Consider the following 115,343-nt stretch of genomic DNA (forward strand, 5'->3'; position numbering starts at 1 on the left):
TGCCTCTCCGACTACAGTGGTTGCCAAACTGACTAAAATCGCTCCATTGAAAGTGGAATTCTCCGTACCGGAACGTTATGCCAAGCAAATCAAGAAGGGAACTAACCTCAACTTCAGTGTGGAAGGAACGTTGGATGCTTTCGGTGCACAAGTATACGCTGTAGAATCGGCTATCGACCCGAATCTGCATCAATTTACCGCTCGTGCATTATACCCGAATGTTCATCATACCTTACTTCCCGGCCGTTACGCAAGCGTATTATTGAAAAAGGAAGAAATTCCTAATGCAATAGCCATCCCTACAGAAGCAATCGTGCCGGAAATGGGTAAGGATAAAGTCTATCTGTATAAATCAGGAAAAGCCGAACCGGTGGATATTATTACCGGCATCCGCACGGCATCTGAAGTACAGGCAATAAGAGGGCTGCACATAGGAGATACAATCATTACTTCAGGAACACTACAGCTCCGTACCGGACTTGCAGTCACACTTGACAATATTGATTAATAATACCAGCGCCCTATGAATATATCCGAATTAAGTATACGTCGCCCGGTATTAGCCACAGTATTAACGATCATTATCCTCCTTTTCGGATTCATCGGATACAACTATCTGGGTGTCCGCGAATATCCGTCAGTGGATAATCCGATCATTTCCGTGAGTTGCTCTTATCCGGGAGCTAATGCCGATGTTATCGAGAACCAGATAACCGAACCGTTGGAACAGAATATCAACGGTATTCCCGGTATCCGTTCTTTGTCCAGTGTGAGTCAACAGGGACAAAGCCGTATTACAGTAGAATTTGAGTTGTCCGTCGATTTGGAAACAGCAGCCAACGACGTGCGTGACAAGGTTTCACGTGCCCAACGTTATCTGCCTCGCGACTGTGACCCTCCGACTGTCTCAAAAGCCGATGCCGATGCCCAACCGATCCTGATGGTTGCTCTTCAAAGTGATAAACGTTCCCTGTTGGAATTAAGTGAAATAGCGGACTTGACTGTAAAAGAACAGTTACAGACCATTTCCGATGTAAGTAGTGTATCTATCTGGGGAGAAAAGCGTTACTCCATGCGTCTCTGGCTCGACCCGGTTAAAATGGCCGGCTACGGAATCACTCCTATCGACGTTAAAAACGCCGTAGACAATGAGAATGTGGAACTTCCTTCCGGTAGTATCGAAGGAAATACCACCGAGCTGACTATCCGAACACTGGGATTGATGCATACCGCAGATGAATTCAATGATTTGATTATCAAAGAAGAGAATAACCGTATTGTCCGTTTCAGCGATATCGGACGTGCCGAACTGGGACCTGCCGACATCAAGAGTTATATGAAAATGAACGGTGTTCCGATGGTGGGCGTCGTTGTTATCCCACAGCCGGGAGCCAACCATATTGAGATTGCGGATGCGGTATACCAGCGTATGGAACAGATGAAAAAGGACTTGCCGGAAGACGTACACTATAACTACGGTTTTGATAATACCAAGTTTATCCGTGCGTCTATCAATGAGGTAAAGTCAACGGTGTATGAGGCTTTTGTACTCGTAATTATCATTATCTTCCTCTTCCTGCGTGACTGGCGCGTTACATTGGTGCCTTGTATCGTAATTCCTGTCTCCCTTATCGGTGCATTCTTCGTCATGTATCTGGCCGGATTCTCCATCAATGTGCTTTCCATGCTCGCCATCGTACTATCGGTGGGACTGGTGGTAGATGATGCCATCGTTATGACGGAAAATATATACATCCGTATTGAGAAAGGAATGGCTCCGAAAGAAGCGGGCATAGAAGGAGCCAAAGAAATTTTCTTTGCCGTTATTTCAACGACTATCACACTGGTAGCGGTATTCTTCCCGATCGTCTTTATGGACGGAATGACGGGACGACTGTTCCGTGAGTTCAGTATCGTAATTTCCGGTTCGGTTATTATTTCCTCATTTGCCGCATTGACTTTCACACCGATGCTGGCAACGAAATTGCTCATAAAACGGGAAAAGCAGAGTTGGTTCTATGCCAAAACAGAACCATTCTTTGAAGGAATGAACCGGCTATACAGTCGGTCACTTGCCGCTTTCCTCGGCAAACGCTGGATCGCTCTCCCATTTACTTTCATCACGATTTGCCTGATTGGTATTCTATGGAATGCAGTTCCTGCGGAAATGGCTCCACTTGAAGACCGTTCGCAAATCAGTATCAATACACGAGGAGCAGAAGGTGTCACTTATGAATATATCCGGGATTATACGGAAGATATCAATCAGCTGGTAGACTCCATTCTTCCTGATGCGGAATCAGTGACTGCCCGTGTATCTAGTGGTAGCGGAAACGTGCGTATCACATTGCATGACATGAAAGACCGTAACTACACACAGATGGAAGTTGCCGAGAAGATTTCGAAAGCGGTGCAGAAGAAAACGATGGCGCGTTCATTCGTGCAACAACAGTCTTCTTTTGGTGGACGTCGTGGAAGTATGCCTGTTCAATATGTACTTCAGGCTACCAATTTGGAAAAGTTGGAAGAAGTGCTGCCTAAGTTTATGGCTAAAGTATATGAGAATCCTGTCTTCCAGATGGCGGACGTCGATTTGAAGTTCAGTAAGCCGGAAGCCCGTATCCAGATCAACCGCGACAAGTCCAGTATTATGGGAGTAAGTACCAAAAATATTGCTCAAACGCTGCAATATGGATTGAGCGGTCAGCGTATGGGATATTTCTATATGAACGGTAAGCAATATGAGATTCTTGGTGAAATCAACCGCCAGCAACGAAACAAGCCGGCTGACTTGAAAGCGATTTACGTTCGTAGCAACAGTGGGGATATGATTCAGTTGGATAACTTGATTGAGTTGGAAAGCGGTATTGCTCCTCCAAAGTTATATCGCTATAATCGTTTTGTGTCAGCTACGATTTCTGCAGGATTGGCAGATGGAAAAACAATCGGGCAAGGTTTGGACGAGATGGATAAGATTGCCAAGGAAACACTGGACGATACTTTCCGCACCGCCCTGTCGGGAGACTCGAAAGAATATCGTGAAAGTTCTTCCAGTCTGATGTTCGCCTTTATCCTGGCCATTCTTCTGATTTACCTGATTCTGGCAGCCCAGTTTGAAAGTTTCAAAGATCCGCTGATTATCATGTTGACAGTACCACTGGCTATTGCCGGAGCTTTGGTCTTCATGTATTTCGGAGATATTACGATGAATATTTTCAGTCAGATCGGTATTATCATGCTGATCGGTCTGGTGGCAAAGAACGGTATCCTGATTGTAGAATTTGCCAATCAGAAACAGGAAGCCGGAGAGGATAAAATGAGCGCCATCAAAGATGCTGCACTACAACGCCTCCGTCCGATTCTGATGACAAGCGCCTCTACGGTTTTGGGACTTATTCCGCTGGCATTTGCCACCGGAGAAGGTTGTAACCAGCGTATCGCCATGGGTACGGCAGTGGTAGGTGGTATGGTCGTATCCACTCTGCTTACGATGTACATTGTACCGGCTATTTACAGTTACATTTCGACTAACCGAATCAAAAAATTACAAGAATGAAACAGAAAGGAATTTGCATGAAACGCATCGCCTATATAACCATTGCATGTGCCTTCTTATCAGTCTCTTTTGCTAAGGCACAAGTCCTCACTCTAAAGGAGTGTCTGGAAGAAGGATTGCAAAATAATTACTCTTTACGTATCATCCACAACGAAGAGCAGATCAGCAAAAACAACGCAACGTTGGGAAATGCGGGTTACCTGCCTACATTGGACTTCTCTGCCGGATATACCGGAAACTTGGACAATATTGAAACCAAGGCGCGTGCTACCGGAGAAATAACAAAGAATAACGGAGTCTACGATCAGACGGTTAATGTCGGCCTTAACCTCAACTGGACTATTTTCGACGGATTCAATATCAGCACCACCTACAAACAGTTGAAAGAACTGGAACGTCAGGGAGAAACCAACACCCGTATCGCTATTGAGGATTTTATTGCTGCCCTGACTTCCGAATACTATAATTTTATTCAGCAGAAGATTCGTCTGAAAAACTTTCATTATGCAATGTCGCTTTCCAAAGAGCGCTTACGCATAGCCGAGGCTAGTCACCTGGTTGGTAAGTTTTCAGGACTGGATTATCAGCAGGCAAAAGTGGATTTCAATGCAGACAGTGCCCAATACATCAAACAACAGGAATTGCTCCATTCTTCACGCATCCAGTTGAATGAACTAATGGCCAACAACAACGTCAATCAAAACATTATTATCAAAGACTCTACCATTGACGTACACAGCGACTTGCAATTTGATGACTTGTGGAATTCTACGTTAGCGACCAATGCTTCTTTGCTTAAAGCCGATCAAAACACGGTACTTGCCCAATTGGACTACAAGAAAATAAACTCACGCAACTATCCATATCTCAAATTAAATACCGGATATGGATATACGTTCAACAAGTATGACATCAACGCAAACAGTAGAAGAGGTGAACTGGGTTTCAATGCCGGAATAACTGTCGGTTTTAATATATTCGACGGTAATCGCCGCCGCGAAAAGAGAAATGCGAGTCTGGCTTTCAAAAATCGTCGTCTGGAACGACAGGACATGGAGTTAGCACTCCGCTCTGATCTTAGTAACCTATGGCAAGCCTATCGCAACAATCTCCAATTGTTGAATCTGGAACGTCAGAACCTGATAACCGCCAAGGACAACCACGATATTGCCATGGACCGTTATATACAGGGAGACCTCTCCGGTTTTGAAGTGCGCGAAGCACAAAAAAGTTTGTTAGATGCAGAGGAACGCATCCTCTCTGCCGAATACAATACGAAACTTTGCGAAATATCCCTGTTGCAAATCAGCGGAAAGATTACGAAGTATCTGGAATAAGGAAGTAGTTTCCATTTATTTTTTTATTGGGTTAATCTTCTTATCGGGAAGGTTAACCCAATTTTTACTGCATAAAAAACAGTTATTATATATCGTTATTCTTCTTTCTTTCTACATTTGCATACCATAAAAACATTAAATAATAAAAGCCATGAGAAAACTAAGTCTTTTCTTACTATTACTTTTTATCCTGACAAATGCCTCAGCCCAAAAAGCAACAGATTACAGAAAACAGCAAAACTACAAAGAATGGGTACACATCGCTCCCAAATTTGACGATGATTTTTTTAAGACAGAAGAAGCCCAACGCATTGGTGACAACGTGTTACTGTATCAACAAACTACCGGAGGCTGGCCCAAGAATATCTATATGCCGGCAGAACTGACGGAACAAGAATATAAGGCAGCACTAAAAGCCAAAGAAGATACCAACCAAAGCACCATTGACAACAATGCTACCACGACAGAAATAGAATATCTGGCACGACTTTATCTGGCTACACAGAAAGAGAAATATAAAGAAGGAGTGCTGAACGGTATTCAATATCTGCTCAAATCGCAATATGAAAACGGAGGATGGCCTCAATTTTATCCACGTCCCAAAGGTTATTATGTACAAATCACCTACAATGACAATGCAATGGTGAGAGTCATGAATCAACTTCGGAGCATATACGAAAAGAAAGCTCCATATACTTTTCTTCCTGACAATATCTGCGAACAAGCACGCAATGCATTTAACAAAGGTATAGAGTGTATACTCAAAACGCAGGTGCGCCAAAATGGAGAATTAACGGTATGGTGCGCACAACACGACCGTGTCACTTTGGAACCCTGCAAAGCACGTGCTTATGAACTTCCGTCACTAAGCGGACAAGAGTCGGACAATATTGTATTGCTGTTGATGTCACTTCCTAATCCATCCGCAGAAGTTGTAAAATCCATAGAAGGAGCAATCAAATGGTTCCAAAAGTCTAAAATAAAAGGAATACAGAAGGAATATTTCACTAACAGCGAAGGTAAAAAAGACTATCGTATGGTTCCCTGTGAAGACTGTCCAACTCTCTGGGCACGTTTTTATGAACTGGAAACGAACCGGCCTTTTTTCTGCGACCGTGACGGCATTAAAAAATATGATATATCGGAAATCGGGCATGAGCGCCGGAATGGTTATAGTTGGTATAACAAAGATGGTAGTAAGGTATTGAAGAGATATGAAAAATGGAAAAAAGAACAGAATAAGTAATCACAAATGATGAAAGGCTGATATCTACACTACAAAAATAAATATCCGGAAAGTCTTTAAGTCCTCAAAAGATGAAATCCCCTCACTACATTGCAGAGTGAGGGGATTTTATAAATTCAGGGCATTTAGCCTCTTCTTAAAGTTTTATCCCAACAGGTTAAAACCGGTTATTTTGTGCAATTCCACGGTTTCAACTGTTTGAAGAAGTCATTACCCTTATCATCCACCAAGATAAATGCAGGGAAGTTTTCTACTTCAATTTTCCAGATGGCTTCCATACCCAATTCCGGATATTCCACACATTCGATGCTCTTGATGTTATTCTGTGCAAGGATAGCTGCCGGACCTCCGATAGAGCCAAGATAGAAACCACCATATTTCTTACAAGCATCTGTCACCTGCTGGCTACGGTTGCCTTTAGCCAACATCACCATGCTACCGCCATGACTTTGGAACAGTTCTACATAAGAGTCCATACGTCCTGCCGTAGTAGGACCCATAGAGCCACAAGCCATGCCTTCCGGGGTTTTTGCCGGACCTGCATAATAAATAGGATGATCCTTAATATATTGTGGCAAGTCTTCACCGCGATCCAAACGTTCTTTCAGTTTAGCATGAGCGATGTCACGCCCTACGATGATTGTTCCGTTCAGTGACAGACGGGTAGCAACCGGATATTTAGTCAGTTCTTTCAGGATTTCAGACATCGGACGATTTAAGTCGATCTTCACAACATCACCTTCACCAGCCTGACGCAGTTCTACAGGAATAAGTTCGCCCGGATTTGAATCCAGCTTCTCAATCCAGATACCGTCCTTATTGATTTTACATTTGATGTTACGGTCGGCAGAGCAAGACACTCCCAAACCTACCGGACAAGAAGCACCGTGACGAGGCAAACGGATGATGCGTACGTCATGAGCAAGATATTTACCTCCGAATTGCGCGCCCAATCCAATTTTGTGAGCTTCTGCCAAGACTTCTTTTTCCAGTTCGATGTCACGGAATGCGCGACCATATTCGTTTCCAGTAGTCGGCAAATTATCATAGAAATGAGTAGAAGCCAGTTTCACTGTCAATAAGTTCTTTTCAGCAGAAGTTCCACCGATCACGAAAGCGATATGATAAGGAGGGCAAGCGGCTGTTCCCAATGTTTTCATTTTTTCAACCAGAAATGGAACCAGTGTACCGGGATTCAGGATCGCTTTTGTTTCCTGATACAAATATGTCTTGTTGGCAGAACCACCACCTTTTGTTACGCAAAGGAATTCGTATTCCATACCTTCGGTAGCTTCGATGTCAATCTGTGCAGGGAGGTTACATTTTGTATTTACCTCATCATACATATTCAAAGGCGCATTCTGTGAATAACGCAGGTTCTCTTCAGTGTATGTTTTATATACGCCCAGTGAAAGCGCTTCTTCATCAGAATATCCAGTCCATACCTGCTGTCCTTTTTCACCATGGATAATAGCAGTACCAGTGTCCTGACAGAAAGGAAGTACACCTTTTGAAGCAACTTCTGCGTTACGCAGGAAAGTCAATGCCACATACTTATCGTTTTCACTTGCTTCCGGATCACTCAGAATCTTAGCAACTTGTTCGTTGTGCGAACGACGAAGCATGAATGATACATCACGAAAAGCTGCATTAGCCATCGCAGTCAAACCTTCTTTTTCAATTTTCAGGATGGGATTTCCTTCAAACTCGCTTACTGATACATAGTCTTTTGTAAGCAGATAATACTCAGTTGTATCTTTTCCCTTTTCAAACATGGGCTGATACTTAAACGGAGGTGTTGCCATAAGTTTCTTATTTTATTACGTAATGTTAGTTAGTGTGGCAAAGGTAGTAATTAAGAATGAAGAATGGCGAATGATGAATGAAGAATTAAGAATGAATAACGGAGAAAAGCAGGAACAGCAAAAGACAATCATAAACTATAAACAACGAGCGGTAAACAAGCTATGCCATTCATTGACATCTGCCGTTCACCGCTCACTATTTTATTTACAGTTTGCTATTTATCATATCCTGTTTATCATCCACAGTTCGCCATCTGCCACTCCTATTATGATTCGATTGCTTCAATCCGTTTGATTAACTCGTTTCCAAGAGCTGTTTTATCTTCAATATGTTTCAATACTGCTGTCACAAAGGTATTGCTTTCGAAATCACCGCGTACCTGCTCAAAATCCAGCTTCATTTCATCGTGAGAACCATCAGCACCGAATCCAGTCATGGAAGACAATGAGAATTCTTTCTTAGCGTCCTCATACACCATCCTATCCAATCCGACAACAGCTTGCTGCCATGCTTTCACAATACCGATGATATCTTGTGCCGTAATCGTTTCCGGATCTAAGCCATAGAATTCCTGAATCTTATGATAAGCCCATGTCCATTCATAGGTATAATAATTCTCGTGCATTTCCGCGAAACTTGCATTGATGGATTTCAAACGATTGACTGTTCCATTCTCAATACCATCCAACAATCGGTCGATTTCACTCTTGGGAGCAATCAGTCCGGAAACATCCACCCATTCGCCAAGTCCGATTTCCGTGTCAGGTTTCAGTCGCTGACGGATTTCTTCATTGGTCTGGAAATTAATACCCTCCAATCGTTTTATGATGGAGTTTCCCAAGAACTTGTGAATGGCGATTTCATAAAAACGAATTCCGTTATTTAGAGAAGAGTTCTTGATTTTAGCACTCTGGTAGGAGTAGATCTCTGAAGTTTCACCGGATACACGTTTCAATTCTTTCAAAATGGAACGTCCTTTAAACATCTTCTGAATGGTATAAGGACTCAGCAGGTTATAATTGATATAATCCAGCCGGTTCGGATCTTTTCGCTTATCACGCTTTGGCCATTTCTGTGCGTCACGGATAGTACCCACACTTCTCAAGTTTACTCCCGGAACCAGATAAGTGGTATTCCGCTGCTCTATCAGGTAAGAGAAAGGAAGATTGGAAGTATCGGCATGATTAACATGACGTCCCATTACCAAAGAGAAGGCCCCGACACGTGCCGGCCATAAGATATATGAATCGGAAGTAGTCTTCGCTCCTCTTTCCATCGTTCCCTGATGGATAGGACCTAACTTATACATGTGATTACTCTGGTTGGACCCCGAACCCGCATTCATAAACGAGAACATACCGGCAATCAATAAAGTAGATTTATGGTGTGTCACCGTAAAAGGACCTGCAAAAATAGCACATGCCTCACCGTTCTCTCCCTGACAATTACTAAAAAATAAAGAATCGGAAGCGGAATAATTGTGTCCCAGTTTACAGGATTGTCCGACGAAACAACGAGTCAGCATCGTACCGTCATCCACTTTAGAGCCGGAAGAAATAATAAAGTCATCACAGATTACACCATGTCCGATATGTACAGGTGCCGTCACATTACTATTGACGCTGCCATTGGATAAGCGGCAGGTCCCACAGATATGGCAGTAATCACCAATCCGGACATTCTTGATCGAGCCCGTATTGAGAATCATCACATGATTGCCAATACTGCCGACAGCAGAAGCATGTTTATTGGAATAATAATCCGCAATAGATTTCATGCGGTTTATCAACTCGGGACGATGGCGGTACAGTGCAAGTATATATGCCTGGTGCGCAGACAGTTTATCGTTCATCAACACCTCACGGCCTCCTGTTTCATTCAAGACAGCCACTTCCACTCCATTGCCGAAAGTGCTCAACCGATCCACTAAGATTATATCTACATTCTCAATGAAGGTGTCACTACCAATCTCATAATTAGCAATATAGTTCTGGATATTCTCAATACAACAGTTATCGCCCACCGATACATTATGCAACGTCACATGACGCAATCCCGAATGTTTCTTAATGCCCCCCGGCAATGTAAATTCTGCTTCGAATACCCCCAGTTTCACTTCACCCGAGAAACGGGTATGATGGACGTATTCACAATTAAAGCCCTCTGCCACTGATACATTTCCCCAATCATCGGCCAGACATGACTGGCTCTTCAACTGAAGTACCTCATCTTCAGTCAATCTACGATAGTCTTTCATTATAATAATGTGTTAACGTGCCCATATGCCGATGTATCAATTGGCTACGCGTGTTGCATAGAAATTGGTACATCCGCAGCTTGACATATTGATTATTCTTCCTCTTCTTCTTCGTAGGTCTGATAAAGAAAATCGTTATAGGGATATTTCTGAACGTGTAATTCTTTCACTCGCTGATAAACTACATTTTTCAGTTCGTCTATATTGATTCGTTCGCGGGCGGAAATAAAGAGACAGTTGTCCTCCATCTTTGCCATCCACGTCTTCATCAGTTCTTCGAGTGTTAAGTTTTCCTTTGTTCGGGGGGTAAGGTCGTCCGGCGCTTTCTCCACGTAGGTGTAAGCGTCTATTTTGTTAAATACAAGTATCATGGGTTTGCCACTGCCACCAATCTCTGCCAGTGTTTTGTTCACCACTTCAATCTGTTCCTCAAATCCGGGGTGGGAAATATCGACTACGTGTACAAGCAGATCCGCTTCACGCACCTCATCCAACGTTGATTTGAAAGATTCTACCAGATCGGTAGGCAACTTACGAATAAACCCTACCGTATCCGACAACAGGAACGGTAGATTATCGATAATCACTTTGCGTACAGTGGTATCCAACGTTGCGAACAGTTTGTTTTCTGCAAACACTTCGCTCTTTGAGAGAAGGTTCATCATGGTTGATTTTCCCACATTGGTGTAACCAACCAGTGCAACACGTATCATACGTCCGCGATTCTTACGCTGGGTAGCTTTCTGTTTGTCAATGTCTGCCAGACGTTCTTTAAGCAATGACATACGGTTCAGGATGATACGACGGTCCATCTCGAGCTGTGTTTCACCCGGACCACGAAGTCCCACGGAACCTTTACCACCACCGGCACCGGAACCACCTCCCTGGCGTTCCAAGTGAGTCCAGAGTCGCTGCAAACGTGGCAACATATATTTATACTGTGCCAGTTCTACCTGTGTCTTCGCATTGGCTGTCTGCGCACGCATGGCAAATATATCAAGAATCAGTGAAGTACGGTCCAGTATCTTCACTTTCAGTTCAGCTTCAATATTACGAATCTGTTTCGCAGAAAGTTCGTCATCAAAGATGACCATTCCTACTTCACGTTCTGCTTCCTCTTCGTCATGGATATATTGTCTGATTTCTTCCAACTTTCCTTTTCCAACATAAGTCACAGAGTTAGCTGTCGGCAACTTCTGTGTAAATCGTTTCACAACTTCCGCCCCAGCCGTCTCGGCAAGGAAAGCCAGTTCATCCAGATACTCGTTTGTTTTACGCTCATCCTGCGTCTGTGTGATGAGTCCTACAAGCACTGCTGTTTCTACTTTGGCTTCGGATATTACAAATTCTTTCATTCTTTACTTCTATTATATATAATAATGTGGGCGCAAATATAACAAAAAAAAAGAGGACAATGTTTTATTGTCCTCTTTTTCGTATCATTCAGGATTTAAAATATCCTATATTATTCTTCCATTGCACCTGCTATATCATAATCGAGAGTTGCCGTTACACCTTCCACTTTATTTTTCGCAACGTTATTCTCATAATAGAAAACATCATAAGTAAAGACGTACGCGCCTTCGCTTGTTTTCTCTGCAGATTTCACGTTCATGTAATAAGGTGCTTTCGTAGTCTTATCCACTACACCGGTGTTAATCTTCTCTGGATTATAAGCATCACCAACAGACAACATGCTTACAACATCATAATTCTCATCCAACAGGAACTGTAAATGTCCTGTAGCTGTAGATGCCGTTCCGGCAGCGGAATAAAGAGCTTTGATTCTGAATAATTGATTTCCATCCTCGCCTTCATAGTCGGAAGCAAATTCAAGAGGTGCTAAAATTCCACCATCATACCATTTGGCTTCCACAACCACAGGATGGTCTATCTCTACCCAATCATAGTCCTTAGACACAGATACAACGGTTGAAGAAGTTCCAGCTGCATAAGGATGATCTTTTCCCTCTCCCAGTGACAGTGTCAACTTATAAACTTCCTGAAATTTGCATTTATCATTAAGTTTCAATTCTACAGTCGCTTTAGATTCACCTTTTGCAAATAAAAACGCAGTCGGAACTTCTGTAAATTTCACTCCATCTATTTCCGAGCAGGATTTTACAGTTACAGGAACAGATACCGCTTCTTTCGTATTCAAACGGTTCAACGTCAGTTGGTATTTATTCTCATCCGGGTGTACTACAACCGAAGTAGTAGCAGCAGTAAAGTTTGCACCTAAAGCATTTTCATCTGCCTGCGGGCTCGTCACTTCAGTATCTTCATAGTCGCTACAGCTTACAAAAGACAAAGCCGGAACGATTAATAAATATAATAAGATCTTATTTAGTTTCATATGATTCAAATTATTAATAGAATTATTATTTATCCTCTACAGGTTTCGGAGTCGTTGATGTAGGATTCTGATCGGCTGCTGACAAAGCCTGGTTTGCCTGAATTTCAGCTTGAGGAATAGGCCACAATAAAATCGGATCAGTCGGAGCAATATTAAAGATCATATTATCATTCGGGAATCCTGCTCCACGACGGTCAACACCTTTATTCAAACGCATCACGTCAAACCAGTTCAACCCCTCACCCCAAAGTTCAATACGACGTTGCAAGAATACTTCTTCCTGAATATCAGAGTTGCTAACGACATAGCTTTCATTACGATATTTCTTAATAAAATCCTCCAAAGTCTTCTTACCATCTTGTCCGGACATAGCCTCTGCTTCCGCCTTAATCAAATACATCTCTTCAACGCGCATCAAAGGAATATCATTCGCATTAATAGAAGTCTCAAGAACATTATTATAAGGAGCAAATTTCACTTGAGTATATGCTTTATAACCGTAACCTGTTACCATGGCCTGCTGGGAAGCAGATAGATTTTTAGACTTCAAATCTCCTCCGAGCCACCAGCCTTTTCGAACATCGGTATTTGGTATCTGGTTATATAATGATTTACTAATTTGAAGACCACCGGAGAAGTTTGCATATCCAAAATTCAAAGACCCCATGTGAGACGGCCAGTTCACAATACCGGAAGATACAATTTCATCCGTTTCATTGACTATGATACCCCACATCCAGTTCTTTTCGCTAACAGTCCAAAATGCAGGCTTATTGACATCCGTCATTCCAGCCGGACTAATGCCCTCATTGGCAGCAGCCTCTATTGCATTACCTGCTGCAGTAGCTGCCTGCGCATATTCATGCATAGACAAATAAACACGAGCCTGTAATCCGTAAGCAACGGCAAGACTGATATAGCGTTTATCCTTTCTTTCTTCGCCTGCACTCTCTGCTTTTTTAAGCAAATCTACAGCAGCAGTCAAGTCTGTTGTAATCTGCGTATATACATCCTGAACAGTAGAGCGAGGGCAACCGTTATCAGCAGCAGCCTCCATATTTTTATCAGTAATCAACGGTACACAAGGTTTACTTTCGTTACCCTTATAGTTGAATTGGAAAAGTTGTGCCAATACCCAATATGAGAAAGCACGTGCTCCTAATCCTTGTGATAAAAAGTATTGCTCCGTTGCATCCGATGTAGCAGGATCAATCTCTTTAGCTACATTGTTGGCTGCATAAATAATGGCATACATATCGTTCCATATAATCTGGCAGCTGAGCGATGTCTGGGAACGGTCGGTATAACTAAGCTCATCCCCCATCCAGTTGTATCCGTTATCATCAGTCACTACGTCATTACCGTTCGCATCAGTAAACAACATTACACTGGGGTAACCAAAGTCGTTATGACGTTCAAGCTGTAACGCACCTTTATTCGGTGTCATCAAACTAAATTGTGCAAAAATCGCATTAACACGTGCCTCTACCTTGGTAGGGTCTATCTTCCCAATCTCATCTTTCTGATTCGAAGTTACGATATTGCCTTCCGGCAATGTATCCATGTCTTCGCAACCTGTGAAAGCCAAAGAAGATAATAAAAGAGAAGCAAAAATATATTTTGTTTTCATATTAAGTTCTTGATTTGTAGTTCAATTAAAATGTAAGACTAATACCTCCCGAAATCGTACGAATAGGAGTATAAAGTGCTGTTGTAGCCGAAATATAGCTCTGACGCGGGTCAAGACCTTTACGTGCAGAGATCAAAGCAACATTATCAGCAGTGAAGTATACACGTACTTTGTCAGGCATGACTTTCTTCACCAGTTGTTGCGGCAGAGTATATCCTACAGTAATATTGTTGATACTCAAATAGTCAGAGCTTGTCAACCAACGGGTTGATGCAGAATTGGTATATTTATCACTCGCATTCAGACGAGGGATATTGGAAGTCGGATTCTCCGGTGTCCAGGCGTTGTATATGTCTTTATGCCAGTTCCATCCTGCACTGCTTGAAGCACCTCCGTGCATCAGACGTCTGTAACCGGTATCATAGATTTTACCGCCCAACTGATAAGACAACTGAATAGAAGCGTCGAATCCGTAAGCTTCAAATGTTGTACCCAAACCACCGTAGACAGTAGGCATCATATCATCAGTAGCCACTTTATAATTTTCAGCTGTTGAATATTCCGAGGTTTTAATTGCATTGCCATTATCATCCTTTGCCCAGTACAAGGCTTCTCCGGTTTTTTCATCCACGCCTGCGTAATCTACCAGATACATACGATACATAGATTCTCCCTCTTCATAGATACGGTCACTATCAATCAGTTTTCCGTTCAAGTCAGGATGCAGTTTATTAATCTTATTCTTAACGAATGTTGCGTTCAGGTTCACACTCCAATTAAATTTCTTATTGGCCATGATCTGATAATTCAAATCAATTTCAACACCAGAGTTTGTCATAGAACCAACATTCATCGGAACTGCTGTATATCCCAAGCTACCGGCTGTCGGTCTATTGTAAAGCATATCTTTTGATTTGCGGCCAAAATATTCAATACTACCATTCAACTTATTGTTGAACAGACCAAAATCGGCACCGATATTGTATGAAGTAGAAGTTTCCCAAGTAATATCCGGGTTACCTTTATATAATAATGTACCATCGGCAAATGTACCATTAGCACCAGTCATCTTATATTGATCCAACCAAGGATAGTAGTTCTTTTCCAAAAGAACGCCCGGGTAAAGAATATCATCATTACCTTGCTGACCGAAAGAGGCTTTAAATTTCAACATATTCACCCATGTAATATCTTCCATGAAGCTTTCACGAGTCAACATCCATGCCACACTTGCAGACCAGAAGTTACCCCAACGATTCTCCGGAGCAAAACGAGAAGAAGCATCACGACGATAAGAAACGTTTCCAAAATAGGTATCATTATATGAATAGTTCACACGACCAAAGAAACCTTTTGTTGAGTACAAGTCCTTTTTGCCACCTATCGTGAATTTATCAATCACATTACCCAAATAGAAGCTTTCCGGATTATACAGATTCTGTCCACTACCTTCCAACAGTGTATATTCATAGGAATAACCATCATAACCGGCTGTTACATCGAAGTGATGTACATCTTTAAGTGCAAATTGATAATTTGCAACATACTGCTGGTCAAATCCATAAGTACGAATAGCAGCCTGATAAGCAGTACCACCATAAGAAGCAGACTGTCCCATATATGCATTACCCATTTCATTTTGACGGGTATTGTCGATATTCAAACCGTAGCGTGCAGATATTGTCAAACCTGTGATAGGAGTTATCTCTGCAAACCAGTTAGCGTTTATTACGTCACTCAAATATTCTCTCTTATTATAAATCAAGTCACCGGAAGGGTTAGCGATTGACATGAAAGAACGAGAGAAGTTTGTACTCTGTCCGTCTCCATAGTCATACACTTTACGTCCGTTGTTCAATAGAATCTGCTTGTCAGCACCACGAACATACAAAGGATAGATAGGTGCCATATTGTTTGCTATATAGAAGGCGTTTCCTGAAGAAGCGGTAGCATTTGCATCCTGATCTCCCGGGTAGCGACTCTCTGTATTGACATAACTAACATTAGCTCCAATTTTCAACCAGCTATACAGCTTATAATCTCCTTTAAAACGACCATTAAGACGTTTGAAACCTGAACCGGAAATGACTCCCTGGTCATCCAAGTATCCGAAAGCGAAATAATAAGTTCCTTTATCACTACCACCGGATGCACTCAGATTATATTCCTGACGAAGATTATTCTGGAAAGTTTCATCTGCCCAATTATCCGGAGTATAGTAATATTGACCGTCAGAGTAACCCAAAGTAGCATTCGGATTCAGTTTACCATTGGAACCAACCAATAACTCACCCGGAGCCGTTGTATATACCTGATATCCCAAACCACCGGAAGCTTCGGACGGAAGAATCTTATTTGCTCTGATATTAGCATCTTCAGGAGAGTATCCCAAGCTTATCTGAGAATTATAAATTGACTGATAGGCAGTTTCAATATAATTTTTCGGGCTAGTCATTACATCATATGTCTTAATTGCCCGTGAGTTAGCACCCCATTTAGCATCGAAGTTAATACGAGCTTTACCGGAGGTACCTCTTTTAGTAGTAATCATAATGATACCATTGGCACCACGAGCACCATACAATGCAGTAGAAGCAGCATCTTTTAATACTGTCATCGTTTCAATATCAGCAGAGTTTATGGAAGACAAATCTCCATCATAGGGAACTCCATCCACTACATATAAAGGTTCCATACCTGCATTGATTGACCCAACACCACGGATACGAACTTTGGCAGACTCGCCCGGCTGACCATTATCACTCAAAATCTGTACACCGGCTACTGCACCAGCTAACGCATTAGATACATTGGAAACCTGACGCTTTTCAATCTTATCAGCTTTCATCACGGAAGCAGATCCGGTAAAAGTTCCTTTGGTAGAAGTACCGTAAGCTGTAACAATCACCTCATCAAGCACCTCTGTATCAGATTTTAAGACGATTTTCAGTTTAGGTTTAATAGCCACTTCTTGTGTTTGCATTCCGATATACGAAATCTGCAAAGTCTTTGCAGAACTAAATACAACTATAATATGTTGATTACTAACAATATATATGATGTTTGCTTTCCTTCGGAAATAAATTTTTGTTGTAGTTATTATGCAGATTATCAATATATTAAGCACCTACCAAACATATTAATTTACTGATTTATGATACCAGATTTCTATCAAAAATAGGGCATAACCATCTATTAATTAATTATTTAAGTTCTTATCTTATATGATATAAGCTAAAACTTATTTCCATCTTAACTGTTGAAGATGGTTTTCTTGTTCTAAATTATATCCAATAATTATTGACTATAATAATATATTCATTAGCAAACGGTAATCTAAGAAAAAGAAAAACTCCAGATGAAAAAATGCATATTTTATTACTGTATATTTTAAAATATGCAGGGGTGGATTCAAATATCCTCCAAAATCGCAGAGAATATGATTGATGAATATTTATATTGGATGGTTATATGCTTTTTCTGTATCAAAGAGATTGTGTAATTACATCTAATTATGCAAAAAGAGGTATTTATCATTTATCTGATGCTAAAATGAAAGAACCCCAAATGCCGGATTTTAATAGCTATTAGAGGCTGTCAAGTTTATAAATTAGCTTTTAATCCTTTCCTTTTAAAGAAAGCAAGGGCTTCTCTACGACCAATGACTCGTTCCTTTTAAAGGAACGTTTTATTCCTTTAAATGGGACGAGTGATAATATTCGTAATTATGATGTATCTTTAGATTATATATATGCGTTTTCGGAACTTATATTGCATATTCTTTCATTTAATTATACACACTGTTCTTCTATTAGAGAAAATTATACCTTCCATTTCTATAACCAAATCTTAAAAACAGAACACTTTTGTTTAGTTTTTGTGCTTATTATTATTTTTTTGATGAGGCAGTTTTCTCAAGATCACGCACCACTGTAATATCCATTATATTCGCATATACCTGCGTGGTCTTTACACTTTTATGTCCTAACAGTTTTTGTACAGTAGTTATATTGGCACCATTATATAATAATAAGGTAGCATTTGTATGACGGGCGGTGTGAAACGATACACGTTTATCAATTTTAGCCAAGCCTGCCAATATGTTTAATTCCTTATTAATATTAGAATTGTCTTTCAACTTGAAAAAACTATTGAGGTCATCTTTATAGCGTTGCAATATCTGGATTCCTTTACCCTCAAATAATAAATATAAAGGAAGGCGTACCTCCATACCTGTTTTGACAGATTTGTATATTATCCAAGTCTCCTGATGGAACTCAACAATATTTGCAGAGGTCAGATTAGTGAAATCAGAATATCGTAATCCAGCATAACAGCAAAATAAAAAAGCATCTTTTGTTTTTTGCAGTCTCGTATATCTTCCAGTCAGCTGCAAATTCTCAAATTTGTGTAACTCTTCCGGAGCTAAGTGTGTATGGCTTCCTTCTATACTTTTAATTTTATATTTTCTAAAGGCATACTTCTGTATATCCATATACTCCTTATTTATTGCAACATTAATATATCGTTTCAGATGCTTCATGTGCTTGGCAATAGTATTAAGGTGATAACCTTTAGATTGCAGATAATTATCAAATGAAGACACAAACTCAAATGTCAAATCGGTAAATAATACCTCTTTCTTGAACTCCTGAAGTAATTCAAGCGTGGAAAGGTGATTTTGACGGGTACTTTCTTTCAAAGAAGAATTGGCTATCTCCTCTTTAAAAAAAGTCAAAAACGACCTTCCATTGCTTAGAGGTTTATCAATAGAATTTTTTAATAAATCTAACCATATGGACTTTCCCTGTTGCCATAGTCCAAGTTCTGTTTGCTCAATAGCTGCTATATTTTCATATAACATACGATTCAAAACATTCGCATTAGGATGATTCTTCACCATTTTTCGTTTGGCATCCCACTGTTCCGGTTTGAGATATATTTTGGTGGAGAAATACATCTTTTTCCTGTTCAGATAGGCTTCTACCTGAACTAATGCCATTCCTCTTTTATTCAATCTCTTCTTTCTGTTAAACACAAGGTTGTAACTGATCTTTTCCATACTTTCATTTTTTAATTAATAATAGAACAAATTAGACGTAATTCTGTGCTATATCAGAGGCGAATAAGCATTAATATCTCTAAAAAATAAATCTTCAAATCACTTGGTATTCACAAAACTTTAAATTAAATGCCACTTTTTTATTCGCTTTTTCACGAAAAAAGCAAAAAGAATGGCTTTTAAAGGTGTTTTATGACTAAAAACGAGTAAAAGAAATATTAAAAGAGGCATTTTGCTTATGCAAAGTGTCAATTGCTGTTTTAGCAATCAAAGCTTTTGGTTGAAAAAAATATGCTTATCGGCATAAATACAGCTTGTAAAATAACAAAATGTTATATTTGCAACCTTTTTTTATTAATATAATTGCTAGTTTCAGTTTTATTAATATATTTGCAAATTGTTAGAGTAAAGATACAAATAATGTAAAGTTAAACTTTAAGAGAGAATTTATGAAAAGAAAATTAATGCTGTTATTGGCATGCCTTTTTGTGGGCATAGGCCTAGTAACTGCCCAGACTCAAAAGGTCACAGGCGTTGTGATTTCTGAAGAAGACGGGCAGCCAGTTGTTGGCGCTTCTGTGTTGGTAAAAGGTACCACTCTGGGTACAATCACAGATGTAGATGGTAATTTTAATTTGTCGAATGTACCAAGTTCTGCAAAGACTTTGCAGATTTCGTACATCGGTATGCAGACGCAGGAAGTGGCGATAAAGCTCAATTTGCGAGTGGTTCTCAAATCTGATGCACAGCTAATAGATGAGGTTGTGGTAACCGGATATGGGGTAACTAAAAAAGCGGCATTTACGGGATCTGCCCAAACGGTGGATAATAAGGACTTGATGAAAAAAACAGATGCAAACTTTATGAAGTCTTTGGAAGGATCAGTAGCTGGTTTACAAGTAAATAGCTTGACTGGACAACCTGGTGCATATGCTTCTACTACTATTCGTGGGGTTGGTTCAATGAACTCTGGAACTGAACCTTTATACGTAATTGATGGTATTGCCATTTACACAGACAAAATGGGGGCTTATAACAAAGCCGGGACAGGGGATATGGCGGCAAGTCCGATGGCTAATATCAATCCTAACGACATTGAGTCCATCACAGTTTTGAAAGATGCTACAGCTACAGCTATTTATGGAGCTCGTGCAGCGAATGGAGTAATTGTAGTTACTACTAAAAAAGGTAGTCTGGGAAAAGCGCGTTTTAATGTGAATACAAAAGTCGGAACTAGTTTTGTAGGTAAGATAGATCATAATTATCGTACGACAAATCTGGATAAATACAAAGAGATCTGGACCGAAGGACTAACAAATGCAGGATATGACGGTGAGGATGGCATGACTTCTGCTGAATGGCTGAATGCCTATGTTATGGATTGGTATAATGTGGACTTGACGCAAAATATCAAGAGTGTGGATTGGCTGAAGGAGATTCTGCAAAATGGTTTTTCACAAGAATATGATATCAGTGCTCAAGGTGGGAATGAAAATTTGCGCTATTATATTAGTGGAGGATATTTTCAGAATACAGGTATCGTCATCGGAACTGGAATGAAACGCTATAGCGGACGTATTAGTTTAGATGGAAAAAGCGGACGGATAGGATATGGACTTTCTGTGAATGGAGCACTCTCTGATATAAACAACACTATGACTGAAAGCCAATATACTAATCCTATTGTAGCAGTATATGACATTCGTCCGTTTGAACAGGTGCGCAATGAAGACGGAACATATAATACAAATGTTAATTATAATCCTGTAGCTATTAACGATAAAGAAAAAGGTGATAAACGCAATCAAAAGCAGATTACATTGGTTGTGAATCCATATTTTACTTATAATATTATTGATGGCTTAACATGGAAGACAAATGCAGGATTGAGCTTGATTGACTTGGACGAGTTCTTTTACAGTTCAATTTATAATCCTCAATATTCCGGTAGTGGTATGCTTGGTCAAAGAAACCAAGAAAGAGCAACAACCTTGACCATTACCAATACCGTAAACTTCAACCGCACTTTCAAAGACATGCATCATTTGAATGTGTTGTTGGGACAAGAAGCACAGAAAATATCTTATAGAACAATTTATGCAGCTGCCAGTGGATATCCTAGTGATGCTGTTTTTGAATTGGACAATGCTTCCAAGCCAACAGGGGCGGGATCTTCAACCAAAGCAAGCACTCTTTCTTCATTCTTTATGAATGCAGAATATAACTTGAATGATAAATATTATCTGTCAGGCAGTTTCCGTTATGACGGCTCGTCAAGATTTGGTGTAAACAACAAATGGGCTCCTTTTTGGTCTATAGGAGCAAAATACCGAATTTCTAACGAAAGCTTTATGGAAAATACCAAAAATTGGTTGACAGATTTGACTATCAGAGGTAGTTATGGAACTGTAGGTAATCAGGATATTGGTTATTATGCAGCAATGGGATTGTATAATTATGGATATTCTTATAATGGCAAACCTGGAGCTATTCCTTACCAAATAGCCAATCCGGATCTTAAATGGGAGACTGTTGCGAAAGCCGATATCGGTATCCATGCTGTTTTCTTCGAAAGACTGACACTCGAAGTAGACTATTATAACCAACGGACAAAAGATATGATATTTGATGTACCACTTTCTTACACAACTGGATTCGGATCTATCCTGAAAAATGTAGGTGAGATGGAAAACAAAGGTATAGAATTCTTAATTAACGCTAACGTACTTAGAAATAAAGATTTCAGTTGGGATGTTCGTTTCACTGGTACGGCAAATAAAAATAAAATCATAAAACTTGCTACAGAAAAACCAATTGAGAATACTCTAACTATCAGAAAAGTTGGTGAAGCGTATAATACGTTCTATATGCCGGAATATGCAGGAGTGGATCCTGAAACAGGAGAAGCAATGTGGTATAAAGGACAAGAAGGGGATGAGAAAACAAAAAATGTAAATGAGGCCGGTCAGCGAATTGTAGGTTCTGCCGATCCTAAATTTTATGGTGGCTTTGGAATGAATTTCAAATACAAAGGCTTTGACTTCTCTTTTGATACCAGTTTCACCTTGGGAAATAAAGTATATAACTCCGGATTTGCATTTGATATGCAGGTTGGACATTATTTCTTAGGCCCGGTATCTAACTACGTTTATGACAACCGCTGGCAAAAGCCGGGAGATATAACCGACGTACCCAAATTTGTAGCTGGAGACAACTCGGGAGCAGAAACTAATTCCAGCCGTTTCTTAATGAATGGTTCTTATTTAAGAATGAAATCCATGGTTTTAGGATATACTCTTCCGAAGAACCTTATGAATAAGGTGGCTATTGACAATTTAAGAGTTTATATCTCTGCTGACAATTTGTTCACTATCACTGCTAAAGATTTTATAGGATTTGATCCACAAACCAGATCTACCGGTATGCAGTCTTGGGCATATCCTGTACCTAGAAATATCATGTTCGGTCTTAATCTTAGCTTCTAAAAAAATAACTTTAGAAATTTATGACAATGAAGAAAATATTATTTGCTTTATTAACCGGTTGGATGGCAATTTCATTCACCGCATGCGATGACTTCTTGACAGAAACGCCATCAACTTCTGTTCCGACAGAAGAAGCCTTGGTTACTCCCCAAGATTTTCAGAATGCTCTAAATGGTGTATATTACACATTAGGTTCATATCGTTTTCTGGGACGTGATGTATTAGCAATTGGAGATGCGCCAACGGATATCACTTCACATTCCGTTGCAACGTCTCATTTCTATGACATCTTCCGCTATCAAATACTGGATACTAATTCATACATAGAAGAAATATGGGCATACGGATATTGGGCTATCGACCGTTGTGCACGTATCATTAAAGAAGGCGCTTCATTTAAAGAAGTAACAAAGGGGGATCTGTCAGAAGTGGAAGGATGCATCGCTCAAGCCTATGCAATTAAAGCCCTCTGCTCTTTCTATTTGACTAACATGTTTGGTTTGCCATATTCGGAAGCCAACAAAACGACATTAGGTATCGTAAACGTTACTGAACCCGTCCCTGCCTATTCACAGGTGTCAAGAGTCAGTGTAGAACAAAATTATAGCCTGATTCTTGATGATATAACGAAAGCTAAAGAATATTATGCTAAAGAAGGTGTTGAAAATGTAGGTAAACAGTATATGAATACGGCTGCAGTTGCTGCACTTGAAGCTCGCGTAAAACTCTATATGAAAAATTACGAAGGGGCTATTACAGCGGCTCAAGAGGCAATAACCCTAAGTGGTGGTACAGTTGTATCAACCAAAGAAGACTATAAGAATATGTATACGACATTGGCTGTTTCGACAGAAGACATTTTCTTTATAGCAAAAGCCGAAGATGATTATTTGTCCGCTAATGCTCTGAATACTTTATGGAATAAATACGGTTTGTCTATTAACAGCGCAACAGTAGCAGAATATTCACCTAATGATATTCGGCTGGCGCTTCTTGGCGGTACGTGGACTGGTGGAAAAATGCGTGGTATCACAACCAATAATCAGATTTCTAATTTGCCAGTTTTCAGACTGCCTGAAATGTATTTAATACAGGCAGAAGCATATGCAAAACAGTCAACTCCTAATTATGGAAAAGCTAAAGAAAAGCTATTGGAAGTAGCTGCCAAAAGAAATCCGGATTTGGATGACAATGAAATAGCAGAGGATCAAACGGTTATTGATGCCATTGATAAAGAAAGAAAATTAGAACTGGTTCAAGAAGGACATCGCTTCTTTGATGCAAGAAGATTAGGCAAAATTATTAGTGTAGCAGATGGATCGTACACTAATTTCAACATCGCAAAATTTGTGTACCCAATACCTTCTTTTGAAGTCAATTCAGGTTTTGGAGTTATACAAACAGAGGGATGGAGTAATAATTTACCTCGATAAAACATTTTTTAATATTGCCTCCATATAAGGATAAATTTTAAATAAATAGATGAGACCTGCAATTTCGATTAATTCTAAAATTGCAGGTCTTATTATTTATAAATATATACATAAATAGTTTTACGTAAGAAACAATAATTCGCTTGCAAAATTTCAATGAATGTCATATTTATCTTGACTAATAATCAACATTTGAATATTAGTCAGAATTAGTTTGTTGCAATTTTCTTCATATAGTATTCCCTTACTAAATAAATATCACGTTTATTATCAGATAATTACGTCCATTTTGGGTAGAGATTAAGTATTACATATATAGACTGACAATAATAACGAATTTATTTAATTATCTAATAATTAAGCATATATGTATCATTAATTAAGAAAAGAAAAAGCTCTCCACGCCTAAATATTAGATATTACATCATTGATAATCAATAATATACAAAATATTTAGTTCTGCAAAGACTTTGCAGATTTCGTATATCGGAATGCAAACACAAGAAGTCGTTATTAAGCCAAATTTGAGAGTTGTATTAAAGGCTGACGCCCAAAAGCTAGACGAAGTAGTAGTTACCGCTATGGGTATTTCACGTGAGAAGAAAGCATTGGGATATGCCGTACAAGACGTCAAATCGGATGCGTTGACACGTGCTGCTAATACAGATTTAGCGGGAGCCTTACAAGGAAAAGTATCAGGTATTGACATCACCCCATCATCAGGTATGCCGGGTGCTTCTTCAAAGATCACGATTCGCGGTTCTCGTTCTTTCACTGGAGACAATACTCCATTGTATGTAATTGATGGTATGCCTATCGCTTCTACCGCAGATGTGAGTACTTCTCTTACCGATGGAGCGTATGGAACGGACTATGCTAACCGTGCTGTCGACATTGACCCTAATGATATAGAAAGTATCAATATATTAAAGGGACAAGCCGCTTCTGCTTTGTATGGTATGAGAGCTTCCAATGGTGTTATCGTTATCACCACCAAAAGTGGTAAAGGAGCAGATAAAGGAAAACCGACTATTACTTTCAGTACTAACCTTTCCTTTGATAAGATTTCAACTCTTCCGGAACTGCAACAAGAATATGCACAAGGTTCAGGCGGTACTTTCGATCCGTCATCTCCTTTCGCATGGGGTCCTAAGATTTCCGAATTAGCTAACGACCCTACCTACGGAGGAAATACAGACAACAGTTACACCAGCCAATATGGTAAACAGTCCGGAAAATACTATGTTCCTCAACTTGCAGCTGCCGGCATGAATCCGTGGGCTACTCCACAAGCATATAACAACATGAAGGACTTTTTTGAAACAGGTGTATCTTGGAGCAATAACGTCAATGTAGCCCAGAGATTCGACAAAGGTAACTACTCCTTTTCTTTGGGTAACACCACCAGTAATGGTATCGTTCCATCAACCGGTATGGATAGATATAACGTGAAAATGTCCGCCGAAGCACAACTCCATCCTAACTGGACTACCGGATTTAATGGAAACTTTGTGACTTCAAAAATCTCCAAACAGTCTACAGCCAACACCAGTGTGGTTGCTACGATCTATAATGCACCCGTCAGCTATAATATGGCCGGTATTCCTTCTCACATAGAAGGCGACCCTTACACACAAAATACATATCGAGACAGCTGGATCGACGATGCATATTGGGCAGTTGAGAATAACCAGTTCTCTGAACGTTCACAACGTTTCTTCGGAAATGCTTTCGTGAAATACACCACTAAATTTGGAACTGACAACCACAAACTGGATATTAAATACCAGATTGGTGATGACGCTTATACTACCAATTATTCTGAAATCTACGGATATGGAAGTACTTGGGCGCCTACAGGTGAAGATTCAGAATACCATTACACCGTTAATGAGCTAAATTCACTGTTAACTGCTGCCTATACATGGAACATTAACGAAGAATGGACGTTGGACGCTTTGATTGGTAATGAGTTTGTTGATAAAAAGACAAAATATGAATATGCATATAGCATGAACTTCAATTTCCCGGGCTGGAATCATCTGAATAATGCTTCTGTATTCTCTAATGAGAGCCTATACAACAAGAAACGAACTGTTGGTAATTTCGCAAACTTGTCAGTAGCATGGAAAAACATGCTTTATCTAAGCGGAAGTATACGTAATGATATCGTTTCAAGTATGCCACGTGACAATCGTTCTTTCACTTATCCTTCGGTGTCATTGGGATTCATTTTCACAGAACTGGCTCCCCTGAAGAATAACATATTAACCTTCGGTAAGATACGTGCTTCTTATGCGGAAGTTGGTATGGCTGGTGATTACACTCAAAGCTATTACTATACTCCATCTTATGGTGGTGGTTTTTATATGGGAAATCCGATTGTTTATCCAATTAATGGAGCAATGGCTTATATTCCATATTATAAGGTGTATGACCCTAACTTAAAACCACAAAATACAAAATCTTACGAGTTGGGAGCTGATCTTACTTTCTTAAACGGACTGGTTACTTTGAATTACACCTATTCACGTCAGAATGTAAAAGATCAGATATTCGAAGTTCCTTTGGCAGGTTCGACTGGTGCCTCAAGTATGATTATGAACGGAGGTAAGATTCATACAAACACTCATGAATTGACATTGGGCATATCTCCGGTAGATACCAAAAACTTCAAGCTTGACTTTGCTTTCAACTTCTCCAAAATCGACAATTACGTAGACGAATTGGCTCCAGGAGTAGAAAGTATTATGCTAGGAGGATTTGTAACTCCACAGGTACGTGCCGGGATTGGTGACAAATTCCCTGTAATTTATGGAAAAAGCTACATGCGTAATGACGAAGGAAAGATTGTAGTAGACCAGAACGGACTTCCTATGCAGGGAGAAGATGCGGTGATTGGAACTGTATCTCCTGATTTCCGTTTAGGTTTCAATACAAACATTGAATTATACAAGTTCCGCATTTCCGCAGTATTCGACTGGAAACAAGGTGGACAAATGTATAGTGGTACCGCAGGTGAAATGAACTATTACGGTGTAAGCAAGCTATCAGGTGATATGCGTAAAAACGAATTCATTGTAGAAAACGCTGTTAAAGAAACAGGAAAAGATGCGGATGGTAATTCAATCTATGCCCCCAATGATATAAAAGTAACAGATGCTCAAGCATATTTCACCAGAAGAAGATCAATTGACGAATCTTACATTTATGATAATTCTTATATCAAATTGCGTGAATTATCTGTAAGTTATCCGGTTTTCTCAAAGAAATGGCTGAATGTGAACGTTAATGTTTTTGCCCGCAACATTTTGGTTTGGTCTGAAATGAAAGGTTTCGATCCGGAAGCTTCACAAGGTAATGACAACATGGGAGGTGCATTCGAACGTTTCTCTCTTCCGGGAACAGCCAGCTATGGTTTTGGATTTAATGTAAAATTCTAATTAGCTAAAAAGAAAGATGAAAACATATAATATAATTAAAGGTATTTTTGCCGCTACTGTTTTATCAGTTGTTTTTTCCGGATGCTCGGAAGATGCAATGGATAGAATCAACAAGGACCACGGCCATACGCAAAGCGTAGCCGCAAGATTCATTCTGACAGATGTGATAACCTCTACTGCATTTTCCAATGCAGGAGGTGATTTCAATACTTATCTATCTGCTTACATTGAATATGAAGTAGGTGTTGACAACCAATTGTATTATGCAGAAACCAGAGAGAGCGAACCGACCTCATCTTCCACTTTCAACAATACATGGAATGGTCTGTATTCAACATTGAAATCCGCCCGTATCATTATCAATCAATGCAGCGAGGGAGGCATAGACCATGGGAATTATGTAACCAAGGGTATGGCTGAAGTGTTGGCTGCTTATAATTGCGCATTGATAGCCGATATGTTTGGAGATGCTCCATGTAGTCAGGCTGCATTAATTGACGAAAACGGTTCTCCTGTTTACCTAACTCCTAAAATGGATAAGCAAGAAGAAATCTATACCCAAGCAATGCAATATCTGGATGATGCCATTGCAGACTTACAGAAAGAAGATCTGATAGACCCGGAAGCTCAAGATTTGCTGTACCAGGGTGATGCTGAAAAATGGCTTAAGTTAGCATATGGTCTGAAAGCACGCTACACGATGCATCTTCTTAAAAGATCTGCCAACAAAGACACGGATATGGAGAAGGTGTTGGAATATGTAAATAACTCTTTCGAAAGCGCAGAAGAACAAGCAGCATTCGACGTATATGACGCTAATAACATAAATCCGCTTTATGGTTTCTTTGTGGCACGTGCCGGATTAGGTGCAAGCGAAAGCATGAGAAGCAAACTGGCAGAATACAATGACCCACGTCTGTCCAGAGCTTTCATCACTAAACAGGGTACCTCCGGAAAAGAACAAGCTCCGGGAACCGCAGACAACGCCGTATATGCGCCTAACGGTACACCAGAACAAGGCACTTCCAAATATGGAACTTCTTTATTTATGTATTCTATATCAGCACCAACACTGTTGTTGAGTTATCATGAATTAAAATTCCTGGAAGCAGAAGCTCTGTGCAGATTGGAACGTGATGCTAAAAGTGCATTAAAAGATGCAGTAGTGGCTGGACTGTTAAATGCGGAAAACAGCTTTACTATTTCAAGAAAAGAGTTGGGCAAAACACTCATCAATGCAGCAAGCAGTATTACGGAAGCTGAAGCCGAAAGTTACTTTGACAATACGATAGAGGCCAAATATACAGCTGAACCTTTGAAAACAACAATGACTCAAAAATACTTCGCATTATGGGGAGCTTCAGGTGAAGCGACAGAATCTTACAATGATGTTCGCAGAATGAAAGGACTAGGCGAAAACTTTATTGAGCTAAAAAATCCAAACTCTTTCCCATTACGTTGTCCTTATGGCAATAGCGACACAACAACGAATGCCGAAGTGAAAGCAGCATACGGAAACGGACAATATGTGTATAGTGAAAATGTTTGGTGGGCAGGCGGAAGCAGATAATCCATTGACTTGAATCATATAAATGAGACTGAATTCTCCAGGGGAAAGGTGGGAATTCAGTCTCATTTCTTTATATTATAATAATAAAAGCCTTTATTATTTATACAAAAATCCCACTCTCCCCCTTTCTTATTTCATGTAATTTCATAGAGCATACTCTTTTCATTCATCCTGCCGACCAACACATTTTCTCTATAAAAGTAATTCAAAATAAAAAATGTTCCTTATATTTGCCAATGGTTTACGGGTTTATTTACATATACTTTTTAAATATAAAGAGTATTTATTTTCGTCTATAAACAAAGTAGCTTTTGAATGATAACTCTTTAAACTTCCTCTGAAAAGGATTGAAGACACTAAATATATGGATCATTTTTTAGAGAAAATAGACACACACACTTTATCACTCCTACAACAAGGTGACGAAAAGGCTTTCGACACTATTTTCTGGAAATATAATCCCCGTGTATTTCATTTTATTCATTCCCTTCTATATGATAAAATACTAGCAGAGGACCTCACTCAAAATGTATTTCTGAAGATCTGGGAAAGACATCAGGATATCAAACCGGAAGAAGGCTTTGAAGCGTATCTTTTCACAATAGCACGCAACATGGTATATAAGGAAACAGAAAAACGGCTACTTTCGGAACGTTTTCTGGATTCAATCAAACAAACTGATGCCGACAAGCACTTTGAAATAGATGTTGACACCGACTCCCTACAAGAATATATAGACGAGCTGGTAGAACAGCTACCCTCTTCCCGGAAGAAAATCTACCTCATGAGCAAGAAACAACATCTGACAAATAAAGAAATAGCCGCCCAACTATCTTTGTCAGAAAAAACAGTTGAAACGCAATTATATCGTGCCCTTCATTTCTTACGTTCTAAATTAGCCAATGAAATTGTAGCTTTGGCTCTATTTTTTCTTTCTTCTAATTTTAAATAGTGTTAAATACAGAGTAAAATCTTTGCACCCTGTAAGGATTCTTGGCTCCATGGAGATATACATAATAAAAGCCCATGGAGAAGAATACGAATATATTATTATTAGAATGTTTTATGCGGGGAGAAACCTCTCCGGATGAAGAACAAATACTATCTGACTGGCTCCACAGTCAGGAAGCAAAAGAGCAGTTATCCAACTATTATCAGGAAACCTGGAAAGGCTCTAATAACAAGCTCATTGCCGAAGTACAAGGACGTATGTTTGAACGGGTCAAAAGTCAAATGCATAATGCCGTACAAGAGTTGAATAGACGAAAGCAGAAACGGACAATGCGAATCAGGCGTTTATTTCAGTATGCAGCAGTCATTCTTTTAATCATAACAGCAGGAATAGGAGGTCATTTATATACAGTTTCTCAAACAGAACCCACAGTAACGGATAAGAGCTATCTTGTCCAAACAGGAAAAGGACAACGGGCAAATATTACCTTACCGGACGGTACAGTCGTTTGGCTAAATTCATATACTCAACTGCATTACAATGCGAATTACGGAGCCACTCAACGAGTGGTGTCATTGATAGGCGAAGCATATTTCGAAGTAGCTAAGGATAAGGAGAAACCATTTATTGTAGAAACGGCAGGAATGAATGTAGAAGCTTTGGGAACTACTTTTAATGTAAAAGCCTACCGGGAAGATTCTCAAATCATCGCAACACTTTTCTCCGGTTCGGTCCGTGTTTCTTCCGATAGAGATAATGTTATTCTTTCTCCTGACGAAAATGCCACATTCGAACGAAGATCGGGCAAACTGGCAATACATAAACCGGACAATTCATCGTATGCCAAAATGTGGCGAAATAACGATCTTGTATTTAATGGAGAAACACTGGAAGAAATTGCCGTACTGCTTAACAGAATGTATAATGTGCAAATAGCATTTAAATCCGAACGTATCAAGCAATATTGCTTCTCGGGAGTGATCTGCAACAATAGCCTTGATAATGTAATCGAACTGATTAGCCTAACCTCTCCCATCACTTATGAAACTCGTGGAGATACCATAATACTAGGCAATAGGTAACCCAATATATTCCTAATTATTAACCTTTAAAATTCAATGCGTATGAAATAGTTCCAGTAGAACATAAAAAAGATAGCCTGACAAGGTCAGGACTATCTCCTTTAAGCTTAAATCGGACCTTGGAAACTCACTCTGATACTGACAACTGGCGGAAGGCAGTGTCAGAGGGTATATACACCCGATTTTCAGCTTGTAAAGTTACATCTTTTTTATTGTTTAATGATTAATTTCCTATAAAATGAGTAACATCAAGCATCTCTTTTCTCGAATATTATATATTATTATATTTTTATCAAGTAGTCTAAGTGTCATGGGGCAGATCACTCTCACCATGAAAGACAAACCTCTGAAGAAGGTGATAAAACAGATAGAAAAAGTAAGTGAATATCGTTTCTTCTATAATGAAGAGTTGGCTAATCTCAATAAGCCAGTCTCTCTCGAAGCACAGAATAGCAGTATAGAAAAGGTTTTAAAGGACCTTTCTTCGCAGGCTCCATTCAGTTATCTGATTAAGCCTAATTTCCAGATTGTATTATCTGACGACCTGCCTTCACAACAGACAAAATTACAGAGCATAACAGGGCGTGTAGTAGACACTGCGGACAATCCTATAATTGGTGCAAACGTGTTAGTGAAAGGAACTACCAATGGGGTCATCACTGATATTGACGGTAACTTCTCCTTAGAAAAAGTTCCGGTACAATCACAACTGCAAGTATCTTATATCGGATATGAGACTAAGGAACTGGCCGTAGTTTCCGGAAAGACAAATGTCAAAATCATAATGGCAGAAAACACTAAATTATTAAATGAAGTCGTAGTGACTGGCTTTGGCCTTGCTCAAAAGAAGGCTACCCTGACAGGAGCTATTGCCTCCGTAGGAGCTGATGATATAAGCAGATCTTCAGCGGTAAACACTTCCGGAGCACTGGTCGGAAAGGTAGCCGGATTGAACTACAGATCTGCAGACAGTCGCCCGGGAAATGCCACTACCCTGCAAATCCGTAATATGGGAACACCTTTATTTGTGATTGACGGCGTGCAGTCCGATGAAGGTCAGTTCAACAACATTGATTTTAATGACATCGAATCCATTTCTATTTTGAAAGATGCCTCTGCTTCCATTTATGGTGTACGGGCTGCAAACGGGGTCATTGTTGTAACAACCAAGAAAGGAAAGAAAAACACCAAGAGCACTGTGACGTTAAATACTTATTATGGCTGGCAACATGTATCACGCTTACCGGAACCGGCAGACGCCGTAACGTATGTAGAGAATTACATACAGTCTGAAACAATTCAGGGAAAAACGTCCCGTTTATATAGTAAAGAAGATCTGGAGAAATGGCGTCAAGGTACAGAAAAAGGCTATGTGCCATTTAACTGGTATGATTACATCTGGGTGACTTCTCCGCAATATTATGTCAATGCCAATGTTTCCGGAGGTTCGGACAAGATCAATTATTATTTCAGTGTCGGACACATGAATCAGGAATCTGCCATTCGAAATTATGGCGGTATGAAACGATACAACGTACAAATGAATGTCGAAGCACAGGTCACTGATAAATTCAAAATCGGCATGAACATGAACGGACGTATCAAACAGCTGAAAAATCCGGGTGTACCGGGAACTGACGACTATTCAAACCCGACAGCAGCTACCTACCACAATCTACCGACTGTCCGTCCGTTTGCCAATGACAATCCTAACTATCCGGCATCAGTAGGCTCTGACAATGGCTTAAACTTCGGATTATTGAATTTTGAGAAAAGCGGAACCTTTGAAGACACTTGGCGAATGGCCCAATTAAACCTGAACGCAGAGTATGAAATTATCAAAGGACTTAAAGCCAAAGCTTTGTTCGGATATTATTTTGCAAGCGAATTACTTAACAATCAAGAATATACCTATCGTGTCTATAGATATGACGAAGCAACGGACGAATATGTAGATGTAGGTGGGCGTGCCAGTGCCTGGAGGGAAAGGACGAATGCTTATGTGGAAGAGTTGACTTCAAACATTCAACTGGCTTATGAAAAAGCATTCGGAGCACATTCCATCAATGCGGTAATTGGTTTCGAAGCAATAAAAAGAGACACTCCAAAGTCTTGGCTCCATGCCATCCCGGCTTCCAACTCATTGCATCTGATCTATTATGATACGATTGACAAATACGAAGATACTGGCAACAATACGGAAGCACGTTTAGGCTGGCTGGGACGTTTCAACTACAACTACGCCAACAAATATCTGATAGACTTCTCTGCACGCTATGACGGTTCATGGAAATTCCCGCCCAATCATCGCTGGGGGTTCTTCCCTTCCGCCTCATTAGGCTGGAGAATATCAGAAGAAAACTTCTGGAAGGAATCAAAAATAGCTTCTATTTTCAGCGATTTAAAGATACGGGGATCTTATGGATTGGTAGGAGATGACAACGTTGACGGCTACAGTGCTTTCGACTACATGACAGGTTACGATTACAAACAGGGAGGAGGAGTAATCGACGGTTCCTATATCATTGGTACTACCCCGCGAAACCTACCTGTTACCACGCTCTCATGGGCAAAGGCTAAAATTCTGGACATTGGTCTCGACGTTGCTTTCCTGAATAACCGTTTATCAGGAAGCGTAGATTTCTTCAGACGTATCAAAACCGGTATTCCGGCTTCCCGTGACGACGTATTACTTCCGGAAGAAGTGGGCTTTGAGCGTCCCAAGGAAAATCTCAATTCCAATGTTCATACCGGATATGATTTGCTTGCACGTTGGAGTGATAAGGTCAATGACTTTCACTATTCTATCAGTGCCAATTTCACCTATTCCCGTTTCTACAACTGGGAGCAGTATAATCCTAAGTTCAGTAATTCATGGGATGAATATCGTAATTCTACATGGCACCGTTTCGGGAATGTCAACTGGGCATACGAGGCAGATGGCCAGTTCCAAAGTTGGGAAGAGATTGCGTCGTGGCCGATTGACAATGACCAGAAAGGAAATACGACATTACGCCCGGGTGATATCAAATACGTCGACCAAAATGGGGATGGCATAATCAACGATATGGACAAACGCCCCATCGGATACAAAGAAGACTCCACACCCGTTCTGAACTTCGGTTTTAACCTTGCATTCGCATGGAAAGGCTTCGATTTAGCATTGGATTTCTCCGGTGCGGGAATGTCTACCTGGAATCCGTCATTAATCCAAAAGATTCCATTTAACAATAATGGAAACAACCCGGCTTACTACATGGAAGATACATGGAGACTATCTGATATCTTTGATGCAAACAGTGAAATGATTCCTGGCAAATACCCGACATTATTAATCGGAAACAATGCCAATAACCATAGTAATTATTGGGATAGCTCTTTCTGGAAGTACAATGTCCGTTATTTAAAACTGCGTAATCTGGAATTTGGTTACACCTTCCCCAAAGAGTGGCTGCAAAAATGCAGAATTAACAGTCTAAGGTTATATCTTGCCGGACAGAACCTGTTTACACTCACCAATGTACCTATCGATCCGGAAGTTTCAGCCGGTAACGGAACAGCTTACCCGAGTATGCGAATTATCAATCTGGGTTTAACACTTAAATTCTAAAAGCAATGAAATATATAAAAGGATACCTGTTATTGGGTTTAACTTTGATATTAGGATCTTGTTCTGATTTTTTAGATCGTGATCCCGATCAGATATTGACAAATGACCAGATCTTCAGCGATGCTAAAATGATAAACTCCGTATTGGCCGGTTTTTATGGAGATACAGAGAATTGGGGACAAAGTTTTGCCACTCCCGCCAGCTTTACTAAAGTGGACGACGGTTGCGTGACTGATGGTGCCCGTGATAACATGCAGGAATACAGTGACAATCAATGGCGAGTTTATCCATATAAATATATTCGTAATTTAAATCAGTTCCTGGCGGGATTAAGAGCTACAACCGTACTTGAATCTACAGAGAAATTGCGATATGAAGGCGAAATTCGCTTCTTACGCGCCTGGGCATATTTTAGTATGTGCAGAGGTTTAGGCGGTGTACCTATTGTGAATGATAACGTATACGAATATGAGGCAGGGATGGATGTTTCAGGTTTGGCTGTTCCCCGTTCCAAAGAATCAGAAGTCTACGATTATATCATCAATGAATGTGCCACTATCGCAGATTACCTGCCTACAAAGCCCACCACCAATGCCGCCCGTGCCACACGTTGGGCTGCCCTGATGTTAAAGGCACGTGCTGCCGTTTATGCAGGATCATTGGCCAACTACAATAATAAGATGGTTGCTCCTATACGCACAGAAGGAAATGAAGTCGGTATTCCGGCGGAAATGGCTACCCCATATTACGAAACAGCATTGGAAGCAGCCAAAGAAGTGATAACTCAAGCTTCTGCCTATTATAACCTGGACATAACGGTTCGTAATGATCTGGGACAGAATTTTTATAATGCAGTCTGTGTCAAAGAGAATAATCATGAAGTGATCTGGGCCAAAGATTATGCATATCCAGGAGCCACCCATGGATTCACACAAAAGAATATTCCCGCTTCTCTAGCAGAAGATCAGGAACGTTGTTATTCCGGCGCAGTATTAAATCTGGTAGAAGCATTTGAATACAAAGACAACCGCGACGGCACAATCAAAGTTAAGGATGAATCCGGAAATTACATTATGTACAGTCGGCCGGAAGATGCCTTTGCCAATAAAGATGCCCGGTTGTGGGGAACCGTACTTTATCCGGGAGCCAAATTCAGAGGTAGTGAAGTAGTGTTGCAAGCCGGTCAGAAAGTGCCCGACGGAAACGGAAATTGGAAAGAAATCATAGGTAAAGCCGATTCTTACGATGACAATAACCGCCTGATAACTTCTATCAACGGACCAATGGAATCAAATGAAATCCGTATAAACAAAACAGGTTTCTTCTTCCGCAAATTCCTGGACGAAACCATCGGTGCTTCTACCAATTCGAAGATGAGTACCATGTGGTATCCTCGTTTCCGTATTTCTGAAGCATATATGATAGCTTGTGAGGCTGCTTATGAGCTCAATAAAACCGGAGAAGATAATCCGTTGAACTACATCAATCCTGTTCGTACACGCGCCGGCATCAGCGAACTGGAATCAATTACATTTGAAGATATTGTCCGCGAATATCGGGTGGAATTTGCATTGGAAGATCATCGTTACTGGGATCTGAAACGCTGGCGCCTAGCTCACGAAATCTGGGATGGTAATTCGGAAAATCCGGATGCACAGCTCTACGAACTATTCCCTTATCAGGTTAATGATCCGGGTAGCGCCAATGACAAGATGTGGGTATTCGACAAAAAGAAAGCCTACATGGTTCCTTACCCCCGCTATTTCCAGATGAAGAACTATTATAACTTCTTCGATAACAGCTGGCTCAACAAGAACCCGTTATTAGTGAAAAATCCCTATCAGTAAAACATAAAACTGTAAAACAATGAAAAAAATAAGAACTATATTTTCTTTGCTTTCACTTTCCCTGCTTGCCATAAGTTGCGGTTTAGACAATTACGACGAACCCGAATCATTTATGGAAGGGAAAATCACGTATGAGGGAAAACAACTCGGTTTGAAAGGTACAAACGGAGGTATTCAACTACAATTGTATCAGGATGGTTATGCCAACCATGATCCTATCACCGTGTATGCCACACAGGACGGAACTTTCTCTGCAGTACTTTTCGATGGTCCGTACAAACTGGTAACTAAAGACAAAAACGGTCCCTGGGTGAATAACCGCGATACCATATATGTGGAAGTAAAAGGAAAAACACAATGTGAAGTAAAAGTCACCCCTTATTTTACAATATCAGACGAAAATATCACATTGGATAACAACATCGTATCCGGCACGTGCAATATACAGCAAATAGTACAGGATGCAAAGATAAGCCAGGCAATGCTGCTCGTCAGCAAAACAACTTTTGTTGACGAGAACACGAATATAGCCCGGCAAAATTTATCCAATATAAATCCCGGAGTAACAAATATTTCGCTGGATATTACGAGTAACCAGAATGTACAGTCAGCCAAAGCCCTATTCGCCCGCATCGGTGTAAAAGCGAACGGAGCGGACCAAGCTGTCTATTCAGAAATTTTCAGACTGAAATAATTCATCTAAGAAATAATTTGTCAGTATATTTATTAAATAAATATACTGACAAAAAAAAATAAAACAAAATTATATGACAAACAAAAACATGTTATTAATGGGAACTGCATCCTTACTGTCCCTATATACAGCAGCCCAGAATGCCCCAAAACCCAACATTGTCTTAATCATGGTGGACGATATGGGATATTCCGATCTAGGGTGCTACGGAGGAGAAATTCCTACGCCCAATTTGGATAATCTGGCAAAAAAAGGAGTACGCTTTACCCATTTCTGCAACACAGGACGCTCCTGCCCTTCCCGTGCCAGTCTACTGACCGGACTTTATCCCCAACAGGCAGGTATCGGAATGATGTCCGAAGATCCTCACTCTGCCGAAGATCACGGAGTGCATGGATATATGGGATATTTGAACCGTAATTCAGTCACCATAGCAGAAGTGCTGAAAGAAGCCGGTTATCACACCTATATGTCGGGAAAATGGCATGTCGGTATGCACGGACAGGAGAAATGGCCGTTGCAACGTGGCTTCGATCATTTTTATGGTATCTTATCGGGAGCTTGCAGTTATCTGCAACCTCATGGAGATCGCAATCTGACTTTAGACAATCAACAGTTACCCCCACCGGAACAACCTTATTACACTACTGACGCATTTACTGATTATGCGATTAAATTTGTCGATGAACGCCCCAAGGATGACAATCCGTTCTTCCTTTACCTGGCATACAATGCTCCCCATTGGCCGTTACATGCTAAACAGGAGGATATAGACAAATTTGTAGGCAAATATCGGAAAGGTTGGCAGAAAGTACGTGAGGCCCGTTTAAAACGTATGATTAAAATGGGATTGGTGGACAAAAAATGGGATCTTGCTCAATGGGAGGGTCGCCAATGGTCCGAACTGACCGAAGATGAACAAATAGAACTGGATAGAAGAATGTCAGTATATGCGGCACAAGTTCATTGTATGGATTATAATGTGGGACGGTTAATAAAGTATCTGGAAGAAAAAGGGGAACTGAATAACACCTTACTTATTTTCTTGTCGGATAATGGTGCATGTGCCGAACCTCATCGTGAGAAAGGTTTCGGCACCATCGATATGATTAACAATCCGGATGAATGGGTCAACCCGTCTTATGGTCTGCCATGGGCACAGGTTAGCAATACCCCATACCGTAAGTATAAAGTAAGAGCGTATGAAGGCGGGACCTCCACTCCATTGATTATTTCCTGGCCCGACAAGTATGCAAAATACAATGGCGAGATAAGACACAACAGAGCTTTCCTGCCTGACATCATGGCAACCTTCATCGATGCAGCGGAAACGACCTATCCGAAGACTTATCATGGAGGAAATGAGATCATTCCTTTGGAAGGCGCAAGCATGCTACCGATACTAACCAATACAGACACCGAATTGCACGAATATATTTTTGGTGAACACTTTGACAACTGTGTAGTATGGTGGAAAAACTGGAAAGCCGTTAAAGACCAGAACTCTAAAGTATGGGAACTTTTCAACTTGGAGAAAGACCGTACAGAACGGGTTGATTTGTCCAGAGAAAACCCCAAGATTCTAAAACAACTGGTAGACGAATGGAACAAATGGGCAAATACACATTATGTATATCCCAAAGGAAAATAGCCACAGAAAGGTCACATAAAGACATGCTAAATGTCTAAAAACCATATCTTAAAGCACTTGCCTCTGCTACAAATCTTTTTGTAACAGGGGCAAGTTTCATTATAGGGACTCTCCGTCCCCCATATTCTTATTCATCAAGGAATCATTCCTTCTCTCACAATATCTACCAAAATCGGTTTCAATCCGCTGACGAAACATTCCACCGCAATCACCATCAGAATCAATCCCATGAGGCGCATCATTACATTGTTTCCCGTCTCACCCAATACGTTTACCAATTTCGTAGAAGCACGAAGAATAAAGAAAGTCAGCAGGTAAATCAGGGCAATAGTGCCGATCAAAATTCCCTTCATTTCATAAGAATGTGCATCCTGCATCAAGACAATAGCATTGGCAATCGCTCCGGGACCGCATAACATAGGAATGCCAAGAGGAGTAATAGAGATATCATCCGCATACGTTTTGATTTCTTCATCTTTCAGTTTCATCGGTGTATAACGGGCTTGAAGCATATCAAAGCCGATCTTGAAGATAATCACCCCACCGGCAATACGGAAGCCATTGGTAGAAATACCGAAAAACTTAAAAAGAAACTGCCCGGCAAAGACAAATACCATTATTGTAATAAACGACACAATGGTGGCGCGACGTACGATAGACTGACGTTCCTTATCCGTCATACCATGGGTCATGGTAAGGAAGACAGGCATCGTTCCCAATGGGTTGGTCAATGTAAAGAATGAAGTGAAACAAAGTAAGGCAAAAGGCAGAAGCGTACTATCCATGATTATATCGTATTTTATGCAAAATTAAAACGCAACAAAAATACGACTTAATCCAGAAAACCTATAATAAATCCATTAATTCTTTCAAGGAATGTATGTGATAAGTGGGAAGAAAAGGGAAAGTAGTCCGTTCCGTCACATTGTAAAAAGCCTGATGCATCCCTACTCCGTGCGCTCCGGTTATATCCGCTTCCCAACTGTCACCAATCATCAAGGATTCGCGCAATTCGGATTGAGTGGCAGACAAGGCAAAATTGAATATCGCCGACCAAGGCTTCAACACTCCGAGATCTTCCGAAAGAATCACTTTTTTGAAATACCCGTCCACTCCTGCCGACCGCATCTTGCATGATTGCAATTCACGGAATCCATTGGAAAGGATATAGAGGTTATATTTAGGAGCAAGATATTCCAATACCTCCTTTGCATGAGGCATTAAAGTACTTTTAGTGGGAATAATCGCGAAAAAATCTTTCGAGAACTGTTCGGCAAGCGCTTCATCTTCCACTCCCACAGCCTGTAAAGGATAAAAGAAACGTTGACGGTTCAATTCATCTTTCGTTATTTTTCCTTCGCCGTACTCAATCCAAAGTTCGGTATTTCTTTGCTGATAAAGGGTATAATAATGATCGAACGAATCAAAATAACGGTCGAACGAATATTTCTGATATACTTCTTCAAAAGTATCACGGGCATTTTGAGAGAAAGCCCAAATGGTATCATCAAGATCAAAAAAGAGATTTTTATATTTCATCAGTAGTTATGCGTATATAGGAAATAAAAAAGCCAATGTGCTAAATTCTTGAATCCAGGAATCAGCACATTGGCAATTCAAAAAGGGATGTCTACCTTATTTTACCTGGATAACCAAGTATCTGGATACACTCCAGAATTCAGTAGGATTAGTAATCTTCAATGTCAACTGGCCTTTGTCATCTTTTACCAATTCATAAGAACCGGACGGATGAGTAGTCAGTAACTCAGCACGTTTAGAGTACAACTTGATTTCTTTGGTTGTACGGATATCGATTTGAGTGAAATAATCCTTATTGAAATCAGCGCTCTTCAATACGTCTCCGCTCTGAAGAATCTTTTGAGCTTTCAATTCAGATTTTGTACCGAATACGAACCAGGCAGCATTCAAGCTCTTTTCCTGTTCAGCAACGGTTTTAGCTTTCGCTTCGTTTTCTGCAGCCAACGTTTCTTTAGCAGCAGACAAGTCGCTGACAGCAGCATCCAATTCCTGGATACGGATATTCTTGGAAGCCAGTTCTGTTTGAAGTTCTTCGATACGTTGTTGTTTAGCGTTCAATTCAGCAGTCAAAGCGGCAACAGCTTTTTTCATCTGTGCAGAATTGTAATTACTGTTCTTCAACTGTGCCTGCAACTTTGCAATCTGCGCTTTGTTTTCTTCCATTTGTTTGGAGATGAATTCGATGTCAGAAGCAATCTGTTGCTTGGCGCTGGCAGAGTTTTCAGTGATGGTTCCACGTTGCAAGTCAACACGGCTTTCGGCAGCATTGATCTTACGGAAACCTTCCTGAACTTCATTGAAAGTACCCATCATATCATCCAGTTCAGCATTGCGCTGGTTCAGTTCCATCAAAAGAGAATCATTTTCAGCTTTCAGGTCTTTACTTCCACCTTTAAAGCTATCACACGAAGCTAACATGGCTACGCATACAAATAAAACAGCTAACTTTTTCATACGTTTACGTTTTACGTTTTTTAATGAAGTTATTTAATCATCTATTCCTGCTAATACTATCACAATCTCGCCCCGGGGTTCGGTGGCGGTAAAGTGTTCTATCAATTCAGCCAAACTGCCCCGAACTGTTTCTTCGTGGAGCTTGGATATTTCACGCGACACGGTTGCCTGACGTTCAGCACCGAAATATTCGGCAAACTGTGTTAACGTCTTCAACAGACGGTGGGGTGATTCATAAAACACCATCGTACGGTGTTCTTCCGCCAATGTCTTCAGTCGTGTCTGCCGTCCTTTCTTCTGGGGGAGAAACCCCTCGAAGCAGAACTTCTCGTTCGGCAATCCCGATGCAACGAGTGCCGGAACAAAAGCGGTTGCTCCCGGCAAGCACTGCACTTCAATGCCGTTGCGCACACATTCACGAACAACCAGAAATCCGGGATCGGAAATTCCAGGCGTTCCGGCATCCGAAATTAGTGCCACCGTTTCACCTGCCTTTATTCTATTAACAACACTTTCCACCGTTTTATGTTCATTAAATTTGTGGTGGGATTGCATTGCATTCTTTATTTCAAAGTGTTTCAACAAGATACCGGAAGTACGTGTATCCTCCGCCAAAATCAGATCGACCTCTTTCAGGACTTTGATAGCCCGAAAAGTCATGTCCTCCAGATTCCCTACCGGCGTAGGCACCACATATAGCTTTCCCATCTTGTTTTTGATTTATGCTGATTGATTAAAATATTTCTTTAGTAGCTCCAGAAAGTTGTTCACCGCCTCCTTTTCTTCATTCAATTCGACTTTCGAGGACAGAAATGCGACTGCAGTCTTGTAGGAACTCATTACTGATATCTGTTCGATAACCCGATTCATCAGATCAGTGTTGCCTCCGAACAGTTCACGAGAAAAACGGAAAGAATCATTCAAGCTGATAGCATGTCGCAAGCCGGCAGACAGTTTGAGACTTTCTCCCAACACAGCCGATTTAGGTTCTTCCTCTTTCACAACAGTTTCAACGACAGGTTCCTCAACAATTGCCGATTCCTCTTTTTTCCCTTCTTCTTCTTCTTCTTCTTCTTCTTCTTCTTCTTCTTCTTCTTCTTCTGCTGCTGCTGCTGTCTCTGCAGCTGCCGCTATTACGACAGGTTTCTCTTCCGCAACAATGGCTTCTCCTTCCTCATCTTCTTTCACAACAACCGATTCGAGAGATTGTATAATAACGGGGGAATCTTCTTCAGACCCGGCAACTTCATCCTCCTCTTCCACTGTCTCTTCCACAACTGACGGAGAAATTACCTGAACAGCATCCACCTCCTGCTGCAGTTCATCCAAACGTCCCTGCATCCGTGTAATGCTCCGCTTCAACAGTTCAGACAAAGTCGGAGTCGGCTCCTTGGTAAATGAATCCATGAGATACTTCAACTCATGAACATCCAACTCAATATCTGTTAATAGCTTCTGTTTCATGTCAGTCCATTGTTTATACGGTGCGAATGTAGGAATAATTTATGCAATAACTTAAAATAATGGATAATTTAACAGTTCTTGCACATTGAATTGCTTACCTTTGTCCACATATTTATTTAATCAAGAAAACACAAAATCTCATGGTATTATTTTCAGAAGACCACATACAGGAGACTAGAAGAAGAGGGCGGATCGAAGTAATCTGCGGTTCTATGTTCTCCGGAAAGACAGAGGAATTGATTCGCAGAATGAAGAGAGCGAAATTCGCGAAACAACGTGTCGAGATATTCAAACCTGCTATCGACACCCGTTATTCAGAAGAAGACGTAGTCTCTCACGACAGCCATTCTATCGCCTCCACTCCCATCGATTCGTCAGCCAGCATTTTACTGTTTACTTCTGAGATAGATGTAGTAGGTATTGATGAAGCACAGTTCTTCGACAGTGGTTTGATTGATGTATGCAACCAGCTTGCCAACAATGGAATCCGTGTTATCATTGCAGGATTGGATATGGACTTCAAAGGAAATCCGTTCGGACCTATGCCACAATTGTGCGCCATTGCCGATGAAGTCTCCAAAGTTCATGCGATCTGTGTGAAATGTGGTCAGCTGGCTTCTTTCTCACATCGTACAGTCAAGAATGAGAAACAGGTTCTTTTAGGCGAAACAGCCGAATATGAGCCTCTGTGCAGGGAATGTTATCTCCGTGCACGAGGGGAAGATGAGCAGAAAGTATAAACTCTATAAAAGAAACAGATTATGGAAAGGAAAAAGATAACATTCGACAGTTTTATACGCGGTTCCATCGGATGTGTGTTAGTTGTAGGAATATTAATGCTCGTGGAACGTCTTAGCGGAGTGTTATTACCTTTCTTTATTGCGTGGCTGATAGCTTATATGGTCTATCCGTTAGTCAAATTCTTCCAGTATAAGCTACGATTAAAAAGCCGCATTATTTCCATCTTCTGTTCCTTATTCCTCATTACGGTTATCGGAGTCACTTTATTCTACCTATTAGTGCCACCGATGATTTCGGAAATAGGCAGAATGAACGATTTGCTGGTGACTTACCTCACCAATGGAGCTGGAAACAATGTGCCTAAGAATCTTTCTGAATTTATCCACGAGAACATCGATCTTCAGGCGTTGAACCGTGTATTAAGTGAAGAGAATATCCTGGCGGCAATCAAGGATACCGTCCCCAGAGTGTGGACTTTGCTTGCAGAATCTCTCAACATTCTATTCAGCATCCTTGCCTCCTTCATTATATTATTATATGTAATCTTTATATTATTGGATTACGAAGCGATAGCTGAAGGATGGTTGCATCTGCTACCCAATAAATACCGTACGTTTGCCTCCAATCTGGTTCACGACGTACAGGATGGTATGAACAGATACTTCCGTGGACAGGCTTTGGTTGCTTTCTGCGTAGGCATTCTTTTCAGCATCGGTTTCCTGATTATCGATTTCCCCATGGCTATCGCTCTGGGACTTTTCATCGGAGCATTGAATATGGTTCCCTACTTGCAAATCATCGGTTTCCTTCCCACCATTTTATTGGCGATCCTCAAAGCTGCCGATACCGGACAGAACTTCTGGATTATCATTGCATGTGCATTAGCTGTCTTTGCAATCGTACAAATCATACAGGATACCTTCCTTGTCCCCAAAATCATGGGAAAGATTACCGGACTGAATCCTGCCATCATCCTTTTATCTCTTTCTATCTGGGGTTCATTAATGGGAATGCTCGGCATGATTATCGCCTTACCACTAACAACTTTGATGCTCTCCTACTACCAACGCTTTATTATCAACAAAGAAAAGATAAAATATGATGAAGTAGAAACTACTGATAATCAAGAAACAAGCCATAACGAGGAAAAATAATTGAAACTTTTTTCTACGGAATGCTTGCAAATTAAATAAAAGTAACTACCTTTGCACCCGCAATCAGGAAATAACTGATTCGCAAATAAGGATTGATTCGCTAGCTCAGCAGGTAGAGCACAACACTTTTAATGTTGGGGTCCTGGGTTCGAGCCCCAGGCGGATCACTGAAAACAAAAGAAAAATCAAGCAAATCCCTGATAATCAGACATTATCAGGGATTTCTTTTTTCTGGCAGGTAGCAGAAAATAGCCGTTTCAAGCATATTATCGGTGGATAAATCGTGGGACTAAAATTTAGTTCAAAAAAGTCCCACAAATTTGCATCTTTCTCACTGATTCATAGCATTTTGCATAGACTTACTTTGGAAGAGAATACATAGTTTTGTAACTTTAAAAACGATGTAAAAATGGCTCGAAAATCATTTTCTGTATTGTTCTTCATCAAGAAAGGCAAATTATTAAAGAACGGAGAAGCACCCGTGTGCATGAGAATCACCGTAAACGGCTGTATGGTAGATATTTCTATCAAAAGAAGCTGTCACGTAAATCTATGGAATCAGGCTAAAGAGAATTCAAAAGGTAAAGACCGTATGTCGGTGGAACTGAACCACTACTTAGAAATCACACGTTCCCACGTACACCAAATTTATAGAGAACTGGAAACTTCCGGTAAGGTTATCACTGTTGATCTTGTGAGAAAGTTGTTTTATGGTGTGGACGAAGATAACAAAACGCTATTGCAGGTATTCAGAGAACATAACGAACAAAGCCGTAAGCTAATCGGTAAGGACTTCGTAAGTAAGACCGTTCAACGGTATGAAACCACTACCCGATATTTGGAGGAATTCATCAAGAAAGAATATCAGCTATCGGATATTGCTCTGAATAACTTGGAAGCTAACTTTATTTCTAAGTTCGATGCTTTCTTGAAAATTGAAAAGGGTTGTGCGCAGAACTCGGCTATCACCCGACTAAAGAACTTGAAGAAGATTATTCGTATTGCTTTAGAAAACGACTGGATAAAGAAAGATCCGTTTGCTTACTACCGTTTCAAACTGGAAGAAACTGATCCTGAATTTCTGACAATGGACGAGATTAAGATCATTCTTGCCAAAGAGTTCACCATTAAACGAGTAGAACAGGTACGAGACGTTTTTGTCTTTTGCATTTTTACTGGCTTGGCGTTCAGCGATGTGAAAGACTTATCACCTGAACACTTAGTAAAAGACAACAAAGGGGAGCTTTGGATAAGAAAGAACCGCCAAAAGACCAAAATCATGTGTAACATTCCTGTGCTACCTGTGGCAGCTTCAATACTTGAAAAGTATAAAAATGTGGCAGAATGCACCGGAAAACTATTGCCTGTATTGAGCAATCAGCGCATGAACAGTTATTTGAAAGAAATTGCCGATGTGTGCGGAATTCATAAAAATCTTAGCACTCATACCGCCCGTCATAGCTATGCCACAAGCATTTGCCTTGCAAATGGCGTGAGTATGGAGAATGTTGCTAAGATGTTAGGTCATGCAGATACTAGTATAACAAAACACTATGCAAGGGTATTGGATCAGAATATTTTCAAGGATATGCAAAAAGTAAATAGCTGCCTGTCGGAATTGGCTATATAATAAAGATAGTAGCTAAAATTGGAAAAGGATTGGGAAGAATGAATTTCATTTTCTCAATCCTTTTCTTTTATAGTAAGTTTTCCAGAACTCAATATGAAGCATTGACAAAGGTAAGTTCCGTATTTAGCCTGTTCAAGTCCAAGCCTTCGGTTTAGATGAAAATCTTCCTCTCACTATGTTCGAGCGTATTTTCATCTAAAGACTTGCACAGACTAAATACTTCACTGGAAAAGTCAATGATTCAAATTAAATTCCGAAAAACAATGTTTTGGGCTTGGCAGGTTACTCTTTCCAACTTTCAAAGTAGTGTTTTTGGAGCAGTTTATCAATATCACTCTGACGGTAGATGATTTTACCTTTTATCTGGATAAAGGGGATTAGACCTGTATCTCTCCACTCTTGCAGGGTTCGCAAACTGACATTCAGTTTCTTGGAAACTTCATTATTAGAAAGCGTTCCCCGTTCAGGTGGGGCTTGTAATGCTTGACTATAGACTCAATGCCGTTCAGCATCGAATCAAGCGAAGAAATAAATTCTTTGACTTGTGGGGTATTTTTATTTATTAATTCCATGATTGAAAGATTGTTTTATTGAAATCTTGATTTCAAGATGGCTAGATAGCTGGCTAGTTACGCAGATAGTCACCCAAAGATGAAATGTTAAGTATATCTTTTGCCAGATCATAATCTACATAGAGCCGTTTGGATCCAGCAATAATAAAATACTGGCTACCATCTTGCTGTATCTCATAAGTAGCGGGTGAAGCCTGTTTAGTGGTTTCCGATACATATATAATAGAAAGAAGGTACTCTTTATCGCTCCGATAAATGATTATCGTAGGATTCAGATTAACGCTTTACCATGTGCCGACAATGGAAAACAGGTTGAAGGACGGGTAATCTTCTTTAGTTCTTTTCATAAGGCATAATTTGTTTGGGTGATTGATTTTGTGTTTCACTGTCCGCAATAATTCTTTCAATATCGGAAGACTTATAATAAATCTTGTTCCCAATTTGAGAATAAGCCAGCCGTCCACTGCTTCGGTAATATTGCAATATTCGTTTGCTAAAACCTAACAACAGGCACACTTCTTGACTATCCAGCCAGTTTTCTACTTTCTGGGTATGAGTGCTGCACAAACTTTCTATTCGTTTGGCAAACTCAATGAACCGCTCGCAGACATACGAAAAGGTTCTCTTTTCAATGGTTACTACTTCCATACTTTTAATTTTTAATGGCTTATAAAACGTGTTGATTCTATTTTCATCGGCAAATGAAAGAAGAATCAAGAGACGTTTTAAAAACTGTCTGGAAGTGGTGAGATTTGACTATTGCTGGCTTCTTATTGAAATAAGAAAACAGATAAATAGTATATATGTTATCGCTGAAATATATTAGATTAAGAATAGATACGCATCATATTGCCTTATTACTTTTTCTGAAACTTGAAGGACTACAGCCTTTGTTTTTTCTAAAGAATTTACTCAAATGGCTTTCATCGGTAAATCCTAGTTCTTCGGCAATCTCATTTATTCTCATTTGACTATGTAACAATCTGCTTTCGACCAATTTTAGTTTATAGCTTAATATGTATTGCTGCATTGTTTCGTTGGTGTGCTTTTTTATATAACGTCCCAAGTAACTTTCAGATATACCAAAATGCTGACTGATTTCTTTTGCTCTAATTTTACCTGTTTGATAGATATTTGCTTGGATATATTGAAGAATATCGAGAGACTTATCATCTGAACATTCATCGACTTGTTGAGGTAAAAACATAGCTATATTTCTTGCCACAACTATAATTATAGTATTTATCAACTGTGTGATAATCTCTTTACTATACAGATTCCTATTTACATACTCGCGAATAATTGCTTCAATCATTGGTTTCACTAATAGCTTATCCACCTTATTTCTAAGGATGCAACCCGGTTGATGATTTGCATGTTGCAAAATAAATTCTAATCTCTGAATATTCTCTGAACCAAATATGGCTGAATGTATATAGATGTCATTAAACTTGATATTAATGAATTTTGTAGTTGTGTGAATCTCAAAGGAATGAGAATCATTTGGAGTTATCAAGAACAAGTGTCCATCATGATATGGGAACATATTATTGTTAATCCATTGAATACCTGTTCCTGTTAAGATGTAGACTAGTTCAAAAAAAGTATGCTCATGCTCAGTTAATAACGATTCATTATGCTCGTTAAAGCTGATCTCAAATGGTTGATGAAGATTTTCTTTTTTCATACCTCAAATATAACACATAAAGCGGAATTATACCAATATAGCGAAAATATATACCTATATTTGAAATATAATAGGTATAACTTTGCCATAAATCAAAATTAGATTACTTATGAACTTTTTAGAACTATCAAAACAACGTTATTCAGCAAGAAACTATTCTTCTGATATGATTGAGCAAGAAAAACTCGACTACATTTTAGAATGTGCCCGTTTTGCTCCTTCTGCTGTAAACTATCAATCTTGGCACTTTTTTGTCGTAAAAAGTAATAAACCCAAACTACTGATTCAACAATCCTATCCACGTGAATGGTTTACCGAAGCTCCACTCTATATTGTAGTTTGTGCTGACAATTCAATATCTTGGGTGAGAAAATCAGACAATAAGAACCATGCAGATATTGATGCAGCAATAGCGACTGAACATATTTGTTTAGCCGCAGCTGAACAAGGATTAGGTAGCTGCTGGGTATGTAATTTCGATCCTGATATGCTAAAGGATAATCTTCATTTATCTCCCAATATGTACCCTGTGGCAATTATTTCATTAGGTTATGTAAAACAACCACCTGAAAAATCATCTAAAAGAAAAGATATAACCGAAATAGTTTCAATCTTATAAAAATGTAACAATTATGAAAACAGAAATGGAAAAATGTCTGGCTGGTGAATGGTATGATTGTCATAACCAAGTTTTCTTGGATTTAAAAACCCGAACACATAAGTTATTGATGAAATATAATTCATTACCTTATGAGGATAAAGAAGAAAAACACAGCTTGCTAAAAAAGATGCTAGGTAGTATCGGAATGAAAGTTTCGGTTGCCAGTCCATTTATTTGTGATTATGGCTGCAATATACATATAGGGGATAATGTTACTGTAAATACCGGTTGTACCTTTGTGGATTGTAATAAAATCACTATCGGAAGTAATGTTCTTATTGCCCCTAATGTTCAGCTTTATACAGCAACTCACCCTATTGATTTAGATGAACGGCTAGCGCCTGTTGAAACAGAAGATGGAATAAAACGAGTTCGCCGCACTTACGCTTTGCCTATTACAATTGAGGATGGATGCTGGATTGGTGGAGGTGTAATAATCCTTCCCGGAATAACAATTGGGTACGGTAGTGTAATTGGATCAGGTAGTGTTGTTACAAAAGATATTCCGGCAAATAGTTTAGCTGTTGGAAATCCATGTAAAGTGATACGTCAAATCAATCAAACTAAGAAACTATGATAAAATTGGTCGCTTTTGATTTGGATGGTACAATTGCCGATACAATCCCAATGTGTATCGAAGCCTTTAAGCAGGCAGTATCTCCCTATGCATCAAAAATATTGTCAAAAGATGATATTGTGAAAACATTCGGACTTAATGAAGAGGGAATGATTAAAGAGGTCGTTTCAGAAGATTGGGAAAAAGCTCTGGTTGATTTTTATGTGATATACAAAGAAATGCACACAGTCTACATTCAACCATTTGTGGGGATAAGAGAATTGATAACAGAGTTGAAGGAGAACTCAATTATTGTATCTTTGATAACAGGTAAAGGTCAAAGGAGTTGTAATATTACGCTTCACCATTTTGAAATGGAAGCTCTTTTCGACAGTATTTCAATCGGATCGCCAGATAGAAACACAAAAGCGGAATCAATGGCGGAACTAATGTCAAAATATAATATCCAACCAGCAGAAATGGTATATGTTGGAGATGAATTTTCCGATATTACCGCTTGTAGTAAAGTTGGAATACAATGCTTATCTGCTGCATGGATAGCCTCACTCTCAAAAATGAAGAAATTAGAAAAGGAAAATCAAGGATATGTGTTTAGTTCTATCAAATCACTTCATTCTTTTCTAAAGAAAGAAGCTCATTTAGTTTAGATTCATATTCGTAGATTGATTTTAGTATTTTCTGGCATAATGGATATTTATTGGTAATATAAAAGCATGAAATCAGACGTTAAGTCTTTCTATATAATACTTACCATTAAAATTATGCTTATGAATGTATTGTTAAACATGAGGATGTTCAGACTATTCTCTGAAACCTCACAAGAAGTAACTAATAGTGAAATGCAAGAAGCCTATGGCGAATTTGTTGAACAGATTAGAACTATAAGTAATGGAAATGATTATTCAACTACTTATCGAATTCTTGCAGCTACCCGTATCGAGATAGCTTTACTTGAAACAATACCTCTTTACGGGCAGGGGGAAAAATGCGCTTAAAAAGCTGTTCATACAAAAGGCACAGGCTACTGTTACCGCAGAAATGGAACTGCTGAATCTAAAAATTCAGTACCCCAGCCAATTTCAAAATAGAATAAACAGCCTTCCACCTTCACCACTCTATTTGACCGACAATACCAACCTAGTTGAAATCATGGAGTTGATTAGTGGACTATTCCTATCACAAAGAGTAGTAACCCATGCCGGAACAAAATCACCATTAACAGAAATTGGGAGAGCATTTGAACACCTCTTTAATATCAAATTAGGAGATGTTCACAAGAAACACGAAAGCGTCATAAAGCGCAAGCCATCTAAAGTAACTGAATTTTTAGATACACTTCGCAAAGCTATTGCCGAAGAAAGTAAAAAGAAAGGCTATCTATAAATCAGGAACTTACCAACAATTGTTAGGGGAGTAGATATACTACACCCCTAACTTATTTGCATCCATTTACCGTACTTTGCTTCATCAATCGATTGAAAATAATAATGTTGAACTAAAAAATGAAGCAAAATGTATATAGACAATGAAAACTTTGAGAAGTGGATGGAAAAGCTATCCAAAAAACTCACTGAAATCGGACAAGACTTGAAATCACTCATCAATACTGATACGGTACTAGATGATAATGAGAAGATTCTCGATAATCAAGATTTAGCTTTTCTCCTGAAAGTATCTTTCCGAACTCTTCAACGCTACAGAGTAAATAATCAACTTCCTTATTTCACTATCGGAAGGAAAATTTATTATCGGGCTGTAGATATTCGAGCTTTTGTTCGTGAACGTGCCGATTCTCAAACCTACAAACGGTTTGAAAAAGACAATCAGTTGACAAATCAGCCCTGATAGCAAAACGCAGTAGAGGGAAGAAGCCTGTGTGCGGGCTATTTCTTTGTGTTGTCACCTCGATTTAACAGAAACTGTTTCACCTAGCGATTCAGCCCGTTTCGCTTAATCGAGCAAGAGGGAACTGGACAAGTCCTGTTCTCCCTCTTGCCCTGCGGGGCAAAGCCTTTGGCTTTAGCGTGTTACAAGAACACGCTGTAATGACACCTGTAATAAGCATTTTCTTTGTAATGCTTATTATCAGGTATTTATCTATTCATATTTCTATAAAAAAGTAATTACCATGCCAAACAACAGTCGGAAAACGATATTCACTACCATTTCCATAGACAAGGAAACGGCAGTTTTGGTAGAGAAGATATGCAAACGCTATTCACTGAAAAAGAGCGAAGTTGCAAAGTTGGCGTTCGGGTATATAGATAAGGCACATATCAATCCATCCGAAGCACCTGAATCTGTAAAATCGGAACTAGCGAAAATAAATAAGAGACAGGATGATATCATCCGCTTTATCCGTCACTATGAGGAAGAGCAACTGAATCCCATGATACGGGCAACAAATTCTATTGCTTTGCGTTTCGATGCTATCGGTAAAACTTTGGAAACTCTTATTCTCTCTCAACTGGAAGCCAGTAAGGAGAGACAAACAGCCGTGCTGAAAAAGTTAAGCGAACAGTTCGGCAATCATGCCGATGTGATAAACAACCAATCGAAACAGATTAACGCACTCTACCAGATACACCAACGGGATTATAAAAAGTTGCTTCACCTGATACAACTCTATTCAGAACTTTCTGCTTGTGGGGTGATGGATAGCAAAAGGAAAGAGAACCTAAAAGCGGAAATCATTAATCTGGTAAACACATAGAGTCATGCACATAGATTTCGCTCCACCATCGAAGGGTACATATAATAATGCTGGCAGTAGCTGGCAGTTAGCCAATTATTTAGAACATGAGGATTTAGAACGAATGGAAAAGGGTATCTATACAGAAGGCTTTTTTAATCTGACAGATGATAACATCTACAAATCAATGGTCATAAAAGATATAGATAGTAATATTGGACAACTTCTAAAAACAGATGCTAAGTTTTATGCTATCCATGTCAGCCCATCGGAAAAGGAACTTCGGGCAATGGGAAACACTGAACAGGAGAAAGTCGAAGCCATGAAACGGTATATCCGAGAGGTGTTTATTCCTGAATATGCCAAAAACTTCAACAAAGAACTATCCGCTTCGGATATAAAGTTCTTTGGTAAAATTCATTTTGATCGTAATCGTTCAGATAATAGACTGAATATGCACTGTCATTTGATTGTGAGCCGTAAAGACCAAGCCAATAAACAGAAGCTATCACCCCTTACTAATCATAAGAATACTAAGAGAGGAATAATTAAAGGAGGTTTTGACCGTATAAATCTGTTCCAACAAGCGGAACAAGGCTTTGATAAATTATTTGGCTACGACCGCCAACAAGCCGAATCGTTCGACTATCACAACACGATGAAGAACAGTTCTATATTTGAACAGCTTGCTATCCAAGAGCAACAATTTACTGGGGAAAAGAAAAGTGAGGTTCAACAATCTGGTGAAAAAGTAAACAAGATTTCTTGCAATCTTGATAGCAAGGAAGATAATAAACATTCTTACATTCAGCAAAATAACAGTAGTGATGATTCTCTATTATCTATCTTCTCATTGGGAGATGGCAATAATTACAATGCAACATCGGCAGAGGAATTACAGGCACAGAAACGCAAAAGGAAAAAGAAAAAAGGAATTAGACGATGATTGAATATGAAGAACTAAGAAATGATATAGACCACTACCTAATAATACTTTTCGAATATCATAAAGTGTCTATTTATTTAAAATTGAAAGGATAAAAACGTTTTCTCTAGTTGCCTCATATTCATCCGATTGAGTTTTAGTAAAAAACGGATAGAATATAATATGCAATTTCTCTGGTTCTTGACTATGATAGCTCTAAAGTATGAATTCAAGCATATAGGAATTGAATGCAGCAATACCAAAAGGAGTACATTCGCAAAGAAGATCGGTTCTTGTTCCGTGAATGAAAAGAACCATCAAAAAGGCTTATTTTTCAAAGAAAGGTATATACCAAGAAAAAAGCATTATCTACAGTATTTAAAACAATGCCAAATATTTTGTGCAATAATTTTGCTTTATCATCTTATTTTAGTTAATTTGTATTCTATCAAAGAAGTAAGTGTAATGAAACAGAAAAGAATTCAAACGATAAATGCTATATTAGATCAGGATTTAGAAGCATTGTTAAAACAAACAGATAAATATGAGGATCTAGTCAATGGGCGGATCTTGTGTGAAAACTGTAAAAAAGTAATTGCAATTGAAAATATCGGTATAGTTCTGCCTGATATACAAAATGACACTATGAAGTTAAGGTTTTATTGCGATGATATTGATTGTATTCAGAAATACTATTTAGAAAATGGAAGAGGCTGAAATATACAATGATATTAGAACTATTCTAACATCTTTAGGACTGCCAATAATAGCAGTTATTGCTATAGTTATAGCATTCTTTTTCCCTGATAGAATTAAAATATGGGTAGGAGTTTTTCAATACCATATAGGTAGAATATGTGTTGGCGTTAGAAAAAGCTCTATAAAAAACCGCCTAGAAGGAGCTTGCACTCATTCTTTAAAAAAATTAGGAAAAGAATTACCCGACTTGGAGATTCCAGAATTATCTATTAAATGGGTAAAAGAAGATAATTTACAAGCAAAACTTAAGGAAGGTAAAGCTATTGTTAAACTACGTTTTTCGGACGATCAAACGCGAAACATAATTAATGCAGCAACTGTATACGTAAAAGAAGCTTTTCTTATACACTCAAAGCCTTACATGAGTGAAAATTTTGTAAAGGCAATGGATTTTTCTATCACAAAAAAAATATTGTTAGGAGTTCATAATAATAAACGAAATGTTATTAGCGAATTCATAAAAGAATATGCACTGGATCTTAATTCAATACAAGACAAATGTTCCCAGATTGAAGTTATCGATGATGCAGGATTATTTACTAGAATATTAATTCGAGAATTAGATTTTTTTGGAAATAAATTAATAGGTAGAAACCCTTCGGATGATTACAAAAATGAATCAGACAAATTTCTATCATTTCTGCATGAAATTACAACTAGAGATGCTGATGATCTTACCCCATTACAATTTGTGGAAAATATTCTAAAAGTAGGAGTATTACTTGTTGCAAAGAAAGATACTTATTATCAACATGGATTACACCCATATTTAAGACGTATAAAATTAGGATTAGCAAGAGGTATAAAAACATTTTATTTATTGGCAAGAGAAGACAAAGTTGAGATATTAGAAAGCGTAGCTAAAGAACTTCTACTTACTGGAAATTTTATTCTGATAAATAATCCTAGAAGTTTCAGTGATTCTTATAATCGTGAAGTTATTTGTTATTGTCTTAGAATAGATACTGAAAGCTCCTTGACTTCTACATACAGAGAAATTTCTCTAGCTTTGGACAGCAAAGACAAAATGCAGGGAGTTGTGACAAAGTTGAGGGAAGATGGTCTTAAAGTTGATGTTAATGGAGTAGAAGGGTTTGTCCAAATAAGAAATTTGAGTGCTTCAAAAATATCAGATATAAGAAAATATTTCAAGGAAAAAATGCTTATCGAGTTAATTCCCATAGAAATAGGTAGTACTGGAATTGTCGAATTCACTCTAATAAATACTTGCAGTGATCCTAATAACTTAATTAATGCTAATTTTGAAATAGGAAGAACTATATCAGCCAAAGTAAAATACTGCGATGATGATTTTGTAAAATTTGATGTGGGACATGAAAAAATAGAAGGCATTTCATTTAGGAAAGATTTAACATATAGCCGATTCTCATTACTCCATAAGCAATATGAATTAGGTACAGAACATGATTTTATTGTTAAAAACAACGATTTTGAAAATAATACGATATATCTTAGATTAAAGCAGTTAAAAGATCCTTGGGATTCATTGACGATTAGAAAGTTTAGTCAAGTAAACTTCTTAGTATGTAGAAAAGTAAATTATGCATTTATTGGAGAACTCCAAGAGGGGATAGAAGGAATACTTGCTTACAAAGAATTGTCTTGGTTTAGTTCTGAAATTGAAGTTATTAAAAACTCTATAAAGTTAAATAATAATGTAGATTGCGTTGTAAAAGACATAGACAAGGAAAAGCGTATCATTTATTTAACATTAAAAGACAGACAGAATAATCCTTATTTTGAATATCTTGATACCAATAGAAATAAGGTTGTCGAGTTCTTTGCAATTGAGGAAACCATATATGGTATTTTGGGAAGTATTGAAAGCAAGTATCAAGTTTTCATTCCTAAAAATGAACAGTCTTGGAATGGAGATAAATATAATTGCAAGATTGGGAAAAAGAACAAGGTTGTAATTAAAGAATTATCCAATCGAGGTGATTCCTTAATCGGTACATTTAGGCCATTAATTCCTCATCCATTAGCACTATTTTCAAATAAGTTCGATGTTGGACAAATATTAAAACCACTAAAAGTACTCAATACCTATAATTGGGGAGCAACCTTTATTATTAGTATTGGACATAAAAAGTTTGAAGCCCTCTTGTTTAAGGGAGATATTAGTAATCTATGTTTTATAAAATCTTGTATTGGGATTTTTGATAATATTGATAAAATTCCGTTAGCTATAAAGGAAATAGACTTAGATAAAAATAGAGTAATATTAAGTCTAAAGGAGGTATTGAAAAATAATCTACAAAGAAGTAGAGAGTGTAAATATGCAAACGAATATGAATCGATTATTATTGGCAGCAATAATCAGGGTTATGTTGTTTTACTTAAAGGTCTATGGATTGAGGCTATATTAGAATCTACACAAACTTATGAGACAGGGAAAATACTTACTCTTAGACCAGCGAGATTATCAGATGAGATCATTATTTTGACAGATGAATAGTTTAAGGAGAAGAATGTCGTACTTAGAGTTTCATAATCCTTAAATCTTCTTATCTTCTCTTATATTGCACAATTCTCTTTTAATACTTTGCATACTCATTAGAAAAGACTATTTTTGCTTTCAGTATTCTCCGTGAGCAAACTACCGCAAAAGCAAGTAGCAAATTAGTGGGATAATTCATGGGATATGCTTGAAGCAAGAAATATAAAGTTTTAAATATCAGTGTGGTAACTCCGTTTGGAGAATCCCAGGCGGATCACCAAGAAAATCCCTTGATAATCTATGATTATCGGGGGATTTTTCTTAAAAAGACTTTCAATCCTACTCTCACAAAACTTTGCTAGTAATTTATAACATCACAATCTTTTATTACATATCTATTGATCTTGTTAGTTTCAATAGAAGGTTGTACCTTTGCCATCATTTTATCAGTTAATATTTTACACAAATGACCTTTATACACAATTTATTTCTCATTCCGGGACGTGGAATAGGCCAAGTGATGTTTCAGAATAATGCGTTATCTGGATTATTAATGCTAATTGGAATATTTCTAAACTCATGGCAAATGGGAATACTAGCAATTTGCGGTAATATAATAAGTACACTGACAGCCTATTTCTCGGGATATAAACATGATGATATTAAAAATGGATTATATGGATTTAATGGAACTTTAGTAGGTATAGCAGTTGGCGTATTTCTTCAATTATCAGTAGGAAGTTTAACCATGCTGACTATCGCTTCGGCCCTTTCCACATGGATTGCCTATTTTTTCAGTCGACAACGTTTGCTCCCTGGCTTTACTGCTCCTTTCATTCTTGCTGTATGGGGAATGTTGGGAGTTTGTAGCTGGCTTATATCAGATTTACTACCTGCTTCCGATACGGTTATTGATACCACACAGAATATTAATTATTTCCAAGCCTTCTGTTTAGGCATAGGGCAAGTCATGTTTCAGGGAAATACAGTTCTAGCCGGATTACTTTTTCTTATAGGCATTTTGATCAATTCTCGAAAGGCAACTCTCTATACTATCTTAGGAGCACTTCTTCCTATTCCTCTAGCTATTTTGCTAGAAGTAGATGCTACAAACTTAAATGCCGGATTAATGGGGTATAATGGTGTATTATGTGCCATAGCTTTAGGAGGAACGACATGGAAAAGTGGAGTATGGGCAGGATGCTCAGTCTTATTGTCCACTGCATTACAGATCCTAGGAATGGGATTGGGTATCATTACCTTAACCGCTCCTTTTGTTATATCTGTATGGATTATAATAATGATACAGAAAGCAATGAGGACACAGAATAAATAAAAGACTATTTGTACTATTTGTTACTAGTGAAAATATCAAATAATCTCGGAGTGTTATACTTGGCAGGAGCTTCCTATATTATTTTGAATGAGTATAAAATATTACCACATTTAAGCCGAAAGACAAGCGTACATTAGTCCAATGAGTGTAATGTAAGAAACTATCATATCACTTTTTTAGCTGAATTTAATTATATTGTTATAGAAAATAGCAAAGTGAATTAACCTTCTTACTCATATAAAGTGATATAAACAATTTCCCGCATAATAAATGAACCATCATACATTCATACTTAATGTTTAGATTTAGAATATCTATTAAACTCCAAATAAAAGCAAATCACCACAACAACTTCAATAAATAAAGTTATATATTTTTTCAACATAAATATATTGATTAAATATACCCTATATCAATATTATTCTTTCAAAATATACACTCAATAATTTTTTATTATCATCTATATAATATATATTTGCAATAAAAAGTAACCATAAATTACAATAGCTATGAAAACAAAATTTAAAGATCTCCTAAAAGGCATTTTTTTAACATCTGTAGCTTCACTTATTTCATCTAACGAAGCCAATGCTATATCTTATGACCTTTCAAGAATAAGTGATGACAACAACATTGAACAAGGAAAAAAGAATGATCTCTCACAGAAATATATACTTAAAATCCATAACGACAACTTATTTCTAATAGCAGGACATAGAAGCCATCGCTCGCACTCTTCACATAGATCTCATTCTTCACACAGATCTAGTAGCTATGGAAGCTATAGTGGTTCTTCAACTACTACAAGCTCCAGCACTTCAACCTATAACACTAATACAACGACTAGTACAAAAACTACTTACTCATTAGGAGAAAGAAATATTATTAGTGGTGTTTCAGGTAAAGATGTTGCAGAATTAGCTAATAAATTAGTTAAGATAAGATATATAATAAAGTCAGACATAGAAAAGAATTATTCTGGAGATGTCAAATACTCTATTAGACTAGAAAATGCTATTAAGAAATTTCAAAAGGATCATAATCAAGTTGTAGACGGTATTGTTGGAAAGAAAACAATTGAAGCTATTAACAAACAAATAGAACAAATAAATCGTGAAACAGTAAATACGGACGTTCAAAAATATAATTTAGGAGACCGCATACTTAAAAAACAAATGCAAGGGTACGATGTAACCCAACTTAAAAACATCCTAATCGACAAAGGATATTTATCTGGAAAACTACTCAAGGGAACCTCTCTTTTTGATGAAGAAACAGAAAAAGCCGTTATCAAATTCCAAAAATCAATAGGAATAGATGCTGATGGCATTGTAGAAACCCAAACAGTATATTTTTTAAAAAAGTAATATTCAATTATGATTAAAGCTGAATTAAGGTCAGAAAACACATTTTGTTTTACAATCAATGCCTCTATATTCAATGAGCGTGTATTGACCAAAGCATTATATTGGTATACAGAATCATTTATTATTTATTGGAATGAAAACAAAGATAATTTATTTGAAATAACTTTGGAACTTAAACCAAGTGCAAACAAGATATACACATTTGAATATGTAACCCATAAATTTAATCAAGATTTAATTGATTATAAAAACAGAGATTTGATTACTAATGAAACTAAAGATATTCGTAACATCTTATATGTAAAAGCTTTTGCTAACAACGATGATTTTGAGGATTTTAATTTAGCATCGGAATAATGAATCACTACTATTTATTACCATTCCGCTTCGAAAGAATCAAGGAACAGGAATTACTCGTCAATGAATTGGGTGATTTCATTTTCGTGCCAACAGGCACTACAGAACGAATCATCAAACGCCAACTTAGCAATCAAGAGGATCTTTACAAGGATTTAGTTGCTAACTTCTTTATCTCTGAAAGTCCTATCCCAGAGCTAATAGACAATATAGCAACACGACTAAGAACTAAAAAGGCCTTTCTCGATTCATTTACATCACTACACATTTTTGTCTTAACTTTAAGATGTAATCAAAATTGTATTTATTGTCAGGCTTCAAGCAAGGAAAGCTGTGAAGCTATCTATGACATGAAAGAAGAACATCTTTTCAAAGCCATAGATTTGATGTTTCAAAGCCCATCGCACTCCATTACAATGGAATTTCAAGGTGGAGAACCATCCCTACCTTTCCAACTACTACAGAAAGCAGTAAAAAGAACTGTTGCATTAAATCAAGAATTTAAGAAACAAATAACATATGTTTTATGCACAAACTCCATCAACCTAACAGATGAAATACTATCATTTTGCAAAGAATATAATATACTTATCTCAACTTCCTTAGATGGTCCAGCTTTCATTCATAATCATAACCGAGGAAAAGCTGATAGCTATAACCGTGTAATAGAAGGAATTAACAAAGCTAGGAATTATTTAGGAACAGACAGAATATCAGCACTAATGACCACATCAGAGTTGTCAATAAATCATCCCAAAGAGATTATTGACAATTATTTGTCGAATGGTTTTAATAATATATTTCTTCGCCCCCTAAATCCTTATGGATTAGCCCTTAACAATACAAATTGGGAAACATATTTCGATAATTTCATAAAATTCTATAAATCCGCATTGAACTATATTATTGACATAAATATTCAAGGTCGATTCTTTGTTGAAGAATTCACCTCCATATTATTACGTAAAATACTTACTCCTTTTACAACAGGTTTTGTTGATTTACAATCTCCCTCTGGAATCATCAATAGTGTTATTGTTTATAATTACGATGGTTATGTATATGCATCTGATGAATCAAGGATGTTAGCAGAATATAATGATAACACATTCAAGTTAGGACACATTACAGATAAATATGAAAGTCTTTTTTATGGAAGAAAGGCTCAACAAATAGCCCTAATTTGGGGAACTGAATTTATTGCAGGATGTGCCGATTGCGCTTTTCAATCTTACTGTGGAGCTGACCCTGTACGAAACTACTCTGCCCAAAATGACATGTATGGCTTTCGTCCTACTTCTTCTTTGTGCAAAAAACACAAAGCAATTATCACCTATATATTCTACTTAATTCAAAATGAATATGATAGGGTTATGCCAATATTCAAACAATGGATCAATAGAAATGAAAATGAATTTTGATATAAATTCCAATGATAATTCACTGTTCGTTACCTCACAATGTAATAACAGATGTTTAATGTGTGCACAACCACCATTAAACAGGGATGACATCGATTCCTTTTGGAACAAAAGCATCAAACTAATAGACAATGCTCCCAACGGATTAACTAATATAGGGATCACTGGCGGAGAACCAACGCTGTTGCAAGAAAAATTAATACACTTAGTTGAATATATAAAACTTCGTTATCCAGAAAGTCTAATACATATACTTACTAATGGGAGAGCCTTTTCAGACATTCGCTATACCATGAAATTTAAAGAAATTTCCAATCTTTTATTTGGCATTCCATTACACTCTGACTTTTCAATAGACCACGATACCATAACACAAGTAAAGGGTTCTTATACAGAAACAATGAAAGGATTATATAATCTCGCAAGTATAGGGGCAGACATAGAATTGCGTATAGTCATTAACAAAATGAATTACCAAAGATTACCCCAATTATCTGAATTTATATGGAAGAATCTACCATTTGTTGCATACATATCATTCATGGGACTAGAAGACACTGGTTATTCGATCAAAAATCACAATAAAGTTTGGATCGACCCGATTGATTATCAAAAAGAGCTTGAAAAGGCAGTTGTAAATTTAGCAGAATGGAAACTAGATGTTTCTATTTTCAACATTCCTATTTGTTTACTAAAACCATCATTATACAAATTCGCAAAAAAATCGATTTCTGATTGGAAAGTCTGCTATATAGATGCTTGTTCTAAATGTTCTAAAAAGCATGAATGCTGCGGTCTATTCTCAACATCCAAAATACAAAGTCCCAGTATAAAACCCATATAATAAAACAAAAAACGAGCTATACTTACATATAGAACTAGAATATTTGATTCAACGTATCAATACAAAAATAAAAGTTTTTATCAGTTTTACCCTCATACTCTCACCCTTGCGTTAATCTCCCTATTCATCAAAGTTTCAGGTATGAAGATAAAAGTACCATCTTACCACACGAAATAGCTGCTTTTATGCTGTGAAAAATGCTGTAGTGCAGTAAACTTAAAAATAGTGCATCCAAACTCCTTGAACTAAAAAGAGTTTGGATACCTCAATATTTATAGTAAAAAACACTATTTATAAAGTTTCAATGAAATCTTAGTTATATCCGAATGAATAACCAAATATCTTTTTTCTACATTCTTTCTAAAAAAAATTACCTTTTCACTTACTATCCTCTTTTCCCTTACTATATTTTTCTCTTTCTATTTTCAACAATTCCTCAAACAATTTCACAGCTTGCTCCATTGAAAAGTGATTGAGATTTTCCACATGAGTTATAGGGCCTATATTAGATGCACTCACATGACAGTTCTCATAAAAATTGTTTGTGCTATATAGGACTGTTTCTTCCGTGAATTTCTTTAAGCCATCTTCCGTGACACCTAACGCGTCAGCTACTTGTTTTAATTTATCGTCATCTATTTTTTCCGATTGCTCCATTTTGGAAATAGCCTGTTTAGTCACTCCCAATAATTCACCCAAATCAGTCTGCGTCATGCCACGAAGACGACGTATTCGTTCTATTTTCCGTCCCAAATGCGAATTGTTTGTATAAAATTCAGTTTCCATAATAATAAATTTATTTCTAACTTACCTCAATCTACTAATTTATAATCACTTATTTTTCAGTAACTCCACTTTCTCCCTTTCACTTTGGAGTAAACGTTCATACAATTCCACTATTTTATCCAATGGATTGAATTGTTGTGCGATTGATGTGGAACCTTGTTCAAAGGTGTTGTCTCTGATATTATTAATATTATAGATAGCCTTCTCCACATCAAAGTCTTTAATCACTTCTGCAGATATTCCCAATACAGAAGCAATTTGATTTAAAAGGCCTTCTTCTATTTCTTCCTGTTTCTCAATCTTTGAGATGACCTGCTGGTTTACACCAAGATCAGCTGCTAGAGCTTCCTGCTTCATACCAAAGTAAACACGGATCTTTTGTAGATTATGCCCTACATGTCTCCGGTTCGCTTTATCTTTTACTTCGATATCCATATCATTATTTTTTTAAGTAGTACATTGAGACAAAGATAGTAAAAATCAACCCAAATCAAATCAAAGTCAACTTTATTTTTTTCAATCCCCAGTTCTATATGCATAATTTTGCCCTGTCAGTTTTTTTACTGACATGAATCGTGGCGCCACATTCAAAACAGTAACAGAATAATGTTCAATTGGCATTGACATTCTGAACAATCATCATTTAACCAATAAAATCTAATAGCCTATGGGGTAAGTAAAGTCATTACAATCGAAACATAGCTTTAAATCATCCTGAAATTTAGCTATCCAAAAACAAATTAGTAAACATACAATTAAACAAAAAGCATGAAATCATTTTCTGATAAAACAAACATAGGGGAGAATAATCCCCTAAAGACTGTTTATAGAATGAATTTTTACCTATTATTCCTATTAATAGGTTCATTATCGATACTTGGATCAACACGGGCTTATTGCCAACAGAACAGAACGATATCGGGTATAGTGAAAAACTCTCAAGGAGAGACGATTATCGGAGCGAATATCGTTGAAAAAGGTACCAGTAACGGGACGATTACGAATGTAGACGGACTGTTCACACTGCGCGTAGCGCCCAATGCAGTATTAAAGGTATCTTATATGGGATACACGGAGCAGGAAGTCAATACACGCAACAAGAACAAGCTGGAAATCATACTGACAGAAGATGCCAGACTGATTGATGAAGTAGTGGTGGTAGGATACGGATCGGTCAAAAAACGGGATTTGACGGGGGCAGTAACCTCCGTCAAAAGTGCGGAAGTACTGGCCGCCCCTACCAATAATGTAATGGAAGCCCTTCAAGGCAAGATACCCGGAATGGATATCACCAAAACTTCGGGACAGGTAGGAGGTGATGTCACTATTCTGTTACGTGGTTCACGATCTATTTATGGCAGCAACGAACCGTTGTTTATTATCGATGGAATCCCCGGCAGCTATAGCCAGGTCAGCCCGTCGGACATCGAGAGTGTAGATGTATTGAAAGATGCTTCTTCCACCGCCATTTATGGTTCTGCAGGAGCAAACGGCGTTGTCATCATCACCACAAAAAGAGGAAAAGAGGGAAAAGCGACCGTAAACTTCGATGCTTATTACGGATTCAGCGGTTCACCCAACTACAGACATGGGATGACGCGGGATGAATGGGTCACCTACCAACGGGAAGCTTATAAATATAAAAACGGTGACTATCCCACCGATATGTCCGCCCTACTGGGAAAACAGGATTTTATAGATGCATACAACAACGGCAAATGGATAGACTGGGTGGATGAAGTGTCGGGCAACACGGCTACCACACAGAAATACAGTCTTTCGGTCAGTAGCGGCACTGAAAAAACAAAATTATTTGCTTCAACTTCTTACAACCGGGAGGAAGGTTTACTTAATAACGAGAATCTGAACAGATATTCATTACGCCTCAATCTGGATCAGCAGATCTTTTCATGGGCAAAGGTGGGCTTTACTTCCAATTTAGTCTACCGGGACTTGAACTCCGGTGTGAAAAACACATTCACCAAATCTCTCTCCTCCATCCCGCTGGGTGATGCTTATACCGAAGAAGGAGAGATCAATCACGAATACATCACGGGACAATATTCCCCGATGAGTGATTTCATAGAGAATCAGTATGTAGACAACACACGTTCCACCTATCTGAACATGAGTGGCTATGTCGAACTAACTCCCGTCAAAGACCTGACTTTTACCAGTCGTGTCAATGGTACTTTGAATCACTCACGCCACGGGCAATACTGGGGAGAGAAGTGCAATGCCAACCGTCCGTCTTATGCAGGTTCACCGCATGCTTCCATCACCAACAACAATGCCTGGAATTACACTTGGGAGAATATTCTCGCATACAACACAACCATCGCAAAAGACCATAATCTGGGAGGTTCACTGATTACTTCCTGGAATAAGAACCAGTCGGAAAGTAGCATGGCTGCCGCCAGCGGTCAGATGGTAGATCAATGGTCTTTCTGGCGACTGACATCAGGTACTTCCCAACATGTGGAATCCGACTTCGCACAGACACAGAAAATGTCTTTTGCCTTCCGTCTGAACTATTCATACAAAGGCAAATACCTGTTTAATTTCTCTACCCGTTGGGACGGTGTTTCACAATTTTCTACCGGACATAAATGGGATGCTTTCCCCGCAGGCGCACTGGCGTGGAGAATATCGGACGAGACATTTATGGAAAAGACGCGCAGTTGGCTGGATAACCTGAAGTTGAGAGTGAGCTACGGTATCACGGGTAACTCGGGAGGAACCACCGCATACAGCACCACAACACAAGCCTATGTATATACAGCTTCGGGAATTTCCATTAACGGGAAGATCGTCCCTTTCACACAGTACTCTGGTACTTACGGTAGTTCCGATCTCGGATGGGAAAAATCATACAACTGGAATATAGGATTAGATTTCGGTATCCTGAACGGTCGCATCGACGGCTCGGTAGAATGGTTCAAAACGACAACCAAAGGATTATTATTCAAACGTACATTACCCATCACCAGCGGTCTGACCGGATGGGGATCGCCTCTAGCCATCTGGCAGAACATCGCCCAGACCAGTAATCAAGGTGTGGAAGCAACGATCACTTCGCACAACATACGGCACAAAGATTTCACCTGGAACACCACTTTATCCGTCACCTGGAACAAGGAACAAATAGACGACCTGCCTGACGGTGACCTGATTGCCGAAAACCTGTTTGTCGGTGAACCGATTAAAGCTATTTACGGATACAAATATGACGGAATCTGGGGAACCGATACCCCGCAGGAGACATTGGATGCCTACGGTGTAAAACCCGGCTTCATCAAGATAGAAACCTTAGACCAGAAAGGTGATGGAGGCGTACATAAATACAGTACGGAAGACCGGCAAATTCTAGGACATTCCAATCCGGATTGGATCATCGGATTCAGTAATTCCTTCACCTACAAGAATTTTGATTTATCCATCTTTGCCATGGCGCGTTACGGACAAACAATCAACAGTGACCTGCTCGGCTATTATACCGCCGAACAGAGCGTAACCAAGAATCAGCTGGCAGGCGTAGACTACTGGACAGAGGACAATCAGGGCGCCTATTTCCCCCGTCCCGGAACGGCAGATGAACAAAAAACCGTATATCCTTCATTAAGAGTACGCGACGGTTCCTTTATCAAGATTAAGAATATCACACTGGGATATACGCTGCCTGTAAATATTTCACGCAAGGTTTTGATGGAGAAATGCCGCATCTATGCCACAGCCTACAATCCGTTCATCTTCGTAAAAGACAAGCAGTTGAAAGATACTGATCCCGAAACCAACGGTTCGGATGCATTCCCTACCTACCGGCAATTTGTTTTTGGCGTTAATTTGACATTCTAACTAAAGATTATAATCATGAAAAGTATATATATAAAATTCATATTTTGCAGCGTGCTGCTCTCGGCCCTGTCTCTACACTCCTGCACTTTGGACGAGTACAACCCGGGTGCATTTACCAAAGAGGCTTTGGCTACTTCCATCGATGGATATGAAACCCTGATTAACCAGTGTTATTTTGCCATGGAAAGATTTTATTACGGTGCTGCCGACTGGATGTCATTGACTGAAGGTGACACCGATCTTTGGACATATAAAGCCAACGAATCAACCAGTTACACACAGTGGTTCTGGTTTTTCGCAGGAACATCGCCCAATACGACTTACACCAATAATTGGTGGAACGGGACGTACGACGGTGTGGGAGCCTGTAACGAAGCTATCGCATTAGGAGACAAACCTCCTTACACCACGGAAGAGGAACGGAATGCCAAGATTGCGGAAGCCCGTTTTCTTAGAGCTGTGTATTATTTCAATGCGGTGGAACAATTCGGAGCAGTGACGATGCTCACAGAACCCGTAGTGACGGAAACACTGACCTACTCCCCCACCCGCACCGATCCGATGACTATCTATCAGGAGGTTATTCTGCCCGATTTAAGATTTGCATCCGAATGGTTACCAACAGGCACGCATGCAACGACTACCACCCCGACGAAGAAAGCCGCTCTCGGTTTTCTGGCTAAAGCCTGCTTGCAGACGTACGAATATGGAAGCACCGAATATTTGCAGGAAGCTCTGGATACAGCCAAGAAATTGATTACCGATTGCGAAACTGGCGGTGGAAAATACAATACGTATATGTATCCATCGTATAGCGAAGTGTTTAAAGAAAGCAATAACTGGGAAAACAAAGAAGCTCTCTGGAAACATCGCTGGTATGCAGGAGCAGACGGTCACGGATCAAGCAACGGAAATTACAAGCTAAATCGCAACGATGAGTATTTCTTATGTAATATCAATAAATTCGGTGCACGTGAAGACAATCAGGAAACACGCCTTACCTGGGAAGGCTCAATTACCGGTATCTTTATGCCCACGCAGCATTTATTGAGTTTGTATGTACAGAAAGACGGAACATTGGACCCCAGATTTCATGAATCGTTCACTACAGAGTGGAACGCGAACAAGAATTACACGTGGGATGAGAGTGCCGTACATATGTATGACAAAGAAGAAACCGTCATTGGTAAAGCTCTGAATAAAGGTGACTTAGCCATTAAATTCATCATGCCGCAAGACATGGATTATGCTACAGAAAAGCAAAAAGAACATATTTCTGATTACTTGCTGATTGATTATCACCATGTATACAGTAATGACAATAATAATGTGAACATGAATTATGCTTATACAAACGTCACAGGCAATTACAAGGATGACGGCACAAACGAGAACCAGTTCCGCTACTATTATCCGTCACTGAATAAGCATAACAGCAGTAATTATTATGTAGCCAATGCTTCCAAACAGAGAAACGGTAATCTGAATGCAACGTTTATCATGCGCATGGCAGAAGTTTATTTGATTGCGGCAGAAGCTGATATTTACCTGAATGGTGGTGCGAATGCAGCCGGTTATATCAACAAGGTTCGTGAACGTGCCGGAGCAAATCCGCTTACAGGAAGTATTACGGTCCGGGATATCTTAGACGAAAGAGGCCGTGAACTTTGCGGGGAATATTGCCGCTTCTACGACTTAAAACGGACAGGAATGTTTAAGAACTCGGAGTATCTGGAGAATACTCATCCGGACCTGGCCCGGTTCTTCCATCCGAATTATGCGTTACGTCCCATTTCAACCACATTTACCGCAACAATCACTAATGGCAGTGAATATCAGAATCCGGGATACTAAATAGATATTTCAATATGTACAGGTGCTATGGAGTCAATCCGGGCACCTGTACATTTCGACTACAGATTCGCATTGAGAATGAATATCCGCTACTTGGCAAAAGGTCATAGGCAGGCGATAACTCCCAAGCTCTATTTATCTGTGTTCTTTGACGTGTTTTTAAAAATCGAAGTGCAAAATCTAACTTTTTTACAAGATTGCTATAATAAATCAAAGTTTTTCCCTATGTTTGTATTAAAGGGCAACAAGATTTAAAATCTCGGAATTAGATGATAATACAAAAAAGTATGATGTATCAGCCTATACAATAAATGAGATTTTTTATAAGTTCCAGATTCCATCCGACAATTTGTAGAAATCAGATTAATACATATACCACCATGAAAAATAATTTTCAAAAATCAAGGAACATCAGGATATTTATTTCATCCACCTTTCAAGATATGCAGAGCGAAAGAGATATGCTGGTTAACAAAGTTTTTCCAAGACTGCGGCAGATTGCCTACGAACGCAATGTCACACTGACTGAAGTCGATCTGCGATGGGGAATCACCGAAGAAGAAGCAAAGTCAAGCAAAGTGGTGGAAATATGTTTGGACGAGATACGGAATTCACACCCGTTTTTCATCGGATTATTAGGAGAAAGATACGGTTGGTGTCCATCGAAAGAAACACTCATTGAACACCAGGCCATGCCTGACAGATATGAATGGCTTGCTGCTGACCTCGATCGTGGAATGAGTATTACGGAAATTGAAATTCAATATGGCGTACTCCGGTCGCTCGAACCGGTCTATGCTTCGTTCTATATACGGGAAGCAGATGAAAAGACGATGGAAACCGATCCAAGGCAGGCGCAGTTAAAAGAAACAGTAAGAAATAACAAAAGATATAACACCTATGATTACTGTTCCCCCGAACAATTGGGCGAACAGGTGGAATCGGAATTCAGGGCATTGCTCGACCACCTTTTCCCCAAAGATAAAGTCGAGAATCCCGCCGTACACGAAAGACAGAAACTACAAGCCTTTCTGGATGACAAATCGGATAATTATATACCCAATAAAGCTTATATCTCCTACCTAGACAAGTTTTTAAACGATACAACCAACCAGCATTTGGTGATTACCGGAGAAAGCGGTATGGGTAAGAGTGCCCTTTTGGCTTATTGGCTTAAAAATATCATCGAAGATGATCGGTGGAATGTGGTAGCACACTTTAGCGCCAACTCATCGCAGAGTTTGGACACGACGGATATTGCGAAGCATATAACCACCCAGATAGACTCTCTATACGGGCTTGAGCAGATGGAGGAAAACGACCGACAAATCGAACACAATGCTACCGATACAGATAATATAGATTACCAGAAACTAGCCTTGAGGGCCCAACTAATTGCCGGACAAAAACCTTTACTAATCGTTTTGGACGGCGCCAATCAACTTTCGGACCGGAATCATAGAACAAAACTATTAAACTGGTTGCCTGACTTCCCGGACAATGTAAAAATAATCTTTTCAACTATCGAGGAAGATAAAACCATGCAGGTATTCAAAAAACGGAAATACCCTGTAATAACAGTCTACCCCTTACTGCTCGACCAACGCAAGGAACTGATTGTAGACTTTTTCGATCGTTATCGCAAGCGGCTGTCCGAACAACAACTGACCATGATACTCAAAGGCAGTGACATAACAGACAACACCATGGTACTGATGTCATTACTTGAGGAAATCAGATGTTTCGGAAATTTCGACAGCCTGACCAGCTTCATCAGCCAAATGACTAACCTGCCAGACATCAACTCGTTTTTTGACAGACTATTACAGCGCAAAGAGCAAACATACAACACACCACTTTACCCCTCGCTAACATCAGACTTGCTGTCACTGATAGCATTATCCAAAGATGGATTATCTGAAACAGAACTGATTGCAATTAACAACATCCCGTCGCTCTACTGGTCTCAATTCTATTGTGCAAACACGGCCCACCTAATGATTAGGGACGGACGAGTGGTTTTTGCACACGACATGATACGACAGGCTATTGAACAGAAATACCTTAACAGCGAAAGAAAAGTACAATTAAGACAGAACATAATAGACTATTTCAATCGCGAAGAAAACAATAACTTCCGCAAGATGGAGGAACTCCCCTATCAACTTTATCATGCCGAAAAATGGGACGAGCTCCACGAATGTATTTCAACACTCGGTTATATGAGCCGACAGTTTAGCACCAACAACATTCATGAATTCATACTTTACTGGCGTACACTAAAACAAGCCGATGCTTCAAAATATAAAATTTCACAAGCCTATATTGAACAGATTATGGGAAGTATGGCTGAAAAGGCTGAAATGGCAGTTATGCTACAATGGGCTTATTGGCAGATGTTCCGCAATGACGTTATCCGGCTGACCAACATCTGTATTTCTTATCTGAATGATTTGGATGCAGCCTACGAACTGGTAGAATTCCTAATCCGTATGTGCGACCAGATGGCCGACGGCGATACCAGTGAAGAACGCTGCTCGTTCCACAATCTGGCTGGTATGATCTGTATTCGCAAAAAAGAATACATCCAGGCGTTAAAGGAATATAGGGAAGGATTATCACTTGCAGTCCATGCTTACGGAGAAGACGACCTGAAAATAACATCTTACCTGTGTAACATCGCTGATGTATACCACAGTATCGGCGAATCACAAGATCCGGTCGATAAGGACGCATTGGAAAAAGCGAAGCTGATCCTCGAAAAAGTCCTTAAGATGCGTAAATCCATCCTGCCGGACATGCATGATGATATTGCCGTAGCATACGATAATCTCGCCGGTATATACAGGTTGCTTGGTGAAGAAGAACTTGCTAAGGAATATCGTCTGAAAAGTCAGGACATATATGTCAGTCTCAAAGGTGAGAATGATATTGATGTAGCCATCGCATATCATAATTATGCACTCGAATGCCGCATGGAACAAGATTTTGACCAAGCCAGAGAGTATGCCGAAAAAGCCCTTACGATATATCAGCACATATTAGGAGATGAAAATACGCATACCCAAGAAGAATATCACTCGCTTGCAGAAATAGAGATGTATAGTGGCAACTATCCCAAAGCGACCGAATATATGAGACATGCGATAGATATTTACCAAAAGATTGGAGACCGCGACATGACGCTGGCCGAGCTACTGAACAGCCAGGCCTCCATATATCTTCGGGCCAACCAACCTGATCTGTCTCTCAACACAGCATTGGAGTGCATCAGTCTACTCGAAACATTAAAACAAACAGACTCTAAACTGGCTGCTACCATGTATGACAATCTGGGTAAAGTCTATCTCGTCCTAAATGATGAAAAGCTTTCGGAACATTATTATCTGAAAGGAGCCGAAACCTGGCATAATATGGATAACCTGGAAAAAGAGGCTGCCTCATACTCCTATCTGGCCGCAGCATACAACACTTTCAATCGTTTCGAAGACGCCGCAGTTGCACTCGAAAAATCACTTGCTTTGCTGGAAGAATGCGATAAAAGTCAGGATGAAGCAGCTGCCTATGCGAACAATAATTACGGTGCAATATGTTTCAGACTAGGACACATAGACAAGGCAATCGAACACATTGAAAAAGCCTGGGAGATACGCTCCGCCCTGTTCGGTCCCGACGATCAGATGGCCAGGCAGTACAAGGACACAGTTGACCAACTGAAACAGGCAAATGAAAATACAGAAGATTCAGCCAATGACAAACCCAATGAAAAGCAAACAGCCAATGCAAATGCCGAAATCGAAGAATTTGCAACCTACATCGGTATAGATGATCCGGCATTGACCGATACCTTCCGACAAGGGAGAGACGCCTTTCAGACGGGTTATTTTGAAAGAGCTGTCGACATGTTCAATCGTGCCCTTCATCATTGCAACCAAAAGGGGGTTGAAAAAATGTCAGTAGCCCGAAGCCTGATTTATCGCTATCTGGCTTATTCAATGGAAATGAAAAAGGAAGAAGACCAAGCAGAAGAATACTATCGTATGGCAGCCGACATCGCTATCCAAAACGATAATGATGCTGTGGCCGAACGGGTATTCAAAGACATGGCCGAATTCAATTGGAATCGAGGTAATTTCGAGCAGGCAGAAATGAGCTACTGGCATGAAATACGATGCTTGCTAAGTTTGTATGGCTTCTACAACAAGAAAACGATAGCATGCCTGAACAACATAGCGCAGGCCATAACCAAACAAGATACTGTATATTGGCAAGTCATCCTCCGATGCTTCGAATTTGTTTATGTCCTCTCCAGCAATAAAGAAGAATACAAGCAATCACACCAAAGTGCAAGTAATGGAATCGGTACGTCGATTGAACATCTAAAACAAGAAGACGAATCGTTTGATGACCAAAACTACCGGATCGATCTCGAAAGTGCAGTAATTGTTCTGATGGATTACACAATCAGCTTAGGCATGTACAATACAACACATCAACTGTACATCTCTTTTCTTGAAGAAATAGCCGCAAACAGTGGAATAACCGTAGACGGATATTATCAGATTAGTTTACAAAGAATAACAATGGACGCCGTTTTGGATAATCCGCACAGGGTAATCACGGCAGGGCTCAACTTGTTACAGAAGGCTGAATCACAGCCTCCTTCCGACGAAATAAAAAGCCAAATAGAGATAACGATAGCAAATGCCTACTGCGACACCACGCAATATCATAAAGCCCTACCGCTCTATGAAACTAACCTGACTTACGAACCCAATCTCATCGTACCACTGGCCAAGTGTTACAATGCATTAAGCCACCCGCAAGAGGCTCTTCAGATGCTGGAAAATGCCATAGAGCAAGATCCGTCAATTTCTACATTGCCCGAATTTGACAAAGTTCTCGGTAAGATACTTCTTGACACAGGGCATATCAAGGAAGCTCTGGACGCCTTCAATCGTTACGAAGCCGACAAAACCGATACAGGAATCTCCCCTATGACTATCCACAAAGCTCTCGCACTCTATTTGTCCGGTAGCGAAATGGATGCCACACAGTTGGTACATTCTGCTATGAAACTACTGAAAGATGAGAGCAACGACCTTTTATACAGGATATCCATCGGCATTGAATTGATTGATTATATGTTTCAAACAGGCAACATCGAACAGGCAGAAAAATTGATCGACCAACTTCACGGATTGTTGGAGGAATTGCCCGATAGTATGCAAGAGCCCTATAATGCCCGCATTGTCGCAATAAGACAAGCCCAAAACTAAGAAAGAATAATAAACAGGTATAAAAATAATAATGTAATATGAATATTCAGGAAATTTTAAATATGCTTGACGAAGACATAGCACGTGCCGAAGAGCAACAACCAGATAACAAGGAGGAGAATATCGATTTTCTGTTGTCCGAATTGGAAGCATCCCGTGAATTGGACGAGGACCGGCTTGCGGAAAAATACCTGGCCATGCACACTATGTATCAATTCCTTACCCGACCAGGTAATCTTATCAAAATACTTGACTGTAAAGATCAGCTTACGCTAGGTGAATGCCTGCCTATGCTCACTTATCTTCCGTGGGTAAAAGACACCGAATTTGAACGGCTCTGTCTGGAAGCATCATTTTGCTCCCTGTATAACCATTTTCAATATGGAAATGAACTGGAAAAAGGTTTTGCAGCCATTGCAACCATAAAATTACTGCTTCATCACTCAGAGCAGCTTTTACCTTGTTTCGAAGAATTCCAACAAATAGCCTACGAAAACGAGCACTTGCATAAACAGATGGACGAAGTGGATTTCCAATATGAACCCCAAATACTACTTTATCAGGTGCAGGCTTCGATGGTACCTTTCGTCCGACGAGTTTACGAAATGTATCCGATGCTGGAAGAAGAAAGAATAAATGAATTCTGCAATAGAATCGAAGCAACGCTTGCTGATTTAGAATTGTCGCAGGAGAGAATGATGTTTAAAACCCGACTGATTTATAATTTCATGATTGAAGCGGATATCAGGTGCTATGAAGGAATAAATGAAGAAGAGGAATGATAGTCATTCGACTACAAATAAATCCCGGCCTTGCGGTTTCATCCTTGAGCCGGGATTTATAAATGAAAGAAGAACCCGATATCCCGTTTCCGGCTTCTCTTACCGCCAGTACTTATTATTTATTCAAATATCCATTTTTCGCAGCCTCCCAACCAATAATTGCAGTCTTTCGAATCTCTCCCCAGTGGTAATTACCCAACTCACCGGAAGAACGAATGACACGATGACATGGAATAAGGAAAGCTACGGGATTCTCACCGACAGCCGTTCCTACAGCCCGGCAAGCCTTCGGGTTATTAATACCTGCGGCTATATCTCCATAAGTAGTCAATCCGGCGACAGGGATTTTCAGTAAAGTTTCCCAGACCTTTAGTTGAAAGTCAGTACCTTTCAAATGCAGCTTTATATCTTTGAGCTTCCTCCAATCCTGCGTGAAGATGGATAAAGCATTTTGCTGCATCTCATCCACAGCCGGAGTAAACGTTGCATTAGGAAACTTCTTCAACAAGGAATGAAATGCCGCATCGTGATCGTCTGCAAACTCCAGACAACAAATACCTTTATTGGTAGACGCAATAAATAGTTCACCAAAAGGACTTTTGGCAAAGCTGTAATTGATAGAAAGATTTTCACCACCGTTTTTATACTCGCCCGGTGTCATACCTTCTATATTTACAAACAAATCATACAATCTGCCCGTACCGGAAAGTCCCGTTTCCTGTGCCGTATCAAACAAAGACGCATGAGTCTCATCCAAGATTTTCTTGGCATATTCAATACTGATATATTGCAAGAACTTCTTAGGACTAACCCCTGCCCACTCCGTAAACATACGTTGGAAATGTGCCGTACTCAACGCCACTTCCCGGGCAATCTCATCCAATCCCGGTTGCCTTTTGAAATTCTCCCTTATATACCCGATTGCCTGTGCAATACGTGCATAATCAAGCGTTTTTTGCCCATTCATAACAGAGGTTTGCCGTTTATTTCCAAATCCAGTAACCGTTTTTTAGCAGGAAGGCCACCGGCATACCCCACAAGCGTGTGGTTACTGCCGATAACACGATGACACGGAGCAAAAATAGAAATAGCGTTCGCACCATTAGCAGCGGCAACCGCACGGACAGCCTTCGGCATATCCAGCTGTTTTGCCAATTCTCCATACGATACAGTCGAACCGTATGGAATATCCAGCAACTTATACCATACACTTTTCTGAAAATCCGTACCTACAAAAAGCAAAGGCACTTCAAACACAGTCCGTTCACCATTGAAATATTCGTCCAACTGCTTAATCGCTTTCTGTATAACCTCGGATGTACTTTCTTCATAACAGGCTTTCAGCACTTTCCGTAACCTCCTGTCTACAATATCCCTATGACTTTCAACCGCCCAGTCACAAAGACAAAGCTGATCCTCAACCGAGCCAAGCATCAAATCGCCACAAGGAGAATGATAACGCTGTATCCGAATGACATTGCCAACTATTTCTTTCCTTTTATCTTCCATCTTAACTTATTTTCGGGGATTGATAGCACTGCTTTTGTTTTCCACACCTGCAAAAATACATTTATTGTACTTACAACTGAAAAAGCAATCAATAATATTTTGACTTTCAAATCCATTTTAGTTTCCAATGCCACAAAATTACCACACATATCTCTGATAAACAACCCGAAAATTGCGATTCTTATAAAATCCTTTATTCATCGGAGTTACAAGTGTGAGGGTAAACTACTCCACCTTTACCAAATGATAAAGCGTCCCCTTACGAGATTTACGACAAGGAATATTCAGTTTCTGAAGTACGCGTCCAAACTGTCCCACCTTACTAATAGCCAACTTATCCCGTGTTTTCGTCTGTAAATAGCTCAAAATCTGCATAGCAGTCAGCCATTCGCCTTCCATTTCCTCCTCTACCGGATTAAGATAACAATGAAACAACTGTTCCAACGGACTAGCCTGTTCGAACTCACGATTGGTCTGTTTCAATATATTTTCATCTTCATCATTCAGCCAATAACGTTCCCCTTTATAAATCGCCTCCATTGCTTGAGCATACAGCTGTTTGTAATTGATGGTAACGTTCGTTTGAATAGGAGCCGTCACCTCGATACAAATGAAACGGCGGCTACCACTGGGATCGGTAAGCAAATCTTTCTGATTGCTGGTTCCGATAAAAGAAGCATAACGCCTCATTTCCCGAATCGTATTACCGTAAGGCTTACGCAAATTCGCAACAGGCTTCTGCAACAAATGCTTCAGGAATCCCTGCTGACTGACATTAATCTGATCGAATTCATCAATATTAATCAGGAAAAAGCGTCCCAGATAACGTTCCGCCTCCTGCTTACTCTTAAAATCAATACTGTCCGTATAGCCGAAACGAAGTTCCGGCGGCAGGATAATGCGACAAAATGTAGACTTGCGATACCCTTGCGAACCGACCAGCAAAGGCGAAGTACTATTACCATGCTGCCGGTCAATTCCCCTCCAATGCGCCACCATACTAAGGAACCAACGGTAAAACAATTCCTGCCAATGCGGATTATCACAAGGAACCAAACCAGCCAATGCACGAATACGATCCTTTCCATCCCAACGCCCTGCCTCATAAAGATATTCTTCGACAGGATTGTACAAAGGAACACATTCCGAATTCAGAAAACGATCCACATCACGGTCCCACGCACTAATTCCCTCTTTCAATGCATTGATTGCAATGCTGTTGCGCACCCGTTTATCCACCGGCTTAAAGCAAAAATGAACGGAGTCACGCTGACGATATTCCAAATCATCCAGCACCGTATTGTAACGGAATTCATAACGGCGTTTCATAAACTCTTCCAACAGAAAAGCCGTCTCCTGCTCTTTGCTGATACTGCTTTTCTTGCCGAATCCCTTACATTCCTGGTAAAGATTATGGAGTATCGAACGAATCACCTGTTCTTCCTCCTCGCGATAATAATGAATCATCGTCTGCCGTATCGCCTCCTCTTCGGGGATACCCGCTTTGAAACAATGTTCGGCAAGGCGGACCAACAAAGACTGCAAGTCGTCCCCACGTTTCCAGTTCTCCATTTCCTGAAGTGCCCTGTTCAATGCCGCTTCATAAATCTTCGTGAACGTTTGTGCCGACTCATATCCCGGTTGCAATCGCAATAACGGATTTTTCTCCTCCTGCTTCCGCTGGCGGAAAGTCTCTTCTCCCGGCATCGTAAGCGGCTGTTCCAAACAAAACGGCACTGCATCCGGATTATAATAAGGAGCCTCATCCAACGTCATACGACATTTTTGTGTCAACACAGGTTCCTTCAAATCGATATCGAAAGGCAACATAGGCTGATAACATTTCACAGCCAGCCGATAAGCATGAACATGAAACAGTTCCGCCTCCGCCTCTTCAGATGGCAACCCTCCATCGTCCGGCAAGGCAAAACGAACCCAGATCTTCACACTACGACCGCTGGAACCACAAAAAGCAGCAAAAGTCTGTGGCAGAAGTGCCGCTTGCCGTTTCACAAATTCCGCTTCCGACCCACCGGCCAGTCGGCTCACTTCCAACTGTACCAAACCGTTATACTGCTTCATCTTCCGTTCACCCTCTTTGGTCCGGGTATATTCCACAGCAGAATAAATGTATGGCAACTTATCTATATGTTCGTACTGGGCATACGTACCTTCCAGTAACGGTATAATTTCCCGCAAAGCCGTGATATGCCCCGCTTTGGTTTCCGTTTTCATTTTGTCGAATAATGTGCCTGCCTCACAAATGCTAAGAGTCTCTTTTCCGCTCCCGTTGTCTTGTCTGATTAAAGTAATTTTCATCCTATTTTTGTCTATTTTTTCTACAAATACATCTACCTATTTAATTCCTGTAAAGATACGCTTTTATCTTCCGGAAAGCAAGCATTCTATCTGATAAATACGCGCATTTCATTTGCATTTGCCTCATTATTTATGTATCTTTGCTTAGTAGTTGTCAAGGGCTCACCCATGTGAACAAACAGGCTATCATTTGTAAACAAAAACGTCCACAGACGTAAACAGCTTTGTTCACATGGGTGAGCCCTTGCAAAGCATTAGAGCTTAACAGAAGAAACATGAAGCGCTAACGTATTACTACTTAAGAGAATACATAATAAGAACAGTTCATTTAAAACAAATATAAAGCTATGGCAATATTATTCGATTGGTATGAAGACCCGAAGCCTTCAGACAAACAGCAGGGAGAAAATGAAAATACCCTGCATCCGCGCATCAAATACAACGGTTCCACAGGGACCGACGTACTGCGCCGGCGTATTCAGGAACGTTGCTCACTGACGGAAACAGATGTCTCTGCCGTGCTCGACGCTCTTTCGCACATCATGGGACAGGAATTGGCGGAGGGACGCCAAGTACATCTGGACGGCATCGGCTATTTCCATCCTTGCCTGACCACCACGGAACCTGTGACGATAGGCACCAAACGGAAAGCAACTAAAGTGAAACTGAAAGCTATCCAGTTTCGTGCCGACCAAACATTGAAAAACGAATTTGGCGTGCTTAAAGTGAAAAGCCTCAAAGGGGGACTGGATTTCACCCAACTGACGAACGAGGAAATTGACCTGCAACTGACAAAGTACTTCCGGACTCACCCATTTATGCGGAGATATGACTTCCAATATCTTTGTGGAATGGCAAGAAGCACAGCCATGCGACATATCCGGCGTCTGCGCGATGAGGGTAAATTGAAAAATATGGGTGGAGCGATGCAACCAATTTACGTACCAGAAAGCGGTTATTACGGTAATAATGAATAGATTAGTGTAAAAACGGAATAAGATTAGTCAACCCAAATCAGGACGAATCAGGGTGAGAGTAAAAAGTTACCCTCACCTACTCTCACCCTTACCCTCACACCTGTAACACCGATGAATAAAGGGATTAAGACAAAGGGTGAGGGTGTGAGGGTAAAAACGTCACCAACATTTATTTGATAATATCTTTAGAGGTTATCCCATAGAAAAAGAAAAGCCGAACAAACATATTTTATACTCATCAAACAAAAGTGGGAAATTCTTTGTCATTTTTTTGTTATCCTCCATAAATCATTTCTCTTTGTCTTTTGAAAGCCAAAATGGAATGCGGCATATTAAAACGTTTTTGCGCTAAGAAAACTACCAATTTGATTATAAACAAAAAACTGAATCTCAATAAATCTGTTTCATACGTGCGACCTAGGGTCGGGCATGTGAGTATATTTATTAGATTCTAGGTATTGGTAGTATCTCTCAGCGGATAAATATCTTATTTATAAACAGTCATTCCTTCACTTCCCAAGTATCAGTTCTAAAGGACGCCACCGGAATGCCATAGCGACTATAAAGTGTCCCTTTCTCATAATTCCGGAAACAATAACGGACAGCTACAGGGACAGGAACTTTCTCACAATCCACTTCAAGACGTCCCGTATATTTCTCTATCCGTGCGGTAGCAGGATAAAAAACACGATCACTGCCGGCTACCTCTATTCCGGAAATAGTGGCTCCCAAAGGAGCAAGCCCTTCACTGCCACAGTCAAAAGTCAAATATGCTTTACCGTTGACCACTTCCATAGATTGATAAACAGGGGCGTCCGGAACAAATCCTTTCAATCCATAACTCCCGGAAAGAGCCAGCAGGGCCAACCGCTCGCCGACTTTACGTTTATGAGCCGGATGAATACAATTACAATCACCGATGTCCATCGTTACAACCATATTGCTGTTCGGAATCTCTTTTAAATTCAGTAACTGCGCCTCACGCAATAAAGCACTCCCTACCAATTCAGCCCCCTCATACGCAAAAGGAGCTATCTGAACATAATAAAACGACAATTCACCTTGTCCCCATGCCTCACGCAACATCTTGACAAAAGCCGGCTGCAGTCTGCGATATAAATCCGGATCTTTCCGATTAGATTCGCCCTGATACCAAAGAAAGCCTTTGATGGTATATTGCTCGACAGGAGCAATCATCGCATTGTAAAGCATACAAGGCTGATACTTCGGCCGTTCAATGAACGTTGTATCATCAAGAAAGCCCAGATCAAACGCTTTAAAAGGAGCTAACACTTCACGGCTCATCCAAGCCTGAATGGATGTTCCACCCCACGAAGAAACAATAATGCCAACCGGCACATCAAGTACCTGTTGAAGATAGTCAGCAAAAAAATAAGCAGTTGCACTCGTTTCAGATACCACTTCCGGAGTATTTTTCAACCATTGTGCCCGGCAATTCTTTTGCGGCATTCGCGCTCCCTCCTGTCCAATCGTACAAATTCGTATCGGTCGTGAAGGTTTGGCACGGACAATCATATCCACCGCATCAGCAATAGGCTGATTAGCCTTTCCCATCAAAGGCATTTCCATATTCGACTGACCGGCACATAACCACACCTCACCAATCAGAACATCATGAAGCATCAAATCTTCACCGTCACTTAAACTTATTGAGTAAGGTCCTCCCGCAACGGGTGTCTTCAAACTCGCACGCCACATTCCCGCATCATCTGCCCGGACTGTATACAACTTCTTATCCCAGGAAGGACAGATAGCAACCATTTTCTTTGGTGATGCCATCCCCCATAGTTGCACATCGGTTTGTTGTTGCAAAACCATGTTATCAGTGAAAAGAGAAGGTAAGACGACCTTAGCATGCATATTTACCATGCCCAATATTGCCAGAAGAAAAACAAGAAATCTCATATCCCGCCAGTTCATTTAATGATATAGTCCTTTTTCTCTTTCCCTATTCCTTTCAGAGTTAGAGATTTCCAAGCGTCAGGAAGTGTTCCTTTTCCGGCAACAATCCCTTTATCCGTAATATCCAGTCCGCCAAATCCCATCAATACCGACTGCAATACACCGCCAGCCCCTGTCAGGAAATAGGGATTCGTACCACCGTCAAATTCGGCTATCACCCGGAATGGCGGATTCAGATTGGGACAATAGGAATCCCTAAAATAATGCCATGCACGTTCACGATCTCCCAATCGAGTAAACAAAATGGAGTAAATGGACTTCGACATGGCAGGTGTTTTCTTTCTCGGAACAGTCTGAAGATAGTATTCGAGATCTTTTCGAATTTGCTCTTTATCCGTAACAAGCTTTAAAGGGAAAGCCAACAGGCAAACATCGGCCTGCTTCGTTATAGCTCCGTCATACGTATCATGTTCTGCCGTTACTCCATTGGCCAGTTGCCGGAAACGGAGTTTTCCCGCAACAGTCGCCCACATCGGGTCAGATTTCATATTCAGCAGTTTGGCAGCTTTGCAGGCAGCTTCCAAAGTAGATTTTGCGACACCGTTTGTATAAGCATTATTATTCACATTCTTTCCCCCTTGAGGATTCTGATTCCATTCATCCGCTCCAATCACATTCCTGATTTCATACTCTCCTGCTTCATTCGGTTCCGAACGGCTCACCCAATAATCGGCAGCGGCACTAATGATGGGAAATCCCTTTTGGCGAAGCCATTCCAAATCCTGCACCACAGAATAATATTGCCAGGTTGCCATAGCCACATCCCCTGTAATATGATTTTCGAAAGGACCATAAATGTTGGTTACCGTATTATCCTCGTTTCCCTTATCACTACTTTCCCATGGATACATTGCTCCTTTGTAACCGTGCATAAAAGCATTATGCTTGGCTGCGTCCAAACGTTGATAACGATACTCCATCATTGATTCCGCCAATTCGGGATGAAGTAGTAACAAAGCCGGAAAAATCCACGTATCAGCATCCCAAAACACGTGTCCGTTATAGCCGAAGCCCGAAAGTCCCATCGGAGAACAGGATAATCCCGATCCTTCACGCACAAAAGCATACGTATGATAAAGCATACTGTGAATATCTTGTTGCGACTGAAGATCACCCTCAATCACTATGTCACTTTCCCAAAGTTTATCCCATGCAGCCTCGTGCTTACTCCATAACCGTTCGACACCTTCTACCGCAGCAAATGCCGTCAACCGTTCCACCTCATTCCTGACATCAGCATGAGTGACAGAGGAAAGCGTTGTCCCTATAATCGAAAAAGTATAGGACTGACCAGCCTGTAAACGGACCGTAAACTCTTGCGTATGTACCCCGGCTCCCCGTGCACTTCGATGACAGACTTCCGGATGAGGAAAGGAGGCATCGAAGACAAACGATGAACAAGCCCCGATTTCAAATTCCCGGACCGGAGATTTTGCTACTGACGTGCAGAGGTCAATCGCTGTCTTTCCATTGAAAATCCGGTTGTAATATTCCTGCGGATTACGCAGTGACTCATGTACCGTCATTATATTCGCTACGGATACTTCTATGTTTTCTTTCGGAATGATCTGCACACGCAACAAGCATGAATAAGGCAAATGACGCAATGATGTATATTGATATTCAACACGGGCCAGTGATTTATAATCAAATTCTCCACAAAACACTCCCCGACGCATATCCAAAGTCTGTTTGTAACCGGATATCTGGGAAGCCTTCACCGTAGAACCGTTTATCTGCAATTCCGTATCAAGCATATTGATGCCATGCAGGAAATTGTTTACTCTCCCCTTACCATAAATATCATAAACTCCTCCCAACACGACGCGGGAAATCTTCAAAGGTTCGGGAGAAGAGACTAACCCCAACATACCATTAGCTACAGTTATTCCATAATAGGATTGGGGGTCAATTTGTTCTGCAGTAATTTTCCAGGCATCTTGTGCGGACAGACCAATAACAGGCCACAACCCGCCCAACAGCAGGAATATTAAAAAGTTCCTTTTTCTCATTTTATCTGTATTTTATAAGCTTCTTATGAATGCATAGCCAGTCTTTTCTCATCGGAGCAAGGCAAAACCCGCTCCGACGAAAAAAGAAACATGCTAACTAAAAGTCTGTATGGATAAAAAAACTAATACATATATCCGCTCTTACCCGGATTACCGCCCATCTGCGACCACGCATTGGCTGCATAACCTGTCGCTGCGCCTTCAACAGCAAATAGAGTTGGTTTTCCTTCCAGCATACCGGTCACATAGATAATGCCATCAGCAGATATGGTAGGAGAAGATTGCAACCCAGTTCCAAGTTGGAGCGAAGCAATTGCTTTTCCTGTAGCCGGCTCAAGCTTCACCAAAGAACCTTTTTCCGTATCATTATAGTAGATATAACCTTCATTATCTATAGCCGGAACACCATAAGCAGTGCCTGCCACTTCCGTTGCCCATAGAACGGAGCCTGTAGAGGAAATAGCAGTAATATATTTGTCAGTAGCTACATACACAACCCCATTTCCATCAACAACCAAGCCATAACCGGTTTGTTTATTTTCCCCTTTGACAGCAGTGTACCATTCAGGAGCCGAAACATTACCTTCGGTCGTTTTCTTGGTATCATAACAATAGACTAATGCTTTGGTCTCATTGGTAGATATGCGGGCTCCCAAATTAAGGCAAAGGATATATGCTTTTCCATCCGCACCGACAGCGATCTGGCTACCATTAGGCTGGTCATTCGGAGCATAATTTTGCTCATTGGTCGACTTGCTCCAGCTATTGCCTTTCGGGAAGAAGATGTGTGTACCATACGAACGGCCTCCACTCTGACCTGTGTTGACAAGCACCCTGCCATCTTTTAATCCCACACAACCGCCATAACTTCCGGAAGATGTCTTCTCTGCATATTGCAGCACACCGGATGCCTTATCATAAATACGGAAATGCATACCATCCGTGCTCGGAGCTGAATTTGTCAGAATCATCACATACCGATCCGTAACAACCGGAGCACCGAAAGGACGCATACTCGATTTGGCACCAATCGAAGTAAACCACTTCTGCGTTCCACCATCCGCACCACCTTTCACCGCATAAAGACTGGCAGACTTAGCCGCATCCGCTTTGGAAGTGTTATCTCCGACAGCCACATAAACCACTCCATCGGAATCCACCGTAGGAGTCGGGTGCTGATAGTCGGAGCCACGATTCGGTTCATTGTTTTGTCCGCAATCAAATCCCCAAACCCGTTCACCTAGTTTGGTGAAACAAACCAGATTATAATTACTGGAAGAAACATAAACATACTCACCATCCGCACTTGTTGCCGGAGAAGTGCCAATCACCACTCCCTGTTCATCATAAGAGTGAGCCCATAATACCCCAAGGCTACCGGCACTCTTGGCTACATCAACTGTGACAGTCTTAGTATCTTTCCGTTTTTTATTGTCCGTTACCGTCAGCGATACATTTATTTTCCCATGCGAACCGAAAGTCACTGTCGGATTTTCCTCCGTTGAAAGGATAGCACCGAAAGTCCATTCTCTCTTAATAATCTCACATCCTTCCGCCGCTTTCGACTGATCCGTAAATACCACTTCCTCACCCGCTACAATTTGTTCGGGAAGCCAGCTGAAATCTGCCGTAGGGCGAATACCGTCGTCTATTATTTTAATTGTCTTTTCAAATACTGATTTCATTGAACCGTGATCCGAAGTAACAGTCAGACGAAAAAGATAGTCTCCGCCCTCTTCCACGCTAAATGGTTCGGGAGCAGCCAGTTCATAGGAAACCTTACCCATAAATTCCCATTTGCAGACTGCAATCTGGGCATTCTCCGCTGTCGACGTATTCGTTAGGGTAATCAAATCACCAATCTCATAGGATTCTTTATCTGTAGTGAATCCAGCCTGCACCCATGCCTCTTCTGCAGGGTTACACCCCACTAACAGGCTGACAGCAGCTATCAATAAATATATGATTCTTTTCATTGCGTTTCTGTAATTTTAGATGATCGTTTCATTACTTCACGTATTCCAACTTACCGACGATAGGATAATGATCTGAAATATAAGTGATATTCTGATATACCTTATCTATTGTCTCGAATTTCAACGCCTTAAAGCCTGTACAAAAGATATGATCCACAATGTAAGGATTAGCAGTGCCAAATCCGGTATAAGAGTATTTCGAGTCTGTGACCGGAGCCGATAAGCGGACATTCGTCATGAATGTTTTAACTCCGTTAAAGATATCACTGTCAATCTGTTTGTTAAAGTCGGCAGTGAGCAACATGGGCAACCCTTCCGGATTGAGTTCCGACATTTTATTCACAATCACTTCCATTGACTTGCCCGGAGCGATGGTAGAGCCTACATCAATGTGCGTATTGATAAAGAAGAATTTCTTGCCGGAAGCAATGTGCTTGAAGATTGCCCACGTTGCCACACGCGGAACTGTATTATCCCAACCTTGAGACCCCGGTACATCAGGAGTTTCGGAAAGCCAGAAACAATCCCACTTGACAAGTTCAACAGCCTTTTTTCTATAAAAGATGGGAACAAACTCATCATTGTTGGCATTGTTGGCACGGCGTCCTTTACCGATATATCCATAATCCTTCCAGTTCTCTTCCAACCACTTCAACTGTGGCGGACGTGCTTCCTGCATACCAATCACTGTTGGTTTCTGCTCTTCAATCATCGGAATAAAAGCTGCCGTACGGGCATCCCATGACTTATCCCCCGTATCATTGGTATTGTAATACCGGATATTAAACGACATAACTTTAATCTGGTTGTCATCCAGAGACGGATCTTCCTCTTTCACCGTTTCAGGATCTTTATAAAATTCCGAATAATCAGGAGTAGTATTACTGCATCCGCCTAACGCTACAACATAGATAGCAATTACAGGCAATATCTGGTTAAATTTCATCATACTAAATTTTTTTATATTTTAATTCCAATTGGGGTTCTGTGATAGTTTATATCCGGCACTCTCATAGTCGCGGATTACCTGCGCCGGAACAGGATAAAGATACTGACGGTCATCATCATACCAAACGCGGTTTCCCGTACCGGGATTATACTTCAAATCGTATCCACCTGCCGCATTTACTGTGGCATAAAGTCCTGTTTCATTCTTTACATTCACTGTTTTACAATCTTTATTGGACGACTGAGTACCGTTGTCGGTAAAGTAACAATCAGGAGTTCCGTCGCCATTCAAATCAATATCCACATTCAATGCGCTGATGTGCATTCCTGTCCAAGGCAGCTCCTCTATCAGATCACCGCATTTCCAACGGCGCAAATCATCGAACCGCATACCTTCGGCCACCAATTCAATGGCACGTTCACGACGGATTTCCAGCAAGACCGGATCTGTGATATTCGGATAAAACATCTGCTGCAAATAAGAATCTATGGTTGCAGGGAGCTTTTCCGTTCCACCTGTAATTCCCGCACGTCGACGCAGAGCTCCGATGGTAGTATTCCATTCGGCATCAGTAAGCCCGCCCAGTTCGGCTTGCGCTTCGGCATAGTTAAGTAGCACTTCGGCATAGCGCAACAGCGGAATACTGTTGTTGTTCTTTTCATTGTTATCGTATTTCGTATCATCGAGAGAATACTTAATCACATGATAACCGGTCAGGCAAACCGTCATATCAGCTACCACAGCTTTTCCGTCACGTTTGAAATCCAGTCCGCGGATGGTTTGTGCCAAACGCAGGTCGCGGCTCTTCATCTCTTCCACAAAGTTTTTGGTTTCATAGCCTGTTTCGGAAGTGAACGGAGTACCGTCCAGTTTCAGGTAGGTATTAACGAACGGACGAACCAGACTCCAGCCTTTACCATACGAAAGTGAATTATACCAGTAATTTTGAGTACCGTAGATTCCGGATGCACTATTGGCACATACCGCCAGAATTACTTCAGATGTTATGGGTGCTTCCAGATAGAACAAATCGCGGTAAGCTCCTTTTGTACCCGTTGCCGTATTCAATGAAAGTCCGCTGTTATCCATTACCAACTTGGCTGCACTGGCAGCGTGCCGGTAGAGTTCTTCGGGAGTGATTTCCAAACCTGTAAGTTTGTGATAACGGCGATAAGCGGCTTCGAACAGACATACACGGGATTTGAGTGCGGCTGCAGCCCATTTGGTTAGCGTGGAGCTATTCACGGAAGAAGTTGCCTGAATATGTTCGTAGGCAAAATCAAGGTCCTCAATCATATTTCTGATGATAATATCCCGGCTGTCACGTTCTTTATACATGACATCATACTGATAGGACTGAATTTCATTGGCAAACCAAGGAACTTCTCCGTATTGAGTCAACTTATCATAATAGAACCAGGCACGGAACCAACGGGCGATGCCCAGATAATTATCACGGGTAGCCGCATCCACCGTGCACTCTTTCGAATGACAACCATCAATAAAATAGTTGATGTTTCGCAGCGTTCCCCACGTCCAGCTGGTAGCTGTTTCCGAATTGTACGCGTTTTGCTGAATAAAGACATTGGTCTGCCGGACAGCGGCAATATCACACATTTCGTCCTGCTGATAACCTGTGGAAAGGGTCGGCAACGCCCGATAGAAGGAATAGGCATAAAGGCGCAATCCGGACTCACTGCCGAAAACCATTGCTTTATCAGCTTCCACCTGCATCGTCTCCGTCAAATCGCAACTACCTAACAGTACCGTTGCACACAGAAGCAGGATATTACGTATATTACTTAATCTTTTCATATCTTATTTGTTTCTATTTAGTAAGTGATCGATATTCCTAAACTGAGATTCCGCATCGTCGGATAGTTGAAACCGTCTCCTTTGTCACCTGAAGTCAGGTCATTATCCGAACCTTTCGTTATCACTGCCACATCATAATCTTTCGTGTGACGGTAGAGTGGAGACCATGACCATAAGTTCTCTCCCGAGAAATAGACAGACACTTTAGAGAAACCGGCTTTTGCTATCCATTTCTTTGGCAAATTGTAACCAAACTGCAAGTTTTTGAGCCGGAAGTAAGATACATCCTGCAAGTAGCGTGTATTAGCCGTACCTTTATATAAGGGGTTATAGTAACCCGAATAACGCGGCAGATAGGCATCAGGGCGGTCTTTGGTCCAGTAGTTATTCAAGTGCCACACCGGAACTTGGTTGTAAGGACGGTTATACTGTCCCCAGAAAGAACTCTCACCGCTGGGATACCAGTCTTGCTTTCCCACACCATCGAACATGGCTGACAGGAAGAAATTATTCCAGTCGGCACTAAATGAGAGTGTATAGATGTAGCGCGGTTCGGAGTTTCCTATAATTTTCCGGTCGCCCGGTGAGTCTACCGTATTGGCTCCGTTATCAATAGTACCAGTGTTGTTCAAGTCCTCGAAGCGCATATCACCCGGATAAGTGATGTAATTGACAGACGTCTGCATCAGGTTGTTTTTGTAGCCTTTTCCATCAAAGGCTGCATCAATTTCTTCCTGTGACTGAAATAATCCATTACAGACAAATCCCCAAATTTCACCGATACGCTGACCTACATAATAATCATCCAGATCACGTTTCGGATTATTATATTTGTCTATCACCGAGTGATAGTCGGCAAGGGTTGCTTTAATGCCGAAGTTGAACGGTTTGCCTGCCAAACGAAACGAATCATTATACCCCAATGAAATTTCGTAGCCATAGGTACTCATGTCGGCATAGTTTCCTTTGGGTGATGATGCCCCGAACGTATCGGGAAGCGTGGGACCCACCGTATACATATTAGCGGTCTTACGTACATAATAATCGGCAGACAGCGTAATCTTGTTATTCCAAAATCCCAGATCGATACCGGCATCAATGGTTCGTGAGGTTTCCCAACCGATATTATCAGGAATTTGAGCGGGATTGAGCGTGTAACGCAACTGTGCCTTACCGTCAAGATAACGGCCTTCGCTCGAAGAACCGGTAGTAGAATAAGTCTTCAATGCAAACTTCTCCAGATAAGAGTAAGGCTTCACATTGCTATTCCCTAATGCACCATAAGAGACACGCAGTTTTCCATTGGAGATAATATCAGGATTTACTTTCCAGAACTTCTCTTCCGAGAAACGCCATGCTGCCGAAGCCGAAGGGAAAAATCCCCACTGCGAATTGTCGGGAAACTTCGAAGAACCGTCATAACGCCCGTTCACCTCGAATAGATAACGATTATCATAAGAGTAGTTCAACCGGAAAAATGCTCCGGCATACCGCCAACGGTTACCATCACTCTTAATAGACATATTATCTCCCATAGCAAAGTTTATATTTTCCACATCAGGCATTAACAGGCCATTTCGCTCCGAAGAGATTGCTTTGTAATCCTGTTGTTCATAGTTATATCCTGCTAAAGCTTTCAAATAATGTTTTCCTGCAAATGTATTCTCATATTCAGCATATACATTGGTGGATATATAAGTGGTCTGTTGCACTTTTTCGGACATTTTATCGTCAGTTTCCGGTACTCCGAGGTATTTAATTACTCCTTCATAATCGCTATATGGAACGGCAGTGGTCTTTTTATCTTCTATAAAATCCCTCGTACGGAAAGAGAAGTCTCCGGTAAAACGTAATTTGTTGTCCAACATTGTAATATTCAGGATAGTCGTATTTTTCAACGTTTTTGTTGTACGCTTTATCCAGTTATCCCCTGTCACCAGCCCGCCGACAGAACGTGCTCCGGAGTGCGTCAATGTTCCGTCCGGATTGAAGATAGGTTCGGACGGGTGTCCTTCCATATTGATCGCCTTCCAAACCAGACCTTCATTCTGCTCTACATAACCCAATGGTTGCGTATATTTATCATGAGTATAGTCTATGTTATTAGAGATTTTCAACCAGTCGAATACTTGTGCACTGATTTTGGTGCGCATATTCATTGTACGGTAGATGTCCGAGTTATAATTGAACAGACCATCGTAATCGTACAAACGGGCGGAAGTGTAGTAACTGATTTTCCCGTTCGAACCGCTGACAGATACATTGTGTGACTGTGCAAATGTATGATCTTTATAAAGTGCATCATAGTAATCTTCATTCCCGTAGTAAGTATACTTTCCGTCAGGTCCAACTGCTGCCTGCAATGTGTTGCCTGCCAACTTTCTCTGCCGGAAAGTTTCCAACCATTCTTTTGAGAAAGGTTGCGACTTGTTAATACTGGTAGGTTCTATCCCGCGATAATTAAATTCTGCCTCACGGAACAAATACGCCCAGACATAACCATCATCAACCACGTCCGGTATAGCATACGGAGTCTCATAAGAGAAGTTTCCCGTATAATTGATAGTAAACTTATCTTTTTGCTTCGACGGATCTTTTGTTGTAATCAGGACAACACCATACGGAGCACGTGAACCGTAAATGGCTGCCGAAGCCGCATCTTTCAATACGGACACACTTTCTATATCATTCGGGTTTAGCATGGCCGGATCGCCTTCTACACCGTCTATCAAGACCAGTGCGCTACCACCCGCTCCGATAGATGTCACACCGCGGATATTATACGAAGCGGACTGATTAGGTTTGCCGTCGGCAAGCGAAATATTCAGATTAGGGACAGCTCCTTGCAACATCTGTGTGACATTAGCCACCGGACGATTTTCAAATACATCTGATGATACATTCTCTACCGCACCTGTCAGGTTTATCTTTTTCTGCGTACTAAACCCAACCACAACCACTTCGTCCAGTGTCTGCGTATCATCTTTCAGTATGACCGTCAAGTAATTCTTATTCTTCACGCTCACTTCTTGTGTCAGAAACCCCAGATAGGATACTTGCACAATGCTCCCCTCGCTGACCGCCAACTGAAACTTGCCGTCCATATCGGAGATCGTACCAGTTGTACCATTCTTTTCTTTGATATTGGCACCGATAACCGGCTCGCCCGACATATCCTTTACTATTCCGTTAATAGTGTACTTTTTGGAGGATTGCTGTACGGGCTGACTGCCTTTCTTCTTTATGACAATATCTTTCCCCTGGATCGTATAGCTGACATCTTGCCCCGCCAAGACTTGTTCTACAACCTTTTCAATAGGCAAATCTTTGGCTAACACTGTCACAATCTTTTTTGTATTCAGATCGCTTGCTGCAAATGCAAATGAATATCCGTTTTGCTTCTGTATTGTTTCGATGGCCTGCTTTACCGTTACGTTCCTCAATTGCAAGCTGATATGCTGGGCAAATAAGCTCAGATGAAAGCATAGCAAGAGCAGGACCATGAAAAAGACTTTCTTCTTATTTTTCATAAGTCAATGGATAAATAATTGATAAATAGGATGAGAAGTTTAGGAATTTATTTATATTTGCCTAAGCTTTCATCAATTAAAGTCACTGTGGCTTTTAAGATAGAAAGGCAAGAGGTCAGGGGATGGAAAAGGAACCTGACCTTTTTATGTTTCTATCAAGAGAGGTTAATCATGTTTTTCTAAATGGCTTTTCATATTTCTTTAAGTTTTAAAGGTTCAACATTTGTTCATTAGGGAAGTGTGATCACAATATTTTTTCCATTAATGGTATAAGTCATTTTATCTGTAGATGACAATACATTCATAATTTCCTGAATGCTTTGCTCTCTTTTACGGAAGTTTCCATAAAAACGAATTGTATTCAAAGTGTCATCTGCAACGGTTATTTTCACATCATAACTTCTTTCCAATTCTTTAATGATATCCGAAAGCAGTACTTCGTCAAAATAAAGACGGTCATTTGTCCATTCAACACTATGGATAGCTTTTGTAGCAGAAACAGATAGTTTTCCGGTCTTCTTATCCAATAATGCCTGTTGGTTCGGATGAAGTACCGTTTCTTTTTGCAGAGTGTTCAAGGCTACTTTTCCTTCCAGAAGGCATACTTTAGCTTCCAGATCGTCTTTATAGTTCCGAAAGTTAAATTTAGTACCTAATACCTTTACATCCAGCTCTTCTGTGTGTACTTTAAAAGGTATTTCTTTATTTTTAGTAACTTCAAAATAGGCTTCTCCCGATAAATCCAAAGCACGCTCATTGATGCCAAAATCTTGTGCATAACTCATCTTAGAACCTGCATTCAGCCAAACTAACGTCCCATCGGGAAGATACAACTTAGTCTTTGAACCATAAGGAGCCTCAACAGTAATACGTGTCAACTGGTTTTGGAGTACTCTCTTTCCACTCTGAAAAGCGATTGTTGCACACACAAAAACAATAATAACCATGGCAGCAGCATACATCCACGGGCGTATGTGAAATGCTTTCCGTTTTTCCGGCCGTTTTACAGAGGCCCCGGTATGTTCTAAAAATAATTGATAAGCTTGTTCTTTATTGAAGTTCAACTCATCGGCTTCGTCTGAAGCGGCTATCCAGACTTCTTGCATATCGGAAAAATACTTTCGGTTTTCTTCCGAAATATTCAGCCAATCCTGCAACAACTGCATTTCTTCCTGGGTCAGACTATTTGTGAGATAGCCGATAATCCAATCATTGACTGTATCCGTATGTAGCGATTGTTCATTCATAAAAATAGTGCCTTTATATATACTACAGTTTTTTATTATAGGAGGGTAGGATAAAAAGCAAAAATAATACATAAAAAAGTTCCCAGTTCTTTTTTCAGTACTACTAACGCACTCTTAATGTGATACTTGACGGTATTGATGGAAATTCCCAGCTTCTGTGATATTTCTTCGTAAGTCATCTCCTGAAAGCGGCTCATGATGAATACTTGCCTGCAAACCGGTGGTAGTTTATTGACGGATTCTTTAATTTTAGACTCCAATTCTTCTTTTAACAGGTTACCTAAAGGTTGTTGAGTGTCGGATATGATATTTTGTAATTGAATGCCTGCCCGTTCAATGGTAGAGAAATGTACTTCCATCTCCTGTTGTTTAAGAGCTAAATAATTCAGGCATTTATTACGCACCGCTACAATCAGGTAATTCCGTAAGGGAGGTACAAGTTCTAATTTATCCCTGATTTCCCACAGATGAAAAATGACATCATTCACTATACTTTCAGCCTGTACCTTATCTTTCAGAAAATAATAACTAAGTTTACAGAGAGCAACATAATGATAATCATATATATACTTATATGCTTCATTATCCCCAGCCTTCAACTTTTTTATAATGTATTTTTCATCGATTGGAATCATAATCTGTTTTTTCTGCTCTGCAATATTCGGATAATATATTGAAAGATGCAAATTAATCAGAGGAAAAAAATAAAAATGAAAAAAGAATGAAATCACTCTTTCACAGAAGTATCTCATTCTTTTTAGTATTATCTTAAAGCTAATATTCATAGTAAGATTCTCTCTGATTCATCTCAACAGAATATCAGGTCTGGCTATTTACTTCACCGTCCATTTACTGACTACCCTGCGCAGCTCGGGTGGCGAAACCGGTTTCGTCAGGAAATCATTGCATCCCGCATCGAAAGCCAGTGATTTGTCGTCGGCATAAGCAAATGCCGTAAGCGCAACAATGGGAACCTGCGTTCCGGTTTTCCTCAACAGGGTGGTTGTATCTATTCCGCTTATACCCGGCATTTTCATATCCATAAGGATGAGATCGGGAGTTTCGGCATTAAAAAGCTCTATGGCCTCACTGCCGTTGTGCGCCCTCACCAGACGATAGTCTTTCTTGAGCAGTGCCTCAATCAGTAAGTAATTACTATCTATATCTTCGGCTACCAGAATCAGAGGTTTATAATTTCTCGAAACAGTCTTCTTTTGGAGAGTCGCAAGCATATCGTTCTCTGTTACAAGGGTTGAGGCGGATTGGGTGGCAGACGTAAATGGATGTGTAAACCAGAAACATGAGCCCTTTCCCACACAGGATTCTACTCCGATCTTTCCACCCATCCGTTCCACCAGACTCTGGCATATCGACAATCCGAGACCGGCTCCCTGCACAAAAGAGTCCAGTTTCACAAAACGATTAAAAATATCATGACACTGTTCAGCAGGGATACCCTTACCCGTGTCCGTTACACAGAAACGCACCTGACCGTCATCATTCAACGTATAGGAAAGGGTAATCGATCCTTTGGTGGTGAATTTCAAAGCGTTGGTCATGAAATTAGAGAGTACCTGCATGATCCGGTTCTTGTCGGCGTCAATCACGATCTGCGGTGAACTTTCGTCAAAACGTAGTTCTACTGCTCCATCATGTTTCTTATGTGAGAAAGTAGCAATCACTTCCCGGCAAAGTTGAGGTACATCCACCCATCCGGTAGTAAGTTCTATCGTGCCGGCCTCAATCTTGGAAATATCCAGAATGTCGGAAATTAGATTGAGCAGCAGCTCGTTGTTCTCCTGCACCAGCGACATATATGCTTGACGCAGTTCTATCTCATCTGTTTCGGCAAGCAGACTCGAAAAGCCTACGATAGCGTTGAGAGGAGTACGTATTTCGTGACTCATATTGGCAAGGAATGCCGATTTGAGCCTGTCGGATTCTTCGGCTTTCTCTTTCGCCTCAATCAATTCCAGTTCCACTTGCTTGCGGGTAGTGATGTCCGTAGCCAATTCCATGATGGCCCACCGTCCGTCGAGCCAATTAATCGCCATACTCTGGATGGTGTACCAGCGTTCGGTTACAGAATTATAATCTTCCCAGAAATGAACACCTGTGAGTTTGCGGTTGGCATCAAGCAATTGCGGTTTCGGGCAATGTGTACATGCCCCACCCAATCCCGCATTCAGCATTTTCCAGCATGTCGCTCTCTCTGGCACGCTTCCGGCTTCTTCCCTGAAAGATTTGTTTGCAAAAAGCACCTCCAGAGAGTCATAATCGCTAACAAAAATATTAGCATTGATGTTATCCAGTACCTTTTGCATGGTTCGCTGCGATTGTTGCAGGGATATTTCAACCTGCCAGCGTTTGGTTGCGGTAGACACAATCTGCGAAATTTGGCTCATCAGTTCCACATCCTTTTTATCCCATTGTTTCTTCCAGCAAAAATTAAACGAAAGAAAACCGAAATGCACGCCCAACTGCGACAGAGGAAAGACAGCGATGGCTTTCACCCCCTGTACTTCGAGCATTTGAGTTATAAAAGGATCGAGTGAATAGATATCGGACGTGCAGATGATATGATTTTCTTCGAGCATATCGAACCAGGGTTTTCCCGCTTCAATGGTCATACTCCGCAGGTAATCTATGGCAGGCTCAATACCCTCGTTACACCATTCATTGGTACAGCCATACGTAACTCCGTCGAGGTGATTTTCCCATGTGGCCAAACGGTCAACGCCGGTATAACGGCCGATTTCGGCAAGTGCCATATTCATGGCTGTAGGTATGTCCGGTTCCAGTTGCAGAATTTGCAGTACCTTGATAAACAACGCTTGCCGCCGATTGGTTGCTTCCAGATTTTCCTGAATGGCAATCAGGTCCTTAGATTTCTCTTCGACCATTTGCTCGAGCCGAGTACGGTACTGCTCCAGTTCCATACCGACTCCTTGGGGTTCGGAATCAGTAGTTTTCATTTTAAATCAATAAATAGTGAATAGAATAATAGTTTAGTTGTCGGCGAGATACGCCCATATATTCTGCAAATATATAGATTTATTCTATAAACCGAAATATTTCCTATTAAAACTCACTTTCCTCCAAAGGGTTAGTATTCGCAGACTTATGGTAGTATTCAGGAAGAAACAACCGATAATCACCTTATTTTTGTTCCCGATATGCTTTTGGAGAAAACCCTGCAAGTCTTTTAAAAAACTTTCCGAAGAAAGATTGAGACGGAAAATTCAGCTCATCACTGATTTGCCGGAAGACAGAAGAGTATCGCCCTGAATTCGGATGATGAAATTCAGATCAGTTTCAATCCTATGATTGAAAGAATCAGAGTTGTCATAAAGAACAGGCGTCCTAAAGTGGCCGGTTCATGGAAGAACAAAATGCCGACCAATACGGTACCTACTGCTCCTATTCCGGTCCAGATAGGATATGCAGTGCCGATGGGCAATGTTTGGGTAGCTTTTGCCAGAAGGTACATACTCAACGTTACAGATATTACAAATCCTGTTCCCCACAAATAAAAGTCAGTGCCCGTTGCTCCTTTTATCTTACCCAGACAAAAGGTGAAGCCGACTTCAAAGAGTCCGGCAATAATCAATATTATCCAATTCATATCTTTCTATTTTAAAATCAGACTACAAAATTAGGCAGACGGTTGGAGCTTTCACTTTACATTTGATAAGAAATGACCGCACAAGAGTATGAACAATTCCTCTTTCCTAATCTAACTTTTTGTATTTTTGCAGAAAATGGTTCATGTTATATGGATATACACGAGATTATAAATAAGATATACCCGATACCGGAGACTTCGATGGATAAATTGACAAAACATCTGTCTAAAGTGACGTATCCCAAAGGGCATCATATACTGGAAGCCGGTAAAACTGAAACGAATATCTTTTTTATCGAGAAAGGGATTGTCAGAGCTTATATTCCTGTGGATGGGAAAGAAGTTACATTCTGGATTGGGAAAGAGGGTTCTGCCATTGTCTCGCTGAAAAGTTATGTGGATAACCAGCAGGGATATGAGTCGATGGAGTTGATGGAGGAGTCGGAGTTGTATTTACTGAAGCGTAAAGACTTACAAGAATTATTTAAGGAAGACATTCATATTGCCAACTGGGGACGGAAGTTTGCCGAATCCGAGTTCATGCAAACGGAGGAAAGACTTATTTCCCTATTATTCACCAATGCATCCGAACGGTATATGAAGCTGATCCAGAACAATCCGGAGTTATTGCAGAGAATGCCGTTGGAATGTCTTGCTTCTTATCTGGGAATAACTCCGGTAAGTTTGAGCCGGATCAGGGCAAAGCTGAAGCGGATGCTCTGAAAAAGCTGATTAAAAGAATCACTTCATCTAAGCAAACTGAAAATGATATATTTGCCATTTGAAAAAGAACAAAGAGAGAAATCATGAATATAGAGGAGTATAGAGACAATTGTCTGTCTGTTAAAGGAGCAACAGAATGTATGCCGTTTGGTGAGAATATCCTGGTTTTTAAGGTCATGGATAAAATGTTCACTTTTGCTACATTACGACCAAAGAACGGAAATTTCTGGGCGGATATGAAATGTGCTCCTGACAAGGCAGAAGAATTAATAGAACAGTATGGAGACATCTTTTGGGGACCATTTTCTGATAAGAAACATTGGATAACCGTATATTTAGAGGGAGATGTGCCCGACAAACTTATAAAAGAGCTGATCAGTCATTCGGTAGAAGAAGTCATTAAGAAGTTGTCCAAGAAAAAACAGGAAGAATATAGGACCATGTTTTAAAATGGAGAAACAGAATTGCGATTTAGTATTCTAAAAATAAATATCCGGTTCTACTTTCATTGCAGAACGTAGAACCGGATAAAAATCCCCTCTTTAGAAACGTATGTCCCAAATGCCACAAGCCTTTTCCAGCTCTACTAACGAGACAGCATATCCTTTCATTGTTTCAAGATATTCTTGCTGCACTTCATTATAGGTACGTTGGGCGACTAATACATCCAAAATATTGGTTTCACCACGTTTGTATTTATATACCATCCCATCCATTACTTTCTGAGCATCTCCAAGCATTCCCGACTTAAATTGAACCACTTTCTTTTTCTCTGCTTCATAATTGAACCATGCCTGCATAATCTCTGCCTGTATTTGTTGCTCTATATCTTTCTCCTGAATTTCGGACTGGGAAATACGAAATTTAGCAGCCTTAACAGTCCCTTTATTGATATTCGAAAAGGCTAAAGGAATAGACACTCCTACCGTAGCGGAACGAGCCGATGGAAAAAAACGATTCCAGTCTTTTTCATAAGAAACGGACAGACCAATATCCGGGCGGCGTTCTGCCCTCGTCAGTTTATATGCACGGGAAGTTATTTCCGTGTTTTTTTGAGCCGTAAACAAATCTATACGATTACCCAGACCTACTTTAATCAACTCCGAAAGATAAAACTCACGGTTGAATTCATCCCAATTACCCAACGGAATATAAAGAGTGTCCGCAGCCATCCCCATCTGTCTATTCAGCACGACCAATGCCGACTGATAGGCAGCTTCCTGACCATAAACCGCATTGAGCAAAGTGACAGCTTCCAACTTTGATTGCCGGGCATCATTCTCTGTAATCTCTCCCGCTACATAACGTAAACTATCCGATTGGCTCAATTGCAACATATACTGGTAAGAACTTTGCTGTACTTCAAGCAACTCTCTTTGAAGAATTGCCTCCAAAAAAAGACTGGCAGCTTCAGCCCTCAAATTCTGAAATGACTGTTCCAGAATTAGTTTTTCAAGCTCCATCTGACTACGTGCCAACTTTATACGTGCTCCTCGTTTGTTTCCTAATTCCAGTGAATAGGAAAGCCCTAATGAAAAAGTCTCATGACCGGCTTCAAACCCCACTTCCGGATCAGGAAACACTTTTTGAGCAATCATCTCCGCATCAGCTATACTTACATTCAACTTCTCTGCCAGATAGTTTAGATTACCTTCCCCCACCCGTTTCAGATACTCATCGAGAGAGATACTCTGATAGAGAGTCCTGTCTGGAATTTGCGCCACTGCATGAACAGATATTGCTTCCACAAGCAATAAAAGGAGCAAGATATTAAAGTGTATATTCCTTCTCATCATTCTTCTTTTTATTTAAAACGTTATTCTCAATCAGATAGTAAAAAACCGGAAGCACAAACATAGAAATGAGTGCTGAGAACATCAATCCATACACAATAACCGTTGCCAGAGGACGTTGCACATCACTGCCGATCCCGGTTGCCAGAGAAGCGGGAAACAGTCCGAGTACCGTAGTGACCGAGGTCATCAGGATAGGACGAAACCGTTGACGTGCCCCTTCGATAACAGACTTCCGAAGTTCCATTCCTCCTTTACGCAAGTTATTTATCTGAGATACCATGATAATTCCGTTTTGAATGGAAAGTCCGAACATGGCAATAAAGCCCACGGCAGACGATACATTCAATGTCATACCGCGTACATTGAGCGCAAGCATTCCGCCAAAGAGCGCCAACGGCACGATGGACAATACCAGACCGGCTTGCCGGAATTTTCCAAACGTAGCATAAAGCAAAATAAACATACACATCAGTGTCAACGGAAGAATGACAGAAAGACGGGTATAGGCTCTGTTCTGATTTTCAAAAGCACCTCCCCACTTGACTGTATATTTGCTTTTATCATAGTTCACTTTCGCATCGATCACATTCTGCGCTTCTTTTAAGAAAGAAGCCAGATCGCGTCCACGCAGATTCAACTTTACCGTCAGGTGACGTCTGTTCATTTCACGCGTGATCGTACTTTCTCCAACACTTAACTTCACTTCGGCTACCTGCGAAAGGGGTATTTTAGCTCCGGTAGAAGAGGTCAGCATCAATCCGGCTATCTTTTCGGGTGTATCCCGCATTTCTTCTTTATATTTACAGGTAATGTCATACTGACGGTCTCCCTGATAAAGCTGAGCAATAGCTTTCCCTCCGATTGCCACCTCTATCAAATCAGCCACATCAGACACGTTCAGCCCATATCGGGCAATCGCATCCCGATTCATAATGATTTGCAGTTGAGGTAATGGAGGTTCCTGGTCAATATCCAGATCAACGGCACCTTTCACCGTTCCCAGCGCCCGGGTGATTTCTTCCGCAATACGACGTGTTTCCCGAAAATCCTCACCATACACCTTTACAACCAATTCACTATGCGCACCGGCTATTTTATCCATCACCCCGTCTATCATCGGTTGGCTGAATCCGACCCTAAAACCGGGTAGCGTCTTATATTCTTCTTCCAGTTCATGAATCAAATCTTGCTTGGTCTTTCCCTTCGGCCATTCATCATAAGGCTTTATCCCGATAGATACCTCAAAATGCGAAGGGGTGAACGGATCTGTACCATCGTCATTTCTCCCTGCCTGAACCATGATATAAGTTACTTCGGGATACTTCATCGTACGGGAACGAAGTGTATCGGACATCTCTCTCGATTTCTCAACAGAAATGCCGGGAGGAAGATTCACCTGCAACCAGATCGAACCCTCATCCAATTCAGGAAGGAAATCTTTCCCTACAACACCACTTAACACGATACCCGCAATCAGAATCAAACATGAAAAGAGTATGGTCTTTACTGGTTTCTGAATGAGTTTCTCTATTGCGCCAGTATATTTCTCCTTCAATTTTTCCAGCCATTTATTCTTATAGACCTTGCGCGGCTTACGGTAAATAGCATAAGCCAGTCCCGGAATCAGCAGAAGAGCAACCAAAAGTGCTCCGATCATTGCATAACTCATCGTAAATGCCATAGGAGTAAACAGTTTACGTTCCACACGTTCGAAAGCGAATAATGGCAAGTAGGCTGTAATAATGACTATGGTGGAGAAAAGAATCGGGCGTCCTACCTCTTTGGCTCGTTGTGCGATACTTTTTTCTTCGATGTACTGTTCGGGATAATCCTCACGTTTCTTGAGAATAGTTTCCAGCATAACAATGGCACCATCTACAATGATTCCAAAATCTATGGCTCCGAGTGACAGAAGATTGGCAGGGATATCCGTAAGATGCATCAGGATAAAAGCGATAAGCAAAGATGCCGGAATGGTGATTGAAACCAGTAATGCTCCACGCCAGTTACCCAAAAACAGAATAAGCACAATAACAACCAATGCCATCCCCATTAATAGCGTATGGGAAACAGTATCCAAAGTTGTATCCACCAGGCTGGTACGATCCAGAAAAGTATGTATACGCACCCCCTCCGGCAAAATTTCATGATTCAAATCATCCACTGCCGCATGAATGCCATCCAATACCTTAGACGGATTTTCATGTTTCAGAAGAAGCACAATCCCTTCCAAACTTTCCGAATAATCACGGGTACGATCGGTATATCCCAACACACCTTTCCTCTCCAGATTACCATATTTCAAAGAACCGATATCATTTAAAAAGACAGGAACCCCGGAGGTTGTAGTGACTACAATATGCCCCAAATCGTCCAGATTCTCGATCAATCCTATACCACGTACCACATACCCCAGATCTCCTCTATTCAATATGCTGCCTCCCACACTGGCATTATTATTTTCAATAGCCTCAATAACCTGACTAAGGGATAAGTGATATTGTTCCAGTTTATAAGGATCTATTTCTACTTGAAACTGGGTGGTGATACCTCCGAAATTTGTTACATCCGCCACTCCTGAAACTTCTTTGATACGGGGAATAACCACCCAATTCTGGAGGTCGGTCAGTTCACGAAGTGAATGTTGGTCACTTTCTATAATGTAACGGTAAACCTCTCCCACAGGTGATGTCAGCGGATCGAGTCCGGGGGCTGCCCCATAAGGTAGTTCCACTTCATTCAATCTTTCCTGTACCCGTTGACGGCTCCAGTAATCTTCTGTCCCATCCTTGAATACAATCGTAATCATAGAGAGTCCGAACGTACTTTTGCTACGCATAACATGCATGCCGGGCAAACCGTTGATGGCACGTTCCAAAGGAATAGTGATCTGTTGTTCCACTTCTTCGGCAGCTAGCCCTGGCACTTGGGTAACAACCTGCGATGTGACATCTGCAATATCCGGATAGGCTTCTATTGAAAGTTGCGTCCATGAGTAATATCCGAAAACACACATCATCACAAACAGACAAAGCATTATCCATCTTTTCTGTATAATTGAAAGCATCAAATCCTTCTTCATAATCTCCTATTTTAAATAATATCCTCCTTCACTGATGACTTTATCTCCCGGATGCAATCCATCATTTATCACAGCAAATCCATCTTTGGTCGCTTCTACCTTCACCGGTGTTCTTACAAAGATATCCGGAGTAACCTGCACATACACATAACTGTCTTTCTCTCCCTGCAACAATGCACTCTCCGAAATCTGAATCTGTTCAATAGGAGCACTAAGAAAATGGACGGTAGTATACATACCCAATTTCAAATGTTTCTTCGAATTATCACAAACCGAAAGCACTTTGATAGACCTTGTATCTTCATCAACCGCCTCGTCTACATGATAGACGTTACCTTTAATCACCCTCCCTGGTAATGCCGACACTTCTATATCCAGACTACTGCCTGCATTGATAAATCGAATATCCTTTTCTTTCACTTGGGCGGCAATCCATACTTCCGACAAATTTGCCACTATTGCAACAGGTTCGGTATCATCTTTCAGGTATTGTCCGGTCACAATATTATTCTCTATAATTTCGCCCGAAATAGGCGAACGTACCACAAGAGGCTGCCCCAGTATCATATTCTCCGGATGCTCTACCTGATATACTTCCAATGCAGCAGACGCATTTTCAAACTCTTTGTCGGCAATAAGCAAAGCATTTTGTGCTTCTTCCAGCTCTTTCTGTGAACTAACCCCGTTCTTTATCAGGTCTTCTTTGCGCTTTAAATCTTTCTTAGCCAGCTCACGTGACGATAATGCCTGGAAGTATTCTTTTTGTGCCGTAGTAAAATCCGGTGAGCTGATTTCAAACAAAGGGGTTCCCCGGTTCACCTGTTGTCCGATTTGTATATACGATTTTGTAACTCTTCCTGCAAAAGGGGAAGCAATGCAGGCATAACGGGTAGGAATAGGACGTACCACACCGGAAGTAATCACTTCTTTGGAATAAGGTTCAAGTCTGGCCTCAGTCACTTTTATCTTTTCAGATAAAAAACGGTCTGTGATCTGTACAGTGTCACCTTCCATACGATAACCACTCTGTTGTTCTTCCTTTGATTTACTCTTGCATGCGGTAACTAGCAATACACCACAAATTAAAAGTATTTGCAAATTTTTCTTTTTCATCATCATCCATAAAAATATAGTTAGCATTCTTTTTCGGATGCAAAGGTAAGTGGACGTGTTCCGGAAGCCTGTTAGAGATTTGTTAGAACGCTATTAGAATTTTATTAGAGTCTTACAGAAGCCATTTCAAGACGAATTTTCTTTTTTTATGAACCCGTTTTGCAGGAGAACGGCATTTTTTGTCTACATTTGCCAAATCAAAAACCGAACTTGAGAATATGAAAGTTATTTATCAATTCATTTTATCCGTACCTCATTTGGAACTCTCTTAGCTGGGCTTCCGTTTTTTATTTCTTTCCTCCATTACAGGAAAACAACAAAAATCAAAGCAATTTCTCTCAATCATTTGTTTATTATTTAGTCATAATGGTATTTGCCCTCTTTATATACAGACAGGCAATCCCCTTATCATCATCCGTAATCAATAAAGTATTATGAATAATTGGAAAAAGAAATTTATCATTATATGGTCCGGACAGTTATTTTCTATTCTTAGCAGTTCTATTGCCCAGTTTGCCATTGTTCTGTGGATCAGTCTTGAGACCGGTTCGGCAGAGGTGCTTTCATTTGCTACTATCGCCGCACTTTTACCCCAAGTAGTATTAGGTCCCTTTGCCGGCGTTTTCGTCGATCGGTGGAGTCGGAAATGGACTATGATATTGGCCGACAGTTTCGTTGCACTCTGTTCGGGCATTATTGCGTTATTATTCTATCTGGACGTTATCGAAATCTGGCAGATTTATCTGCTGCTTATGCTCCGTTCTGTCGGAAGCGCTTTCCACGCACCTGCCATGAAATCATCCATACCGCTGCTTGCTCCTGAAAAAGAACTGACGCGTATTGCCAGTATTAATCAGACAATACAGGCCTTATGTAATATCTGCGGTCCAGTGCTAGGTGCTGCGCTGATTGTCAGTACGAATATGAGTGTAGTTATGTTGCTCGACGTTGCCGGAGCAGCCATAGCCTGTACGACACTCATGTTTGTATTTATTCCTAATCCGGAAAAAACAGAAACTGAAACAACCAATAATGTACTTCGGGATATGAAGGAAGGCTTTCAGGCAATCTGTAGCAATTGTGGTTTGAAATGGGTGATGGTCACGGAAGTACTCATCACTTTCTTTATCATGCCTGTTGTTGCTCTGATACCGTTGATGACCCTGAAAAACTTCTCCGGAACAGCTTATCAAGTCAGCCTGATAGAACTTCTTTTTGGTTCGGGAGCATTAGTCGGTGGTATTTTACTGGGAATATGGAATCCGCGCATCCGAAAGGTCGTTATGATAAACATATCTTATATCATAATAGGAGTTTCTATTTTCGTTTCCGGAATCCTTCCTCCTTCAGCATTCATTATCTATGCTATATTTGCAATAGTACAGGGTATTTCCATGCCGTTTTATTCCGGTCCGTTTACAGCTTTGTTGCAAACACAGATTGAAGTGTCTTTCTTGGGGCGCGTATTCTCTTTGTTCGACAGTATCAGTTTGTTACCCTCCATTTTAGGATTACTGGCAACCGGATTTATTGCAGACGCTATCGGCATAGCCAATGTCTTTGTTATATGCGGTATTGCAATTGTGATAACAGGGACACTTGCATTCTTCATTCCATCAATCATGAATCTGGAGAAAAAATAAATGACTAATTTTATTAACTAATCCTTTTTTAGAAGCATTTTTTTAGGTTATTTTGCGGAACAAATATCACGAACTTGTCAAATTATGGATTGGATTGGCCTTGATTTAACATTCCCTATCACCGACCCTACATGGATATTTCTCCTTGTACTCCTAATTATATTGTTTGCTCCGATATTATTGAATAAGCTGCGCATCCCTCATATTATCGGTATGATCCTGGCGGGATTGGCCATTGGCGAACATGGATTTAATATTCTGGCACGCGATAGCAGTTTTCAGTTATTCGGCAAAGTCGGGCTCTATTACATCATGTTTCTGGCTGGTCTGGAAATGAACATGGGAGACTTCAAAGAGACGCGAAACAAAGCATTAGTGTTGGGATTACTGGCTTTCATCATTCCCATCGGGATTGGATTCGTGGCAAATGTATCTTATCTGAAATACGGCGTAATCACTTCTGTACTGCTAGCCAGTATGTATGCCTCCCACACACTCGTTGCCTATCCCATCGTCACCCGCTTCGGTATATCACGCCATCGTAGTGTAAGTATTGCCGTAGGAGGAACGGCCGTGACGGATACGCTCACACTGTTGGTACTAGCCGTTATAGGCGGATTATTCAAAGGAGAAACCGGTGGTTTATTCTGGATTTGGCTAGTAGTAAAAGTAATCTTTCTAGGAGCACTTATCATCTATTTCTTCCCACGCATCGGTCGCTGGTTCTTCCACCGATACAATGACAACGTGATGCAGTTCATTTTTGTGCTTGCAATGGTCTTTTTAGGAGCAGGACTGATGGAACTCGTAGGTATGGAAGGTATTTTGGGAGCTTTCCTCGCTGGATTGGTACTCAACCGGCTCATTCCGCACGTTTCTCCATTGATGGATCATTTAGAGTTTGTCGGTAATGCCCTCTTCATTCCTTATTTCCTTATCGGAGTAGGAATGTTAATCAACTTACGGGTTATTTTCGGACATGGGGATGCTTTAAAAGTTGCTGCCGTAATGATAACCATGGCACTGACAGGCAAATGGATTGCTTGCTGGCTGACACAAAAGATATACAAGATGTCTGTTCTTGAACGAAATCTGATGTATGGTTTAAGTAACGCACAGGCAGCAGCCACATTGGCAGCCGTATTGGTCGGATATAACATTATTCTGCCCACCGGCGAGCGCTTGCTGAATGACGATGTACTGAACGGCACAGTCTTGCTTATCCTGGTCACTTGCGTAGTAAGCTCACTGATTACCGAACGGGCAGCCAGAAAGGTGGCAATGGATGACTCACTATCGGAAAATGAATCTTCAAAAGAAACAGAGAAGATTTTAGTATCCATAGCCAACCCGGACACTATCGAAGACATGGTGAATCTGTCTCTAATCATACGTGATTCTAAATTGAAAGATAATCTACTGGCCCTCAATGTAATCAACGACAATAATAATTCCGATAATCTACGACTTCGAAGCAAATATTACCTGGAAAAAGCGGAAACGACAGCAACAGAAGCAAATGTACCACTGAAGAAAGTCACACGGTATGATTTGAATATAGCTTCCGGCATTATACATTCAGTCAAGGAAAATGAGATTACAAGTATTATCACCGGTCTGCATCGTAAGAAAAATATCACAGACTCATACTTTGGAATACTTGCCGAACATTTATTGAATGGATTAAACTGTGAGATAATTATCTCTAAGTTTCTAATACCAGTCCATACAATCAAACGAATTGTCATTGCCGTCCCTCCTAAAGCCGAATACGAATCCGGTTTTCCTCATTGGATGGAACATTTCTGTAGAATGGGAAGTACCCTCGGATGCCGGGTACATTTCTTTGCCAATGAAAAAACAACCATACGCCTGCAGGCGTGGATAAAGAAGCGACATAAACAAACGTTGACCGATTTCTCCCTTTTGGAAGATTGGAATGACTTGCTGGTGCTGACGGGACAAGTAAGCTACGACCATTTATTAGTTATTATCAGTGCACGACCGGGAACTCTCTCTTACGACAGTTCTTTTGAGAAACTACCGAGACAGCTTAGTAAATACTTCTCCAACAATAGCTTAATCGTATTATATCCTAACCAATCGGGAGAACCATTAGATACGTCGTTCTTCTCTAAACTATACACTGATACCGAAACCCGGCATTATGAAAAGGTGGGTAAATGGTTTTACAGGTGGTTTAAGAAAGACTGATATTTAGTATAAACCTGTATTTTAAATCACCACCTGCGCATGCTCCCTTCTGTATTCTGTCGGAGTACAATTATACTTCTTCGAGAACGCCCTATAAAAAGTGGAACGGTTGGTAAAACCGGATTGAAAAACAACCTCATCAATAGTGAGTTTCGTTTTCAGTAATAAATCCGTCGCTTTTGCCAACCGGCAATCACAGATTAAATCAGTTAGAGTCACACCTTCAATTTCTTCCAATTTACGATAGAAAGAGCGAATACCGATGTTCATTTTCTCTGCAATCGTATGAGCCGTCAATTCCTTATTACTAATATTTCTATTGATAATCCGTAGAATCTCATTCACGAATTTCCGATGCTCTTTATGAGACAGTTTACCATCTTTCAAGGTATATGAGCTTAAAGGAGATGAGAAATATTCTTTCAGGCTCTCTTTTCTCTCTAATAAACGTCGAACAGAAGATTTTAAATAATCGACGTCGAAAGGTTTGGTTATATAAATTTCCGCACCTGCGTCCAGTCCTTCTGTTTGTATTCCGACATCCCGCTTCGCGGACAAGAATATAAAAGGAATATGAGCTGTAGCCTCATCCGACTTCACTTCCCGCGAAAAGGCCAATCCATCTATGCCTGGCATAACCACATCACTAATGATAATATCCGGATAGAACTCTTTCAATATTTTCAATGCTTCCACAGAATTGGTTGCCGTCAACACATTATAATCATCCTTAAATATGTCAACGATCAGCCATTGGATCTCTATTTCATCATCCACTATGAGAATAGTCGGTTTTAATTCATCCATATTGTTTGGAGGAATTGACAAAGCAGAATGATAATCTAATCTGTAGTCAGGCAAGGAGATCGGTTCTCCTTCATCAGCTGCCATTACACACGATTCAAGAGATGGTAACTGTACCCGAAAGTGTGTCCAATCATCCGGAACACTTTCCACTTTGATACTGCCACCCAACAGATGAACCATATTATGAGAAATGGCAAGACCCAATCCGTTTCGCGACCAAAAGTGATCGTTCTTTTCAAAATGCTGCAAGATACGATAACGGTCAAACAAAGTTGAAATATCTTTTTCGGCTATTCCTTTCCCTGTATTGGAAACGATGATCCACAAGTTGTCCTGATCCATTCCAATCTTTATTCTTACTATCTTCTCATTCCCCGCATATTTGAAAGCATTCGACAGGAGATTAGAAAGAATCGTCACTATAAAATCCTTGTCCGAGTTCCACTTTAGAAAAGGAGAGATATCTTTTTCTAAGAAAATCTTATGTGATTCTGCCATGTCCGTAAATGACTCCACCAGTTTATTGGCTATAGCCGTTATATCCACAGGGACGATGACCGGCTTTTTGTATCCGGATTCTATTCTGTTAAACTCAATCAAATCCTGAATCAGAGAGTTCAACCTTTCAGCATTTTGCCTGATTACAGATGTATATCTTTTAGCAGATTCAGTAAGCCCTTTTTGCTCCATAAGCCGGTTACACGGTCCGTAAATAAGCGTTAGTGGTGTACAGAACTCATGGGATATATTAGTAAAGAACTGAAGTTTAGATTCATATATCTCCTCTTTATGCTTTTGTTCTATCTTCTGTAACTGCTCCCTCTTCTTTTTTTTCTGATGAGCCATCCATATCCTGACTATGAACAATATGCCAGCCAATGCAAACAAAAAATAGGCACCATAAGCCCAATGAGATGCATACCAGGGCGGAAGTACTTTGATATCCATTTTACAGATATAACTTTCTTTCCTCAATGCCTTATTATAATATTTCACATACAGTCTGTAATTACCGGGATGGAGGTCAGCAAATGATATGACGTTGGAGTTTCCATTGTATGTCCATCCCTTCCCCTCACCGTCCAACTTGTAATAGTAAGAATGACTATTCCCATTCAAATGATCGATAGCTACAAAAGAAAGAGTGAAAAAATTCTGTTCATGGGATAATTCCAGAAAAGTATTATTTTTTTCTTGCGAAAGAAATTTCTCTACCGGAAACTGCTGTTCCCGTATAGTTATTGCCTTAAAATAGATTAGCGGCATATAATGTTGTCCCTCATCAAAGTAATTCCTCTCAACAGTAACGAAACCATTGGTACCTCCAAAATAAAGAATCCCATTCTTTGCATCTCTGAAAGAAGCTCCTTCATTAAATTCCAGTATCGAAAGTCCGTCATGGTGGTCATAGCTCCTGATAGACTCTGTATCCGTATTGTATGAAATCAATCCGCGATTGGTACTCAACCAATAGTCAGAATAGGAATCAAAAAGAATGCCATATACACTATTGGCAAAAAGATCACCCGCTTCATTCAAGACCTTATAACCCGTAGGATTATATTTCACAAGACCAAAATTAGTTCCAAGCAGATAATTCCCATGATAATCTTTCTGCATTACATTGGTTTCATTGATTGCATATCCTTCCAAACGGATATTCTTTAATTTCGAAGTTTTTACATGTAATTTATAAACCCCTTCTCCCCTATTCATGCACCATAATACGGAATCCCCCTCCGGATAAATATCCTGAAAACAATTCGCGAACCTATCCCCATCTTTCACAGAGAACTGCTTGATAACCGTAAGTAAAGGTGTACCGTTCCACCATTCAATATGCGCCTTTATAATTCCCATCCCCATCGTAGAAACCCACAATAGCGAATCCTTTTCATAAATGTCCGATATAAATTCAATCTCTTTCCCACTCCTCGACAAGGGAACAGGAAAAACACAATTCCTCTCACTATCAAAATAGGTAAGCCCTTTTTCACTCCCAATCCAAAGATTCCCCTGCCTGCTTTCGTCCAAAGAAAGAATAACATTATCCCGCAACTGACTATTACCGGCAGTTAACAATTTCAGTTCATGGTCTTCTACTTTCTTATCCACCTGAAAATTATCTATCTGTAGAATTCCTTCTCCCCTGGTACCTAACCATAATGTATTCTTTTTATCTACCCATAAAGCACTTACAGACTGATGTAAATCAGGTATAAAGTCACTCAAGTGAAAAGATTGAATGGAATACATATCATTTGAATAAAGATATATGCCATGCCCTAAAGTACCAATCCATACCAAATCCTGATATTTATCCTTATAGATGCAACTGATTCCTCCCGGCACATTCAATTCCTCAAGAACATACCCCCGGTCATTCTTCCTTAATAAAGACAACCCTTTCGTCTTAAATCCTATAAAATAATCATGATGGAACTTGATTAATGAACTGATTTCATCTTTTCCAGCTATATGTTTTGTTAAGTCGCAAACGAGAAGCAGTTTTTGAGCCGATGTGTCAAACTCATACAGTGTATATGTATCATCCACAAAATAAAAAACAGAACTATCATCACTTATTCCATACCTAATACCTGCCGAATGCTTATATCCGGCGGAAGGTTCCAGTTTTATCGTCCCCTGCCGACTAATCTGTATAGAAAAACAAAGAGCGACACCATTCTTCTGGAATATCCACAACTTTCCTGCATTGTCAGTAAAAAAGGCGACAATATCATTCGCTCTTAAACCGGGAACAAATACCTGTTCGAAACATTCCTGATCCTTCAACTTATAATAAATGCAATAACTCCCCTGTATCAGATAGATATTGCCATAGCAGTCCTTGTTCAAAAAAGAAATCCGGTTGAACATATCAAAGGATTCTATTGCCGACGATTCAAGATTTATTTTATGTAACCCATGATAGGTTTGGAGCCATAACAGACTATCATTCACTTGCATGATTTTGTGAATGTTGCTGCCTGTGAAGAAATTCTCGTTATGTTCCGGACCATATTTCATCACACGTTTGCCGTCATACATATCGAGTCCCCGGTTTGTACCGATCCAAATCAATCCTTTCTCATCCTGATGAATAGAAGAAATGATGCCACTGGAAAGATTCTCCGAATTATTAATCTTCCGCAGGTTGAAAGCTTTTGCAGATACGGCAACCTGCAAAAGAAATAGAGAAAGTAGCAAACAAGCAATCGTTTTCTCTCTGTTATCTATACCGCATAATGAAATCATGGACAAATATAGACTTATTTCTCCTCATAGTTATGTCTCACAGTGACAAATGTATCTCTCTGTGTGACACAGGTATCATATTTTAAAGGTGCTATTCTCCGGATATAAAGTGTCTGAATACCTTTGCCTCATCACATTTAAAACATTTATCATGAAAAGTACATTCACTCTCATCTTCTTTATGTTCTGTTTCCATTCTTTTATGGCAACGGCTTCACAAATCAAAGGAAACATTCGCGAAAAAGGAACGGGAAACCTGATAGAATTTGCCGACGTCATATTGCTGAAAGAAGGAATAATCACGGTATCCCATGTTCTCACAGAATCCAATGGGCATTTCCTGTTACCCGACATCGGAGCCGGAAAGTATTCTTTAATGGTAAGACTTCTCGGATATGATGTTTACACCCAAGATTCAATCATCATCCGTTCCTCTTCCGCTCCTGCACTGGATTTGGGAATCATAGAATTGCAACCTTTAGAGATCGGTATCACCGAAGTGGTGATAGAAGGAACTAAAAGACAGGTCGTTTACAAATTAGATAAAAAGATCATTGATGCATCCAATGCACTGATGAGCAGCGGCGGAACAGCAGTCGATATTCTGGAAAACACTCCTGCCATCCGGGTGGATGCAGACGGAGAAGTGACATTCAGGGGAAGCAGTGGTTTCAAAGTATATATCGACGGAAAACCGAGTTTCTATTCAGGAAGCCAGGCACTACAACAGATACCCGCTGGACAAATAGAAAACATCGAAATTATAACGACTCCTTCTGCACGTTACAACACAGACGGAGAAGTCGGCATGATTAATATCATCACCAAGAAAAACAAGCAACAGGGTATCAATGGCATGATAAATGTATATGGCAGTACAGCTCTTTCCAACGGCGTCGACTTCCTGTTATCCCAGCAACACAACAAATTGCAATGGCATCTTGCCGGACACTGGAACCAGCCCATACGTGAGAGCGACTTCGAACAGAGAAAAACAACCATTGTCGATCACATAACCACCACTTCCACATCCATCGGTCCCAGAAAAGGGAAAAATTATCATTATGGTTTACGGGGAGGCATTGATTATTCTTTCTCTCCCCGGACATCAGTCAATGCAGAACTGCAAATCGTTTATGATAAGTTCACCCGGGAAGGAGACTTGGATTATACAGAAACACATACGGATGCCAATGGTACATCTACTCCACACAATAACAATAGCCGGGATAATTTCGACCTACATTCAACAGTTAATATCGGAAAAGCCGGATTTTCGCATAAGTTCAACGATAACGGACATACACTTACCGGAAGTTTCATGGCAGGTTTTGAACAAGATCCTCTCGAATATTTCCAGAGTGACCTTTTCGACAAACAAGGGCAACGTCAACAAGGCCATCGTGCCTGGGAAGATGAAATACGCCGGACCATACAATGTGATCTTGTTTACAATTACCCTTATAGCAAAACCGGATTTCTGGAAAGTGGTTATCAATATCACTCTTATCTGGAGGATGGTGATTACAGCATGCAATTCTGGAATCCGGCGAAAGAAGAGTTCTACTGGCGTGAAGATATCTACAACACATTTTATTTCCAACGCAGAATCCATTCGGTTTATCTGATGGGAAGCGATAGCTACAAAGCGTTCGACATACAGGCAGGTTTAAGGGGAGAACATACCCATCAAGTATTGCGAAGTTCTATCGAAGGAGCCAATCGCACGGTAAACCGTTTCGAAGTATTCCCCTCCATACACGTCGGTTATACATTACCTCACGAACAAAAACTGACATTTGCCTACTTGTATCGTACCAATCGCCCGGAACTCTTTTACATGGAGCCTTATATCACTTACCGTGATTATTATACCGCTGAAATAGGAAATCCCGACATACGTCCCGAATATATACATTCCTACGAACTGAATTACAAAAAGAATATCGGTGAACAAGTATTGCAATCCAGTCTGTTTTACCGGTCGCGCAAAGATAAGATTGAACGCTTGCGAGTGCCCTACGAAGCAGGAGTTACATTAGATTCGATGGCCAATGTAGGAAACGATCACGCTTTAGGCATGGAATTGAGTGGACAATTCATCGTAAATAAATGGTGGAACCTGAACGTAAACGGAAATGTGTACTATTATAAGGTAGTAAACAATATCAATTCCGGAGGAAAAGAAGAAACCAGCACTAATTATGATATTACCGTGAATAACCTTCTCCGTATTTGCAAAAATACCCGTATTCAGCTGGATGGAAACTTTGTAGGTCCTTCAGTAACAACACAAGGTCGCTCGGACTCTTTCTGGTTTGTCAATCTGGCTATTCGCCAGCAATGGTTTGGCTCTAATCTGCAGTCCACCTTGTCCTTCCGGGATATATTTAATTCCGCCCGTTATAAGAATGACATCACCACTCCCAATCTGGAATCGGTCACACATATACGACCGAAATTCCCGGTCATCACTCTATCTATTAGCTACACCTTTAATCATTTCAAACGGAGTTCACAAAATTCACGGGATAACCGGGACTTATTTGAAGGAGTCAATCACTAAAAAAGCTATATTTACAGCCATTAAACTGTTTAATTATGAAACAACTATATAAATTATCCCTCCTGGTCATGGCTTTATTCGCAGGGATATCCTGTCATAACAGATCCTCATCAAGGAATCAACCCGAAGCCTCCAATAAAATAGGACCGGAATTTGAAGATATAAAGAAAGCACTTATCAATCTTTCCGACTTTCCCGCAGATCAGGAAGGTTTCATCTATTTATTTGATGGCAGTTCCCTAAAAGGGTGGCGCGGCTATGGAAAAGACCATTTACCGGAGAAGTGGTCTGTAGAAAACGGTGTGCTCCATCTTAACAGTTCAGCAGCTGGAGAGGGAGGAGATCTTATTTTCGCTTCTCTTTTCAAAGATTTTGAATTGGAACTGGAATGGAAGATATCCAAAGGAGGTAACTCCGGCATTTTCTACCTCGCACATGAAATAACAACAAGAGACATGAACGGGAGAAATCGGCTGGAGCCGATTTATATATCCGCACTTGAATATCAGATACTGGACGACGAACATAATCCGGATGCCAAATTGGGAAAGGTCAATAGCCGGATATCCGGTTCACTTTATGATATTATCCCCGCCATTCCGCAAATAGCCAAGCCTTTTGGAAAGTGGAATAAAACAAAAATTAGAGTCAGGCAGGGGCACGTCATCCATGAATTAAACGGGACCAAAGTCATGGAATGTCAGCTTTGGACACCCGAATGGAAAGAAAGGCTCCAAAACAGTAAATTCAGTGAAACCAAATGGCCGTTGGCTTTTGAGTTACTGAACAACAGAGAAGAAAAAGCGAAAGAGGGATATATCGGATTGCAGGATCATGGTCATGATGTATGGTTCCGTAATATCAGGATAAAAAGAAATTAGATTAGCAAAAGAAGTATGCAATAGAGACATTTTTAATGCGGAAAGCATTAGAAAAGTTAGGAAAATCCCTATATGTAATTAGGGAGAATCACTTGTATAGGAAGTTTTCTTACTTTACATTTGTAACATCAAGAAAACACATAAACTATACTTAATATGAAAAAGAATCCAACCTTTTTGCTTTTGCTGCTGACAATACTATTCAGTAGTTGCTATACGTCTGCAATCAGTTATAATAACTTGAATCGCATAGAACGAGGAATGTTTCCTAAAGATGTGATAGCTATTTTGGGTGAACCCATTTATCGAAGTTTTGATGATAAAAGCGAAATACTTGAGTTTCGTTCTTCCGAATATCCTCCAGCCAGAGTTGTAAGAATCAGGTTTGTGGATAATAAGGTGGTAGAGATGGAGAGTTATCTGGACAGATATGATAATTGCCGTGACGAAAACAAGACGAGCAAAGAAAAGAAGGAAGACAAATCTTCTGAAAAGGAGACAAGTTCCAAAGTCCGGGTTTCAACAGACGGAAAACACTTCGTACAGATGGGCTCAATCTTAGTCACTCCGGAAGGGAAACATGAAATAATAGTAAGTAATAGCG

Annotated in this window: 78 protein-coding genes, 1 tRNA gene and 3 pseudogenes (2 of these 82 running past the window's edge); 46 read left to right on the forward strand and 36 right to left on the reverse strand. The window is 40.2% G+C overall.

Annotation, left to right across the window (positions count from 1 at the left end):
* The 4 genes from NQ505_RS00490 to pelA all read left to right on the forward strand — a co-directional run.
* A protein-coding gene (locus tag NQ505_RS00490) for an efflux RND transporter periplasmic adaptor subunit (protein WP_008998953.1) crosses the window boundary here: on the forward strand, nt 1–508 show its 3' end. Its footprint begins 578 nt before the window's first position; 508 of the gene's 1,086 nt are visible here — the last part of the coding sequence; the start codon falls outside the window, past its left edge; the stop codon is at nt 506–508.
* Between the two features lie 15 nt (nt 509–523).
* Nucleotides 524–3,556, forward strand: coding sequence for an efflux RND transporter permease subunit (locus NQ505_RS00495; RefSeq protein WP_004326257.1), 3,033 nt, complete (start codon nt 524–526; stop codon nt 3,554–3,556).
* Nucleotides 3,553–4,893 (forward strand): TolC family protein, encoded by a 1,341-nt coding sequence (locus NQ505_RS00500; RefSeq protein WP_008998954.1) that lies wholly within the window; start codon nt 3,553–3,555, stop codon nt 4,891–4,893. The genes NQ505_RS00495 and NQ505_RS00500 overlap by 4 nt, the downstream gene beginning before the upstream one ends.
* Nucleotides 4,894–5,044: 151 nt before the next feature.
* On the forward strand, nt 5,045–6,139 hold the full coding sequence (pelA, locus tag NQ505_RS00505; protein ID WP_074637996.1) for a pectate lyase: 1,095 nt from the start codon (nt 5,045–5,047) through the stop codon (nt 6,137–6,139).
* Nucleotides 6,140–6,306: 167 nt separating this feature from the next.
* On the opposite strand, the gene NQ505_RS00510 is transcribed toward pelA, so the two are convergent.
* Nucleotides 6,307–7,944 (reverse strand): fumarate hydratase, encoded by a 1,638-nt coding sequence (locus NQ505_RS00510; protein ID WP_008998956.1) that lies wholly within the window; start codon nt 7,942–7,944, stop codon nt 6,307–6,309.
* A 34-nt stretch (nt 7,945–7,978) separates the two neighbouring features.
* Here NQ505_RS00510 and NQ505_RS00515 point away from each other — a divergent pair, with 34 nt between their 5' ends.
* The gene (locus NQ505_RS00515; RefSeq protein ID WP_229097412.1) at nt 7,979–8,239 is read left to right on the forward strand and encodes a hypothetical protein; all 261 of its coding nucleotides are present in this window, start codon (nt 7,979–7,981) and stop codon (nt 8,237–8,239) included.
* Here the strand turns inward: NQ505_RS00515 and NQ505_RS00520 are convergent.
* From NQ505_RS00520 to NQ505_RS00545, 6 genes are all read right to left on the reverse strand, one after another.
* Nucleotides 8,211–10,202 (reverse strand): DUF4954 family protein, encoded by a 1,992-nt coding sequence (locus tag NQ505_RS00520; RefSeq protein ID WP_008998957.1) that lies wholly within the window; start codon nt 10,200–10,202, stop codon nt 8,211–8,213. The genes NQ505_RS00515 and NQ505_RS00520 overlap by 29 nt on opposite strands.
* 92 nt (nt 10,203–10,294) lie before the next feature.
* On the reverse strand, nt 10,295–11,557 hold the full coding sequence (gene hflX, locus NQ505_RS00525) for a GTPase HflX (RefSeq protein ID WP_004306522.1): 1,263 nt from the start codon (nt 11,555–11,557) through the stop codon (nt 10,295–10,297).
* 110 nt (nt 11,558–11,667) lie between these two features.
* Nucleotides 11,668–12,558 (reverse strand): hypothetical protein, encoded by an 891-nt coding sequence (locus tag NQ505_RS00530; RefSeq protein WP_008998958.1) that lies wholly within the window; start codon nt 12,556–12,558, stop codon nt 11,668–11,670.
* Between the two features lie 25 nt (nt 12,559–12,583).
* A complete protein-coding gene (locus NQ505_RS00535; RefSeq protein ID WP_008998959.1) occupies nt 12,584–14,188 on the reverse strand; it encodes a RagB/SusD family nutrient uptake outer membrane protein in 1,605 nt (534 codons plus the stop codon).
* Between the two features lie 25 nt (nt 14,189–14,213).
* Nucleotides 14,214–17,273: a SusC/RagA family TonB-linked outer membrane protein gene (locus tag NQ505_RS00540; RefSeq protein ID WP_369748179.1), complete on the reverse strand. Its 3,060-nt coding sequence runs from the start codon at nt 17,271–17,273 to the stop codon at nt 14,214–14,216.
* 804 nt (nt 17,274–18,077) lie between these two features.
* Nucleotides 18,078–19,250 carry a site-specific integrase gene (locus NQ505_RS00545; protein WP_008998961.1) on the reverse strand — a complete coding sequence of 391 codons (1,173 nt, stop codon included), beginning with the start codon at nt 19,248–19,250 and terminating at the stop codon, nt 18,078–18,080.
* Nucleotides 19,251–19,699: 449 nt separating this feature from the next.
* Between NQ505_RS00545 and NQ505_RS00550 the strand changes: the two genes are divergently transcribed.
* The 10 genes from NQ505_RS00550 to NQ505_RS00595 all read left to right on the forward strand — a co-directional run bounded on the left by NQ505_RS00550 (nt 19,700) and on the right by NQ505_RS00595 (nt 39,017).
* On the forward strand, nt 19,700–22,735 hold the full coding sequence (locus NQ505_RS00550) for a SusC/RagA family TonB-linked outer membrane protein (protein WP_008998962.1): 3,036 nt from the start codon (nt 19,700–19,702) through the stop codon (nt 22,733–22,735).
* Nucleotides 22,736–22,755: 20 nt separating this feature from the next.
* Entirely contained in the window at nt 22,756–24,168 is a 1,413-nt protein-coding gene (locus NQ505_RS00555) for a RagB/SusD family nutrient uptake outer membrane protein (RefSeq protein ID WP_008998963.1), read from the forward strand.
* Between the two features lie 470 nt (nt 24,169–24,638).
* Nucleotides 24,639–27,611: a SusC/RagA family TonB-linked outer membrane protein gene (locus tag NQ505_RS00560; RefSeq protein WP_008998964.1), complete on the forward strand. Its 2,973-nt coding sequence runs from the start codon at nt 24,639–24,641 to the stop codon at nt 27,609–27,611.
* A 16-nt stretch (nt 27,612–27,627) separates the two neighbouring features.
* Nucleotides 27,628–29,181, forward strand: coding sequence for a SusD/RagB family nutrient-binding outer membrane lipoprotein (locus tag NQ505_RS00565; RefSeq protein ID WP_008998965.1), 1,554 nt, complete (start codon nt 27,628–27,630; stop codon nt 29,179–29,181).
* A 364-nt stretch (nt 29,182–29,545) separates the two neighbouring features.
* Nucleotides 29,546–30,133 (forward strand): RNA polymerase sigma-70 factor, encoded by a 588-nt coding sequence (locus NQ505_RS00570; protein ID WP_004326269.1) that lies wholly within the window; start codon nt 29,546–29,548, stop codon nt 30,131–30,133.
* A 74-nt stretch (nt 30,134–30,207) separates the two neighbouring features.
* Entirely contained in the window at nt 30,208–31,215 is a 1,008-nt protein-coding gene (locus tag NQ505_RS00575) for a FecR family protein (protein WP_004326270.1), read from the forward strand.
* Between the two features lie 238 nt (nt 31,216–31,453).
* Nucleotides 31,454–34,825, forward strand: a complete 3,372-nt coding sequence (locus NQ505_RS00580; RefSeq protein ID WP_008998966.1) for a TonB-dependent receptor — start codon at nt 31,454–31,456, stop codon at nt 34,823–34,825.
* Between the two features lie 5 nt (nt 34,826–34,830).
* Nucleotides 34,831–36,672 carry a RagB/SusD family nutrient uptake outer membrane protein gene (locus tag NQ505_RS00585; protein WP_008998967.1) on the forward strand — a complete coding sequence of 614 codons (1,842 nt, stop codon included), beginning with the start codon at nt 34,831–34,833 and terminating at the stop codon, nt 36,670–36,672.
* A 19-nt stretch (nt 36,673–36,691) separates the two neighbouring features.
* Nucleotides 36,692–37,366 carry a DUF3823 domain-containing protein gene (locus tag NQ505_RS00590; RefSeq protein WP_008998968.1) on the forward strand — a complete coding sequence of 225 codons (675 nt, stop codon included), beginning with the start codon at nt 36,692–36,694 and terminating at the stop codon, nt 37,364–37,366.
* Between the two features lie 73 nt (nt 37,367–37,439).
* Entirely contained in the window at nt 37,440–39,017 is a 1,578-nt protein-coding gene (locus NQ505_RS00595; protein WP_008998969.1) for an arylsulfatase, read from the forward strand.
* Between the two features lie 134 nt (nt 39,018–39,151).
* Here NQ505_RS00595 and NQ505_RS00600 read toward each other — a convergent pair whose 3' ends face one another.
* The 5 genes from NQ505_RS00600 to NQ505_RS00620 all read right to left on the reverse strand — a co-directional run bounded on the left by NQ505_RS00600 (nt 39,152) and on the right by NQ505_RS00620 (nt 42,974).
* Nucleotides 39,152–39,802, reverse strand: coding sequence for a MarC family protein (locus NQ505_RS00600; protein ID WP_008998970.1), 651 nt, complete (start codon nt 39,800–39,802; stop codon nt 39,152–39,154).
* Nucleotides 39,803–39,863: 61 nt separating this feature from the next.
* Nucleotides 39,864–40,556, reverse strand: coding sequence for a YjjG family noncanonical pyrimidine nucleotidase (locus NQ505_RS00605; protein WP_008998971.1), 693 nt, complete (start codon nt 40,554–40,556; stop codon nt 39,864–39,866).
* 96 nt (nt 40,557–40,652) lie between these two features.
* Entirely contained in the window at nt 40,653–41,510 is an 858-nt protein-coding gene (locus tag NQ505_RS00610) for a hypothetical protein (protein WP_004299178.1), read from the reverse strand.
* A 33-nt stretch (nt 41,511–41,543) separates the two neighbouring features.
* Nucleotides 41,544–42,218 carry a 16S rRNA (cytidine(1402)-2'-O)-methyltransferase gene (gene rsmI, locus NQ505_RS00615; protein ID WP_004299177.1) on the reverse strand — a complete coding sequence of 225 codons (675 nt, stop codon included), beginning with the start codon at nt 42,216–42,218 and terminating at the stop codon, nt 41,544–41,546.
* Nucleotides 42,219–42,230: 12 nt separating this feature from the next.
* Entirely contained in the window at nt 42,231–42,974 is a 744-nt protein-coding gene (locus NQ505_RS00620) for a hypothetical protein (RefSeq protein WP_008998972.1), read from the reverse strand.
* A 140-nt stretch (nt 42,975–43,114) separates the two neighbouring features.
* Between NQ505_RS00620 and NQ505_RS00625 the strand changes: the two genes are divergently transcribed.
* The 4 genes from NQ505_RS00625 (at nt 43,115) to NQ505_RS00640 (ending at nt 46,499) form a co-directional block, all read left to right on the forward strand.
* Nucleotides 43,115–43,714, forward strand: coding sequence for a thymidine kinase (locus tag NQ505_RS00625; RefSeq protein ID WP_004299175.1), 600 nt, complete (start codon nt 43,115–43,117; stop codon nt 43,712–43,714).
* A gap of 21 nt (nt 43,715–43,735) precedes the next feature.
* Nucleotides 43,736–44,869 (forward strand): AI-2E family transporter, encoded by a 1,134-nt coding sequence (locus NQ505_RS00630; protein ID WP_004306487.1) that lies wholly within the window; start codon nt 43,736–43,738, stop codon nt 44,867–44,869.
* 94 nt (nt 44,870–44,963) lie between these two features.
* Nucleotides 44,964–45,036, forward strand: a tRNA-Lys gene (locus tag NQ505_RS00635).
* Nucleotides 45,037–45,278: 242 nt separating this feature from the next.
* A complete protein-coding gene (locus NQ505_RS00640; protein ID WP_008998973.1) occupies nt 45,279–46,499 on the forward strand; it encodes a site-specific integrase in 1,221 nt (406 codons plus the stop codon).
* Between the two features lie 282 nt (nt 46,500–46,781).
* Here NQ505_RS00640 and NQ505_RS00645 read toward each other — a convergent pair.
* The 4 genes and pseudogenes from NQ505_RS00645 to NQ505_RS00660 all read right to left on the reverse strand — a co-directional run bounded on the left by NQ505_RS00645 (nt 46,782) and on the right by NQ505_RS00660 (nt 48,758).
* Nucleotides 46,782–47,071 (reverse strand): annotated as a pseudogene (locus tag NQ505_RS00645) (helix-turn-helix domain-containing protein).
* Nucleotides 47,072–47,124: 53 nt separating this feature from the next.
* Nucleotides 47,125–47,418 (reverse strand): annotated as a pseudogene (locus tag NQ505_RS00650) (DUF3876 domain-containing protein).
* Nucleotides 47,405–47,719, reverse strand: coding sequence for a helix-turn-helix domain-containing protein (locus NQ505_RS00655; RefSeq protein WP_008998974.1), 315 nt, complete (start codon nt 47,717–47,719; stop codon nt 47,405–47,407). Before NQ505_RS00655 ends, NQ505_RS00650 begins: the two are co-directional and overlap by 14 nt.
* 196 nt (nt 47,720–47,915) lie before the next feature.
* A complete protein-coding gene (locus NQ505_RS00660; RefSeq protein WP_008998975.1) occupies nt 47,916–48,758 on the reverse strand; it encodes a helix-turn-helix domain-containing protein in 843 nt (280 codons plus the stop codon).
* 109 nt (nt 48,759–48,867) lie between these two features.
* Between NQ505_RS00660 and NQ505_RS00665 the strand changes: the two genes are divergently transcribed.
* The 15 genes from NQ505_RS00665 (at nt 48,868) to hxsC (ending at nt 62,158) form a co-directional block, all read left to right on the forward strand.
* Entirely contained in the window at nt 48,868–49,377 is a 510-nt protein-coding gene (locus NQ505_RS00665; protein WP_008998976.1) for a nitroreductase family protein, read from the forward strand.
* Nucleotides 49,378–49,390: 13 nt separating this feature from the next.
* A complete protein-coding gene (locus NQ505_RS00670; RefSeq protein WP_008998977.1) occupies nt 49,391–49,996 on the forward strand; it encodes a sugar O-acetyltransferase in 606 nt (201 codons plus the stop codon).
* Nucleotides 49,993–50,643, forward strand: a complete 651-nt coding sequence (locus NQ505_RS00675; protein WP_008998978.1) for an HAD family hydrolase — start codon at nt 49,993–49,995, stop codon at nt 50,641–50,643. Before NQ505_RS00670 ends, NQ505_RS00675 begins: the two co-directional genes overlap by 4 nt.
* Before the next feature lie 66 nt (nt 50,644–50,709).
* Entirely contained in the window at nt 50,710–50,991 is a 282-nt protein-coding gene (locus tag NQ505_RS00680; protein ID WP_032853501.1) for a hypothetical protein, read from the forward strand.
* Nucleotides 50,948–51,379 carry an RteC domain-containing protein gene (locus NQ505_RS00685; protein ID WP_085938537.1) on the forward strand — a complete coding sequence of 144 codons (432 nt, stop codon included), beginning with the start codon at nt 50,948–50,950 and terminating at the stop codon, nt 51,377–51,379. The genes NQ505_RS00680 and NQ505_RS00685 overlap by 44 nt, the downstream gene beginning before the upstream one ends.
* Nucleotides 51,380–51,508: 129 nt before the next feature.
* Nucleotides 51,509–51,841, forward strand: a complete 333-nt coding sequence (locus NQ505_RS00690; RefSeq protein WP_008998980.1) for a helix-turn-helix domain-containing protein — start codon at nt 51,509–51,511, stop codon at nt 51,839–51,841.
* A gap of 283 nt (nt 51,842–52,124) precedes the next feature.
* Nucleotides 52,125–52,709 (forward strand): BfmA/BtgA family mobilization protein, encoded by a 585-nt coding sequence (locus NQ505_RS00695; RefSeq protein ID WP_008998981.1) that lies wholly within the window; start codon nt 52,125–52,127, stop codon nt 52,707–52,709.
* A gap of 4 nt (nt 52,710–52,713) precedes the next feature.
* Complete coding sequence (locus NQ505_RS00700) at nt 52,714–53,634, forward strand: DUF5712 family protein (RefSeq protein ID WP_008998982.1); 921 nt, start codon at nt 52,714–52,716, stop codon at nt 53,632–53,634.
* A gap of 444 nt (nt 53,635–54,078) precedes the next feature.
* Nucleotides 54,079–54,330 carry a hypothetical protein gene (locus NQ505_RS00710; protein WP_154396242.1) on the forward strand — a complete coding sequence of 84 codons (252 nt, stop codon included), beginning with the start codon at nt 54,079–54,081 and terminating at the stop codon, nt 54,328–54,330.
* Nucleotides 54,317–56,851: a hypothetical protein gene (locus NQ505_RS00715; protein WP_008998984.1), complete on the forward strand. Its 2,535-nt coding sequence runs from the start codon at nt 54,317–54,319 to the stop codon at nt 56,849–56,851. The genes NQ505_RS00710 and NQ505_RS00715 overlap by 14 nt, the downstream gene beginning before the upstream one ends.
* Nucleotides 56,852–57,299: 448 nt before the next feature.
* Nucleotides 57,300–58,169, forward strand: coding sequence for an urea transporter (locus NQ505_RS00720; RefSeq protein ID WP_008998985.1), 870 nt, complete (start codon nt 57,300–57,302; stop codon nt 58,167–58,169).
* Nucleotides 58,170–58,678: 509 nt separating this feature from the next.
* Nucleotides 58,679–59,536 carry a peptidoglycan-binding domain-containing protein gene (locus tag NQ505_RS00725; protein ID WP_008998987.1) on the forward strand — a complete coding sequence of 286 codons (858 nt, stop codon included), beginning with the start codon at nt 58,679–58,681 and terminating at the stop codon, nt 59,534–59,536.
* 9 nt (nt 59,537–59,545) lie between these two features.
* Complete coding sequence (hxsD, locus tag NQ505_RS00730; protein ID WP_008998988.1) at nt 59,546–59,893, forward strand: His-Xaa-Ser system protein HxsD; 348 nt, start codon at nt 59,546–59,548, stop codon at nt 59,891–59,893.
* The gene (gene hxsB / locus NQ505_RS00735) at nt 59,893–61,314 is read left to right on the forward strand and encodes a His-Xaa-Ser system radical SAM maturase HxsB (protein WP_259826741.1); all 1,422 of its coding nucleotides are present in this window, start codon (nt 59,893–59,895) and stop codon (nt 61,312–61,314) included. The genes hxsD and hxsB overlap by 1 nt, the downstream gene beginning before the upstream one ends.
* The gene (hxsC, locus tag NQ505_RS00740; RefSeq protein WP_232293001.1) at nt 61,298–62,158 is read left to right on the forward strand and encodes a His-Xaa-Ser system radical SAM maturase HxsC; all 861 of its coding nucleotides are present in this window, start codon (nt 61,298–61,300) and stop codon (nt 62,156–62,158) included. Before hxsB ends, hxsC begins: the two co-directional genes overlap by 17 nt.
* Before the next feature lie 378 nt (nt 62,159–62,536).
* Here hxsC and NQ505_RS00745 read toward each other — a convergent pair whose 3' ends face one another.
* Both NQ505_RS00745 and NQ505_RS00750 read right to left on the reverse strand, forming a co-directional pair.
* Nucleotides 62,537–62,944: a helix-turn-helix domain-containing protein gene (locus NQ505_RS00745; RefSeq protein WP_008998990.1), complete on the reverse strand. Its 408-nt coding sequence runs from the start codon at nt 62,942–62,944 to the stop codon at nt 62,537–62,539.
* 45 nt (nt 62,945–62,989) lie between these two features.
* Nucleotides 62,990–63,379, reverse strand: coding sequence for a helix-turn-helix domain-containing protein (locus NQ505_RS00750; protein WP_008998991.1), 390 nt, complete (start codon nt 63,377–63,379; stop codon nt 62,990–62,992).
* Nucleotides 63,380–63,712: 333 nt separating this feature from the next.
* On the opposite strand from NQ505_RS00750, the gene NQ505_RS00755 reads away from it, so the two are divergent.
* The 4 genes from NQ505_RS00755 to NQ505_RS00770 all read left to right on the forward strand — a co-directional run bounded on the left by NQ505_RS00755 (nt 63,713) and on the right by NQ505_RS00770 (nt 74,714).
* On the forward strand, nt 63,713–66,799 hold the full coding sequence (locus tag NQ505_RS00755; protein ID WP_008998992.1) for a SusC/RagA family TonB-linked outer membrane protein: 3,087 nt from the start codon (nt 63,713–63,715) through the stop codon (nt 66,797–66,799).
* A 15-nt stretch (nt 66,800–66,814) separates the two neighbouring features.
* Nucleotides 66,815–68,653 (forward strand): RagB/SusD family nutrient uptake outer membrane protein, encoded by a 1,839-nt coding sequence (locus NQ505_RS00760; protein WP_008998993.1) that lies wholly within the window; start codon nt 66,815–66,817, stop codon nt 68,651–68,653.
* 380 nt (nt 68,654–69,033) lie between these two features.
* On the forward strand, nt 69,034–73,932 hold the full coding sequence (locus tag NQ505_RS00765; protein ID WP_008998994.1) for a tetratricopeptide repeat protein: 4,899 nt from the start codon (nt 69,034–69,036) through the stop codon (nt 73,930–73,932).
* Nucleotides 73,933–73,970: 38 nt separating this feature from the next.
* Complete coding sequence (locus tag NQ505_RS00770) at nt 73,971–74,714, forward strand: hypothetical protein (protein WP_004323534.1); 744 nt, start codon at nt 73,971–73,973, stop codon at nt 74,712–74,714.
* Between the two features lie 115 nt (nt 74,715–74,829).
* Here the strand turns inward: NQ505_RS00770 and NQ505_RS00775 are convergent, their stop codons facing one another.
* The 3 genes from NQ505_RS00775 to NQ505_RS00785 all read right to left on the reverse strand — a co-directional run bounded on the left by NQ505_RS00775 (nt 74,830) and on the right by NQ505_RS00785 (nt 78,542).
* Complete coding sequence (locus NQ505_RS00775; protein WP_008998995.1) at nt 74,830–75,681, reverse strand: methylated-DNA--[protein]-cysteine S-methyltransferase; 852 nt, start codon at nt 75,679–75,681, stop codon at nt 74,830–74,832.
* The gene (locus NQ505_RS00780; protein ID WP_008998996.1) at nt 75,678–76,223 is read right to left on the reverse strand and encodes a methylated-DNA--[protein]-cysteine S-methyltransferase; all 546 of its coding nucleotides are present in this window, start codon (nt 76,221–76,223) and stop codon (nt 75,678–75,680) included. The genes NQ505_RS00775 and NQ505_RS00780 overlap by 4 nt, the downstream gene beginning before the upstream one ends.
* Before the next feature lie 225 nt (nt 76,224–76,448).
* Entirely contained in the window at nt 76,449–78,542 is a 2,094-nt protein-coding gene (locus NQ505_RS00785) for a BT4734/BF3469 family protein (protein ID WP_008998997.1), read from the reverse strand.
* Nucleotides 78,543–78,889: 347 nt separating this feature from the next.
* On the opposite strand from NQ505_RS00785, the gene NQ505_RS00790 reads away from it, so the two are divergent.
* On the forward strand, nt 78,890–79,519 hold the full coding sequence (locus NQ505_RS00790; protein ID WP_008998998.1) for an HU family DNA-binding protein: 630 nt from the start codon (nt 78,890–78,892) through the stop codon (nt 79,517–79,519).
* A 501-nt stretch (nt 79,520–80,020) separates the two neighbouring features.
* Here the strand turns inward: NQ505_RS00790 and NQ505_RS00795 are convergent.
* The 11 genes and pseudogenes from NQ505_RS00795 to NQ505_RS00845 all read right to left on the reverse strand — a co-directional run bounded on the left by NQ505_RS00795 (nt 80,021) and on the right by NQ505_RS00845 (nt 96,656).
* Entirely contained in the window at nt 80,021–81,445 is a 1,425-nt protein-coding gene (locus tag NQ505_RS00795) for a sialate O-acetylesterase (protein ID WP_008998999.1), read from the reverse strand.
* Between the two features lie 11 nt (nt 81,446–81,456).
* Nucleotides 81,457–83,514, reverse strand: coding sequence for a glycoside hydrolase family 65 protein (locus NQ505_RS00800; RefSeq protein WP_008999000.1), 2,058 nt, complete (start codon nt 83,512–83,514; stop codon nt 81,457–81,459).
* A gap of 122 nt (nt 83,515–83,636) precedes the next feature.
* Nucleotides 83,637–85,490: a PQQ-binding-like beta-propeller repeat protein gene (locus tag NQ505_RS00805; RefSeq protein WP_008999001.1), complete on the reverse strand. Its 1,854-nt coding sequence runs from the start codon at nt 85,488–85,490 to the stop codon at nt 83,637–83,639.
* A 31-nt stretch (nt 85,491–85,521) separates the two neighbouring features.
* On the reverse strand, nt 85,522–86,439 hold the full coding sequence (locus NQ505_RS00810) for an endonuclease/exonuclease/phosphatase family protein (RefSeq protein ID WP_032853503.1): 918 nt from the start codon (nt 86,437–86,439) through the stop codon (nt 85,522–85,524).
* A gap of 18 nt (nt 86,440–86,457) precedes the next feature.
* Nucleotides 86,458–88,254, reverse strand: a complete 1,797-nt coding sequence (locus NQ505_RS00815) for a RagB/SusD family nutrient uptake outer membrane protein (protein ID WP_008999003.1) — start codon at nt 88,252–88,254, stop codon at nt 86,458–86,460.
* Nucleotides 88,255–88,271: 17 nt separating this feature from the next.
* Nucleotides 88,272–91,784, reverse strand: a complete 3,513-nt coding sequence (locus NQ505_RS00820) for a TonB-dependent receptor (RefSeq protein ID WP_032853504.1) — start codon at nt 91,782–91,784, stop codon at nt 88,272–88,274.
* A 230-nt stretch (nt 91,785–92,014) separates the two neighbouring features.
* Nucleotides 92,015–93,031, reverse strand: coding sequence for a FecR family protein (locus NQ505_RS00825; RefSeq protein ID WP_008999005.1), 1,017 nt, complete (start codon nt 93,029–93,031; stop codon nt 92,015–92,017).
* A gap of 35 nt (nt 93,032–93,066) precedes the next feature.
* Nucleotides 93,067–93,666, reverse strand: coding sequence for an RNA polymerase sigma-70 factor (locus NQ505_RS00830; RefSeq protein WP_032853540.1), 600 nt, complete (start codon nt 93,664–93,666; stop codon nt 93,067–93,069).
* A gap of 198 nt (nt 93,667–93,864) precedes the next feature.
* Nucleotides 93,865–96,006, reverse strand: coding sequence for a GAF domain-containing hybrid sensor histidine kinase/response regulator (locus NQ505_RS00835; RefSeq protein WP_008999007.1), 2,142 nt, complete (start codon nt 96,004–96,006; stop codon nt 93,865–93,867).
* 184 nt (nt 96,007–96,190) lie between these two features.
* A pseudogene (locus NQ505_RS00840) lies at nt 96,191–96,295 on the reverse strand (AraC family transcriptional regulator); the annotation flags it as partial.
* A 40-nt stretch (nt 96,296–96,335) separates the two neighbouring features.
* A complete protein-coding gene (locus NQ505_RS00845; RefSeq protein ID WP_008999008.1) occupies nt 96,336–96,656 on the reverse strand; it encodes a DMT family transporter in 321 nt (106 codons plus the stop codon).
* A 150-nt stretch (nt 96,657–96,806) separates the two neighbouring features.
* On the opposite strand from NQ505_RS00845, the gene NQ505_RS00850 reads away from it, so the two are divergent.
* Together NQ505_RS00850 and NQ505_RS00855 are read left to right on the forward strand one after the other, a co-directional pair.
* Nucleotides 96,807–97,379, forward strand: coding sequence for a Crp/Fnr family transcriptional regulator (locus tag NQ505_RS00850; RefSeq protein WP_032853541.1), 573 nt, complete (start codon nt 96,807–96,809; stop codon nt 97,377–97,379).
* Nucleotides 97,380–97,462: 83 nt separating this feature from the next.
* Nucleotides 97,463–97,828: an MmcQ/YjbR family DNA-binding protein gene (locus tag NQ505_RS00855; protein ID WP_008999010.1), complete on the forward strand. Its 366-nt coding sequence runs from the start codon at nt 97,463–97,465 to the stop codon at nt 97,826–97,828.
* A gap of 93 nt (nt 97,829–97,921) precedes the next feature.
* On the opposite strand, the gene NQ505_RS00860 is transcribed toward NQ505_RS00855, so the two are convergent.
* From NQ505_RS00860 to NQ505_RS00870, 3 genes are read right to left on the reverse strand one after another with little or no spacing between them, the layout of a single operon-like run.
* Complete coding sequence (locus tag NQ505_RS00860; RefSeq protein ID WP_032853506.1) at nt 97,922–99,172, reverse strand: TolC family protein; 1,251 nt, start codon at nt 99,170–99,172, stop codon at nt 97,922–97,924.
* Nucleotides 99,150–102,257 (reverse strand): efflux RND transporter permease subunit, encoded by a 3,108-nt coding sequence (locus tag NQ505_RS00865; protein ID WP_008999012.1) that lies wholly within the window; start codon nt 102,255–102,257, stop codon nt 99,150–99,152. Before NQ505_RS00865 ends, NQ505_RS00860 begins: the two co-directional genes overlap by 23 nt.
* Nucleotides 102,258–102,263: 6 nt before the next feature.
* The gene (locus NQ505_RS00870; protein WP_198286888.1) at nt 102,264–103,373 is read right to left on the reverse strand and encodes an efflux RND transporter periplasmic adaptor subunit; all 1,110 of its coding nucleotides are present in this window, start codon (nt 103,371–103,373) and stop codon (nt 102,264–102,266) included.
* A 431-nt stretch (nt 103,374–103,804) separates the two neighbouring features.
* On the opposite strand from NQ505_RS00870, the gene NQ505_RS00875 reads away from it, so the two are divergent.
* Both NQ505_RS00875 and NQ505_RS00880 read left to right on the forward strand, forming a co-directional pair.
* Nucleotides 103,805–105,013, forward strand: a complete 1,209-nt coding sequence (locus NQ505_RS00875) for an MFS transporter (RefSeq protein ID WP_008999014.1) — start codon at nt 103,805–103,807, stop codon at nt 105,011–105,013.
* Between the two features lie 84 nt (nt 105,014–105,097).
* Complete coding sequence (locus NQ505_RS00880) at nt 105,098–107,227, forward strand: cation:proton antiporter (RefSeq protein ID WP_008999015.1); 2,130 nt, start codon at nt 105,098–105,100, stop codon at nt 107,225–107,227.
* A gap of 21 nt (nt 107,228–107,248) precedes the next feature.
* Here the strand turns inward: NQ505_RS00880 and NQ505_RS00885 are convergent, their stop codons facing one another.
* Nucleotides 107,249–111,292: a response regulator gene (locus NQ505_RS00885; protein ID WP_259826758.1), complete on the reverse strand. Its 4,044-nt coding sequence runs from the start codon at nt 111,290–111,292 to the stop codon at nt 107,249–107,251.
* 151 nt (nt 111,293–111,443) lie between these two features.
* On the opposite strand from NQ505_RS00885, the gene NQ505_RS00890 reads away from it, so the two are divergent.
* The 3 genes from NQ505_RS00890 to NQ505_RS00900 form a co-directional block, all read left to right on the forward strand.
* Entirely contained in the window at nt 111,444–113,858 is a 2,415-nt protein-coding gene (locus tag NQ505_RS00890; protein ID WP_008999016.1) for a TonB-dependent receptor domain-containing protein, read from the forward strand.
* Between the two features lie 35 nt (nt 113,859–113,893).
* Entirely contained in the window at nt 113,894–114,739 is an 846-nt protein-coding gene (locus NQ505_RS00895) for a DUF1080 domain-containing protein (RefSeq protein ID WP_008999017.1), read from the forward strand.
* A 156-nt stretch (nt 114,740–114,895) separates the two neighbouring features.
* Nucleotides 114,896–115,343: the 5' portion of a hypothetical protein gene (locus NQ505_RS00900; RefSeq protein WP_008999018.1), read on the forward strand. 47 nt of this gene lie beyond the right edge of the window; only the first 448 of its 495 coding nucleotides appear in the window; it begins with the start codon at nt 114,896–114,898; its stop codon lies beyond the right edge, outside the window.

Origin of the sequence: Bacteroides sp. D2 (assembly GCF_025147085.1) — a bacterium.
Classification (GTDB): domain Bacteria; phylum Bacteroidota; class Bacteroidia; order Bacteroidales; family Bacteroidaceae; genus Bacteroides.

What these genes read in the sequence shown, in the direction of transcription:
- hxsC (WP_232293001.1), top strand. Translation starts at nt 61,298, where the DNA reads ATGAAAATGAATTTTGATATAAATTCCAATGATAATTCACTGTTCGTT.
- NQ505_RS00795 (WP_008998999.1), bottom strand. Translation starts at nt 81,445, where the DNA reads ATGAGATTTCTTGTTTTTCTTCTGGCAATATTGGGCATGGTAAATATG.
- NQ505_RS00885 (WP_259826758.1), bottom strand. Translation starts at nt 111,292, where the DNA reads ATGATTTCATTATGCGGTATAGATAACAGAGAGAAAACGATTGCTTGT.
- NQ505_RS00605 (WP_008998971.1), bottom strand. Translation starts at nt 40,556, where the DNA reads ATGAAATATAAAAATCTCTTTTTTGATCTTGATGATACCATTTGGGCT.
- pelA (WP_074637996.1), top strand. Translation starts at nt 5,045, where the DNA reads ATGAGAAAACTAAGTCTTTTCTTACTATTACTTTTTATCCTGACAAAT.
- NQ505_RS00810 (WP_032853503.1), bottom strand. Translation starts at nt 86,439, where the DNA reads ATGATGAAATTTAACCAGATATTGCCTGTAATTGCTATCTATGTTGTA.
- NQ505_RS00895 (WP_008999017.1), top strand. Translation starts at nt 113,894, where the DNA reads ATGAAACAACTATATAAATTATCCCTCCTGGTCATGGCTTTATTCGCA.
- NQ505_RS00710 (WP_154396242.1), top strand. Translation starts at nt 54,079, where the DNA reads ATGAAACAGAAAAGAATTCAAACGATAAATGCTATATTAGATCAGGAT.
- NQ505_RS00555 (WP_008998963.1), top strand. Translation starts at nt 22,756, where the DNA reads ATGACAATGAAGAAAATATTATTTGCTTTATTAACCGGTTGGATGGCA.
- NQ505_RS00680 (WP_032853501.1), top strand. Translation starts at nt 50,710, where the DNA reads ATGAAATCAGACGTTAAGTCTTTCTATATAATACTTACCATTAAAATT.
- NQ505_RS00575 (WP_004326270.1), top strand. Translation starts at nt 30,208, where the DNA reads ATGGAGAAGAATACGAATATATTATTATTAGAATGTTTTATGCGGGGA.
- NQ505_RS00780 (WP_008998996.1), bottom strand. Translation starts at nt 76,223, where the DNA reads ATGGAAGATAAAAGGAAAGAAATAGTTGGCAATGTCATTCGGATACAG.
- NQ505_RS00890 (WP_008999016.1), top strand. Translation starts at nt 111,444, where the DNA reads ATGAAAAGTACATTCACTCTCATCTTCTTTATGTTCTGTTTCCATTCT.
- NQ505_RS00695 (WP_008998981.1), top strand. Translation starts at nt 52,125, where the DNA reads ATGCCAAACAACAGTCGGAAAACGATATTCACTACCATTTCCATAGAC.
- NQ505_RS00715 (WP_008998984.1), top strand. Translation starts at nt 54,317, where the DNA reads ATGGAAGAGGCTGAAATATACAATGATATTAGAACTATTCTAACATCT.
- NQ505_RS00720 (WP_008998985.1), top strand. Translation starts at nt 57,300, where the DNA reads ATGACCTTTATACACAATTTATTTCTCATTCCGGGACGTGGAATAGGC.
- NQ505_RS00510 (WP_008998956.1), bottom strand. Translation starts at nt 7,944, where the DNA reads ATGGCAACACCTCCGTTTAAGTATCAGCCCATGTTTGAAAAGGGAAAA.
- NQ505_RS00760 (WP_008998993.1), top strand. Translation starts at nt 66,815, where the DNA reads ATGAAAAGTATATATATAAAATTCATATTTTGCAGCGTGCTGCTCTCG.
- NQ505_RS00750 (WP_008998991.1), bottom strand. Translation starts at nt 63,379, where the DNA reads ATGGATATCGAAGTAAAAGATAAAGCGAACCGGAGACATGTAGGGCAT.
- NQ505_RS00700 (WP_008998982.1), top strand. Translation starts at nt 52,714, where the DNA reads ATGCACATAGATTTCGCTCCACCATCGAAGGGTACATATAATAATGCT.
- NQ505_RS00860 (WP_032853506.1), bottom strand. Translation starts at nt 99,172, where the DNA reads ATGAGAAGGAATATACACTTTAATATCTTGCTCCTTTTATTGCTTGTG.
- NQ505_RS00755 (WP_008998992.1), top strand. Translation starts at nt 63,713, where the DNA reads ATGAAATCATTTTCTGATAAAACAAACATAGGGGAGAATAATCCCCTA.
- NQ505_RS00565 (WP_008998965.1), top strand. Translation starts at nt 27,628, where the DNA reads ATGAAAACATATAATATAATTAAAGGTATTTTTGCCGCTACTGTTTTA.
- NQ505_RS00625 (WP_004299175.1), top strand. Translation starts at nt 43,115, where the DNA reads ATGGTATTATTTTCAGAAGACCACATACAGGAGACTAGAAGAAGAGGG.
- NQ505_RS00850 (WP_032853541.1), top strand. Translation starts at nt 96,807, where the DNA reads ATGGATATACACGAGATTATAAATAAGATATACCCGATACCGGAGACT.
- NQ505_RS00670 (WP_008998977.1), top strand. Translation starts at nt 49,391, where the DNA reads ATGAAAACAGAAATGGAAAAATGTCTGGCTGGTGAATGGTATGATTGT.
- NQ505_RS00805 (WP_008999001.1), bottom strand. Translation starts at nt 85,490, where the DNA reads ATGAAAAGAATCATATATTTATTGATAGCTGCTGTCAGCCTGTTAGTG.
- NQ505_RS00775 (WP_008998995.1), bottom strand. Translation starts at nt 75,681, where the DNA reads ATGAATGGGCAAAAAACGCTTGATTATGCACGTATTGCACAGGCAATC.
- NQ505_RS00865 (WP_008999012.1), bottom strand. Translation starts at nt 102,257, where the DNA reads ATGAAGAAGGATTTGATGCTTTCAATTATACAGAAAAGATGGATAATG.
- NQ505_RS00620 (WP_008998972.1), bottom strand. Translation starts at nt 42,974, where the DNA reads ATGAAACAGAAGCTATTAACAGATATTGAGTTGGATGTTCATGAGTTG.
- NQ505_RS00875 (WP_008999014.1), top strand. Translation starts at nt 103,805, where the DNA reads ATGAATAATTGGAAAAAGAAATTTATCATTATATGGTCCGGACAGTTA.
- NQ505_RS00495 (WP_004326257.1), top strand. Translation starts at nt 524, where the DNA reads ATGAATATATCCGAATTAAGTATACGTCGCCCGGTATTAGCCACAGTA.
- NQ505_RS00545 (WP_008998961.1), bottom strand. Translation starts at nt 19,250, where the DNA reads ATGGAAAAGATCAGTTACAACCTTGTGTTTAACAGAAAGAAGAGATTG.
- rsmI (WP_004299177.1), bottom strand. Translation starts at nt 42,218, where the DNA reads ATGGGAAAGCTATATGTGGTGCCTACGCCGGTAGGGAATCTGGAGGAC.
- NQ505_RS00675 (WP_008998978.1), top strand. Translation starts at nt 49,993, where the DNA reads ATGATAAAATTGGTCGCTTTTGATTTGGATGGTACAATTGCCGATACA.
- NQ505_RS00785 (WP_008998997.1), bottom strand. Translation starts at nt 78,542, where the DNA reads ATGAAAATTACTTTAATCAGACAAGACAACGGGAGCGGAAAAGAGACT.
- NQ505_RS00550 (WP_008998962.1), top strand. Translation starts at nt 19,700, where the DNA reads ATGAAAAGAAAATTAATGCTGTTATTGGCATGCCTTTTTGTGGGCATA.
- NQ505_RS00600 (WP_008998970.1), bottom strand. Translation starts at nt 39,802, where the DNA reads ATGGATAGTACGCTTCTGCCTTTTGCCTTACTTTGTTTCACTTCATTC.
- NQ505_RS00500 (WP_008998954.1), top strand. Translation starts at nt 3,553, where the DNA reads ATGAAACAGAAAGGAATTTGCATGAAACGCATCGCCTATATAACCATT.
- NQ505_RS00790 (WP_008998998.1), top strand. Translation starts at nt 78,890, where the DNA reads ATGGCAATATTATTCGATTGGTATGAAGACCCGAAGCCTTCAGACAAA.
- NQ505_RS00520 (WP_008998957.1), bottom strand. Translation starts at nt 10,202, where the DNA reads ATGAAAGACTATCGTAGATTGACTGAAGATGAGGTACTTCAGTTGAAG.
- NQ505_RS00630 (WP_004306487.1), top strand. Translation starts at nt 43,736, where the DNA reads ATGGAAAGGAAAAAGATAACATTCGACAGTTTTATACGCGGTTCCATC.
- NQ505_RS00655 (WP_008998974.1), bottom strand. Translation starts at nt 47,719, where the DNA reads ATGGAAGTAGTAACCATTGAAAAGAGAACCTTTTCGTATGTCTGCGAG.
- NQ505_RS00570 (WP_004326269.1), top strand. Translation starts at nt 29,546, where the DNA reads ATGGATCATTTTTTAGAGAAAATAGACACACACACTTTATCACTCCTA.
- NQ505_RS00815 (WP_008999003.1), bottom strand. Translation starts at nt 88,254, where the DNA reads ATGAAAAGATTAAGTAATATACGTAATATCCTGCTTCTGTGTGCAACG.
- NQ505_RS00580 (WP_008998966.1), top strand. Translation starts at nt 31,454, where the DNA reads ATGAGTAACATCAAGCATCTCTTTTCTCGAATATTATATATTATTATA.
- hxsD (WP_008998988.1), top strand. Translation starts at nt 59,546, where the DNA reads ATGATTAAAGCTGAATTAAGGTCAGAAAACACATTTTGTTTTACAATC.
- NQ505_RS00690 (WP_008998980.1), top strand. Translation starts at nt 51,509, where the DNA reads ATGTATATAGACAATGAAAACTTTGAGAAGTGGATGGAAAAGCTATCC.
- NQ505_RS00800 (WP_008999000.1), bottom strand. Translation starts at nt 83,514, where the DNA reads ATGAGAAAAAGGAACTTTTTAATATTCCTGCTGTTGGGCGGGTTGTGG.
- NQ505_RS00880 (WP_008999015.1), top strand. Translation starts at nt 105,098, where the DNA reads ATGGATTGGATTGGCCTTGATTTAACATTCCCTATCACCGACCCTACA.
- NQ505_RS00590 (WP_008998968.1), top strand. Translation starts at nt 36,692, where the DNA reads ATGAAAAAAATAAGAACTATATTTTCTTTGCTTTCACTTTCCCTGCTT.
- NQ505_RS00585 (WP_008998967.1), top strand. Translation starts at nt 34,831, where the DNA reads ATGAAATATATAAAAGGATACCTGTTATTGGGTTTAACTTTGATATTA.
- hxsB (WP_259826741.1), top strand. Translation starts at nt 59,893, where the DNA reads ATGAATCACTACTATTTATTACCATTCCGCTTCGAAAGAATCAAGGAA.
- NQ505_RS00530 (WP_008998958.1), bottom strand. Translation starts at nt 12,558, where the DNA reads ATGAAACTAAATAAGATCTTATTATATTTATTAATCGTTCCGGCTTTG.
- NQ505_RS00825 (WP_008999005.1), bottom strand. Translation starts at nt 93,031, where the DNA reads ATGAATGAACAATCGCTACATACGGATACAGTCAATGATTGGATTATC.
- NQ505_RS00770 (WP_004323534.1), top strand. Translation starts at nt 73,971, where the DNA reads ATGAATATTCAGGAAATTTTAAATATGCTTGACGAAGACATAGCACGT.
- NQ505_RS00610 (WP_004299178.1), bottom strand. Translation starts at nt 41,510, where the DNA reads ATGAAAAAGTTAGCTGTTTTATTTGTATGCGTAGCCATGTTAGCTTCG.
- NQ505_RS00855 (WP_008999010.1), top strand. Translation starts at nt 97,463, where the DNA reads ATGAATATAGAGGAGTATAGAGACAATTGTCTGTCTGTTAAAGGAGCA.
- NQ505_RS00725 (WP_008998987.1), top strand. Translation starts at nt 58,679, where the DNA reads ATGAAAACAAAATTTAAAGATCTCCTAAAAGGCATTTTTTTAACATCT.
- NQ505_RS00660 (WP_008998975.1), bottom strand. Translation starts at nt 48,758, where the DNA reads ATGAAAAAAGAAAATCTTCATCAACCATTTGAGATCAGCTTTAACGAG.
- NQ505_RS00640 (WP_008998973.1), top strand. Translation starts at nt 45,279, where the DNA reads ATGGCTCGAAAATCATTTTCTGTATTGTTCTTCATCAAGAAAGGCAAA.
- hflX (WP_004306522.1), bottom strand. Translation starts at nt 11,557, where the DNA reads ATGAAAGAATTTGTAATATCCGAAGCCAAAGTAGAAACAGCAGTGCTT.
- NQ505_RS00830 (WP_032853540.1), bottom strand. Translation starts at nt 93,666, where the DNA reads ATGATTCCAATCGATGAAAAATACATTATAAAAAAGTTGAAGGCTGGG.
- NQ505_RS00535 (WP_008998959.1), bottom strand. Translation starts at nt 14,188, where the DNA reads ATGAAAACAAAATATATTTTTGCTTCTCTTTTATTATCTTCTTTGGCT.
- NQ505_RS00665 (WP_008998976.1), top strand. Translation starts at nt 48,868, where the DNA reads ATGAACTTTTTAGAACTATCAAAACAACGTTATTCAGCAAGAAACTAT.
- NQ505_RS00835 (WP_008999007.1), bottom strand. Translation starts at nt 96,006, where the DNA reads ATGAAAACTACTGATTCCGAACCCCAAGGAGTCGGTATGGAACTGGAG.
- NQ505_RS00745 (WP_008998990.1), bottom strand. Translation starts at nt 62,944, where the DNA reads ATGGAAACTGAATTTTATACAAACAATTCGCATTTGGGACGGAAAATA.
- NQ505_RS00845 (WP_008999008.1), bottom strand. Translation starts at nt 96,656, where the DNA reads ATGAATTGGATAATATTGATTATTGCCGGACTCTTTGAAGTCGGCTTC.
- NQ505_RS00870 (WP_198286888.1), bottom strand. Translation starts at nt 103,373, where the DNA reads ATGATGAAAAAGAAAAATTTGCAAATACTTTTAATTTGTGGTGTATTG.
- NQ505_RS00595 (WP_008998969.1), top strand. Translation starts at nt 37,440, where the DNA reads ATGACAAACAAAAACATGTTATTAATGGGAACTGCATCCTTACTGTCC.
- NQ505_RS00820 (WP_032853504.1), bottom strand. Translation starts at nt 91,784, where the DNA reads ATGAAAAATAAGAAGAAAGTCTTTTTCATGGTCCTGCTCTTGCTATGC.
- NQ505_RS00765 (WP_008998994.1), top strand. Translation starts at nt 69,034, where the DNA reads ATGAAAAATAATTTTCAAAAATCAAGGAACATCAGGATATTTATTTCA.